Origin of the sequence: Chitinophaga sp. LS1 (assembly GCF_034274695.1) — a bacterium.
In the GTDB taxonomy this organism is placed as follows: domain Bacteria; phylum Bacteroidota; class Bacteroidia; order Chitinophagales; family Chitinophagaceae; genus Chitinophaga.
The window spans coordinates 3,657,572-3,772,914 of the sequence record NZ_CP128362.1; the positions used below are offsets into that span (position 1 = coordinate 3,657,572).

The 115,343-nt window shown below is 44.7% G+C and carries 98 protein-coding genes (2 of these 98 running past the window's edge); 62 read left to right on the forward strand and 36 right to left on the reverse strand.

The window, feature by feature from the left end; all coding sequences use genetic code 11:
* The 4 genes from QQL36_RS15135 to QQL36_RS15150 all read left to right on the forward strand — a co-directional run.
* On the forward strand, positions 1–751 hold the 3' portion of the coding sequence (locus QQL36_RS15135; protein ID WP_321570163.1) for an OmpA family protein. It extends 1,028 nt beyond the left edge of the window; 751 of the gene's 1,779 nt are visible here — the last part of the coding sequence; the start codon falls outside the window, past its left edge; the stop codon is at positions 749–751.
* 6 nt (positions 752–757) lie between these two features.
* On the forward strand, positions 758–1,783 hold the full coding sequence (locus tag QQL36_RS15140; RefSeq protein ID WP_321570164.1) for a type IX secretion system membrane protein PorP/SprF: 1,026 nt from the start codon (positions 758–760) through the stop codon (positions 1,781–1,783).
* 102 nt (positions 1,784–1,885) lie between these two features.
* The gene (locus QQL36_RS15145; protein ID WP_321570165.1) at positions 1,886–2,419 is read left to right on the forward strand and encodes a collagen-like protein; all 534 of its coding nucleotides are present in this window, start codon (positions 1,886–1,888) and stop codon (positions 2,417–2,419) included.
* Between the two features lie 89 nt (positions 2,420–2,508).
* The gene (locus tag QQL36_RS15150; RefSeq protein WP_083720448.1) at positions 2,509–3,096 is read left to right on the forward strand and encodes a sigma-70 family RNA polymerase sigma factor; all 588 of its coding nucleotides are present in this window, start codon (positions 2,509–2,511) and stop codon (positions 3,094–3,096) included.
* Between the two features lie 6 nt (positions 3,097–3,102).
* Here the strand turns inward: QQL36_RS15150 and QQL36_RS15155 are convergent, their stop codons facing one another.
* Positions 3,103–5,220, reverse strand: a complete 2,118-nt coding sequence (locus QQL36_RS15155) for a tetratricopeptide repeat-containing sensor histidine kinase (RefSeq protein ID WP_321570166.1) — start codon at positions 5,218–5,220, stop codon at positions 3,103–3,105.
* 263 nt (positions 5,221–5,483) lie between these two features.
* Complete coding sequence (locus QQL36_RS15160; RefSeq protein ID WP_083720443.1) at positions 5,484–6,341, reverse strand: flagellar motor protein MotB; 858 nt, start codon at positions 6,339–6,341, stop codon at positions 5,484–5,486.
* A 225-nt stretch (positions 6,342–6,566) separates the two neighbouring features.
* Between QQL36_RS15160 and QQL36_RS15165 the strand changes: the two genes are divergently transcribed.
* The 3 genes from QQL36_RS15165 to QQL36_RS15175 all read left to right on the forward strand — a co-directional run bounded on the left by QQL36_RS15165 (position 6,567) and on the right by QQL36_RS15175 (position 12,991).
* Positions 6,567–7,958 (forward strand): alpha-L-fucosidase, encoded by a 1,392-nt coding sequence (locus QQL36_RS15165; protein ID WP_321570167.1) that lies wholly within the window; start codon positions 6,567–6,569, stop codon positions 7,956–7,958.
* A 307-nt stretch (positions 7,959–8,265) separates the two neighbouring features.
* On the forward strand, positions 8,266–11,508 hold the full coding sequence (locus QQL36_RS15170) for a TonB-dependent receptor (RefSeq protein ID WP_321570168.1): 3,243 nt from the start codon (positions 8,266–8,268) through the stop codon (positions 11,506–11,508).
* 16 nt (positions 11,509–11,524) lie between these two features.
* Positions 11,525–12,991: a RagB/SusD family nutrient uptake outer membrane protein gene (locus QQL36_RS15175; protein WP_083720802.1), complete on the forward strand. Its 1,467-nt coding sequence runs from the start codon at positions 11,525–11,527 to the stop codon at positions 12,989–12,991.
* 188 nt (positions 12,992–13,179) lie between these two features.
* On the opposite strand, the gene QQL36_RS15180 is transcribed toward QQL36_RS15175, so the two are convergent.
* Together QQL36_RS15180 and QQL36_RS15185 are read right to left on the reverse strand one after the other, a co-directional pair.
* Positions 13,180–14,058: a FecR family protein gene (locus QQL36_RS15180; RefSeq protein WP_083720439.1), complete on the reverse strand. Its 879-nt coding sequence runs from the start codon at positions 14,056–14,058 to the stop codon at positions 13,180–13,182.
* Between the two features lie 2 nt (positions 14,059–14,060).
* On the reverse strand, positions 14,061–14,633 hold the full coding sequence (locus tag QQL36_RS15185; RefSeq protein WP_321570169.1) for an RNA polymerase sigma-70 factor: 573 nt from the start codon (positions 14,631–14,633) through the stop codon (positions 14,061–14,063).
* Positions 14,634–14,897: 264 nt separating this feature from the next.
* Here QQL36_RS15185 and QQL36_RS15190 point away from each other — a divergent pair, with 264 nt between their 5' ends.
* The 13 genes from QQL36_RS15190 to QQL36_RS15250 all read left to right on the forward strand — a co-directional run bounded on the left by QQL36_RS15190 (position 14,898) and on the right by QQL36_RS15250 (position 30,251).
* Complete coding sequence (locus QQL36_RS15190; RefSeq protein WP_083720437.1) at positions 14,898–15,335, forward strand: hypothetical protein; 438 nt, start codon at positions 14,898–14,900, stop codon at positions 15,333–15,335.
* A 53-nt stretch (positions 15,336–15,388) separates the two neighbouring features.
* Entirely contained in the window at positions 15,389–16,453 is a 1,065-nt protein-coding gene (locus QQL36_RS15195) for an acyltransferase family protein (protein WP_083720436.1), read from the forward strand.
* Positions 16,454–16,496: 43 nt separating this feature from the next.
* A complete protein-coding gene (locus tag QQL36_RS15200) occupies positions 16,497–17,111 on the forward strand; it encodes an RNA polymerase sigma factor (RefSeq protein WP_083720435.1) in 615 nt (204 codons plus the stop codon).
* Between the two features lie 45 nt (positions 17,112–17,156).
* A complete protein-coding gene (locus tag QQL36_RS15205; RefSeq protein ID WP_321570551.1) occupies positions 17,157–18,185 on the forward strand; it encodes a FecR family protein in 1,029 nt (342 codons plus the stop codon).
* 52 nt (positions 18,186–18,237) lie between these two features.
* Positions 18,238–21,684, forward strand: a complete 3,447-nt coding sequence (locus tag QQL36_RS15210) for a SusC/RagA family TonB-linked outer membrane protein (RefSeq protein WP_321570170.1) — start codon at positions 18,238–18,240, stop codon at positions 21,682–21,684.
* Positions 21,685–21,708: 24 nt separating this feature from the next.
* Positions 21,709–23,229: a SusD/RagB family nutrient-binding outer membrane lipoprotein gene (locus QQL36_RS15215; protein ID WP_321570171.1), complete on the forward strand. Its 1,521-nt coding sequence runs from the start codon at positions 21,709–21,711 to the stop codon at positions 23,227–23,229.
* 20 nt (positions 23,230–23,249) lie between these two features.
* Positions 23,250–23,711: a RidA family protein gene (locus tag QQL36_RS15220; protein ID WP_321570172.1), complete on the forward strand. Its 462-nt coding sequence runs from the start codon at positions 23,250–23,252 to the stop codon at positions 23,709–23,711.
* Positions 23,712–23,788: 77 nt separating this feature from the next.
* Positions 23,789–25,027 (forward strand): aminotransferase class V-fold PLP-dependent enzyme, encoded by a 1,239-nt coding sequence (locus QQL36_RS15225; protein ID WP_083720430.1) that lies wholly within the window; start codon positions 23,789–23,791, stop codon positions 25,025–25,027.
* An 89-nt stretch (positions 25,028–25,116) separates the two neighbouring features.
* On the forward strand, positions 25,117–26,352 hold the full coding sequence (locus tag QQL36_RS15230) for an amidohydrolase/deacetylase family metallohydrolase (RefSeq protein WP_083720429.1): 1,236 nt from the start codon (positions 25,117–25,119) through the stop codon (positions 26,350–26,352).
* Between the two features lie 3 nt (positions 26,353–26,355).
* Positions 26,356–27,270, forward strand: a complete 915-nt coding sequence (locus QQL36_RS15235) for an RraA family protein (RefSeq protein ID WP_083720428.1) — start codon at positions 26,356–26,358, stop codon at positions 27,268–27,270.
* A 16-nt stretch (positions 27,271–27,286) separates the two neighbouring features.
* Positions 27,287–28,282: a bile acid:sodium symporter family protein gene (locus tag QQL36_RS15240; protein WP_083720427.1), complete on the forward strand. Its 996-nt coding sequence runs from the start codon at positions 27,287–27,289 to the stop codon at positions 28,280–28,282.
* Between the two features lie 272 nt (positions 28,283–28,554).
* Positions 28,555–29,592, forward strand: a complete 1,038-nt coding sequence (locus tag QQL36_RS15245) for a sugar phosphate isomerase/epimerase family protein (RefSeq protein WP_321570173.1) — start codon at positions 28,555–28,557, stop codon at positions 29,590–29,592.
* A 161-nt stretch (positions 29,593–29,753) separates the two neighbouring features.
* On the forward strand, positions 29,754–30,251 hold the full coding sequence (locus QQL36_RS15250) for a hypothetical protein (RefSeq protein ID WP_083720425.1): 498 nt from the start codon (positions 29,754–29,756) through the stop codon (positions 30,249–30,251).
* Position 30,252: 1 nt separating this feature from the next.
* On the opposite strand, the gene QQL36_RS15255 is transcribed toward QQL36_RS15250, so the two are convergent.
* Both QQL36_RS15255 and QQL36_RS15260 read right to left on the reverse strand, forming a co-directional pair.
* Positions 30,253–31,530 carry an MgtC/SapB family protein gene (locus tag QQL36_RS15255; RefSeq protein ID WP_083720424.1) on the reverse strand — a complete coding sequence of 426 codons (1,278 nt, stop codon included), beginning with the start codon at positions 31,528–31,530 and terminating at the stop codon, positions 30,253–30,255.
* Positions 31,531–31,557: 27 nt separating this feature from the next.
* Positions 31,558–32,337: a FecR domain-containing protein gene (locus QQL36_RS15260; RefSeq protein WP_321570174.1), complete on the reverse strand. Its 780-nt coding sequence runs from the start codon at positions 32,335–32,337 to the stop codon at positions 31,558–31,560.
* Positions 32,338–32,538: 201 nt separating this feature from the next.
* On the opposite strand from QQL36_RS15260, the gene QQL36_RS15265 reads away from it, so the two are divergent.
* From QQL36_RS15265 to QQL36_RS15280, 4 genes are all read left to right on the forward strand, one after another.
* Positions 32,539–33,717 (forward strand): proline dehydrogenase family protein, encoded by a 1,179-nt coding sequence (locus tag QQL36_RS15265; protein WP_083720422.1) that lies wholly within the window; start codon positions 32,539–32,541, stop codon positions 33,715–33,717.
* 11 nt (positions 33,718–33,728) lie between these two features.
* Entirely contained in the window at positions 33,729–33,983 is a 255-nt protein-coding gene (locus QQL36_RS15270) for a hypothetical protein (protein ID WP_321570175.1), read from the forward strand.
* A 284-nt stretch (positions 33,984–34,267) separates the two neighbouring features.
* Positions 34,268–35,062: a thymidylate synthase gene (locus QQL36_RS15275; protein ID WP_083720420.1), complete on the forward strand. Its 795-nt coding sequence runs from the start codon at positions 34,268–34,270 to the stop codon at positions 35,060–35,062.
* Between the two features lie 29 nt (positions 35,063–35,091).
* The gene (locus QQL36_RS15280; protein WP_083720419.1) at positions 35,092–35,583 is read left to right on the forward strand and encodes a dihydrofolate reductase; all 492 of its coding nucleotides are present in this window, start codon (positions 35,092–35,094) and stop codon (positions 35,581–35,583) included.
* Between the two features lie 95 nt (positions 35,584–35,678).
* Here the strand turns inward: QQL36_RS15280 and dnaG are convergent, their stop codons facing one another.
* Positions 35,679–37,658, reverse strand: coding sequence for a DNA primase (dnaG, locus tag QQL36_RS15285; protein ID WP_083720418.1), 1,980 nt, complete (start codon positions 37,656–37,658; stop codon positions 35,679–35,681).
* Between the two features lie 267 nt (positions 37,659–37,925).
* On the opposite strand from dnaG, the gene QQL36_RS15290 reads away from it, so the two are divergent.
* From QQL36_RS15290 to QQL36_RS15325, 8 genes are all read left to right on the forward strand, one after another.
* Complete coding sequence (locus QQL36_RS15290; protein WP_083720417.1) at positions 37,926–38,519, forward strand: RNA polymerase sigma factor; 594 nt, start codon at positions 37,926–37,928, stop codon at positions 38,517–38,519.
* Between the two features lie 34 nt (positions 38,520–38,553).
* On the forward strand, positions 38,554–39,516 hold the full coding sequence (locus tag QQL36_RS15295; protein ID WP_083720416.1) for a FecR family protein: 963 nt from the start codon (positions 38,554–38,556) through the stop codon (positions 39,514–39,516).
* Positions 39,517–39,677: 161 nt separating this feature from the next.
* Positions 39,678–43,091 (forward strand): SusC/RagA family TonB-linked outer membrane protein, encoded by a 3,414-nt coding sequence (locus QQL36_RS15300; RefSeq protein ID WP_083720415.1) that lies wholly within the window; start codon positions 39,678–39,680, stop codon positions 43,089–43,091.
* A gap of 12 nt (positions 43,092–43,103) precedes the next feature.
* Positions 43,104–44,678 (forward strand): RagB/SusD family nutrient uptake outer membrane protein, encoded by a 1,575-nt coding sequence (locus QQL36_RS15305; RefSeq protein ID WP_083720414.1) that lies wholly within the window; start codon positions 43,104–43,106, stop codon positions 44,676–44,678.
* 221 nt (positions 44,679–44,899) lie between these two features.
* A complete protein-coding gene (locus tag QQL36_RS15310; RefSeq protein WP_083720413.1) occupies positions 44,900–45,436 on the forward strand; it encodes a hypothetical protein in 537 nt (178 codons plus the stop codon).
* Entirely contained in the window at positions 45,436–46,179 is a 744-nt protein-coding gene (locus tag QQL36_RS15315; protein ID WP_321570176.1) for a hypothetical protein, read from the forward strand. The genes QQL36_RS15310 and QQL36_RS15315 overlap by 1 nt, the downstream gene beginning before the upstream one ends.
* Before the next feature lie 7 nt (positions 46,180–46,186).
* Positions 46,187–46,828, forward strand: coding sequence for a DUF3575 domain-containing protein (locus QQL36_RS15320; protein ID WP_083720411.1), 642 nt, complete (start codon positions 46,187–46,189; stop codon positions 46,826–46,828).
* A gap of 231 nt (positions 46,829–47,059) precedes the next feature.
* Complete coding sequence (locus tag QQL36_RS15325; RefSeq protein WP_083720410.1) at positions 47,060–48,232, forward strand: acetyl-CoA C-acyltransferase; 1,173 nt, start codon at positions 47,060–47,062, stop codon at positions 48,230–48,232.
* 32 nt (positions 48,233–48,264) lie between these two features.
* Here the strand turns inward: QQL36_RS15325 and QQL36_RS15330 are convergent, their stop codons facing one another.
* Complete coding sequence (locus QQL36_RS15330; RefSeq protein WP_083720409.1) at positions 48,265–48,903, reverse strand: hypothetical protein; 639 nt, start codon at positions 48,901–48,903, stop codon at positions 48,265–48,267.
* 184 nt (positions 48,904–49,087) lie between these two features.
* Between QQL36_RS15330 and QQL36_RS15335 the strand changes: the two genes are divergently transcribed.
* Positions 49,088–50,071, forward strand: a complete 984-nt coding sequence (locus tag QQL36_RS15335) for a pyruvate dehydrogenase complex E1 component subunit beta (protein ID WP_083720800.1) — start codon at positions 49,088–49,090, stop codon at positions 50,069–50,071.
* A gap of 118 nt (positions 50,072–50,189) precedes the next feature.
* Here the strand turns inward: QQL36_RS15335 and cysM are convergent, their stop codons facing one another.
* Positions 50,190–51,077 (reverse strand): cysteine synthase CysM, encoded by an 888-nt coding sequence (gene cysM, locus QQL36_RS15340; protein WP_321570177.1) that lies wholly within the window; start codon positions 51,075–51,077, stop codon positions 50,190–50,192.
* 16 nt (positions 51,078–51,093) lie between these two features.
* Positions 51,094–51,903 (reverse strand): serine O-acetyltransferase, encoded by an 810-nt coding sequence (locus tag QQL36_RS15345; RefSeq protein WP_083720407.1) that lies wholly within the window; start codon positions 51,901–51,903, stop codon positions 51,094–51,096.
* A 160-nt stretch (positions 51,904–52,063) separates the two neighbouring features.
* Here QQL36_RS15345 and QQL36_RS15350 point away from each other — a divergent pair, with 160 nt between their 5' ends.
* The 6 genes from QQL36_RS15350 to QQL36_RS15375 all read left to right on the forward strand — a co-directional run bounded on the left by QQL36_RS15350 (position 52,064) and on the right by QQL36_RS15375 (position 57,161).
* Positions 52,064–53,248 carry a sigma-54-dependent transcriptional regulator gene (locus QQL36_RS15350; protein WP_083720406.1) on the forward strand — a complete coding sequence of 395 codons (1,185 nt, stop codon included), beginning with the start codon at positions 52,064–52,066 and terminating at the stop codon, positions 53,246–53,248.
* Positions 53,249–53,305: 57 nt separating this feature from the next.
* Positions 53,306–53,968, forward strand: a complete 663-nt coding sequence (locus QQL36_RS15355; protein WP_083720405.1) for an alpha/beta hydrolase — start codon at positions 53,306–53,308, stop codon at positions 53,966–53,968.
* A 102-nt stretch (positions 53,969–54,070) separates the two neighbouring features.
* On the forward strand, positions 54,071–55,252 hold the full coding sequence (gene lepB, locus QQL36_RS15360; RefSeq protein ID WP_321570178.1) for a signal peptidase I: 1,182 nt from the start codon (positions 54,071–54,073) through the stop codon (positions 55,250–55,252).
* Between the two features lie 241 nt (positions 55,253–55,493).
* Complete coding sequence (locus QQL36_RS15365) at positions 55,494–55,979, forward strand: nuclear transport factor 2 family protein (RefSeq protein WP_321570179.1); 486 nt, start codon at positions 55,494–55,496, stop codon at positions 55,977–55,979.
* 42 nt (positions 55,980–56,021) lie between these two features.
* Complete coding sequence (cdd, locus tag QQL36_RS15370) at positions 56,022–56,510, forward strand: cytidine deaminase (RefSeq protein ID WP_321570180.1); 489 nt, start codon at positions 56,022–56,024, stop codon at positions 56,508–56,510.
* Between the two features lie 36 nt (positions 56,511–56,546).
* The gene (locus tag QQL36_RS15375; protein WP_321570181.1) at positions 56,547–57,161 is read left to right on the forward strand and encodes a tetratricopeptide repeat protein; all 615 of its coding nucleotides are present in this window, start codon (positions 56,547–56,549) and stop codon (positions 57,159–57,161) included.
* 134 nt (positions 57,162–57,295) lie between these two features.
* Here QQL36_RS15375 and QQL36_RS15380 read toward each other — a convergent pair whose 3' ends face one another.
* The gene (locus tag QQL36_RS15380) at positions 57,296–59,221 is read right to left on the reverse strand and encodes an arginine--tRNA ligase (RefSeq protein ID WP_321570182.1); all 1,926 of its coding nucleotides are present in this window, start codon (positions 59,219–59,221) and stop codon (positions 57,296–57,298) included.
* Positions 59,222–59,402: 181 nt separating this feature from the next.
* On the reverse strand, positions 59,403–59,987 hold the full coding sequence (locus QQL36_RS15385) for a porin family protein (protein WP_083720399.1): 585 nt from the start codon (positions 59,985–59,987) through the stop codon (positions 59,403–59,405).
* A gap of 185 nt (positions 59,988–60,172) precedes the next feature.
* Between QQL36_RS15385 and dnaK the strand changes: the two genes are divergently transcribed.
* The 3 genes from dnaK (at position 60,173) to QQL36_RS15400 (ending at position 64,447) form a co-directional block, all read left to right on the forward strand.
* Complete coding sequence (gene dnaK, locus QQL36_RS15390) at positions 60,173–62,074, forward strand: molecular chaperone DnaK (RefSeq protein WP_083720398.1); 1,902 nt, start codon at positions 60,173–60,175, stop codon at positions 62,072–62,074.
* Between the two features lie 123 nt (positions 62,075–62,197).
* Complete coding sequence (locus QQL36_RS15395) at positions 62,198–63,208, forward strand: dipeptide epimerase (RefSeq protein WP_083720397.1); 1,011 nt, start codon at positions 62,198–62,200, stop codon at positions 63,206–63,208.
* Positions 63,209–63,214: 6 nt separating this feature from the next.
* The gene (locus QQL36_RS15400; RefSeq protein ID WP_321570183.1) at positions 63,215–64,447 is read left to right on the forward strand and encodes a PmoA family protein; all 1,233 of its coding nucleotides are present in this window, start codon (positions 63,215–63,217) and stop codon (positions 64,445–64,447) included.
* Here QQL36_RS15400 and QQL36_RS15405 read toward each other — a convergent pair.
* The 6 genes from QQL36_RS15405 to tssD (QQL36_RS15430) all read right to left on the reverse strand — a co-directional run bounded on the left by QQL36_RS15405 (position 64,416) and on the right by tssD (QQL36_RS15430) (position 67,310).
* Positions 64,416–64,703 carry a hypothetical protein gene (locus QQL36_RS15405; protein WP_083720395.1) on the reverse strand — a complete coding sequence of 96 codons (288 nt, stop codon included), beginning with the start codon at positions 64,701–64,703 and terminating at the stop codon, positions 64,416–64,418. The genes QQL36_RS15400 and QQL36_RS15405 overlap by 32 nt on opposite strands.
* A gap of 58 nt (positions 64,704–64,761) precedes the next feature.
* Positions 64,762–65,409 (reverse strand): redoxin domain-containing protein, encoded by a 648-nt coding sequence (locus QQL36_RS15410; RefSeq protein WP_179090966.1) that lies wholly within the window; start codon positions 65,407–65,409, stop codon positions 64,762–64,764.
* 420 nt (positions 65,410–65,829) lie between these two features.
* Entirely contained in the window at positions 65,830–66,132 is a 303-nt protein-coding gene (locus QQL36_RS15415; protein ID WP_321570184.1) for a hypothetical protein, read from the reverse strand.
* 29 nt (positions 66,133–66,161) lie between these two features.
* Complete coding sequence (locus QQL36_RS15420; RefSeq protein ID WP_321570185.1) at positions 66,162–66,413, reverse strand: hypothetical protein; 252 nt, start codon at positions 66,411–66,413, stop codon at positions 66,162–66,164.
* Between the two features lie 62 nt (positions 66,414–66,475).
* A complete protein-coding gene (locus tag QQL36_RS15425) occupies positions 66,476–66,709 on the reverse strand; it encodes a hypothetical protein (RefSeq protein WP_321570186.1) in 234 nt (77 codons plus the stop codon).
* 208 nt (positions 66,710–66,917) lie between these two features.
* Positions 66,918–67,310, reverse strand: coding sequence for a type VI secretion system tube protein TssD (gene tssD, locus QQL36_RS15430; protein WP_083720391.1), 393 nt, complete (start codon positions 67,308–67,310; stop codon positions 66,918–66,920).
* A 621-nt stretch (positions 67,311–67,931) separates the two neighbouring features.
* Between tssD (QQL36_RS15430) and QQL36_RS15435 the strand changes: the two genes are divergently transcribed.
* The 6 genes from QQL36_RS15435 (at position 67,932) to QQL36_RS15460 (ending at position 76,321) form a co-directional block, all read left to right on the forward strand.
* Positions 67,932–70,373, forward strand: a complete 2,442-nt coding sequence (locus QQL36_RS15435) for an ATP-dependent Clp protease ATP-binding subunit (protein WP_321570187.1) — start codon at positions 67,932–67,934, stop codon at positions 70,371–70,373.
* A 49-nt stretch (positions 70,374–70,422) separates the two neighbouring features.
* Complete coding sequence (locus QQL36_RS15440) at positions 70,423–70,866, forward strand: hypothetical protein (RefSeq protein ID WP_083720388.1); 444 nt, start codon at positions 70,423–70,425, stop codon at positions 70,864–70,866.
* Between the two features lie 23 nt (positions 70,867–70,889).
* The gene (locus tag QQL36_RS15445) at positions 70,890–72,272 is read left to right on the forward strand and encodes a DUF5458 family protein (RefSeq protein WP_321570188.1); all 1,383 of its coding nucleotides are present in this window, start codon (positions 70,890–70,892) and stop codon (positions 72,270–72,272) included.
* A 129-nt stretch (positions 72,273–72,401) separates the two neighbouring features.
* Complete coding sequence (locus QQL36_RS15450; RefSeq protein ID WP_321570189.1) at positions 72,402–73,271, forward strand: hypothetical protein; 870 nt, start codon at positions 72,402–72,404, stop codon at positions 73,269–73,271.
* Positions 73,272–73,312: 41 nt separating this feature from the next.
* Positions 73,313–74,299 carry a lytic transglycosylase domain-containing protein gene (locus tag QQL36_RS15455; protein WP_179090965.1) on the forward strand — a complete coding sequence of 329 codons (987 nt, stop codon included), beginning with the start codon at positions 73,313–73,315 and terminating at the stop codon, positions 74,297–74,299.
* 162 nt (positions 74,300–74,461) lie between these two features.
* The gene (locus QQL36_RS15460; protein ID WP_321570190.1) at positions 74,462–76,321 is read left to right on the forward strand and encodes an RDD family protein; all 1,860 of its coding nucleotides are present in this window, start codon (positions 74,462–74,464) and stop codon (positions 76,319–76,321) included.
* Between the two features lie 22 nt (positions 76,322–76,343).
* Here the strand turns inward: QQL36_RS15460 and QQL36_RS15465 are convergent, their stop codons facing one another.
* The 3 genes from QQL36_RS15465 to QQL36_RS15475 all read right to left on the reverse strand — a co-directional run bounded on the left by QQL36_RS15465 (position 76,344) and on the right by QQL36_RS15475 (position 79,774).
* Positions 76,344–78,176 (reverse strand): hypothetical protein, encoded by a 1,833-nt coding sequence (locus QQL36_RS15465; protein ID WP_321570191.1) that lies wholly within the window; start codon positions 78,174–78,176, stop codon positions 76,344–76,346.
* 72 nt (positions 78,177–78,248) lie between these two features.
* Positions 78,249–78,680 (reverse strand): GPW/gp25 family protein, encoded by a 432-nt coding sequence (locus QQL36_RS15470; protein WP_083720382.1) that lies wholly within the window; start codon positions 78,678–78,680, stop codon positions 78,249–78,251.
* 29 nt (positions 78,681–78,709) lie between these two features.
* Positions 78,710–79,774 (reverse strand): PKD domain-containing protein, encoded by a 1,065-nt coding sequence (locus QQL36_RS15475; RefSeq protein WP_083720381.1) that lies wholly within the window; start codon positions 79,772–79,774, stop codon positions 78,710–78,712.
* A gap of 164 nt (positions 79,775–79,938) precedes the next feature.
* Between QQL36_RS15475 and QQL36_RS15480 the strand changes: the two genes are divergently transcribed.
* From QQL36_RS15480 to tssD (QQL36_RS15500), 5 genes are all read left to right on the forward strand, one after another.
* Complete coding sequence (locus QQL36_RS15480) at positions 79,939–80,895, forward strand: type VI secretion system baseplate subunit TssG (RefSeq protein ID WP_321570192.1); 957 nt, start codon at positions 79,939–79,941, stop codon at positions 80,893–80,895.
* Positions 80,896–81,014: 119 nt separating this feature from the next.
* Positions 81,015–81,869 (forward strand): TssN family type VI secretion system protein, encoded by an 855-nt coding sequence (locus QQL36_RS15485; RefSeq protein ID WP_083720379.1) that lies wholly within the window; start codon positions 81,015–81,017, stop codon positions 81,867–81,869.
* 25 nt (positions 81,870–81,894) lie between these two features.
* Positions 81,895–83,070 (forward strand): hypothetical protein, encoded by a 1,176-nt coding sequence (locus tag QQL36_RS15490; RefSeq protein ID WP_321570193.1) that lies wholly within the window; start codon positions 81,895–81,897, stop codon positions 83,068–83,070.
* Between the two features lie 29 nt (positions 83,071–83,099).
* Positions 83,100–83,612 (forward strand): type VI secretion system TssO, encoded by a 513-nt coding sequence (tssO, locus tag QQL36_RS15495; RefSeq protein ID WP_321570194.1) that lies wholly within the window; start codon positions 83,100–83,102, stop codon positions 83,610–83,612.
* 178 nt (positions 83,613–83,790) lie between these two features.
* Positions 83,791–84,180 carry a type VI secretion system tube protein TssD gene (gene tssD, locus QQL36_RS15500; protein WP_083720376.1) on the forward strand — a complete coding sequence of 130 codons (390 nt, stop codon included), beginning with the start codon at positions 83,791–83,793 and terminating at the stop codon, positions 84,178–84,180.
* Between the two features lie 169 nt (positions 84,181–84,349).
* On the opposite strand, the gene QQL36_RS15505 is transcribed toward tssD (QQL36_RS15500), so the two are convergent.
* Complete coding sequence (locus tag QQL36_RS15505; protein WP_083720375.1) at positions 84,350–85,084, reverse strand: GntR family transcriptional regulator; 735 nt, start codon at positions 85,082–85,084, stop codon at positions 84,350–84,352.
* Positions 85,085–85,125: 41 nt separating this feature from the next.
* Here QQL36_RS15505 and QQL36_RS15510 point away from each other — a divergent pair, with 41 nt between their 5' ends.
* Complete coding sequence (locus tag QQL36_RS15510) at positions 85,126–86,397, forward strand: hypothetical protein (protein WP_321570195.1); 1,272 nt, start codon at positions 85,126–85,128, stop codon at positions 86,395–86,397.
* A 265-nt stretch (positions 86,398–86,662) separates the two neighbouring features.
* On the opposite strand, the gene QQL36_RS15515 is transcribed toward QQL36_RS15510, so the two are convergent.
* From QQL36_RS15515 to QQL36_RS15530, 4 genes are all read right to left on the reverse strand, one after another.
* Positions 86,663–87,193, reverse strand: coding sequence for a YceI family protein (locus QQL36_RS15515; RefSeq protein WP_083720373.1), 531 nt, complete (start codon positions 87,191–87,193; stop codon positions 86,663–86,665).
* A 152-nt stretch (positions 87,194–87,345) separates the two neighbouring features.
* Positions 87,346–88,290, reverse strand: coding sequence for a type I pantothenate kinase (gene coaA / locus QQL36_RS15520; protein ID WP_083720372.1), 945 nt, complete (start codon positions 88,288–88,290; stop codon positions 87,346–87,348).
* A gap of 47 nt (positions 88,291–88,337) precedes the next feature.
* Positions 88,338–89,696, reverse strand: coding sequence for an NAD-dependent succinate-semialdehyde dehydrogenase (locus QQL36_RS15525; RefSeq protein WP_321570196.1), 1,359 nt, complete (start codon positions 89,694–89,696; stop codon positions 88,338–88,340).
* A gap of 28 nt (positions 89,697–89,724) precedes the next feature.
* Positions 89,725–90,711, reverse strand: a complete 987-nt coding sequence (locus QQL36_RS15530; protein ID WP_321570197.1) for an AraC family transcriptional regulator — start codon at positions 90,709–90,711, stop codon at positions 89,725–89,727.
* Between the two features lie 118 nt (positions 90,712–90,829).
* On the opposite strand from QQL36_RS15530, the gene QQL36_RS15535 reads away from it, so the two are divergent.
* Positions 90,830–93,604 carry a TonB-dependent receptor domain-containing protein gene (locus QQL36_RS15535; protein ID WP_321570198.1) on the forward strand — a complete coding sequence of 925 codons (2,775 nt, stop codon included), beginning with the start codon at positions 90,830–90,832 and terminating at the stop codon, positions 93,602–93,604.
* A gap of 125 nt (positions 93,605–93,729) precedes the next feature.
* Here QQL36_RS15535 and pyk read toward each other — a convergent pair whose 3' ends face one another.
* Both pyk and pfkA read right to left on the reverse strand, forming a co-directional pair.
* Positions 93,730–95,169: a pyruvate kinase gene (gene pyk / locus QQL36_RS15540; protein WP_321570199.1), complete on the reverse strand. Its 1,440-nt coding sequence runs from the start codon at positions 95,167–95,169 to the stop codon at positions 93,730–93,732.
* Between the two features lie 10 nt (positions 95,170–95,179).
* Entirely contained in the window at positions 95,180–96,160 is a 981-nt protein-coding gene (gene pfkA / locus QQL36_RS15545; protein ID WP_083720367.1) for a 6-phosphofructokinase, read from the reverse strand.
* A gap of 326 nt (positions 96,161–96,486) precedes the next feature.
* On the opposite strand from pfkA, the gene QQL36_RS15550 reads away from it, so the two are divergent.
* Together QQL36_RS15550 and QQL36_RS15555 are read left to right on the forward strand one after the other, a co-directional pair.
* Positions 96,487–98,631 (forward strand): prolyl oligopeptidase family serine peptidase, encoded by a 2,145-nt coding sequence (locus QQL36_RS15550; RefSeq protein WP_083720798.1) that lies wholly within the window; start codon positions 96,487–96,489, stop codon positions 98,629–98,631.
* A gap of 102 nt (positions 98,632–98,733) precedes the next feature.
* Complete coding sequence (locus QQL36_RS15555) at positions 98,734–99,627, forward strand: SDR family oxidoreductase (protein WP_083720796.1); 894 nt, start codon at positions 98,734–98,736, stop codon at positions 99,625–99,627.
* A 4-nt stretch (positions 99,628–99,631) separates the two neighbouring features.
* Here the strand turns inward: QQL36_RS15555 and QQL36_RS15560 are convergent, their stop codons facing one another.
* From QQL36_RS15560 to QQL36_RS15570, 3 genes are all read right to left on the reverse strand, one after another.
* Positions 99,632–100,633 (reverse strand): hypothetical protein, encoded by a 1,002-nt coding sequence (locus tag QQL36_RS15560; RefSeq protein ID WP_321570200.1) that lies wholly within the window; start codon positions 100,631–100,633, stop codon positions 99,632–99,634.
* 111 nt (positions 100,634–100,744) lie between these two features.
* On the reverse strand, positions 100,745–102,379 hold the full coding sequence (locus QQL36_RS15565; RefSeq protein WP_083720365.1) for a hypothetical protein: 1,635 nt from the start codon (positions 102,377–102,379) through the stop codon (positions 100,745–100,747).
* 20 nt (positions 102,380–102,399) lie between these two features.
* A complete protein-coding gene (locus QQL36_RS15570; RefSeq protein ID WP_083720364.1) occupies positions 102,400–105,471 on the reverse strand; it encodes a tetratricopeptide repeat protein in 3,072 nt (1,023 codons plus the stop codon).
* Positions 105,472–105,939: 468 nt separating this feature from the next.
* Here QQL36_RS15570 and QQL36_RS15575 point away from each other — a divergent pair, with 468 nt between their 5' ends.
* The 4 genes from QQL36_RS15575 (at position 105,940) to QQL36_RS15590 (ending at position 109,688) form a co-directional block, all read left to right on the forward strand.
* Positions 105,940–106,350 carry a DoxX family protein gene (locus QQL36_RS15575; RefSeq protein WP_083720363.1) on the forward strand — a complete coding sequence of 137 codons (411 nt, stop codon included), beginning with the start codon at positions 105,940–105,942 and terminating at the stop codon, positions 106,348–106,350.
* A 31-nt stretch (positions 106,351–106,381) separates the two neighbouring features.
* Entirely contained in the window at positions 106,382–106,792 is a 411-nt protein-coding gene (locus QQL36_RS15580) for an acyl-CoA thioesterase (RefSeq protein WP_083720362.1), read from the forward strand.
* Positions 106,793–106,814: 22 nt separating this feature from the next.
* Positions 106,815–108,065, forward strand: coding sequence for a CinA family nicotinamide mononucleotide deamidase-related protein (locus QQL36_RS15585; protein WP_083720361.1), 1,251 nt, complete (start codon positions 106,815–106,817; stop codon positions 108,063–108,065).
* A 213-nt stretch (positions 108,066–108,278) separates the two neighbouring features.
* Entirely contained in the window at positions 108,279–109,688 is a 1,410-nt protein-coding gene (locus QQL36_RS15590; protein ID WP_321570201.1) for a dihydrolipoamide acetyltransferase family protein, read from the forward strand.
* A gap of 481 nt (positions 109,689–110,169) precedes the next feature.
* Here the strand turns inward: QQL36_RS15590 and QQL36_RS15595 are convergent, their stop codons facing one another.
* Entirely contained in the window at positions 110,170–110,499 is a 330-nt protein-coding gene (locus QQL36_RS15595) for an RNA recognition motif domain-containing protein (RefSeq protein ID WP_072361796.1), read from the reverse strand.
* 206 nt (positions 110,500–110,705) lie between these two features.
* Between QQL36_RS15595 and QQL36_RS15600 the strand changes: the two genes are divergently transcribed.
* The gene (locus QQL36_RS15600; RefSeq protein WP_321570202.1) at positions 110,706–111,425 is read left to right on the forward strand and encodes a hypothetical protein; all 720 of its coding nucleotides are present in this window, start codon (positions 110,706–110,708) and stop codon (positions 111,423–111,425) included.
* 98 nt (positions 111,426–111,523) lie between these two features.
* Here the strand turns inward: QQL36_RS15600 and QQL36_RS15605 are convergent, their stop codons facing one another.
* From QQL36_RS15605 to QQL36_RS15620, 4 genes are all read right to left on the reverse strand, one after another.
* Positions 111,524–112,138, reverse strand: a complete 615-nt coding sequence (locus QQL36_RS15605; protein WP_321570203.1) for a DUF4230 domain-containing protein — start codon at positions 112,136–112,138, stop codon at positions 111,524–111,526.
* Positions 112,139–112,292: 154 nt separating this feature from the next.
* Positions 112,293–112,808: a cupin domain-containing protein gene (locus tag QQL36_RS15610; RefSeq protein WP_083720358.1), complete on the reverse strand. Its 516-nt coding sequence runs from the start codon at positions 112,806–112,808 to the stop codon at positions 112,293–112,295.
* A gap of 188 nt (positions 112,809–112,996) precedes the next feature.
* Entirely contained in the window at positions 112,997–113,803 is an 807-nt protein-coding gene (locus QQL36_RS15615; protein ID WP_321570204.1) for a DUF6597 domain-containing transcriptional factor, read from the reverse strand.
* A gap of 243 nt (positions 113,804–114,046) precedes the next feature.
* Positions 114,047–115,343 carry the final stretch of an alpha/beta hydrolase family protein gene (locus QQL36_RS15620; protein WP_321570205.1) on the reverse strand. The gene runs 1,454 nt beyond the window's last position, so the window shows 1,297 of its 2,751 coding nt (coding positions 1,455–2,751); its start codon lies beyond the right edge, outside the window — the gene reads right to left on this strand; the stop codon is at positions 114,047–114,049.

Below are 115,343 nucleotides of genomic sequence, written 5' to 3' on the forward strand. Positions count from 1 at the left end.
TACAAAGAACTTAGGCCCTGTGGTGAATACCGCCTCCAATGAACAGGCTCCTTATTACCATAGTCCTTCCGGTTTATTGGTCTTCTCTACAGATGGAAGAATAGGTATGGGAGGATATGATTTCTTCTATACAAAGGATAGTGCAGGTGGTTATACCACACCGGTGAATTTCGGTTATCCTGTAAACTCGGTGAAGGATGATATCTACTTTACCAGCAAGGGTAGTAAAGACAATATCCTGGAATCAGTTTGGATGTCATCTGATCGTTCTGCCAGCTGTTGCTTAGAGTTGTTTACGTTGAAGAAGAACGTACCGCCACTACCACCGCCACCACCACCGCCACCACCACCAATAACTGAAACACCTGTAGCTGTAGCGCCTCCGCCAGCTGAGGTACCTGTTGTACTGGACAATGTATACTACGATTTCAATCAATCATATCTGCAACCTGCATCTTTCCCTTCATTGGATAAACTGGTTGCCATGCTACAGGCGCATCCTGAAGTGAAGATAGAACTGAGTGCGCATACAGATAGCAAAGGTTCCAATGAACTGAATGAGAAACTGTCTGAAGCACGTGCAAAGAGTTGTGTGGATTACCTCGTGAGCAAAGGTGTGTCAGCAGAACGTCTTACCTGGAAGGGATATGCGGCTACCATGCCGATAGCGCCTAATACCAATACAGATGGATCGGATAATCCTGAAGGAAGGGCCAGGAACAGAAGGACGGAATTCAAAGTGATTAAATAGTAAACTATGAAAAGATTACCCCTGCGGTTGTTGCTGCTGGCCTGGTCCGCCAGCAGCTATGCACAGCAACAACCGCACTACACCCAGTACATTCTCAACACGTTTATCATCAACCCTGCTATGGCAGGGATTGAGAACTACTGGGATGTAAAGGCGAGCCATCGCCATCAGTGGGCAGGATTGAACGGTGCCCCGGTTACTTCTTATCTCACTGTGCATGGACCATTACGTAAGAGTGATTATTCTGAAGCGAGTATCACAGGGTTGACGCCTCCCGGCGAGAATCCAAGGGGCAGAGCTTACTGGCAACAGTATACTACACCGCCTGCGCATGCAGGTGTAGGGATGACGATCCTGAATGATAAAACGGGTCCGCTGAACCGGTTTTCCATCACAGGTACTTATGCACATCATATTCCTATTTCACCACGTACGAGTGTGAGTGCAGGGATTTCAGTGGGAGTGCAGCAGATGTCGCTGGATGCATCGAAGCTGGATTTTGAGCAGGCGGGAGATCCGGTGGTGGCAGCGAGCACACAGTTGAACAAGTGGCGGCCCGAAGTGAATGCAGGATTGATGCTCTACAGCAGTAGCTATTATATCAGTGCAGCGGTACAGAACATCATTCCGCAGCAGATCGCATATGACAATGGAAAAGTAGTGGGTGATTCTTTGTACAGAGGTAAACTGGTACCGCATTTATTTTTCTCAGGAGGGTATCGTGCATTTATCAATGAGGATATCAGTGTATTGCCTTCCGTGATGGTGAGGATGATTACGGCAGCACCTGTCAGCTTTGATCTGAATACTAAGTTTCAGTATCGCGACAGGATGTGGTTAGGAGCTTCTTACCGCATTTCTGATGGGTTTGCAGCCATGTTTGGTGTGAATATCAATTCGACAATCAATATCGGGTACTCCTATGATTATACCACCTCATCATTGAATACCGTGAGTAAGGGATCGCATGAGATATTGATTGGTTTCTTAATAGGCAATAGATATGGTGATCTATGCCCGCGTAACTTCTAGTTCATTATAACCCACGTTTGCAAAGCGAACGTCAATATACAAGATGGAGATAAAAAAGATTAAAATCAATTCTATCAAAAACAAACAATCAAAATTTAATTTATGAAAAAGGTTTTCGGTTATTTATTCGTGGCATGTATGTTCTCCCTTACCCTTGGAATGACTTCTTGTAAAAAAGGTGATGCGGGTCCTGCAGGTCCACAGGGTGAAAAAGGCGATTCAGGTGTGGCTGGTAATGCTGGTATCATTTACTCTGACTGGGAGGATGCAACATTCACTTTGGCATCTGACGATGCCACTTACTTTGTAGATGTAGATGCTCCAAAAATCACAGCAGACATACTGAATAGTGGTGATGTAAAAGTATATACTCAATACTATACAAGCAGCGGCCAGCTGGTGGTAATGCCATTGCCTTACTTCGATGGCAGCTATATTATCAACGTATCAATCTTTACAGGTGGCTTTGAAATCTACAGCAATTCTGATTTCAGCACTTATACCGACGATAGTGGAAACAAGGCTTTCCAATACAGATATGTGATCATTCCAGGTGGCGAAGCTGCTGCGCGTAAAGCAGGCATCGACTGGAATAATTACGAACAGGTAAAAGCATACCTGCATCTGAAGAACTAGTTTACTAATGACCATCTCCATCAAAACCACAAGTAACAGGGCTGCTTTATCGAGAGCGGCCAATTTTTTCAACATCTAATAATCATACCATGAAAAGATATAGTGAATTGACAGATGAAGAATTAATAAAACTCTACAGATCGGGAGACGATAGTGCTTTCTCGGTACTGGTGTACAGACACAAAAACAGGATCTTTACAACCATCATGCTGTTAGTAAAGGACCGGCACCTGGCGGAAGATATCTTCCAGGATGTGTTTATCAAAATCATTAATGCACTCAACGAAGGGCATTATCTGGACAATAGTCGTTTTATAGCCTGGGCAGTGAGAATCGCCCACAACTGTTGTATCAGCCATTTCCGGAAGAAGAATGCGCGGCCGGCCTTTGCACTTATCTACAATGATGACATTACCAGTGGCGATAGCCGTATAGACATCAGCCAGGAGCAATGCATTATCATCAAAGAAACCAATACCGCCGTGCAGGCATTAATGGATCGCCTGCCAGAAACACAGCGGGAAGCACTGATACTGCGATACTATGCAGATCTGAGTTTTAAAGAGATTGCGCAAACCGTCAACGTGGGGATCAACACCGCCCTGGGCAGGGTTCGGTATGCCATCATCAACATGCGGAAACTGATGGAGCGTGAGGCACTGGAAGCCGTATTATAACCAACATTATACGTTCAGACGCGCACCTTTGACAGCAGGTTGCTTACTAGGCTCACAGGGGAGCTCTACATAAAAGGTTGTTTCCTTACCTGGTATACTCTCAAACCACAGATGGCCATTGTGCATTTCTGCAATTTTTCTGGAGATGGATAACCCCAGTCCAAAGGACTGTTCACCGGCTGTACCCGGTCTTCCCGCAGAAGTGTGCATCTCAAAGATCTTTTCCTTTAATTCCGGCGGAATACCAATGCCTTTATCCTTGATCATAATGGTAAAGGTATTGTCTGTCCGGGTAGCACTGATACTGATCACGGATCTTTCATTACTGAACTTGATGGCATTGTCGATCAGGTTGGTGAAGAGCTGCCAGATCTTATCCCTGTCAAGATAGGCCATGCCTGCGGGCACGCGGCCTACCCTGATGCGTTGTCTTTTCTGTTGTGCTTTGAACTGTAGCAGATCGATACATTCCATCAGGACGAGGGGGAGGTCTGTCAGTTCTGATCTCAGATCAGCCAGTTGTCCTTTGTTTTTATTTTCGAGTAGTTGATTGATGATTTCAAATGCCTGGTTGCCTGCTTGGGCGATCATCTGGTACATGGCTTTGCGCTGTGCCGGATCGAACTCCTCGCCATCCAATAGCAGGCCGGCGATAGCGCCGATATTGCCCACAGGGTTTTTCAGGTCATGAATAATGACTTTGAGCAGTGCGGCATTTTCCTGATCCCTGCTTTCCAGGTTACGCAGGGCAGTGGTAAGCCTGGCATTCTGAATACCCACTAGTTGCAGATTTTGCTTGGATCGAAGCCACATTTTCCAGATCAGGAAGGCGATGGCAATCACTGATGCGAGGAAGAGTGTGGTGATGACTAACAGGATGGTCTTAAGCCGGTCGTCATTTTTGAGTGAAATAATTTCCTGCTGACGGGCTACGTTGTCAAACTCTCTGCTGATGTCTGCTTCGTGAATTTTCCGGTTACGGTTATCCAGCGAGTCTTTGATGTAGGTATATTCTTTCAGGAAAGCGTATGCCTTGTCAGGTTGATTAGTTTTTGCAAACCAGGTTTCTTCCGCTTTGAGCCATCTGAGGCGCAGTTCTCTGTCAGGTAGTGCGATAGTATCCATTGCCGATTTTATCTTACTCAACACCTTATATGCCTCCGGCATCCGGTTGGTATTGATGTAGAGATTCGCGAGGCGAAGCAGCGTGTAGTAAGCGTCGTCATTGGCATAACCAGGCTGATTGTTGATACAGATGCTTTCAAGAAGCAGGGGTTCAACACTGGCGGTGTCTCCTTTCTTTAGGTACATGAAAGACTGGTTGCCGTATATAATACCTTTTGCCGTCGCGATATAGCGCTTCTCATTGGCGGCAATACTGAACCTGCCTTCGTTTTCACTGATATAACTGAGGGCTTTCTGGAAATAGAGACTGGCACTGTCATAGTTGCCGGCACGGTCAAAGGAAAGCGCGGTATTGTCGATATTCTCCTGGATAAAGGAAAAGGCTGGGAAATCCTGCTCACCACAAATGAGGCGAAGGTGTGTGGCGGTTTTGAAATACTTAGCAGCTTCTGAATATTTCTCCTGCCTGTAGCAGATCATGCCTAGCTGATTGTAATAGTCAGCTAGGAAAGCAGTGTCATGAGTGGTTTCACCTATTTGTTTTGCCTTGTAATAGTATTCGAAAGCTTCGGTCAGCCGTTTTTGTGCTACCAGCACATCCCCTTTATTCAAAAGTGCGTTGACATATGACTTTGTATACTTTTTATTGTCCTTGAGATCTTTCATTACGTACAGCATACTGTCGCAATAGATCAGGCTTTTTGAGTAGTCTTTGTCGTAATAGTAGCCTCTTTTGAACAGGTATTTACGGTATAAATCACCCGGACCCGCATGTTGAAAACGTGCGTATACAGAATCCAGGTAGCGCAATTCTTTTTCCCTGTCCGGATCTGTACCCAAGCTGTCGGCATGGCGGATGACAGCTTCGAAAAATTTAGGGTGATCAACATTGTCCTGTTGACCGGGGTTACAGGCAATACACGCTGAAAGCATGTACACAAACAACACATACCAGAACACTCGCCAAAGGGATAATTCTTTTGTACTAAAAATAAACATTACATCTTATAACGTTAATAATAGCTAAACTATTTTTTAGCAAAACATTTTGTAACAGGTACTGGTTATTGCCCACCGTAGTGTAAGGTAAAGCGTTTTTTGCAGGATGTATAACGGGGGGTGAAAAATTACATGTAAGTGGTATAGTAATATAAGGATACTTTTTCAAGTAGTAGGGATTTTTAATGCGATTAGATTTCAGGCGATCAATGTTATTGGAGTAGAAAAACTGAGGACCACTTTCGTGATCCTCAGCCATCAATTTATTGCTTCTTTTCTAACAACTTGAAGAACTGATCCAGTTGCGGCAGGATCACAATCCTTGTTCTACGGTTGGCAGCTCGTCCTTCCGGTGTATCATTGTTAGCTACTGGAACATATTCACTACGTCCGGCAGCAGTGATACGTGCTGGATTGATTGCGTAATCGTTTTGTAAAACACGGGTTACAGCAGTCGCTCTCTTCACACTCAGATCCCAGTTGTCCAGCAGTACGCCTTTCTTGTATGGGTTGGTATCAGTATGACCTTCTACGAGGAACTCGATGTTTGGCTGATTATTCAGCACTTTGGCCACTTTACCCAATACTTCTTTTGCACGTGCAGTGATGTCATAGCTACCACTTTCAAACAGCAGTTTGTCAGAGATGTCTATGTAAACCACACCCTTATCAACTTTAATGTTGATGTCCTGGTCATTCAGATCGCCGATAGCCCCTTTCAGGTTCATAACCAATGCCATGTTGAGGGAGTCCTTCTTAGCAATCGCTGACTGCAGGTCCTGGATGTAGGCATCTTTTGCGCCAATATTATCCAATGATTTCTTGATGCTTTCAGCCTGTGAATTACTGATCACAGACAGGTTTTTCAGCTGATCAAGCAGTTCGTTGTTGTTCTTTTTCAGCCCTTCTGTACGTTCGTCTGTGATATTCCTGCGATGTTCAAAAGCAGCAGTGGAATCACGAAGACTACGCTGGCAATCCTGTAATTGTCCCTGCAGTGCAGTATATTTCTCACTCAGAGAAACATAGCGGGCCTCCGAAGCCTTGTACTTCTTTGTACCTACACAGGAAAACAATAATACAGGCAACGATACTGCCAACAATATGATCCTTAGTTTCATATAAATTTTATTTTAATTAAATGACTCTCAACTTTGGTACCTGCACACTGGTAATATTCCAAAACCTTGCCACAATCCTTTTTGGCGGGGTGAACTATACCTGTAAATTTGTTAAAATGATGAGATTGATGGCAATTTCACCAATCATGGTATTAGTTTATCAGGGTAGGTACAGTGCGCAATGCTTATATTATATTGGTCTTCTTAACCACGTATAGGTCTCATATGAAGCAACAATTCTTTTCCCGCTTACTGGCAGGGGTACTGTGTTTGTCACCAGCCATTTTAAGCGCACAATCAAAATCGTTATCCACACTACAGCAACAATTTGTTGATCTGCGGTTCGGTATGTTCATCCACTTCAACATTCCTACTTTCATGGATCAGGACTGGCCTGACCCTGAAACGCCTGCTACTGCTTTCAATCCGACTAAACTGGATTGTAACCAGTGGGCTACAACTGCCAAAGCCGCGAATATGTCTTATGGTTGCCTGACTACAAAACACCATAGTGGTTTCTGTATATGGGATACAAAGACAACGGATTACAATGTTATGAATAGTCCGCTGAAGCGTGACGTCGTAAAGGAATATGTAACCGCATTCAGGGCAAAAGGATTGAAAGTGATGTTGTACTATTCCATTTTAGATACACATCATAAATTGCGTCCCCACGGCATTACACGTCAGGATATTGAAATGATCAAAGCGCAACTCACAGAATTACTCACCAATTACGGAGAGATCACAGCTTTGATTATAGATGGATGGGATGCACCGTGGTCACGCATATCTTACGAAGATGTACCGTTTGATGATATCTACCATCTGGTAAAGACACTGCAACCAAACTGTCTGCTCATGGACCTGAATGCAGCGAAATATCCGACAGATGCACTGTTCTACACAGATATCAAATCTTATGAGCAGGGTGCCGGTCAGCACATCTCAAAAGAAAGTAATCAACTGCCTGCATTGTCCTGTTTGCCAATTAATCAGAACTGGTTCTGGAAAAAAAGTTTCCCAACTACACCCGTGAAAGATCCTGTAAAATTGGTCAATGATAACCTGGTTCAATTGAATAAAGCATGGTGTAACTTCATCCTGAATGTAGCACCTAACCGTGAAGGGTTGATTGATGATAATGCAGTTGCTGCATTGACACAGATGGGAAAGATGTGGAAACCGGCAGGTCCGTTACCTGCTTTACCAAAAGGTGCAGCACCCATTACTGCACAAAACTTTGCGAAGTTCCAGTACAGTAATTCCAGCTGGAGTGATGATATGAATATCATGGACTTTGCAAATGATGATAACTTCCTTACCAGCTGGCAGTCAAATGCTGAGGTGAAACAACCTTGGTATGAAGTGGATTTTGACAGAGAGAAGGATTTTAATATGGTGACGATTGTAGAAGATGGCGACCATATTAAGAAGTACCAGTTGGAATATAACGATGGTGGTGTATGGAAACCCTTACCAGCAGGTGTGCAACAGGGGCGTGTGAGAATACACAGATTTGATGCTGTAAGAGGTGGAAAAGTCAGAATAAAAATTGAAGAAAGTAGCGCGCCCCCTGCAATAGCAGAATTGGGTGTGTATGATGAAAGGAAATAAATAATTCTTCCTTTTAAAATAAAAATCCCCCAAACTAAAAAGCTTTTTCCTTCGGCAAAAGCTTTTTAGTTTGGGGGATTTCGATTATCTCCACCTTCCGTTAAAAAAAACATAAAAATAATTACCTACTAATTTAGTGGACTTTGTATATTTGCCCCCGATTCGCTACTACTGCCACCAACTGTAGTACTATGTACCCGCTGCTACCACCAATAGTAGTACTCCCTTTTATTCTTACAATTTAACTGCTGCTATCGCCAACTATAGCAGTCACCATGCTTTTTACTTAATTAAACCGACTTCGAGAATGGAAAAACAAGGAAGGCGCGTAATGGCTCTGCTATTGCCATTCATGTGCTGTGTATTAATCCTGCTTAGCTGCTTACAATCCTTTGCAGCAACGATTCCTATTACAGGTAAAGTGACAGATGAAAAAGGACAACCACTACCAGGTGTAAGCGTGCAGCTCAAAGGCACCGGCACAGGGGTTTCTACCGGTACGGACGGTACTTTCTCTATCAATGTACCTGACCAGTATGCAGTACTGGTATTCTCCTATGTAGGCTATGGCAAACAGGAAGTGCCTGTAGGTGGTCAGAAACATCTTACCGTAAAACTCGCTTCTTCAGAAAGTGCATTGAGCGAAGTGGTGGTAGTAGGTTATGGTACCCAGCAAAAAGGAAACATCTTAGGTGCAGTGACGACCATGCCCGTGGGCAACCTGATCGAAAAACCCTTGGGTAGAGCAGAACAGGCACTGATAGGACAAATGCCCGGTGTACAGGTAAAACAACAGACAGGTATGCCCGGTCAGGGTCTGAGCATCACGATACGTGGTAGCGGATCTGTAACTGCCGGTACTGAACCACTCTATGTAGTAGATGGGTTCCCGCTGGATGTAGTAAGCAATAATGGCTCCGGTGGTTTTACCGCCAGTCCGCTCAATAACCTGAATCCAAATGATATTGAAAGTATACAGGTGTTGAAAGACGCTGCTGCCGGTGCCATTTATGGTTCCCGCGCAGCCAATGGTGTTGTGATCATCACCACTAAAAGAGGGCAGTCAGGTAAAGCAAAGATCGCTTTCAATGCAACAACCGGTTTAAGTAAAATAAATCGTAAGACAGATGTACTGAGTGCTGATGAGTGGGTGAAGATGGCGACAGAAGTAGCGAATACCAACTGGGTAGCATCCGGCTCCGGCAGAAGTGCGACACAGACAAATGCAGAACGTGCTTCTATCTTAGGTCTGGCAAGTGGTGTCGTGAACACTTCGTATATGACAGATGATCGTTGGGCAGAACCTGGTCATCCCGGTTTGACATATATTGACTGGCAGGATGAGATATTCAGAACGGCGCCTTTTGGCAATTACGAAGTATCTGCCAGTGGTGGTACTGACAATGTGCATTACTTTATCTCCGGTAATTACCTGGATCAGGATGGTACCGTGATCAATTCTTCTTTCAAGAATTACGGTGCCAGAGCGAATGTGGAAGCAAACGTAGGCAAGCATGTAAAAGTAGGGCTGAACCTCGCGCCAAGCTATTCAGAAAACCATGCACCTGATGCAGAAGGTAAGGACAATCAGGTAATGAAAGCCCTGCAAATGGTACCGGTTGTAGAATCTACTGCTGGTAATATGACAGGCGCCGGTGGCCTTTCTACCTACACCTGGGCAAGTGCAAAACTGATCAGCCCTTATGCTTACCTGAAAAAAGTGACCAGTCTTGTAAAGACAACCCGTCTGCTGGGATCTATGTATGGCCAGTATGAAATCATCCCCGGTTTGGTACTGAAGTCTACCATCAACCTGGACCAGATGAATCTTACTACCAAAAGATATATTCCTGATGATGTGGTGGTAGGTGCTGCCACAGAACTGGTAACCAATCCGGGTAAGAATGCTTCTGGTTCCTACGGTGGTTACCTTAAACAAAACTTCATCAATGAAAATACCCTGACTTATTCCAAAACCATCGCAGGTAAACACAATATCTCTGCAGTATTGGGTGAATCATACAATAAGGTACACTACGAAACCTTTACCATTGCCACAGCAGGTGGCTTTGCCAACGATATTATACAAACACTGAACAATGCCATTCCCAATAGTTCAGGGGTGACGACTACCGGCTCTACTACCGAAACCAACAACGTGCTGTACTCATGGTTTGGCAGGGTACAATATGACTATGCAGGTAAATACCTGGTGACAGCCAGTTTGAGAAAAGATGCTTCTTCCCGTTTTGGTGCTGACAGCCGTTGGGGTACATTCCCTTCTGCCAGCATCGGATGGCGTTTGTCTGAAGAGCCTTTCCTGAAAAGCGTGAGCTTTATCAATGACCTGAAAGTGCGTGTAAGCTGGGGTAAATCTGGTAATAACAACATTGGTGATTATGGTTCTATTCCAACGCTCACCAGTGCCACTTACAGCTTTGGCGGTAACAGCGCTACAGCCGCTACCGGACAGGTCGTATCAGGTCTGGCAAATCCTAACCTGAAATGGGAAACTTCTTCTACCTGGAACGCAGGTATTGATGGTAGTTTCCTGCGCAGCCGTTTGAATGTGATCGTGGATGTATACAGAAAGAAAAATACGGATCTGCTGCTGAACCTTCCTGTAGTAGGTGCGAGTGGCTTTACAACCAGTCTGCAGAACATTGGCGCCGTGCAGAACCAGGGGCTTGAAATTGGTGTGAACAGTGTGAACGTTCGGCTGAAAAAATTTGAATGGTCTACCAATGCAAACATCGCATTCAACCAGAACAAAGTATTGGAACTGGGTGCTGATGGTGAACCAATTGAAATATCTTCTGCTTACAGTGGTAGTAATGCACCATACCTGTTGAAAAAAGGTTTACCACTGTTCAGCTATTATGTAACGAAAGTAAATGGTCTGCTCACACAGGCGGATATCGATAATTCCAGTGTAGCAAGGGTATCCAAAGAGAGAGTAGGAGATGCGAAGTATTATGATGCGAATGGCGATGGTGCTATCACTTCTGCTGACAGGGTGGTATATGGCCAGCCAAATCCTAAATATACTTGGGGACTCACCAATACATTCAAGTACAAAGATTTTGATCTGGGTGTAACGATCTATGGTCAGCATGGTGGTTCAATCCTTTCTTACCTGGGTAGGGCAATCGATTTTTCAGGTAGTACAACAGCGAATACTTTGGGTGTATGGAGAGACCGGTATACAGATGATAACCAAAACTTCAGCGCACCACGTGGTAAAGCAGCATCTACTTATACCGTACCTAACGTAACATCAGACTGGATCTACAGCACTGACTTCTGGCGTATTCAGAACATCACTTTAGGATATAACCTGAAACACATTCTCAGAACAAGTGCCATCAGCAGTGCGCGTATCACCGCTTCTTTACAGAACTGGTTTGGCCATGATAAATACAAAGGTGGTGCAAACCCTGAAGCACAGAATACCAATACCAGTGGTAATACCAGCTATTCACTGCCAGGAGATTATGGCGCAGTGCCTTTGAGCAAATCTGCGGTTATTGGTTTGAATGTCACCTTCTAATTTAAAAAGTAAAACAATGAGATCAGGATATATGTTTCTATTGGGTCTGCTATTCGCTTCCTGCTCTAAGCAGCTGGATCAGACACCGGTATCCAGTACAACAACGACTAATTTTTATTCAACACAGAACGATTTTGTGCAGGCAGTGAATGGTGTGTATTCAGGGTTAAAGAACTATCCATCTATGGCCCTGTGGCTGGGTGAGATGCGTAGTGATAATATAAACGCTATCTCTGATGGTAACCGTGACTGGCAGGGAATCAATGATATGTCACCTGATATTACAGCGGTTACATTCATCACGAATGCCTGGCAGAATAATTACAATGCCATCTACAATGCAAACAGTACACTGGCTGCATTCGAAACAAAAGGCAGTGTAGTAACAGATACGACGCTGCGTGCACGACTGATTGCTGAGTGCCATTACCTGAGAGCATTCTACTACTTCGAACTGGTGAAGTTATTTGGCAAAGTACCTTTGATCACCACAGCCATGACTTCTTCAGAAGCGGCTACTGTACCCAGAACAGATGTATCACAGGTATACGATACTATTATCGCTGACCTGACTTATGCAGGGGCGCATCTACCTACCAGCTATACCAGTTCAAATGTGGGCAGAGCGACCTCCTATGCTGCCAAAGGTTTACTGGGACAGGTATATCTCACCCGTTCAGGTCCTGACTATGGTATCAACGGACCTGGTTTAAACAGTGGTGAATATGATAAGGCGCTGGCATTGTTCAATGAAATCATCAATAGTGGTGCTTATTCATTTTTGAGTAGCTACTCCGATATCTTCTCTTATACCAACGAGAATAATGCAGAAGTGATCTTTGATGTACAGTTTATGAGTAGCTCCAATGGCGCGGGTTTCCCAAGTTACCTCGTACCGGTTGCTTACTGGACCAGTTTAGGGTTGTCCAATACTTACGGGAATGGATATGGGGCCAGCAACTTTGCAGTGACCAGCAATCTCAAAACTTCTTATGGCGATACTGATACACGCAAAACCTTCAATATCGCAACGACCTATTCAGCAGGTCCGTTTATCAGGAAGTATATCAATACGGCTTACAAGGGAACCAGTGGTACAGACTGGCCTATTAACTTTATCGTATTGCGTTATACAGATGTGTTGATGATGAAGGCGGAATGTATCTTACATGGTGCTTCCGGCTCACAGGCAGATGTAGATGCAATTGTGAATAAGGTAAGAGAAAGAGCGGGGCTGAGTGACTTGTCAAATGTAACAATTGAGCAATTGATGGAAGAGCGCAGAAAAGAATTCTTAGGTGAAGGCCTGAGATGGAATGACCTGGTGCGTGAAGGTATGGCGGTGACTACGATGAATGCATGGATTGCGGCTGATGCGGTGACGAATGTAGAAACAGTAGTGCCGGCTTATGTGCTTTATCCTGTACCATCGGCGGAGATTTCTGCGAGTGGAGGATTGTATGAGCAAAACACAGGCTATTAAGAATAATCCTACCTGACTATATCAGGAACCCGAATAAAAGGGCCCGTCTCAAAACTTCGAGACAGCCCCCTTTTATTCGGGTACCAGATGGAGAGAATTTTCGTACATGCCATTCTCATGGACTTCCTGTTACTTATTATACATCCCCTTTTTACCTTTATACCATGCTAACAGAACAAGCTGCTATTTTACTGTTCTTCTTCAATAAGGATTTCATCAGCGTTACGATAAGTGTATTTTAGATTTAGCGTAGAGGTGATCACTTCCAGCATATAGTCAAGGGTTTTGTCTTCAAATATGCTGGATAGTCTTAACGCTGCCATGGCAGGATTTTGCAGCACAATTTTTTTATTATATGCCATAGACAGCCTTTCGGTAATACTGCCCAGTGTGTTGTTGTCGAAAGTAAAATGATAGTTTTCAAGCACTAAAGCACCGGCCTTGTAATATGCCATCTGACCGTCCGTAACCACTACAGCTTTATTGTCCTTTTGCATTTTTACTTTGCCTGAACTTACCTTTACCATGATCAGTGAATCACTTTCTGCTACATGAAAGGTGGTGCCCAATACCGTCACCTGCACAGGACCTGCTTTCACTATAAATGGATGTGAGGGGTCATACTTCACATCAAATTCACCACTCCCTTTCAATTGAATAGTACGGTTGATATAGTGGATATTGCCACCTGGAGCTACCTTTGCCACAGAGCCATCCGGTAGTGTTTGCGTTACTGTTTGTTGGGTAGCAGCGATCTCCATGGTAGCAGGTTTACGTAGTTGTAACCATAGCAATGAAACCGCAGTCAGCAAAGTTGCGGCTACTGCCACCCATGGAAGTACACGTATTTTGGTGCGGGGCTTCGTTTGCTGCCATACCTTCTGTAAATCTGGAAGTGAGTAGGGATGTTCACCGGTTATGTGCCACGCATCCCAGCTGGCCTGGAAAAGGCTGGCGTTGTCCGAAAGGCTCCTCTTCCAATCGTCAATCGCCATTGCTTCCTCAGGGAGGGCTTCCCCAGCGAAGTACCTGGACAGGAGCTCGTCGGTGATTTGAATATTTGCCATAATCAGTGGAAGAATTTTTGAATTTCAGTCAATAAACGAAACGAGATCAATAGCCAGAAATACGTTTTGTCTGATAATTTTGTACGTAAAGTATGGAGGGCCTTACCCATGTGAGCTTCAACTGTTTTAACGGAGATATCAAGCTCTTTCGCGATCTCTGGGTAAGTTTTCTCCTCAAATCTGCTTTTATAGAATACTTCCCTGCACTTATCCGGCAATGATTCCATAGCTGACAAAACTTCTTTTTTAAGGGCCCGGACGGATACCTGCTCTTCATTGTTCCAGGTAGCATGTTCCTGCCCGGTGGCAAAGCTTTTATAATGCCGCTGCCGGGTTTGAAGGCTTTTAATCCTGTTCAGGCAGTGATTGTGCGTAGCGGTATAGAGGTAAGCCCGTGCTGACTGCTTAATAGATAACGTTTCCTTTTTCTCCCATAGGTGCATGAATACCTGTTGTACCACGTCTCTCGCTTCCTCATTATCCTTCAGCAAGGTATAGGCATACCGATGCAGATCCTCGAAATACTCGAAGAAGTATTGCTCAATTGTATGGCTATCTGATAATTTTTCTTTCACAAATTCTATTACCCAATGGTCATTTGCGTCTAAAGGTAGACAACTGAATAGAACAAATACCCCTATTTATATAATTTTTCTTCTGGTAGCATCGCCATGGTCCTTTGTCTGAGTTGCTCGTATTTCCAGCTCGTTCATTTTATGGGGTTAATTCGTTAAATTAGGGATAACAAAAGTGTGGATAAATTTAAACCTGTCAGAGCAAGGGCTGTCTAATCCAGAGAGTCGTATTCAAATTCAACCATCATTTTATTCCCCCTTCGTATGCAAAACAACTATTTACTCGTTATGGTGCTATGCCTGTTGGCATTGCAACCCGCTTTAGCCCAGAACATAGGAAATTTAGATCAGCGGGAAGTTGCTATAAACTTTATGGAGTATGTCCAGGATGGAAAACCCGATAAAGCGGCAAAATTACTGGACCAGACCAAAGTAAAATACGACAATCTCCTAAAGTCGAACATGAAAGGTGCGGCAGAAAGTATCCGGGATGTGGCAGAAATGACCATACCTGCTGTAACGGCCATGAAGACAGATAGTACGGTGTTTTTCAGGTGCCGGTATTACGCGCCGAAGGATAAATTCCCGGATTATTACCAGGTGGATATTCAATTTGAAGACGAAAAATCATTGAAAATAACTAAGCTGGTGTTTTATGACAGGGCGACCCTCGTCAAAATGCAAATAGCACAGAAAGAATAAATGAGAAAGGGAATCATTATAATGATTCCCTTTTTTTTTATATTTTTCATTCAATGAAACAGCGCTTACTTTCCCTAGACTTTTTTCGCGGCGTTACCGTAGCCGGAATGATCCTCGTAAACAATCCCGGTGACTGGGCCCATATCTACGCCCCTCTGGAGCACTCAAAATGGAATGGCTGCACGCCTACAGACCTGGTATTCCCGTTCTTCCTCTTTATGGTGGGCGTAGCAGTATCGTTTGCCCTGAGCAGCAGGAGAGAAGACCCTACCCTACATAAATCACTCATCCTCCACATATTTCGCCGTGCGGCCATCATATTTGGCATTGGACTGGCTTTTGGATTAATCCCTAAGTTCGACTTCGCACACGTCCGTATACCGGGTGTATTGGCCAGGATTGCGGTAGTTTACCTCATCATATCATTATTATATCTGAAAACCAGCAGCAAAACCAGGATATGGGTCTGTGGCGGGCTGTTGGTAGGCTATTACCTGCTTATGACCCTTGTGCCTGTACCGGGTGTGGGGTATCCCAATCTGGAACCGGAAACTAACTTAGGTGCCTGGCTGGACAGATTGATCCTCACCCCTGATCATCTCTGGAAGCAATCCCGCACCTGGGACCCAGAAGGACTCTTAAGCACATTACCTGCGATTGGTACTGGTTTATTGGGGATTATGGTGGGTGATTGGGTCAGAAGAAAAGATAAGCCTGAAGCAGATAAGGTCGCCTGGTTATTTACAGCAGGTTTCCTGTCAGTATTGGCAGGGCTGGTATGGGATGGCTTTTTCCCGATCAACAAACAATTGTGGACCAGTTCATTCGTATTATTTACAGCAGGGCTGGCTAGTATGGGATTGGCGCTTTGCTATTGGCTCATAGATGTACAGGGATATAAAAGCATTACACCGCCATTTGTAGCATTTGGCCGGAACGCCATTACGGCATATGTACTGTCCGGACTGGTACCAAGAATACACAGTATACCATCCTCCCTGTTCATGCCATTCTTATCGCCGCTCAATGCCTCACTGGCAGCAGCTATCACATTGGTACTACTCATGCTCATACCCGTTTGGATCATGTACAAGCGAAATATTATCGTGAAGATTTGACCAGTTTTTTGTATTATTAGGCGTCTTCCAAAATCAACTGTCTATGCAATCGGAGAGTCATGTGTTATGGTGGAATGCGTTTAAACAGGGGGACTGGGATGCCTTCACCGCTCTTTATGGAGAGTTCTACGAACTATTGAACAACTACGGCCGTAAGTTTACGCGGGATGAAGACCTCATCCACGATGTAGTGCACGATCTCTTTGTGAGAATATGGACTACCCGCCAGCGACTGGGTCAACCTGTATCTGTAAAAAATTACCTGTACAAAGCATTCCGTTCTACCTTATTCCGTAAGATCCAGTCCCTTTCTAAATTCGTGGAACTGGATGGGGAAGGGACTGGCTTTACTGTCAACTTTATTCCTGATGCATCTTTCCGGCAGGAGGAGCAGGAACTGCGTAAGCAGGTGATAGACCTGGTTAATACCCTCCCTGCCAGACAACAGGAGATCATCTTCCTGCGATTTTATGAAGGCATGTCCTACGAAGAAATCTCCACGATCATGGACATCAATATGAGTTCTACCTATAAATTATTATATAAAGCCCTCGATAACCTGCAAAAGGCCTCCAACAAACAAACCTGGCTGCTTTTATGCGGCCTTTTCTTCCTGCTGAAAAATATTTCAAAAAAAAATCCGGTTTTGGAGGGATAATTTTCAATATGTCATGTATAATACCAATAAACAGGGGATAGCGTGATGAACAATGATAAATATTTAGCGTATTCACTACAGGATTTTTTGGACGATGATGCTTTTATCAAATGGGTTTCAGGCAAAGAACAAGACCCTGTAACAGCACAATTCTGGAGCGAATTCCCTGTACAATATCCTGTAGCAGCAGCCAACTTTGAGTTTGCTGTAAATGTGATTCGTTCCTACCGGTCACAGGAGTTCTGGGACAATAAAGATAGCAAAGCCCGTGTACTCGAAAGGATCACTGCGACTATAGAACGTCAGGGTGCCCGCCCTGCCCGCCTGCGTTGGTTAAACAACTGGGTGCGTGCAGCAGCAGTAGCCCTGGTAGTGACTGCCGGGGGGTATATGATAGTGAACCATTACTTCCGGACGCATATGGAGCAGATAGCAACTGGTTATGGAGAAATGAGAACAGTGACATTGCCAGACCATAGTACCGTAACACTCAATGCATCTTCTGCTATATCATTCAATGAAGAATGGAGTGACACTAAACCAAGAGAAGTATGGATTGATGGGGAAGCCTATTTTGATGTAAAACATATCAACAGAACAGGCCCCGGCCAGCAATTTATAGTACATAGCAATGGCATTAGTATAGAAGTACTGGGTACATCGTTCAATGTCAGAAGCCGTCATGGTAAAACCAAAGTTGGATTGATCACAGGTAAGATCAAAGTAGATTATAATAAGGATCGCTCGCTCGTCATGTTGCCTGGAGACTATGTGGAATACGCAGACAATAAATTACTAGTAACAAGAAAGTTAGATAAGCCCGAGAAGATAAAGCGCTGGACCGAGATACAGCTTACGTTTACAGACGCCACTTTAGGTGAGATCATAGAAACACTGCAGGATAACTATGGCTATACCGTGAAAGTAGCTGATGCCTCACTCAGGAAGTTAAAGATTGAAGGAGATATTAACGTAACGAATGTTGAAGAACTCTTAACCGTAATTACCACTACGCTAAACGTAACAATCGATCAGCCATCCAAAAAGGAACTGGTCATCACATCAGGAAAGTAAAAGGGAGTACGCGGAGGAAGCGCGTATAAACAGTACACGTAAAAAAAAACTAATGAACATTTTAAACCAAAATCTCATTTTGGGGCTGCTTTCCTGTGCCCTGCTACCAGGTATTGCTGCACCTGTCAGCGCACAGACGCCCGCGATGTATGCTTCCATGAGGCAGACAGACAATATCCCATACCACAAGGCAGGAACAATGTCACTGAAGGATGCACTGATAAGGCTGAAAAAGCTGCAAAATATCCGTTTCGCATACAGAGAAGGACTGCTGGATGGTAAAATGGTGCCCGCTGATGTCGTAGACAAAGCAGAAACAATGGAGGCAGAAGCTGCCTTAAAACTGTTACTGTCTGATTTCGCGCTTGCCTATAGCCGTGTCAACAAAACACAGTATTCTATTTATACAAGGGACGTAAATACGACTATTCTCAACTACAACGCACTTTTTGCCGATAAACTGAAAGGGAAAATTACCGGCCCCGATGGCGCGCCGGTACCAGGTGCTACCATCTCTGTAAAAGGTAATTCCGCTCTCGTAACTGTTGCCAACGATAAAGGAGATTTCGAACTTAATTTAAAAGATGCTACACTTCCTGTAGTATTGGTAGTGTCATCCATTGGTTTTGATAAACAGGAGATCACTGTCAACAGCGCTGCTGACCTGGTAAGTGTAACACTCGCTGAATCCAACAAAGCACTCTCCGAAGTAGTAGTGACTGCATTGGGTATCAAAAAAGATAAAAAAGCACTGGCATATGCAGTGACCGAAGTAAAGGGTAGTGACTTCACACAGGCCCGCGAGGTGAACGTTGCCAATGCACTTACCGGTAAAATTGCAGGTGTGAACGCTACTAGCCTGGCCAGTGGCCCCGGCGGTTCCAGCCGTGTGATCATTCGTGGGAACACCTCATTGAATGGGGATAACCAACCACTCTATGTTGTAAACGGTATGCCAATCGATAACACTACACCAGGCGGAAGCCCTACTACCGGTGGTGGTGGTCAGAACGTAGACCGTGGTGATGGTATTGGTGGTATCAACCCTGATGATATCGAAACCATTAGCGTATTGAAGGGCGGTACTGCTGCTGCACTCTATGGCTCCCGCGCAGCAAATGGTGTGATTCTCATCACTACCAAAAAAGGACGTGCCCGAAAGGGGGTTGGGGTAGATTACAATTCTACCTTCACCGCAGAAACACCTGTTGTATTTACTGACTGGCAATATGAATATGGCCAGGGTGATGGTGGTGTAAAACCTTCTTCACAGTCACAGGCAGTAACCTGGGGCCGTCGCAGCTGGGGGGCTAAGATGGATGGTCAGAATTATATCGCATTCGATGGTAAAGAACATCCATACTCTCCACAAAAGAACAATATCCAGAATTTCTACCGTACAGGTTCTACCTATACAAACACCGTGGCTTTTAACGGTGGTAATGAAGCACTGAACTTCCGCTTCTCGCTCTCCAATACCAACAGCAAAAGCATCGTTCCCAATTCAAAGTTCGACAAGAAAATTGCGAACCTGAACCTGAACGCTGTCCTGGGTAAAAAGATCAGCATCGAAGCAATAGCGCAATATAATGTTGAGAATGCCACAAACCGCTCCAGTTCCGGGGATGCTACCGGCAACCCCAACTGGGGCGTGTATATGATCGCGAATACAGTGGACATCCGCTCCCTGGATCCCGGTTATGATGCAAATGGTCGTGAAATACAATGGAACGAAACTGCGTACGCTTCCAACCCTTATTTCGTAGTGAACCGCTTCAAAAACAATGATACCAAAAACCGTTTCATTGGTCAGGCAAGTGTGAAATACGACATCCTCAAGAACCTGTATGTAAAAGGAAATATCAGCCGCGATTTCTTTAACTATGACTATGTAGGTATCATTCCAACTGGTACAGTATATACTACAGGTGCTGCAGGTGAATACAGCGGCATAAGAAATGCAGTATCAGAAACCAACTCTATGCTGACGGCGAACTACAATACCAAACTCGCCGGTACAATCGGGCTGAACGTACTTGCAGGTGGAAATTCACGCAGATACAAATCAAATCAAACAGCCATTACTGGTACACAGTTCATTATTCCATTCTTCTACAGCTATACCAACCTGAGTACAGTCACAACTACGCCCACAAGAAACAATGTAGCGACTAACTCTATTTTCGGTGCGGTAGACCTGGATTATAAATCTGTCCTGTTCCTGAACTTCAGCGGCCGTGAAGACTGGTTTTCTACATTAAGTCCTCAGAATAATCACATCTTTTATCCTGCTGTAGGTAGCAGCTTCATTCTTTCTGATGCGGTACAGCTGCCTAAAGCTATCAGCTTTGCCAAAGTACGCGCCTCATGGGCGCAGGTGGGTGGTGCAACGCCTGATCCATACATCCTGAACCAGAGTTATAGTATGGTACAGGGTGGACATGAAGGCCAACCTGTACAAACAATCACACAGTCAAACGGTGCAAACCTGGTCACCAATTCGAACCTGAAACCACTCACGTCTACTACTTACGAAGTAGGTGTTGAAGCACAGCTCCTGAATAACCGTATAGGTTTTGATATCACTTACTACAACAAGCATACGACGAACGACATCGTAACTACGGCCATCTCTACCACTTCCGGCTATAATAATGCACTGCTGAATGTGGGTAAATTATCCAACAAGGGTATTGAAGTACTGTTAACCGGTACACCTGTAAAATCTAAAAACTTCACCTGGAATGTGAGCTACAATGTGGCTTACAACCAAAGCAAAGTAGAACAACTGGCAGCAGGTCTCACTACCTTGCAGATGGCTACCAGCGTGGGTAGCTGGGCATTTATACACAATTCCGTAGGTAGCCCCTATGGTGTGATCAAAGGGTATTCCGCAGCGAAAAATGAGAAAGGTGAAACTATTTACAATAGCGCTACCGGGTACGAGCAAAAGAGTGCGTTGAAAAATTTAGGTAATGGTGTACCACCGTTGACGATGGGTTTCAGCAATACCTTCAATTATAAACGCTTGTCACTGGATGTGCTGGTAGACGGTAAATTCGGTAACAAGGTATTCTCTGTAATGAATGTATACGCTACCCGTTTTGGTCTGCACAAAAAGACATTGAAAGGCCGTGAAAACGGATTGGAACTGAGTGGCGTTGATCAGAATGGCAATGCTTATACCAATACCATCCCGGTATCTAATCTGCGTCTTTACTACGACAATACCAAGAATTATACAGATCAGTTCATATACGACGGTAGCTTCGTAAAACTGCGCCAGGTAGTACTGAGCTACCAGATACCTGTGCAAAAGCTGAAGATCGTACAGAGCGCTTCCCTGTCTTTCGTAGCACGTAACCTGCTCATCCTGTACAAGAATACGGACAACTTTGATCCGGAATCCAGCTACACGAACAGTAATGCCCAGGGCTTTGAAGCGTTTGGTATACCACGCACCAGAAGTTTTGGTTTGAACCTGATGGCTAAATTCTAATTGTTCATGTTACACACTCGAATTATGAAAATGCGATTTAACTTTCTTATATATACAGCAATAGCAGCTACATTACTGATTCAGTCATGTGACAAAGGCTTTGAAGAAATGAATGTGAATCCGGATGCCTCTAGCAGCGCAGTACCGGAATATATGTTCAGCAAAGCTCTGCTGGACGCGCTGAACAACAGCTGGTTTGCCACAGATGCACTGGCATGCGGTGGATCTATGCAGCAATTTGCTACATACAAAGACGTACCGGGTATAGGAGACAAATATTATTTTCAACAAGGTACCTATCCCTACGATTACTTTACGACTGGATTTCCCGGAGCTGTAAATGAAATAGCGACCGTTATCAATGCACTGGACTCATCAGAAGTCAATGAATTGTCCATCTCTCGCATCTGGCGCGTATTCATTATGCACCGCATAACAGATCTCTATGGCGACATTCCTTATTCTGAAGCTGCACAGGGATATACGACTAACAACTTTACACCTAGTTACGATGCACAAAAGGACATCTATGCCGATATGCTGAATGAACTGGATGAAGCTGCTCAGGCGCTCGATGCCTCCAAAACAACTTTTGGTGCAGGTGATTATATCTATGAAGGAGATGTAACCAAGTGGAAAAAATTTGCTTACTCCCTGATGCTGCGCCTGGGTATGCGCATGTCAAAAATCGATGCAACATCTGCACAGACCTGGGTACAGAAGGCAATTGCAGGTGGTGTTATTACGGATGATGCAGACATTGCTACCATGAAATACACAGATGGTACATCGCTGAACAGGAATCCAAGAGCGGCTGCCCTGCTTTCCAACGACTACGCGGTGGCAGATGGTACGAGCAATACAGAAGGTGGTAAACTGGCCCAAACATTTATCAATTTGCTGAAAGATAATAATGATCCGCGCCTGAATGTAATCGCCATCGTATGGAAGGATGGAAAGGCAGATACCAGCACCGCATTGCAATTCGGTATGCCCAATGGCTTGCTGCTGAAACCAGATAGCTTCGTGTATTATTCAGAACCAAATCCGTCAACCATCTTACAATATACTGCACCTATCATTGTGATGAGTGCTGCAGAAGTAAATCTTTACCTGGCAGAAGCGGCTGTAAGAGGCTGGTATTCCGGTGATGCAGCGACTACTTTCTCTGCCGCCATTGGTGCTTCTATGCGCAACTGGGCAGAATTTGGCACTGCAGGGGTGATTGCTGAAAGTAAAATCACAGCTTACCAGGCAGCACATACTCTTACTGGTACCACAGCTCAACAGCTGGAAATGATCGGCAATGAATACTATGTATCCATGTTCCTCGATGAACAGGAGATTCATGCCAACTGGCGCCGTTTGGGATATCCTGCACTCACGCCAGTGAATATCTCCGGCAATATTACTGGTGGTACCATTCCCCGCCGTCTCCTGTATCCACCTTCAGAAGAAAGCGTGAACGCAGCAAGCCTGCAGGAAGCGATAGACAGACAAGGCGCAAACCTGATGACAACCCGCATATGGTGGGATAAAGAATAATCCTCTCAACTTTTGAAATCATGCAAAACCAAAGAAGATCCGTATTGAAAAAAATGTTTGCCGCCGCAGCTGGCATGACCGGCATCAGTGCCGTAGCAAAGGCTGCCGGGGCGACACTGCCTGCCAAAACAGAAAATGGAAATGTAGTTTATGACCAGGAAGTGCCTTTATTTTCCAGCTTCAAAGTGCATGGCAACACCGTATACGTTGCAGGTATCGGCGCCCACTTTGATGGAGACATCAAGGCACATACAGATCATGTGCTGAAAGAAATGGAAGCACAGTTGAAAAAGGCAGGTTCTTCGATGGACAAGGTATTGAAGGTAAGCGTATTCCTACATGACCTGAGCGATTACAAGGCCATGAATGAGGTGTATAGAGGCCGTTTTGGCGCTAACCCTCCGGTACGCACTACCGTAGCTGTATATGGAGGAGTGCCGGGAGACTCTCTTGTAGAAATGGACTGCATTGCATCTCTATAAAAATAGTTCCCCCTTCTCTACGGGATCGCTTATTGAAGCGATCCCACTTTCTTCCTCACGTTTTTATTTTACTACTCATGAACCGCAGAGACTTATTGAAAAACATGTCTGTGATCCCTGTATTCGGGGCTTTCGCAGGCAGTGCTAATATATTGCCATTAACTGACGCCGCAGCACCTGCTGTCGCAAAAGATTATTTCAAAGATTTAGGTATCCGCACTTTTATCAATGCGGCCGGCACGTATACCGCTATGACAGGATCGCTCATGCGTCCTGAAGTGATGAATGCCATTAACTATGCTTCGAAAGATTTCGTATTGCTCGATGAGCTACAGGATAAAGTAGGTGCCCGCATTGCAGAGCTGCTGAAATGTGAATATGCTACCGTCACTTCTGGTTGTGCATCTGCCATGACCCTGGGAGCTGCGGGTGTGCTCACTGGCATGGATGAAAAGAAAGTAGCACAGCTGCCACACCTGGAAGGCACTGGTATGAAGACAGAAGTGATCATCCAGCGCAAGCATGATATCGCTTATGCACATGCCTTGAAAAATACAGGGTTGAAGATCGTTTATGTAGATACCAAAGAAGAACTGATCAGCGCTATCACCGACAAGACTGCGCTGATGTATTTCCTGAATGCGAACAACTTTGATGGACCGGTACAGGTAGAAGAGTTCCTGAAAATAGCACAGGCACACAACATCCCTACCATGATAGATTGTGCGGCAGACGTGCCTCCTGTGGAAAACCTGTGGAAGTATACAAACATGGGGTATGACCTGGTTTGTTTCTCAGGTGGTAAAGGTATTCGTGGCCCACAAAGTGCCGGTTTGCTGCTGGGCAGAAAGAAATACATTCAGGCAGCGCGCCTCAGTGCTCCTCCAAGAGGGAATACCATTGGCCGTGGTCTGAAAGTAAACAAAGAAGAAATACTCGGTATGCTGATAGCGCTGGAAACTTATCTGGCTACCGATCATGACAAAGAATGGAAAATGTGGGAAGCACAGATTAAGTTGATTGGCGATGCAGCAACTTCTGTAGGTGGTGTAACTACTACCGTGAAAGTACCGGCTATCGCCAATCACGTGCCTACCCTGCATGTAAGCTGGGATGCCAAAAAGATTCCTGCTACCGCAGCAGAATTAAAAGAGAAACTAAGAAGCGGTTCTCCATCCATAGAAATAGCTGATGGGGAAACCCAGCATGCCGTAGCCATTACTACCTGGATGCTGGTACCCGGACAGGAAAAAATAGTAGCCGCAGCGCTGAAAAAAGCGCTCACAGAGAAAGCTTTGTCGGAAACGCATGGTTGATAAATTGGAGTGTGTTTAGTCACCCACAGGGAGCCTTGAGGCTCCCTGTTAATTTTTACCCCACAGGTCTTAACATTAAAGTAACAGAAATGAGGTTTTTAATATTTCTCATGCTGGCTGGGAGTGCTTTGCATGCACAACAATACAGCCTCCTCATAAAAAACGGGCACGTCATTGACCCGCGCAATCATATTGATGCAGTCATGGATATTGCACTCAGAGAAGATACCATTGCCAGGGTAGCACCACACATCGATGCTACGAAAGCCGCCACCGTCATTGATGCAAAAGGATTGTACGTGACGCCGGGCCTTATTGATATTCATACACATAATTTCATTGGCACCACGCCTAACAGGTATTTAAATAACAGTTACAGTGCCGTAGCACCAGATGGTTTTACATTCCGTTGTGGTGTAACGACAGTAGTAGATGCCGGTAGCTCCGGATGGCGCAGCTTTGAAACGTTTTTGGATCAGACCATCCGTCATTCGCAAACGAGGGTATTGGCCTTTCTTAATATTGTAGGTGGTGGTATGCGGGGTGGTCCTTATGAACAGGATACGAATGATATGGATGCAAAGATGACGGCACTGACCATTCGCCAGTATAAGAAATACTTAGTAGGGATCAAGGTGGCACACTTTGAAGGTGCGGAATGGACACCCGTGGATAGAGCGGTACAGGCAGGAGAGATGACGGGAACACCGGTAATGATTGACTTTGGGGGTAGTAATCCGCCTTTGCCACTCAATGAATTGTTTGAAAAGCACCTGCGCCCCGGCGATATCTTTACCCATGTATATGCCAATGTAAAAGGACGTATGCCTATCGTAGATGAAAATGGAAAAGTGCCTGATTACATCTGGGCAGCACGTAAAAAAGGTATCCTCTTCGATGTGGGACATGGTGGCACCAGCTTTTCCTACAAGATCGCGATGCCTGCTATGAAAGCAGGTTTCCTACCCAATACGATCAGCACGGATATTCACACAGGCAGTATGAATGCTGCCATGAAAGACCTGCTGAATGTGATGTCGAAAACCATGGCAATGGGTATGAGTTTTAATGCGCTGATCAAAGCAACGACGGATGATGCTGCAAAAGCCATTCGTCACGAAGAACTGGGTGCACTTTCAGAAAATACCGTGGCAGACATTGCTATTTTAAGATTAGAGAAAGGGCAGTTTGGCTATGCAGATCCTATGGGTGTAAAACTGGAAGGGAAAGAAAGGATCGCCTGCGAAGTCACCATTCGTGCGGGTAAGGTCGTGTATGACCTGAATGGCCTGGCGGATAGTATCTCAGTACAAACCGAAAATTAAAATATGAAACTGTTTTTTTTGATTCCACTCTGTCTGCTGATGAATCGTGTAGCAGCGCAGACAATATCCAAAGAGGAACTGATATTTTTAACGGCCGACTGGAAAGGAGAACGCTTTCCGGACGGCCGTCCCCGTATTCCTGATGCTGTGATTGCACAGGCAAAAGAAGTAGGGCTGGATGATGTATGGACAATATTGGAAGGAGAAGGATACCATTGCCAGTTTGAAGGTGGATTTAAAATGATCCATCCGGATAGCGTGATTGCAGGTAGAGCACTGACAGCCATGTTTATTCCAGCCAGACCGGATATAGAAGCACATCTGAAAGAACGCGGACAACAAAAAGGCTGGAAAGGCAATAGTAATTCATGGCCCATACAGCAATTGACGAAAGGTGATGTATATGTGGCTGATGGATTTGGTAAAATTGCGGATGGTACACTGATCGGTTCTACATTAGGGAATGCCATCTATGCCCGCTCCGGCAATGGTGTAGTCTTCAATGCATCGGCGCGTGATCTGGAAGGGCTGGAAGACATTCCGGGTTTTAATGCGCTGGTGAGAGACTGGGATCCATCCTTCTTGAAAAACGTAATGTTGTCTGGTATGAATGTACCCATTCGTATAGGAAAGGCAGTCGTACTGCCGGGTGACTTAGTATTAACCTCCAAAGAAGGCGTTATTTTCGTGCCCGCTCATCTCGCAGAAAAAGTAATTGGTATCGCTGCCTTTATACAGGTTAAAGATGCATTTAGTTTTGAGATGCTGAAGACTGGAAAATATACGCCCGGAGAACTGGACAACAACTGGACAGACGCTATCAGACTGGCTTTTCTGGAATGGCAGCATAAGCAGGCGGGTAAGGCACCTATGACCAGACAGGAGCTGGACAAAATGTTAGAAAAACGAACCTGGTAAAAATAAATATCCACTTATGAATCATCTCGGCCCTTATATTATTGGTTTTTGGGTACTTTTAGCAATATTATTTTCCAGAAAACCACAGACCCGCGGCTACGTGTATACGTTAATGATCTTTGCCGCTGTGACAACTTCGCTATACTATCCGCAATATTTTACCCGGATTGGGGATTACGACCTTGCAAAACTAATCACACCTTTATTACAGATCATCATGTTCGGCATGGGAACAGCCATGAGTCTCCGTGATTTTTACGGTGTGATCAAAATGCCTATGGGTGTGCTGACAGGTGTACTTTGTCATTTCACGATCATGCCTTTTATTGGCTGGGGGCTGGCGCATCTCTTTAAGTTTCCCCCGGAGATCGCTGCCGGCGTGGTATTGATAGGCACCGTGCCTTGTGGCATGGCGTCGAACGTTATCTCTTATCTGGCAAAAGCGAACCTCGCATTGTCAGTAACGCTCACGGCTATTTCCACGATGCTGGCACCTTTCGTTACACCATTGCTCATGCGCTGGCTGGCAGGCAGTTATATCGATATCAGTGTCACTCATATGATGTGGGACATTTTTAAAATGGTGATCCTGCCGGTGGCAGCGGGTCTGGTCTTCAATCATTTTTTGAGTGGCAGGGCGAAATGGCTGGACAATGTGATGCCTAAGATCTCCATGGCTGCCATTGGATTTATCATTGTGATCATTACTGCCCATGGGCGGGATAGCTTGCTGGATGTAGGTTTATTATTGATTCTCAGTTCCCTGATACACAATTTATCAGGTTATGGACTGGGATACTGGTTGTGTAAGCTGATCCGGATGAAGGAGCAGGATTGCCGTACCATAGCAATAGAAGTAGGAATGCAAAATGGAGGGCTGGCATCTGCGATAGCGAAAAGTATGGGTAAGATAGCGACGGTAGGGTTGGCGCCGGCCGTGTTCGGCCCGTTGATGAATGTAACGGGGTCTTTGCTGGCCAGCTGGTGGCATAGGCATCCCCCTGAAGAATAACGTGGAGGCCGTACTACCGTAAGTAGTACGGCGCTAGTTTTATCATATAAGCCACCTTTCGGTGTCACGTGGTGGAATCTATAATAAAGACAAACGGGAATGAGAGGCAAAAGATAATAACTTAAAGCGAAAAAAGTATGCCTTTCGGCGAAATTTTTACAAATAATCTTTGGTCATCTTTCTTTTGTCCTGTTAATTTGATAAATTGTTAGTGAATAAGCAGGTCTCAAAAACGGGGCCGGAATCCACTTTCATCAATCAAAACCACGTATATGAACTCTCACTCTCATCGTCGGGATTTCCTTCGTCAACTGGCATTGTACACAATGGGCGCCGGCATGGTTCCAACTATTCTGGCCGCCTGTAATAATGGGCAATCAACAAAAGAATCAGATACAAAGGATACCACAGCCGCCACCAAAGCGGAAGCGCTGGGTACAGCCAGGTCTTTGTTCTTCAAAATTTCCCTGGCAGAATGGTCCTTCCACAAGGCATTATTTGCGAACCAGATGAGCCACCTTGACTTCCCGGTGAAAGCCAAAAAAGATTTCGGCATTGAGGCAGTAGAATATGTAAACCAGTTCTTTAAGGACAAAGCAAAAGATAAAGGCTACCTGGCTGATCTGAAAAAACGCTGTAGTGACAATGGTGTAAGGAGTGTATTGATCATGTGTGATGGCGAAGGAGAAATGGGCGATCAGGATGCAAAGAAGAGGCACCAGGCGGTGGAGAATCATTATAAATGGGTGGAAGCCGCAGAATACCTGGGGTGTCACGCCATCCGCGTCAACGCTGCCGGCGAAGGTAAGCCGGAGGATGTAGCCAAAGCAGTGATAGAATCCCTCTCTAAATTATCAGAATTCGCAAGTACCCATAATATCAACGTAATTGTAGAAAACCATGGCGGCATCTCATCTAATGGTAAATGGCTGTCTGGTGTCATGAAAACAATCAACCGCCCTAACTGCGGCACCCTCCCTGATTTTGGCAACTTCTGCCTGAACAGAACAAAACCCGAAGCCAATACGCCTGAAGCATGGGCAAAAACAAAATGCCTGGAAGAATATGACCGCTACGAAGGGGTCACAGAGCTCATGCCCTTTGCGAAAGGCGCCAGTGCCAAAACCTATGATTTCGATGCAAATGGTAACTGTGTAGAAACAGACTATCATAAAATGCTGAAGATCGTGAAAGAGGCCGGTTATACAGGTCATATCGGTATAGAATACGAGGGCAACCAATTGTCCGAAGATGAAGGGGTGAGAAAAACATTAGCACTCCTTAAGAAAGTGGGAGAGGAACTTAGCTAAGTTCCTCCTCTCTTATGTTACCATTTATCAAACATCTTTTAACTTGATAATTTTATAATATCTTAGTAGTCAGTTTTTAAATACTTCTTTCGTCCGCCATTTAGTAGTTCGTCCCCAAAAACATTGTCAGCAACATTAAGTTTGTAGTACAACCTTCCTCAATGGATAAATTAATTATGTTCGGCGCACTGGCAAGTATATTAATGATCCTTGCCTTTTATATTGATAAGCTGATATCCTTTTTTGAGAACGTAGACGAAAATGAGTTGTTGGATGTGGGTTATGGTACCTGTTCCAGAGGAGGATTTCCAGTTTCTTCGGCTAGTCGGGAGGCTCCTGTACTACTGACCGGTATCCACAGTGTGGTGGATAACCAGTACGTATACATCTATCCTAATCCACAGGATCGCTTCCTGGCGGGGTACTTTGTACAGGTAGTAGGGACCCGGATCCTGTACAAAATAGGTAATTACGGAGAAGAGGCGATCATCATCGGCATACCTGAAAAACTACAGGGGAAAGGATTTACCCTGCAATATGCGGCTTATGATACCCAGGACCGTGTGAGCAATAAAATCACGGTGGTAGTCGATTTCGCACCTTCGCTGGTAAATGATCTCGCTGATATCTTCCAGCAGGATTGGATGCAGGAAAACTAACCTATAATTTCAAAAGCATTTCTGAGAGCTGGAAAATCCTGTCCAGTATCACTAATATAATACCTACACCCAGCACAACCATCAACTCAATCGTAAGCTTTCTCACTACTCCTTTATCCTGAATATTTTTCCAGACAAGTGGCAGATTCACCACTGCACTTGCCAGTGAGGATAGGATCGCTACGTTCCCTGCCAGCGCCGGACTGATTCTGTTGTGCATGGCCATGGTAGCTGCTGCTGCCGTCGTACTGGCGCTACTTACCAATCCCCCAAATACACCGGTAGCCAGTAAACCATAAGAGCCAAATACCCTTGTCAGCAAGGTGCCACCTACCTGGATCAGGATGAACAATAAGCCGAACCATAATACCTTAGGCAATGAAATAGGGGAGGCGAGTTTTAGCGTACCGGTATCCTCCGTAATTTTGGTTTCATGGATTTTATCTCTCCATATAAAAAGAGCGGCCACAATGGACATGGCCAGTAATGGAATCAGGGTAGACGATAAAGAAGCCGGTGAAAATAAGGTGGCAATCACCAGGTTACGGGCAAACATGGCAATGGTGGTCAGCATGCAGAGTGTCGTCATTTTCGACGTAAGACCTGATGTTTGCACCCGCGAGCTCATTTCAGCCACGGTGGCGCTACTGTTCACCAATCCTCCGAATACAGCACCCAGGTACAATCCACCAGTACTGAAGATCCGCAGAAATACATAGTTCACAAAGCCAATACCCGCAATGGCAATGATGCTGATCCAGGCATCACTGGGATTAAAAAGTTCCCAGCGATCAATATATTTATCAGGCAGGATAGGATAAATGACAAAGCCGATCAATCCCAGCAAAATGGCGCTTCTGATTTCTGATGGCAGCAATCCTCCGGCAAATTTATTCAGTTCTGATTTCCAGGCCAGCAGCATCGTCATTACAATCGCACCGGCCACAGGTGTGAATATATGGCCTAATCCCACGAGGATCCCTAATACACAATTGACGATAAGGGCGGCAGAAGTCGTGATTTCTACCTGTCTTTCCGCCAGCAGACTCCGTGCATTAATAGCAATGACCAGCAGAAATACGCCAATCATGGAGATAATGATAAACTGCTCGCTGATCACGGCACTTAGCATACCCAGTAAGGCTACTATAGAGAATGTACGGATACCCGCCTCTTTTTGAGACCATTTTCTTTCCATGCCCACCAGCATGCCTATGCCAGTGGAAACTGCCATTTTCAAAGCGATGGGCGCCGCATCTAAGTGCATGAATTCATCCATGGGTTAAAAACAGTTTTTAATGAATAATTACTTTATCTTCAATTTCACCCTGTCTCCTTTGAACTGATAGGAAAAAGACATTGATTTTTGCATTGACTGTAATACCTGTTCCAGTGATTGATTAGGAAAACTTCCATCTAAAACAGGCAGTCCCGACACATCACCATCTACATAAATTTCCGTACCATACCATTCTTCCAGTGTATGCATTGCATTCATAAACGGTACTTTGGAAAAGGCCAACTCACCTTTTAACCAATGATCCAGTTCTGCAGGCTGGTAAGTCTCTTTTTCCATCAGGTCTATTTCTTTATTCGCCAGCACCATATTGCCTATACCTAAAGTTTCTGCCTGGTTATCAGTAGTTGAATGGTAGGATTTAGCTACCTGTATTGTACCGCTACCCAGGTAGGCGGTTGCACCCTGTTGTGCCTCAAAGCAGCGAATTCTGAAACTGACAGGAGCGGTATTGGTGATAGTGAGAATATTGGTAACCAGCTTAATAGCATGTTTAGTGCTGATCCAGGCTTCTCCATCCAGCAATAAAACATGTGTTTGTGCATAGTTGTCAGGTACCAGCAGGGTCGAATTCCCATTCAGCAATATCTCAGTGCTATCTGGCAATGTAAGGCTGGTACGGGTACCCATGATCCCCTCATGAGCGGTATAATTGACCTGCGCCTCCCTGAACGATGCCAGGGCAGGCTTCTTTCCCTGTTTGAAATACCACATACCGATGGCGGCCCCACATAAGATAAGAACGATAATGATATACAGCCACTTGCTGGACTTTGAATTTAAAGGCACTGGGAATATTGATTTTGATGAAGGTATAAAAATAAAGAAAAAATTATAGGCCGTATCCCCATTGGGATCAAATAAAAAATGATCCTTTATTATCAATTTATTTAATTAAAACTTCACTTGTTTTGATATTATCTAAACCTGACCAAAAGCAGGGGACCCCTACCGTTGTGGATGTTGGGCGGCACCTTAACTTTGCGCCCCATGGAAAAGCAGCAACCTTTGTCATTCGAGAATACCGCCATCGCCTTTGAATCCAGAACGGATAGAGCATTGAAAAAAGCTGACTTTCTGTTTAGTAACATAGGCAAACCCTGGCTGGTAAAGCTGGGAGCAGCCCTTACGCCCTTAGCCTTTAAGATGCATTTACCCGTAAAGGGAATCATCAAAACCACCATCTTCGATCAGTTCTGCGGAGGTGAAAACCTGGAAGAAGCTGCCCGTACTGCTGAATCCCTGGATAAATACCACGTAGGCGTGGCACTTGACTATGGCGTAGAAGCCATGGAAGGGGAAGAGAACTATGACCATGCGGTACCGGAATTTATCCGGGCTATCGAATATGCCGGCGACAAATCCAGCATTCCATTCATCGCCATCAAGGTAACCGGCTTTGCCCGTATCTCTTTGCTGGAAAAAATGCATGCCGGCGAAACGCTCTCCAACGAGGAAAAAGCCGAGTTTGACAGGGTGACAAAACGAATCCAGACTATTGCTGCGACTGCTGCTAAATACAACAAAGGACTACTCATTGATGCGGAAGAAAGCTGGATACAGCAACCGGTAGATGACATGGCCGATATGCTGATGGCACAGTTCAACAAAGAAAAAGTAATCATTTACAATACTTTCCAGCTGTATCGTCACGATCGCCTGGAGTTTTTAAAAGCCTCCTTCCACAAGGCACAACAACAGGGGTACCTGTTTGGTGCAAAACTGGTAAGAGGCGCCTATATGGAAAAAGAGCGCAAACGTGCGCAGGATATGGGATATCCTTCCCCCATACAACCGAACAAAGCAGCTACCGATATGGATTACAACGCCGCGGTAGACTTCTGCATGCAACACCTGGATAAACTCGCCGTTTTCATTGGCACACACAATGAAGATAGCAGTATGCTGGGAGCCCGGCTGCTGGAACAACAAGATCTACCTCACCAACACCCACATGTCAGCTTTTCCCAATTGTACGGAATGAGCGACAACATTACCTTCAACCTGGCACATGCCGGTTATCGGGTGTCTAAGTACCTGCCTTATGGTCCTGTAAAGGATGTGATGCCCTATCTCATTCGCCGTGCACAGGAAAATACTTCCATCTCCGGACAAATGGGCCGCGAGTTGGGGTTATTGCGCAAGGAAATGAAGAGAAGGGGATTGTAACATTTTCATAAATGGGTCGTTTCTGTAGAAATCCCATTTATGAAACCTATAATGACGACCATGTTGTTGTTACTGACTGTAACAGCACTAGCCCTCTCATGCAGGAAAAACAACCGGGAGACACCCTGGCGATGATGAAATACTATACAAGAGAGAAAACTGATACCGCCATTGTAGATATAGCTGTATTTGATAGCGTTGTCGTGGTAAACGGGTTATGCACAGAACAATGTAGCTGGAAGTATAACAGAACATATAATAAATAGATCCCCAATAAACGCCCAAATTATGTAATCACCCCTATTTTGCCTTCGGTATATCTTCGGTACACCTATAGTGCTATAAGTACACTATAAGGGCACCTCATTATCCCTGGGATATTGAGGTGCCCTTTTGATGCCCTTATGATACTCTTTTGATAACGAAGCTATGCTATAGCTGTACTGAAGCTATGGTATTGCTTAACCGTCTGGCCGTAAGGCATTTTGTATCGAAAAACGATTGGAGCCACCTCCACGGGAAGCGATTCTTTTTTTCTTATTTTTGCCGAATGGAACAATACCTCAACTTACTCCAACATATCCTGGACCACGGTTCCGTAAAAACCGACCGTACTGGTACAGGAACCGTCAGCTGCTTTGGAGCTCAGTTACGTTTTAATCTCCAGGAAGGCTTTCCGTTGGTTACCACCAAAAAGCTGCACCTGAAATCCATTATCTACGAACTGCTCTGGTTCTTAAAGGGCGATACCAATATTAAATACCTGAAAGACAATGGCGTAAGGATCTGGGATGAATGGGCCAATGAAAACGGCGACCTCGGACCTGTTTATGGTAAACAATGGCGTAGCTGGGAAACAAAAGATGGTAAAGTCATCGACCAGATCAGCGACGCGATCAACACGATCAAAAAGAACCCTGACTCCCGTCGTATTATTGTAACAGCATGGAATCCGGCCGATCTGCCAGAGATGGCACTCAGCCCTTGCCACTGCCTGTTCCAGTTTTATGTAGCAGATGGCCGCCTCAGCTGCCAGCTCTACCAGCGTAGTGCAGATGTGTTCCTGGGTGTTCCTTTCAACATCGCTTCCTATGCGCTCCTCACCATGATGATCGCACAGGTATGTGACCTGGAACCAGGTGATTTTGTACATACTTTTGGCGACGTACACCTGTACAGCAATCATATAGAACAGGCAAAGCTGCAGCTGAGCCGTACTCCTTATCCACTGCCACAAATGAAGATCAATCCTGACAAAAAGGATATCTTCTCCTTTGAGTTTGAAGATTTCGAGCTGGAAAACTACCAGTTCCATCCTCATATCAAAGCGCCGGTAGCAGTATAAGTCATTATTCCTCCCATTAAATTATCTACATGCTCTCTATTATCGTTGCTGCTTCAGAAAATAATGTAATCGGTATTCATAATCATTTGCCATGGCACCTGCCTGTGGATATGAAATATTTCAAAGACACGACAATGGGAAAACCAATTGTCATGGGGCGTAAATCATTTGAAGAATTAGGAAGGGTATTGCCAGGCAGACCGAATATCATGATCACCCGTCAGCAGGATTATAACAGCCCTGGTTTGATTGTGGTGCCTTCACTGGAAGCGGGTATTGAAAAGGCGAAGACCTTTGGTACAGAAGAGATTTTCATAACAGGAGGAGGGGAGATCTTCAAAATGGCTTTGCCAATTGTAGATAGATTGTACCTGACAAGGGTGCATGCGGAGGTAGATGGGGATACTTATTTCCCTGCATTTGATCCGACAGGGTGGAAACTGGTGAAGAATGAAAGGCATGAGAAGGATGAGAGACATGCACATGCGCTGACCTTCCAGGTGTGGGAACGCGAAAAATAGAACTAACTTTTGGCTGGCCGCAGGCCAATTCCAAAAAGAGCGCTTGTACCGAAGGTATAAGCGCTCTTTTGATTATCAGAATGTCACTTTTTAAATTACCTAAATATCACCGTCCCCAATCCATTCGTCAACTCATTCTCTAACTGCTTCAGGTGTTGATGCATTTTCATACAATTGATCTGCGCCTCAAAATCCGTAGCCCGCTCCAGCTCCTGCTGGTTCTCCATGATCATCTTCCGTATCTTTCGTAGCATAAGATAATTCGTAGTAGATATCGTATCCTTGAGGTAAGCATTATCTCCATACACAGTTTCAATCTCAAATTCTTCTTTCCATTTCGGACTCAGCTCTGCCTCTTTATCTTCCATGATCTGTACTACCATAGCCGTTACATCGTGATCGGCATGATACAGGAACCATTTCTTATCCGGCAGGTTATCCTCATCATACATCTGTTTATACTCTCTCAGAATGCGTTTTACAATCTCATTATCTGCCAGTGATTCAAAATCATAAGGCAAGTGGAAAATATAGTCTGCAACACTATTCTTATCTTCTTCACTAAATGGTTTATCTCCAAAACGGAGCAGTATTTTCACCAGTTCTCTTTCCTGTCTTTCATCAGGGTTAAAGAAGTTGTCCGACACCACACCACCATTCTCCATGGCTTCCATGGCAGCAATAGCTTCCGGCGAGAGATCATCGTCGGATGGAGGGGTATTTTTCTCCTGGTCTCTGGCAAACTGCTGTTCCTTTTTCTGGAATTTTTCTCTGATGAATTTATTCACCAGGTTGATCAGACCTTGTTCATCAATCTTCAGTACCTGGCTACACTGGCGGATATAATCCTGTTGTTTTGTAAAGTCTTCGGTCTTATCGATCTTGGCGATGGTCTCCGCAATTTCATTTACCAGCTGGGATTTCTTGGTCGTATCAGTACCTGCATCCTGCATGGAAATTTGCAGTTTAAACAGGATGAAGTCCTGCTTATTGTCTGCAATAAATTGCCGGAAGGCGTCTGCGCCTATTTTCTGTACATAACTATCCGGATCTTCCTTATCAGGTATCAATACCAGTTTCACATTCAACCCTTCCTCAATCGCCATATCCAAACCACGCAATGCCGCTTTTACACCGGCATTGTCACCATCGAAAAGGATAGTGAGGTTGTTAGTATATTTCTTAATAAGGCGCAGCTGGTGTTGTGTGAGGGAGGTACCACTGGAAGCCACCACGTTTTCAATCCCTGCCTGATGCAGGGAAATGACGTCGGTATAACCTTCCACCAGCAAACATTCATTCAGTTTGTCGATAGAATGTCGGGCAAAGTAAGTACCATACAACACCCGGTTTTTGACATAGATCTCATTCTCCGGGGAGTTGACGTATTTAGGGGCACGGTCGTTCTTTACGAGGATACGCGCACCAAAACCTAATACTTTACCACTCTGGTTATGGATGGGGAAGATCACCCTGCCACGGTAGTTATCGCCGGGTTGTTCATTCCTGACGGTGACCAGACCTGTTTTTTGCAGGTATTCCAGGTTATAACCTTTGGCGATGGCGGCCTTGGTAAAAGCATCCCATACATTGAGGCTGTATCCAAGCTGGAATTTGCGGATGGTTTCCTGCGTGAAACCTCTTTCCTCAAAGTAGCTGAGACCTACATTCTGACCTTCGTCGGTATTAAAAAGTGTATTAGAAAAGTATTCTCTGGCGAAGTTGTTAATAATAAACAGACTGTCAGCCAGTTGCTGCTGTTGCTTGACTTCTGCGCTGACTTCCGTCTCTTCTACGGTAACGTCGTAGCGTTGAGCCAGCCATCGGAGGGCTTCCACATAAGAGTATTTTTCATGCTCCATGAGGAATTTGATGGCATTTCCGCTGACGCCGCAACCAAAGCATTTGTAGATTTCCTTGCTGGGTGTGACGGTAAAAGACGGGCTTTTTTCATTGTGAAAAGGACAGAGGCCAAGGTAGTTGGCACCTCTCTTTTTCAACTTCACGAAATTGCCGACGATCTCTACAATGTCAATGCGGGCGAGAATCTGTTGTATGGTTGCTTGCGATATCACACCGCAAATTAGGCATTTTTGGCCGGGTGCGATACTATATTGTATATTTGACTCATATACCGTTAATAATCTCTATATATAAATGAGAAGAATTTTATTATTGTTTGTCATGCTTTGCATTAAAATTAAAGGAAATTCTCCACCCAAAAATGGATTAATGCCTTTATAATCAACCCCAAACCCCTCTATCTGATAAAAAAATACCTGTAATGGGTAATTTTACATTTAATAAAGTTCCATAACCAGCCTAATTTTATCTATCTCGGAATGGAATCAAAAATCAACAACGATCAAATTCTGGCCACGCGTCTGAAGAACGGCGACCACTCCGCATTTGAGGACTTGTATGCTACTTATCACCAGTTACTGTACAGTGTAGCATTCAAATACCTGAAAAGCGCAGCTGCTGCTGAAGATGCTGTGCACGAAACGTTCGTCAGACTGTGGACTCACAGAGACGCACTCGATCCGTTGCAGGGGGTACGCAACTACCTGTTCAAAACCCTCAAATTCTATATCCTGAACCTCATCAGGAACAACAAGCGTATGCTTGTCAAAAACTATGAGATCACCTACAACGCAGGCGAAATTCACCAGGAAACCGAATCTGCCGTCATATTCAACGATTATAAAAAAGCGGTAGATACTGCCATTAACAGCCTGTCTGCCCAAAAGAAGCATATCTTTAAAATGAGATCCGAACAGGGACTCACCAACGAAGAAGTCGCCCAGCGCTTAGGACTGAGTATCAATACAGTAAAGTTCCAGTATTCACAGGCCAGCAAGGCACTGAAGTCAGTTTTAAAACTTCTTTTTCTCCTCTCTGTAATCGTTTACAAACTTTTTTTTTCCTGGACATAATACTTTCTTAAACTTCAGGTGTAGTACTATATATATGAAGCCGCTTATCGACCAGCATCTTTTACAAAAGTTCAGACAGGATCAATGTACACCAGAAGAATATAAAATTGTTCTGGATTGGTTCTCTACGGATGAAGGTAAAAAGTACCTGGAAGAATCGATCATGCAGGACCTGGAAGAAGGAAAAGGAAGTGATGTCACCGCATCGCCGGCACTGTACGAAACGGTGATGAATACCATCGCCTACAAGCCACGCCGCCGCATCTACACTATGCTAAAAGTAGCTGCTGTCACCGCAGGGTTGATAGTGATGACCTATGCTGGAGTATCCTTTTATCAACATCAACAGCTTAAAGTAATTCATACAGCTTATGGAGAACTACGTACCGTCGTATTACCAGATCAATCAGTGATCACCCTGAATGCCAATAGTACATTACGCTATTATGATAATTGGGATCAATCGAAAAACAGGGAAGTCTGGATAGAAGGAGAAGCCTGGTTCTCCGTTCAGAAATCTCCCGTTCCACGGCCTTTTCTGGTCAATACTGCCAGCCGGATGCAGGTAGAAGTATTAGGTACCACCTTTAATCTCATCGACAGACATGGTCGTATGCAGGTAGTGCTTAGTTCAGGCAAAGTCCGCCTGCATAGCAGTAAAGAACCAGAAAAAGCAATCGTTATGCAGCCAGGTGACCTGGTAGAATTCAAACAGCAACAGAAGATTGTACAAAGGAAGCAAACAGATACACTGACCTATACTTCCTGGACTAAGCGCAATCTTCATTTTGAAAATGCCACCTTCGCCCAGCTGGCACAGCAACTGGAAGATACCTATGGCGTGACTGTAGAGATAAGGGACTCCTCTCTTTTACACCAGCAGTTCACCGGCACTGTACCCGGTCAGCAAATGGATATGTTGCTGGAAGGTTTATCGGAACTATTTCATGTAAAGATCAAAAAGGAAAACAACAGAGTAATAATAGAAAAAAAGTAAGAAAAGCAACCAATGCGTAAGAGATGTATGCTGGTGTACAACAGCATGCAACAGTAACAGCGCTTTTATTTCATTCATGCTTAAAGGTGGTAGCTCATTCGCTTAATAGCGGAGCAGGACTTCCTATGACTTTTAAGTACAGTAACACAAACCACACTCACATGAACAAGTTCGTTAGTGCCTTTATGGCGGCTATGGGCATGGTATGTTTAAATAACATGCCTGCCAGTGCCCAGGACCTGGCTATGCTGGGGAAATCCGGCACTGCTCCTTTCGAAAGAACGCAGACTAAATCGCTGAAAACAGTTCTTGACAAGCTGGAGCTCAAGTACAATGTACACTTCATGTACAAAAGCAAGCTGGCCAAATTGCAGTTGTCGAACGTAGAAGAAAGCACAGCTTCCCTCGAAGATGAGCTGAAAACTATTACCGTTCCTAACAAACTGCGTTATAAAAAACTCGGAGAAGGTTTCTATATCATCTTTGCACAGGATGATGAACCTGCTACGCCAACTACTTCCAATGGCGATTTAAACACAGTCGCTTCTTCATCCATTACTCCCGAAACCATCACTGCTACCTCGCTGAGAGCCATACCCGTTACAGGTGTGGTGACCGATGATAAAGGTCAACCCATTCCAGGTGTAACGGTACTGGTAAAAGGTACCACCATTGGTACTACTACAGATGCTACCGGTGCATGGAAACTGAATGTTCCTGATGCGACCGCTGTATTGGAATTCTCCTTTATCGGTTATGTAAAACAGGAAGTACCTGTAAATGGTACCACGACCTTCAATGTAAAACTGATGTCGGATGTAACAAGCATGTCCGAAGTCGTTGTAGTAGGTTATGGTACACAGAAAAAAGTAAACCTCACAGGTGCGGTAACCGCCATCGATGGAAAGGAAATCAGCGCCAAACCTGTGGGCCAGGTGTCTACAGCACTGCAAGGGGTTGCTCCGGGCGTAACCGTTACCACTGCTTCCGGTCAGCCTGGTGTTGACCAGGGTACGATCAGGATCCGTGGTGTCGGTACACTGAACAACACTGATCCGCTGGTGCTGGTAGATGGTATCCAGATGAGTATGAATGATGTCGACGCCAATGATATCGCTACCTATTCTGTACTGAAAGATGCTGCTGCCGCTGCTATCTATGGTGTGAGAGCTGCAAATGGTGTGATCCTCATCACCACTAAAAGAGGTACCACCGGCAAAGCGAAAGTGAGCTATTCCAATTATTTTGGCTGGCAGAATCCTGCCCGTCTTGCAAAATATGTAGGTGCAAAGGATTTTATGAAACTGGTGAATCAGACCGCCATCAACACGGGTGGCGCTGCGGTTTATTCTGATTCGCAGATCTCTGCCTACGACGACCCTAACCGTGATACCGATCTTTATCCCGACAACTACTGGCTTAAGAAAATCCTGACCGGTAGCGGGTTTCAACAGGAGCATAGCCTGGGTATAGCAGGGGGTTCTGAAAATGTGAAATACCATTTCTCTGCTAACTATTTCGATCAGAAAGGCCTGATCACCAACATGGACTTCAACAGAATTACCGTTCGCCTGAACACAGATATCAATGTGACGAAAAGACTAACATTCAGTGCAGATATCTCTGCACGTATGAATGACAGAAATGAACCACAGGGCGTATCTGGTTCCGCATGGTACCAGTTTGGCCAGGGTGCAGTGATCAACCCACTTACGGCGAACAAGTATAAAGATGGTACCTGGGCTATTGTAAGAGGTGGCCAGAACCCCATCCGCTTACAGCAGGAAGGTGGATTGTACAACTACAAGAGTAACCTCTTCTCCGGCAACTTCAAAGGCGTTTACGACCTTGCTAAAGGATTAAAACTGACAGGTACCGCAGCCGTGAACTACCAGTCTGATTACAACTCCCTCCGCGACAAAACGCTGAACTATTATACAGATCATCCTACTAATTCCACTATTCTGCAATTAGGTCAGAACGACCTGACCAAGGAAGCACAGGGCTACTGGTTCAAAAACTTCCAGGCATTGGCAGAATACACCAAACAAATCGGTAAACATTATTTCAAACTGTTAGGCGGTGCTTCACAACTGAATGAAACCACCGATTACCTGAACGGTTTCAGAAAGAATCTCGCAACTGGTACCTCCCAGCTCAATGGTGGTGAACAATCCGGCCAAAGCACAGAAGGTTATGCCATGGAATATAACCTGGTATCCTTCTTTGGCAGATTGAACTATAACTACGATGAGAAATACCTGTTCGAAGCAAACATTCGTCGTGATGGTTCTTCCCGCTTCCCGGACGGTCAGAAGTGGGGTACATTCCCTTCCTTCTCACTGGGTTGGAGAGTGTCACAGGAATCATTTATGCAGGATATAAGCTGGCTGAATGACCTGAAATTACGTGGTTCATGGGGTAAGTTAGGTAATGATAAGGTGGTTGTAAGTGATGATCCTACTTCTTACAACTATCCTTACCAGACTACTTATAGCTATGGTAGCTATCCTTTCGGTGGTGTGCTGAACCCAACTGCGGGTATCAGTATCTATCCAAACAGTGGTCTGACCTGGGAAACCAGCACCATGACAGATATCGGTCTGGATGCGACGATCCTGAAAAAACTGGATGTTACTTTCGACTGGTATAACAAAACGACTGATAACATTCTCATGACACTGCCTATCCCATCTTCTGTAGGTCTGAGCCCTTCTGCTATGAATGCAGCCAAAGTACAGAACATTGGTTGGGAACTGGGTATGAACTACCATAACTCAATCGGTGAAAAAGGATTTAAATACAACGTTGGTTTCAACATCTCTGATGTACACAACAAGATCCTGGATGTAAAAGGTTCTGACCAGATCAGTGCAAACACCAACTACATTTACACAGGCACTGTAACCGGTCAGCCAATCAATGCGCTGTATGGTTATAAATCAGAAGGTATCTTCCAGACAGCAGAACAGGTAGCTGGTCATGCCAAACAAACCGTTGGTACAACAGGCCCTGGTGACCTGATCTACAAAGACATCAATGGTGATGGTACCATCACTCAGTCGCTGGATAGAAAAGGTGGTGATATGGTGTATCTCGGTAACACCATGCCTCGCTTTACATACGGTTTCAACCTGGGTGCATCTTACAAGCACTTCGATTTCTCTGCATTCTTCCAGGGTGTAGGTAAAGTAGATATCATGACCATGCCCATAGAAAAAGCGCCTATCAGCAATGATGGTAACTTTAGAGAAGAACACCTGGATAGCTGGACTTCTACCAATACAGGTGCTGCTTTCCCAAGACTGCTCACGACTACACAGAACTACCAGGCTTCTTCCTACTGGGTAAAGAGTGGTGCGTATCTGCGTCTGAAAACAGTACAGCTGGGTTATTCTCTGCCATCCAATATTTTGGGTAAATCAGGATTTGACAGATGCCGTGTGTATGTAAGTGGTGCTAACCTGCTTACCTTCTCTTCACTGCCTAATGATATAGATCCGGAGTCTCCAAACGATAGCAGGTATTACCCACAGGTAAAGACCTTCACTTTCGGATTAAATGTGTCATTCTAAATTTAGTAAGCCATGAAGAAATTATCGATATTAATCATGCTGGGTGGAATCGCATTTGCCGGTTGTAATAAACAACTGGACGATCAGCCACAATCCAGTACCAGCCAGGCAACTTACTGGGCTACTGCTACAGATGCCACCAATGCTGTGAACAATTGTTATACCCGTCTCGGTGATGTGGATAACCGTATCTTCATTTCCTGTGCTACAGATGATAGCTACAGCTGGAGCGACTGGCCAAGTGATGTGAGGCTGGTAGGTAACGGAAGTGCTTCTATCAGTACAGGTACCTTCGCAAATTTTTGGAGTAATCTATATCATATGATTGCCACCTGCAATGATGTGATGGATAATATAGACAGGGTGACTATGGATGCTGACCTGAAAGCACGTCTGAAAGGTGAAACCCGTTTTATCCGTGCATATGCTTATCAGCAGCTGATAGGATTGTATGGTGATGTGGTGTTCAGAGATCATACGCCTACTACAGCTGAATTTTCTATTGCACGTACACCACGCGCTACTGTTGCCAAGTGGATTGTAGACGAAGTGGATGCCATTGCACCAGATCTGCCTATATCCTACGGTACTGCTGATCAGGGTAGAATTACCCGTGGTGCAGCGTTAGCACTGAAAGCACGTACACTGCTGTATGAAGGTGATTATACCAATGCGGCTACTGCTGCAAAGGCAGTGATGGACCTGGGGTATTACCAGATCGATGCGAACTACAACAGTCTGTTTAATGGTTCAAACAAGAACAGTTTGGAACTCATTTTAACTGCTGGTTATGTAAAGACAACACATCCAAGTGCAATGGCTACCTGGGTAGGTGGTCCTTCAATGGGTGGATGGTCACAGGTAGTTCCATTGCAGTCACTGGTAGATGCGTATGAATGTACAGACGGTTTGCCGATCGATCAGTCACCGCTGTATGATGCAGCGAACCCTTTCAAAAATCGTGACCCACGTTTGAGAAAAGTAGTGGTAACACCGGGTGATACCCTGAATGGTGTGGTGATTGATGTAACAAATAAGAATGGCCTGGATGCATTAGGTAAAAACAATGCTTCATTCACTGGTTATTATTATAAGAAATATGTACCTACCGATATTGATGGTAACTGGGATAGTAACTCTTACAATGACATGGTGCTGATACGCTATGCAGAAGTATTGCTCACCTATGCAGAGTCAAAGATCGAACTGAACCAGATCGACCAGTCTGTATATGATGCGATCAATCTGGTAAGACAGCGTCCGGGTGTAGGTATGCCTGCGGTAACGGCAACGACCGCTCCTACACAGGCAGCACTGAGAGAAGTGGTACGTCGTGAAAGACATGTGGAGTTCCCAATGGAAGACAACCGCATTTTCGACATCCGTCGCTGGAAAATAGCTGAGACAGTGATGCCGGGAGTCGCGCATGGTATCCTGAATAATTATGATGCTACCCGTTCTGATTATGGTAGCAATGTGGTGATTGAAACAAGGAAATTTACCAATCCCCGCGATTATCTCTGGCCGGTACCACAGTCCGAAATTTCTGTGAATACGGCAGCATTGCCGAACAACACAGGATGGTGATTTAGTCAAATCTCCCGCCAAACTAAAGAGTGCTTCTGCCGAAAGGCAGGAGCATTTTTTTTGAATGAAAGGATGACGGCAAAGCCTCTTTTCCACTGGCGCCAGCCGGAATAATTGCGATCTTCCTTGCTGCCGCAAGCCAATTCAGTTAAAGACATGTTAATATCTTAAATAAATAGTAACATCTACCCCCAATGATCCGCTTTATTTAAAAAATCTTTATGCCTACCCGACTGTTATTCTGTACGCTGTTCGGGGTACTGTTGCTCTTAAATGCCTGTGGCTCTGACAATGAGTGGGACACCAGTAAAACCCCCTACGAGCCCGTTTATAATGCAGACCCTAACGCAAAGCTTGTTCGCTTTCTATCACCTCAGTCCACTATCAATGGTGGAAACCTCTATACTTCCGGCGACTATGTACTGGAAGAAGAAAAAGACGCAGGCTTACATGTTATTTCCTACCAGGACCCTGTCCATCCTAAAAAACTGGCTTTCATCAGCATCCCCGGCTTCCGCGCAGCCGCTATCAAAGGTGATTACCTGTACGTCAGTAACTACGATGACCTTGTCACCATTCGCCTGAATAGCTTTAATAATCTGCAGGAAACAAACCGCATTTCCAAAGCCTGGCACCTGAACGATTACCCACCCTTTACAGGCGTATTATTTATTTGCGCCGATTCTACCAAAGGCACGATCGTGTCCTGGAAACTGAGTGAAGATCTTACAGGAACCTCCGCAAAATGTCGTCGATAATGAAGAAAATTTACATACTCTATATATTCATACTGATAGTACCCGTTTTGATGGCCGTAGATCCTGCACCCGCCAACCTGAGTTACATCGCATCCTCCAAATCGGTAGCCCAGGCAGGTATTGTCGTTAATGGCAATCACCTGTACATTGCAGACAATGATGCTGTCGTGAATTATGACCTTTCTCAGCCTGCCACACCTGTGGAAACCGGTCGTGAGAATCTGAGCATGACGGCAGACACCATGTACCTGTACAATAATAACCTCGTCGTATGCCGTGATAATTATTATGGTACAGTGGTGTATGATGTCTCTTCCGGAGGGTTCAATTCATCCGGCTTTTACTGGCAATGGAGCACCTGCAATAAGGTGACCTTATATGGCGATAAAGCATTCGTTGTAGATAAACCAGGCTACTCCTGTAACGGCGATAATCCGGATGACCATGTAAGGATGTACACCCTTACTGGCAACAATACCACTAGTATCCCCACGGCATTGGCCGCTCAGAATGTAAATGCATTTGCTGTGACTGAAAATACGGTATATGCCTCCATGGAGAGCCAGGGTTTGGGCGTAATAGATCTGGCCACCAACCTGGTGAAAACCACCTTTCCTGATAAGGTGTATTATTCCCTGCAGATCGGCGGTACAAAGCTGTATGGCAGGAGTAAGACCTCACTGGATTGTTATGACATCTCCAATCCTCAAAGCCCGAAATTGATTTCACAGCTTTCAAACTGATGTATCTATGAAACAAATTTACTTTCTCATATTGCTGCTATGCTGTATGACAACAGTGAAAGCACAACAAAAATTAACGGGGTTACGCGTATTCGTCAATGTAGTCTCCTTTACAGAACCCGATGGTGGACCTGCCCTGGGTTTTGAATACCGTATCAAAAATAATATCAGTGCAGCGCTGGAAGGGCAGTGGATTTTATACAACATGAATAAATACGACAGAGAAAATTATGGCTTTCGCATCACGCCGGATGTAAAGTTTTTTTTCCCTGGCAGGCATCAACATTATAAGTGGTTCTTTGCTGCACAGGCATTATATAAGCAGGTAAATAATTACGAGAATTATATCGTACCCCATATTGAAGATGGTAGCCAGGTGTATGAAGAACTGGTAAAATACGAACAGCAGAAACAGGTGTTTGCACTGGGAGGTCGCTTTGGATTTCAGTCTAACTTTGGTGGCAAGAATGAAAAGTTTTTCTTCGAAGCATCTGTTGGCGTAGGCCTGAAATGGAAGTGGAAACACTACACACAGGGACCGCCGCCGGAAACAGCTTATAAAGAAGGCAATGATTGGTTTCATGTCGATGACGGCGGTGGGGCATTACCAGACATTCCATTTAAAGTAAGATTCGGATATCGTTTTTAATATGAAAAGAACATTACTCATTTGCACATCCCTTTTGCTTGCACTGCGGGTAATGGCCCAACAGGAACAACCGGAACCACAGTGCAACAGATCTTGGTTTCTTTGATAAATTTGATTTTCTGGAACCTAAGCAATATGCATACATCCCAATCTGCCTGAAGTTTGGATACCGTTTCTGATTCCGTTATATTTGATTGATAGTCACCAAATCAATCTTAAAGAATTCACGGAATGAAAGACGTATTTATAGTCGCCGCTGTGCGTACCCCCATAGGCTCGTTTAATGGCGCCTTGTCGACCCTGCCAGCTACCCGGATGGGAGCAATTGTAATCAAAGCCGCTTTGGAAAAAGCCGGTGTGGCAGCAAGTGCTGTCAATGAATTATTTATGGGCAATGTACTCAGTGCCAACCTGGGACAGGCACCTGCCAATCAGGCAAGTATTTATGCCGGTTTACCAAATACAGTACCTTGTACTACGGTAAATAAGGTATGTGCTTCCGGCATGAAATCCATCATGCTGGGCGCCCAGAGTATTATGCTGGGTGATAATGATGTGGTGGTAGCTGGTGGAATGGAGAATATGAGTGCAGTACCTTACTACCTGGATAAGGGGAGGAACGGGTATAAGTTAGGCCATGGCACCTTGTCGGATGGCATCATCCGCGATGGGCTGTGGGATCCTTACAAAGATTTTCACATGGGCAATGCCGCCGAGATCTGTGCTACTGAATACAGGATATCGCGGGAGGAACAGGACGAATATGCCTCGCGTAGTTACAAACTGGCAGCAGCAGCATTTGAGAAAGGATATTTTAAAGACGAGATCGTACCAGTAGAAATCCCCGGAAAAACAGTCGTTACAGTCGCCGAAGATGAAGATTATAAAAAGGTTAACTTCGAAAAGATCCCAACACTAAAACCCACATTCCAGAAAGACGGTACCATTACAGCTGCAAATGCTTCCAATATTAATGATGGAGCTGCCGCCGTCGTATTGGTAAGCGGAGAGAAGCTGCAAGAACTTGGTCTGAAGCCATTGGCAAAGATTATCAGTTTTGCAGATGCCTCGCAGGCACCGGAATGGTTCACCACTACCCCGGTAAAGGCGGTGAATAATGCACTGAAGAAAGCAGGTATGACAATTGACCAGATGGATTTTGCTGAGATTAATGAAGCATTTTCCTGTGTGCCGATTGCGAACCAGCGGGATCTGGGCCTGGATATGAACAAAGTAAATGTATGGGGTGGAGCAGTGGCTTTAGGGCACCCGGTCGGGTGTAGTGGAGCGAGGATCGTGGTAACCCTGAATTCCATTTTGCATCAGAATAATGCGAAGTATGGTGTAGCCGGGATTTGTAATGGGGGAGGAGGAGCGAGTGCTATCATCATCGAAAGAGTATAAAAAAAGAAGGATCTGCCTCATGGCAGATCCTTTTATCTATATAAACTTAAAGTCGTATCCAGTTTCGCCAGCTTCCCTGCATCTTCCACCATATTCAGGTGCAACCACACGCTATCCTGTCCTCTTTTTTCCATCTTTACCGCCAGCACATTCTTCTCAGGCATAATCACATCGCTGGTGATCTTTTCAAATAAAAAGAACTTATCCTGCACAAGGCTAAATGTCGGGTGCCGGTCTATAATGTCTATTGACTTGGTTTGCAGGGCAAAATCTTCATCGATCTGGTACCTTTCCATCCGGGAGTCAGACAATAACCCCAAACCGGCAATTACCGCCAGTGTACGCAGCGGCGGCAGGAGTAACCCGACTGCCATGACAAAGGGAAAACCATAAAATGCCGCCAGGTATACCCGCTTTCCGGATACCTCAGGTTGGGTCAGACCATATAATATAATGGCCGAACCTGCATAAAGAGTGAAAAATATCCGTTCCGTATAGGTACCTTTAAAACCGTACCCGCTAATCAGTAAGATCACGGACAGGACAGCAAAAAATAGCATGGTGAGATGGAAATACCACATCAGTTGGGTGATCACAGGGGCTTTCACCTTCTTAATTTTGCAGGAAATGGCTGCGAGGAAGCAGATAGCCAGGACGGTAATGGTAAACATAGGTAAGGATAATTCGGCACTAATATATATATAATTTATATTATTTAGTTAATTACCTCCTCCCCGACGGTACGTCGGGGAGGAGGTAATTAATCTTTGCTTTTTTCACCATTAAACAATAATTTTGCCCCTGCCTTTGGGAAAAGCCAAAGGCATTTATCTTTCAAACTTTAAGAGTAACAGCATGCGTCAGATAGCTTTCAGACAAGCCTTACGAGAAGCCTTACAGGAAGAAATGCGCCGTGACGAGCGGGTTTTCCTGATGGGAGAGGAAGTAGCCGAATATAACGGAGCCTACAAAGTTAGCCAGGGAATGCTGGATGAATTTGGGGAAAAAAGAGTGATTGATACCCCTATCGCCGAGCTGGGTTTCACAGCAATCGGTGTAGGTGCTGCTCAGAACGGACTTCGTCCTGTTCTGGAATTCATGACCTGGAACTTCGCCGTACTGGCCCTGGACCAGATCCTGAATACTGCTTCTAAAATGCTCGCTATGAGTGGTGGACAGGTAGGTTGCCCGATCGTATTCCGTGGCCCTAACGGTTCCGCTGGTCAGCTGGGTGCTCAGCACTCCACTGCTTTTGAAAGTTACTATGCAAATATCCCAGGTTTAAAGGTGATATCTGTTTCCAACCCATACGATGCTAAAGGTCTGCTGAAAGCGGCTATCCGCGACAACGACCCGGTTGTGTTCATGGAAAGTGAGCAGATGTACGGTGATATGGGTGAAGTGCCTGAAGAAGAATACATCATCCCTATCGGGAAAGCTGATATCAAACGCGCTGGTAGAGACGTTACCATCGTTTCTTTCAATAAAATGATGAAAGTTGCACTGGGTGCAGCTGAAGAACTGGCTAAAGAAGGTATCGAAGCTGAAGTGATCGACCTCCGTACCATCCGTCCGCTGGACTGGTTCACCATCCTGGAGTCTGTTAAAAAGACTAACCGCCTGGTGATCGTTGAAGAACAGTGGCCATTCGCCAGCATTTCTTCTGAGATCTCCTACAGGATCCAGAAAGAAGGCTTTGACTACCTGGATGCGCCTATCCGTCGCATCACAGCAGTGGATGCACCTATGCACTACGCACCAAACCTGGTGAAACTGTACCTGCCGGATATCGAAAGAACAGTGAAACTGGTGAAGGAAGTAATGTACATGAAGAAGTAATTTATTTCAGGGAAATAGAAAAAGCCGTCTCAATTGAGGCGGCTTTTTTATTTTAAACCAAATAAAATAAGTCAGATTAATTTCATCCAGCGAAATCAATTTAATTTCTAAAAATTTCTCAACCAAATAAATCTGAAGACAAATACCGATCTCCCCTGTCACAAATAATACATACAATCACGCCTTTATCCAGCTCCTTCGATAACCGCTCCGCCGCAGACACCGCACCACCACTACTCATCCCACAAAATACCCCTTCTTCCTTCGCCAATCTCCTTGTCATGGCTCTTGCCTCGTCCTCCGCTATATCCATGATCCTGTCTACCCGCTGACGATCAAAGATCTTTGGCAGGTAAGCCTCCGGCCATTTCCGGATACCAGGTATCTTAGACCCATCCGTTGGCTGACAACCTACGATCTGCACCGCTTCACTCACCTCCTTCAGGTATTTAGACACTCCCATAATGGTACCCGTAGTACCCATGGCACTTACAAAATGTGTCACCGTACCTTCGGTATCTCTCCATATCTCAGGTCCTGTGGTTTTATAGTGCATGTTATAGTTGTCAGGGTTGCCGAACTGGTTCAGCATATGATAACCGCCTTTGGCCACCTGGGCATTGGCATAATCAATAGACCCTTCCATAGATTGCTCCTTGGGCGTGAGGATCACTTTGGCCCCAAAGGCTTCCATGGTCAATACTCTTTCGCGGGTAGCATCTTCCGGCATTACCAGTTCTATCTCTACGCCAAACAGGCTGGCGATCATAGCCAGTGCAATACCTGTATTGCCGCTGGTCGCTTCTATCAGTTTAATACCGGGCTTCAGTTCCCCTCTGTCCAGTGCGCCTTTGATCATGCCATAGGCCGCCCTGTCTTTCACACTACCTCCCGGATTGTTGCCTTCCAGCTTGGCCAGAATGGTCACATTCGGATTGGCGCTAATGTTCTTCAGCGTTACCATAGGCGTATTGCCTACCAAATCCAATATTCCTTTTCCTTGCATCAGTTATATAATTTTATCACACGTTCACTGTGTTCATACTCCCGTCCGCCCTATAATAGATCCTGCTGAAAGGGTCCGTGCTCTTGATCAGCCATACATTACCACCGATAATGCTGTGGTGACCTACCACGGTATCTCCACCCAAAATGGTGGCGCCGGCATAAATTACAACATGATCTTCGATCGTCGGGTGTCTTTTGCTCCTCGCCATATCCTTGTCTACACTCAGGGCGCCCAATGTAACGCCTTGATACAGTTTTACATGCGCACCAATTTCGGTGGTTTCACCAATCACGATGCCAGTGCCATGGTCCATGCAGAAGTAAGGAGCGATGACCGCAGCAGGGTGAATGTCGATACCAGTACGGCTATGTGCCTGTTCCGTGATCATACGGGGCAGGAGGGGGACGTGCAGTTTTTGTAAAGCATGGGCTATACGGTAAAATGCTATCGCATAAAACCCGGGATATGCCCTGATTACCTCATAAAGGCAGGTAGCGGCAGGGTCACCCTGCAACAATGCTTCTGCATCTTTATTCAATGAATCATAAATATCTGGCGCCTGCGCCATAAATTGCTGGCTCAACTTAGCAGCATCCGCAGGCAATTGTGGTTGCATGGGTTGTAAAAGGTGTTGCAATGAGGATTGCAACATATGCGCGTATTCTTCTAACAACACCACATCTGGCATTACTTTCCCCTGATATTCGGGAAATAACCAGTTGATAAAATTATTCGCAAACTCGTTTACAGCGCTAGTCGAGGGATAGGCGGTTGCAGCAGCTTGCTGATGCCTTCTCCTTAATTCTTCTAAAAGTTGTTGCATATGCAAGTGAATTACAGGCCTATAGTGAATCTTCCTATACCTGAAATTACGTAAAAGTCCATAAAAGTAGTAGATAAATATCAAATTGATCGATGAAACCCGATTTGCTACCCAATCCTTTTTTATATTATTTTTGCCTGTTGTTCACCAAAACCAAGATATGGCCAACATTCTGATAATAGATGACGAAAAAAGTATCCGCAAAACACTGTCGGAGATCTTAAGCTACGAAGGTTACAAGGTAGACGAAGCTGCTGACGGCGCCGAAGGCTTTAAGATGTTCAAAGAAAAGCAGTATGATGCGGTCCTTTGCGATATTAAAATGCCTAAAATGGATGGGCTGGAATTTCTGGAAAAAGCAAAAGAAGCAAATCCGGATGTTCCCATTGTGATGGTGTCAGGCCATGGCAATATCGATACAGCGGTGGATGCCGTGAAAAAAGGAGCCTATGATTATATCTCCAAACCTCCGGATCTGAACAGGTTGTTAGTCACCCTGCGCAACGCGATGGACAAAAGTACCCTGGTGGCAGAAACCAAAGTACTCCGCCGCAAAGTGAACAGAACCCAGGAAATGATCGGCCAGTCAGCTCCTATCCTGAAGATCAGGGAAACCATCGAAAAGGTGGCGCCTACTGATGCCCGTGTACTGGTAACCGGTGAAAACGGGGTAGGTAAGGAACTGGTAGCCCGCTGGCTCCATGAGCGTAGCCACCGTGCTTCCGGCCCTATCATAGAAGTAAACTGCGCTGCTATTCCAAGCGAACTGATAGAAAGTGAGCTCTTTGGTCATGAAAAAGGTTCCTTCACCTCTGCCGTAAAGCAACGTATCGGTAAATTCGAACAGGCCAGCGGTGGTACCCTCTTCCTTGACGAAATTGGCGATATGAGCCTCAGTGCACAGGCCAAGGTACTCCGTGCCTTGCAGGAAGGTAAGATCACCCGCGTAGGTGGCGATAAGGAGATCAGCGTAGATGTTCGTGTGGTAGCCGCTACCAACAAAGACCTGCTGAAAGAAGTGGAAGACAAGAACTTCCGTCTGGACCTGTATCACCGTCTCTCCGTGATCCTGATTCACGTACCTTCTCTGAACGATCGTCGTGACGACATCCCTGCCCTGGTAGAACACTTCCTGGAAAGTGCCTGTCAGGAATATGGTATGGCAAAGAAAGGTATTGAGAAGGATGCCATGAAAGCGCTCCAAAACCACAACTGGTCCGGTAATATCCGTGAACTGGGCAACGTGGTAGCGAGATTGGTCATTCTTTCCGGCAAGACCATCACTTCTGAAGATGTAGTGGACTATGTAGTGCCTAACAGAGAAAAGAAGAAAGTGAATGCATAATATTAAAAAACGCTTCTGCTGTTCAGCAGAAGCGTTTTTTCCAATTTGTTAATCACCATGGCCAAACACCTATACTTGTTAAGTGGTATGGGCTCCGATGAACGGGTGTTTCAGAACATTACTTTTCCGGATCAGTATATCGTCCATTTCATTCCCTGGCTCACCCCACTGCCGGACGAAACCCTTGCCGGCTACGCTTCCCGCATGACAGCACATATTCCTGCCGATGAAGATATTACCCTGGTGGGTGTATCCCTGGGAGGTATGCTATCAGTCGAAATAGCCCGCCAGCGCCCTGTGCGCAAAGTGATCCTGATCAGCAGTATCAAGACCACCGCAGAGCGCCCTGCCTATTTCAACCTGGTACGTCGTACCCGCCTGCTGACGTTACTGGCTTTGCCGGATGCCATCCTTTTTGGAAAGCACCGGGACCTGATGATCCCCTTCTTTTTGAATGCAGAATCACCGGCAGAGAAGGAATTACTCCTGGATTATGCGAGAAATACGGACTTTGTGTACCTCCGTTGGGCCATAAAGATCCTCATCGGTTGGGAAAATGAAGTGATACCTTCCTCTCTGGTGCACATCCATGGCGGTAAAGACCTAACTTTACCGATCAGTACTGTCAAAGCGGATTACGTGATCCCCGATGGCGGTCACTTTATGGTATATAACCGGGCAAAGGAAATTACCGACATACTAAAAAACGAGCTGAACTAAACAGTATTAAAATATTTTAAGAAAACTTTTATCTGTTATTCAGTAGCTTGCAAACAACAGAATATTATATTTGTAAAATTAACTATCTTAAACACCATCTGAATGAACCTGGCTTTTTGGAAGAAGAATAACGAGGGTCAGCCAAAGAAGAAAAAATCTGCAATAAGAGAGTGGTTTGATGCAGCCATATTCGCTATCATCGCTGCTACCCTGATCCGCACTTTTATTTTTGAGGCATATACAATTCCTACCCCGTCTATGGAAAAAACTTTGCTTGTGAACGACTTCCTGTTCGTAAGCAAGATCAGTTACGGCCCACGTATCCCAATGACGCCACTGGCAGTACCATTTACCCATCACACCCTGCCGTTTACAAAGTATTCCAAAGCCTATTCTGAAGCAGTACACTGGAAATACAGACGTTTACCTGGATTCTCTGATGTAAAACGCTATGATGTAGTGGTGTTCAACTTCCCTGAAGGTGATACAGTGGCCCTGGAAAACCAGGACCAGAGCTACTACCAGATGGTGCGTGCTTATGGCCGCGAAACAGTGTGGGAGCAGAATCACGTGATTTCCCGCCCTGTGGATAAAAGAGAAAACTATATTAAGAGATGTATGGCTGTTGCAGGCGATACCCTCACTATAAAAGAAGGTGTTGTATACATCAACGGGCAGCAGGCGCCTATTCCATCAGAAAGTGAGCGCCGTTACTGGGTAACCACTACAGGTGATGCCCTGAACCCTTCCCGTCTGGATGAAATGGATATCGACGCAGGTACGGATGGTCCTTACGATTCTGTTAAGTACAGGTACAACCTGACACCAGCAGCAGCAGCGATCCTGAAGTCCTGGCCGGTGGTAACGAACCTCGTACCATTTGTAAATCCAAATCCTGAAGAAGTGGCTGTGTTCCCACATGATACTGCACACTACCACTGGACAGAACATAATTTCGGCCCGCTGTACATTCCTAAGAAAGGTGAAACCGTAAAGATCGATGCCACTACTATTGCTTTCTATGACCGTATTATCAGCGTGTACGAAGGCAATAAGCTGGAAAACAGGAACGGTCAGATCTTTATCAATGACCAACCTGCTACCTCCTATACATTCAAAATGAACTATTACTGGATGATGGGGGATAACCGCGATAACTCACTGGATTCCCGCTACTGGGGTTTTGTGCCGGAAGATCATGTGGTAGGTAAAGCGTGGTTGATCTGGATGAGCTATGGTAAAGGCAGTATTCGCTGGAGCCGTCTGTTCAGAACAATTAAGTAGTCCAATTAAAATTCAACACAAAAGCCATTGCCGCAGGCAATGGCTTTTGTGTTGAAAATGCTTTTCATTCCCCATTGGTGAATTCCCTTTTTCATGAATGTCTTGTTGGGAATAGGTTTTATTCCCGTTGGTGAATTCCTTCTTCAAAAGAGTTTTTTGTCAGTGTATTCCTTCAGTTCGTCAGTTCTTTTTCGTCTCCCTATCCCGCTTCCCGTTCTTTGTGTTATAAAATCAATAACACATGAAAGCCTTCTTCCTTTGTAGTTTTTGTTTGATCAGTAGTCATCTGTTCGCCCAGGTAGCCGATACCAGCGCCCTTTATAAAGCCATCAAAACGGGTGACAGCCTGATCTTCGATATCGGTTTCAACACCTGCAACCTCGCACCCTACAATGACATCTTCGCAGATGATTTCCGTTTTTATCATGATAAAGGGGGTATCACCTTTGGCAAAGCAGCCTTTATCGAAAGCATGCAAACCGGCATCTGCAAAAAGGAGAATAAGTTAGAAAGGTTTTTAGTTCCCGGTACACTACAGGTCTTTCCATTGGCAAACAATGGTGTACTCTATGGTGCTATTGAAAATGGTGACCATGCCTTTTTTAGCACAGAGAAAGGAAAGCCCCGTTACCAGACAGGTGTGGCGAGATTCACAATCGTCTGGCTATTGGTCGATGGAAAGTGGAAAGCGACCGAAGCATTGAGCTATGATCATCGTGCAAAGTAGCTGGCTACAGGCCTTTCATCCATTTTTTTCGTAATTTCAGGTATGGACAATCAAAAATTTACATTCGAATACACCTCTTACAATGATAGTAGCGAGCTCTCTCAGGCAGATGAAAAACTGCTCAACGAAGCCCGCAAAGTCACGGAAAACGCCTATGCACCTTACTCCAATTTTTACGTAGGCGCCATCATTCAATTAGAGAATGGAGCAACCGTACCCGGTACCAACCAGGAAAACGCGAGTTACCCTGTAGGTATCTGTGCAGAAAGAACGGCCTTGTCAACTGCGTCTTCCTTATATCCCGGCGTAGGCATCGATACCATCGCTGTTAGTTATAACAACAAGAACGGTGGTAAGAATGACGCCCCCATTTCTCCCTGTGGCATCTGCCGCCAGACCATTTCTGAATACGAAAACAGGCAACATAAACCTATCCGTATCATCATGAGTGGACAGAGCGGGAAAGTGTACATCCTGCAGACAGCCCAATACCTGCTGCCATTCGGATTCACTGCTGAAGATATGGAGTAGAGAGAATTTGATTATCTTTACGGACTACTCGAACCTATGTTGTATATCCGTATCCTATGTATGCTTGTGCTGGCATTGCTCACTGTGCACACTACTTACAGCCGCACGCGTTATTCTCTGATTCCATGCAAAACGGAATTTCCACCCTTATGTCCAGCTATCACATATTATCATAGTGACGGTCCGGGTGGCGACAGCTCTTACCTGCATACCATCAAAGCAGCCATAGAAAAGGAACCGAAGGAACCACTTTTCTACTATGCTTTAGGTGTGATCTATTTTAATAACCGGCAGTTTGCCGAAGCCGTATCGGCATTTGAAGCAGCAGCAGACAATGGGTACAAACGCGATGCAGATTATTATCTTCACATAGGTACTGCCTGTCTGCAATCCAAACAATATATTAAAGGTATTCGCCACCTGCATCGCTGTCTGGACCTACGTCCAAAGGATACAGCAGCCATTCAGGCGATTGCGCAGAATAGTTATGTAAATGGGGATTATCAGCAGGCGATCACTTACTGGCAGCAATTATTAAACATTCAACCAGAAAATGCCTTTGCAAGGTTTATGCTGGGAAAATCATATATCAGTCACGGTGATACAAAAAAAGGAGAGGAGTTGTGTGACCAGGCGACTACTAGCTTATAATCACTGCAAGCTTATAATAAAAACATTCATGAAAGAGGGAATTCACCAATGGGGAATGAAAACTATTTTCAGAAAAAAGGCATCCGATCCGGATGCCTTTTTTAGAAATATTTAAAAGCTTTTTTTAGAAATATTTACATTTTCTCAGGTACATCAATACCCAACAGTTTCATCGCGGACTTGATTGTATTGGCAGTCAGCATAATGATTTGTGTACGCAGCTTCTGCTTTTCAGGCGTTTCTGCTTTGGTTACAGAATAGGTATACACACCATCTACTTTTTCAGCATAGAAACTATTAAAAGTCTGCGTCAGATTATACACATAATTTGCAATGACAGACGGACTCATTTCATTCGCCGCTTCTTCCAGCACCGTTTCATATTGCTCATTCAGCAGGATCAGTTCCTTCTCCAATGGCAACAAGCTGCCCTTATGACAGTAGCCTTCCAGCTTTGTGACATCAGGATTTACATCACGGAGAATTGATTTGATACGTGCATGACCATATTGTACAAAGGCGCTGGTAAAACCATGCAATGCAATAGATTCTTCCGGATCGAATACCATTTTCTTTTTAGGATCCACACGCAACAGGAAGAACTTCAGACCACCCAGACCAATTAATTCATACAGGCCATCCAGGTCATCATCACTCAGGTCTTTCAGTTTATCGGTGTTGGTATTAGCCTTTGCAGTCGCAATCATTTCATCGATCAGGTCATCTGCATCTACCACGGTACCTTCACGGCTTTTCATACGACCATTAGGTAATTCAACCATGCCATAAGACAGGTGGAAGATGCCATCCGCACCTGGTTCCTGCATTTTTTGCAGGATCAGCTGTAGTACTTTGAAATGATAGTTCTGTTCATCTGCCACCACATACACACTACGATCCATGTGGAAGTCTTCGTACTTGAGGCGGGCAGTACCCAGGTCCTGCGTGATATATACAGAGGTACCATCGCCACGCAGCAGGAGTTTTTCATCCAGCCCATCCGCAGTGAGATCAATCCATACAGAGTTATCTTCTTTTTTGAACAGCACACCTTTTTTCAGACCATCTTCTACGAGGTCTTTACCAAGCAGGTAGGTATTGCTCTCATAATACATCTTGTCGAAGTTGATGCCCAGTCGTTTGTAAGTTTTATCAAAACCTTCGTACACCCAGCCATTCATAGTACTCCACAGGGCACGTACTTCAGGGTTACCAGCTTCCCACTGTTGCAGCATGATCTTTGCCTGCTGCATGATCTCTGTTTGTTTCCTTGCCAGTTCCTTGATATCGTCGTTGATCTTTTTGATTTTTTCTGCATCAGCCTTTACTTCAGGCTTCTGAGCGGCAGTGACCAGCTTCTGTACTTTGTCCAGGTCTTCACCACTAAAGTCTCTGAAATCATTTTCCAGTGCTCTGATCATGATCGGCTCGGTCTGTTCTTTCAGGATACTTTCGAACTTCACATAGTAGTCGCCTACCAGGTGATCACCTTTGATACCGGTACTTTGCGGGGTATCGCCATGGGCAAAGATCTGCCATGCCAGCATGGATTTACAGATATGAATACCCCTGTCATTGACGAGGTTTGCTTTGATGACTTCATAACCATTGGCTTTCAGAATTTCGGATACTGCATAGCCAAGGAAGTTATTACGCAGGTGACCCAGGTGCAGTGGTTTGTTGGTGTTAGGAGAAGAGTATTCCACCATTACCTTCTTACCATTGGCTGGTTTTCTGCCAATATTTCTGGTATTAAAGCGTTGTTGCAGGTCCTGTACCCAGTACTTTTCAGCAATGGAAAGGTTCAGGAACCCTTTGATGACATTATAGCCAGCAATGATGTCAGGGAAGTTAGCTACCAGGTAAGCACCCAGTTTATCAGCGGTTTCTTCCGGTTTCAGTCGGCTGAATTTGGTAAAAGGGAAAACAAGGATGGTGTATTCACCTTCAAACTCAGGTTTGGTAGAATTGATGGCAATACCCTGAGCAGGAACTTCCTGATCAAAAATGGCCTTGATGGCCTTGGCCGCAGCCGTTCTTATATTTAATACTACACTCATGCTGAAACATTGTTGCGAACGGCAAAGGTAACGGATCGGTTCCAGATTTCCCCTCTCAGTAAGTGCGTCTCATCAGGAAAGAAAAAAATCGACCTTTTCCTTGCTGCCGCAGGGCCTCCTCTTAAAAAAAAACGCTTCTACCCGCAGGTAAAAGCGTTTTTAAAGCAGTGTATATTAACTATTATAACTTAAACTTCTTATTGAAAGTATAAGACAAACCAATGCTCGCAACACTGTTTTTATGTGTTTCTGTGGCATTTTTATATGCATCCGTCAGCCCAAACATATAGCGTGCAGTAACACCTACACCGATAGGGAACTGGTAGCCCAGGCCAAAGCCTAATCCAAAATCAGCTGTTGTCATGTCATCTTTGGTATCAACGGTCACTTTACCAGCCTTTACTTTGGAAGATGCCAGCAAACCTACCTGGGGGCCCGCTTCGAGGAAGAACTCTTCTACCAGATGAACCTGAAACATCACGGGGATATTAATGTAACCCAGTTTGGTCGTGTATTTATTATTTAAAGCATCCCTGTAATAGAACCCCTGACCGGAATACAGCAATTCTGGCTGCACGGCAAACATGTCATTCAGCGCAAAATTGGCAAAACCACCTGCGTAAATAGAAGCTCTTGTATGTGAATTATCAACGTTTGTCAGTTTGGCTACATTTAAACCGCCTTTAACGCCGAAAGTGAGGGTTTGTGCTTTGGCACCTGCTACAGCGCAAGCTACCAGCAGTACAGCAAGAATAGATTTTTTCATAATATAAGGTCAAAATTTTGGCAATCGGGTCAAATACTATGCCGAACCGTTATGGGTAGGCACCTCTACGATACTGACAATCTCGACTGACATAATTACATGTCATATCCCGTTGGCATAAAGATTGACTTATAGCCCGAAGAAGACAAATCTATCTACAACTACAATCGAGAATTATATAAACTATGGGAAAGATAATAGGTATCGACTTAGGAACTACCAACTCTTGCGTTGCCGTAATGGAAGGTAACGAGCCGGTAGTAATTGCAAATGATGAAGGGCGCAGGACGACCCCTTCCGTGGTAGCGTTTTTGAAGAACGGGGAGAGAAAAGTGGGTGACCCAGCAAAACGTCAGGCTATCACAAACCCAATTAACACCATTATGTCAGTGAAGCGTTTTATGGGGCGCCATTTTGACGAGGTGTCTAATGAAATTCCTCACTGGAGCTATAAAGTAGCCAGAGGTGAAAACAATACGACCCGTATTGACATCGACGGTAGATTATATACACCACAGGAGATCTCTGCAATGATCCTTCAGAAAATGAAGAAAACTGCAGAAGACTACCTGGGTCAGGAAGTAAACGAAGCAGTTATCACTGTTCCTGCTTACTTCAACGACGCTCAGCGTCAGGCTACAAAAGAGGCTGGTGAAATCGCTGGTCTGAATGTACGCCGTATCATCAACGAACCTACCGCAGCTGCACTGGCTTATGGTATGGACAAGAAACACCAGGATAGCAAGATCGCAGTATTTGACTTAGGGGGTGGTACCTTCGACGTATCCGTACTGGAACTGGGCGATGGCGTATTTGAAGTAAAATCTACCAATGGTGATACTCACTTAGGTGGTGATGACTTCGATAAAGTGATCATGGACTGGCTGGCTGAAGAGTTCAAAAAGGACGAAGCGGTTGACCTGCACAAAGATCCAATGGCATGGCAGCGTCTGAAAGAAGCAGCAGAGAAAGCAAAGATCGAACTGTCTTCTTCTCAGGAAACTGAAATCAACCTGCCTTATATCACCGCTGTAGACGGCGTACCTAAGCACATGGTGAGAAAACTGACCCGCGCTAAATTCGAACAGCTGAGCGACAGCCTGGTGGAAAGAACACTGGAGCCTTGCCGTAAAGCACTGAAAGATGCGAACATGGGTGCTTCCGAAATTGATGAAGTGATCCTGGTAGGTGGTTCTACCCGTATTCCTAAAATTCAGGAAGTAGTAGAGAAATTCTTTGGTAAAAAACCAAACAGAGGTGTAAACCCTGATGAAGTAGTAGCGATTGGTGCTGCGATCCAGGGTGGTGTACTGACCGGTGAAGTAAAAGATGTACTGCTGCTGGACGTAACCCCACTGTCTCTCGGTATCGAAACTATGGGTGGTGTAATGACCCGTCTCATCGAGTCTAACACAACTATTCCCAGTAAGAAATCTGAAACCTTCTCTACCGCAGCTGACAACCAGCCTAGCGTTGAGATCCATGTACTGCAGGGTGAGCGTCCAATGGCTGCTCAGAACCGTACACTGGGCCGTTTCATCCTGAACGATATTCCTCCGGCACCACGTGGCGTTCCTCAGATCGAAGTGATCTTCGATATCGATGCGAACGGTATCCTGCACGTAACTGCAAAAGATAAAGGAACTGGTAAGAGCCAGAACATCCGTATCGAAGCAGGTAGCGGCTTGAGCAAGGAAGAGATCGAAAAGATGAAAGCTGAAGCAAAAGCGAACGAATCTACCGATAAAGAAGCACGTGAAAAGATCGAGAAACTGAACCAGGCAGATAGCCTGATATTCCAGACAGAAAAACAACTGAAGGAATATGGTGACAAGATCTCCGCAGATAAAAAAGCACCGATTGAAGCTGCCCTGGGCAAGCTGAAAGAAGCGCACAAAACACAGGAAGTAGCAGCTGTAGATGCAGCTGTAGCTGAACTGAACAACGCATGGACCGCAGCTTCTGAAGAAATGTACAAAGCTACACAGGAAGGTGGTGCACAACCACAGGGCGGTCAGGAACAACCTCATGGCAGCACAGCTGGCAATGAAGGTGTAACCGATGCAGAATTCGAAGAAGTGAAATAAGCTTTTAGTGTAAATAGTTTGAAAAGGGCAGTATCACCAGATACTGCCCTTTTTTTTGAAAATGGGTTTCATTCCCGTGGGAGAATATTCGCTTTCCTGAATGTTTTATTATATTTATATCCTATGCAATTGACACTACATCCATTCGAATTAAAGTTTAGATATACATTTACGATCTCACGTAAGTCCAAAGATGTACAGCCATTACTGGTCGTAGCCCTGGAACAGGATGGATTTAGTGGCCTGGGAGAAACTGCTGATAATGCTTATTATCACATGACCGTACCCCGGCTCATGGAAGATATCAATGCCCACCGTGCCCTCATCGAAAACTATCAGCTTACAACACCTGAAGCATTCTGGGAAACCATGTACCCTCTGCTGAAAGATAACCTCTTTGCACTCTGTGCATTGGACCTGGCAGCTCATGACCTGTATGCGAAAATACAAGGGAAGAAACTGTATGAAGTGTGGGGACTCGATATCGCTCATAACCCGATGACGGATTATACCATCGGCATCGATACCGTAGAGAACATGGTGAAAAAGCTGGAAGAATTTCCCTGGCCCATCTACAAGATCAAGTTGGGTACAAAAGATGATATTGCTATCATAAAAGAATTACGCAAGCATACAAATGCCACCTTCAGAGTCGATGCGAACTGTGCCTGGGGCGTGGAAGAAACCCTGCGCAATGCCGCTGCTTTTGCAGAACTGGGCGTAGAGTTCATCGAACAACCTATGCCTGCTGAAAACAGGGAAGGTATGAAAGAAGTATTTGCGAAATCTGCACTGCCATTGATCGCCGATGAGAGTTGTATCACTGAGTCAGATGTAGCTGCCTGCAAAGGGTTGTTCCATGGCATCAATATCAAGCTCACCAAGTGTGGGGGAATCACGCCTGCCCGCAGGATGATTGCCGAAGCACGGGAACTGGGCCTGAAAGTGATGACCGGTAGTATGAATGAGAGTACAGTCGGCACATCGGCAGTGGCCCACCTGTTGCCTTACCTGGATTATGTAGATATGGATGGTCCGTTGTTACTGGCAGAAGATGTGGCGGATGGTGTGAAGATCATAGACGGGAAGATCTACTATGCCGACAGGCCGGGTACAGGTGCAATCCTGAAATAGTCGGTTATGAAAAATAGTACCCTTATTTTGTTGTTGCTGTGTTGCACTATCCATTTGCAGGCACAGCAGGTAGCCCGGTTTACTGTAAAAGCAGGAGGGTATTCCTGTGCGAATTTACCCGTTAGTACAGCTTTCGATAATTTGGCGGATGGAGAACAGATGCAGCTGTTAGAGATCAAAGGGAAAGAACGCATTCAAACCCCATTCCAGGTCGAACCCGGCAGGATCTGGATATTACTGAGGGGTAATACCCAACCCGGAGAAACACGTGTATTTGAGCTGGAAGAGAAGCCGCACCAATCAAAACTAATTCCAAATACTATCTGGTCTGTTGTTGATAGCACAGGGGTGTTGACACTCACAGACCTGGACAAGGTGCGTTTACAATATCATGCATCCGTGATGAAAGCACCTCCCGGGGTAGATAGTATTTATCAGCGCAGTGGGTTTATCCACCCTTTATATGCCCCCAATGGCCAGATACTGACCAATATACAGCCCAAGGATCATTATCATCACTATGGCATCTGGAACCCCTGGACACATACTTCCTTCAAAGGAAAAGAAGTTGACTTCTGGAACCTGCAAAAGAAAGAAGGCCGGGTAGAATTTGTAAGTTTTGTAAGCAAAACCATGGGCAACGTATGGGGAGGGTTCAAAGCACTGCAACGCCATGTAGCAGGGGAGGAGCCAGCCATAGATGAATTGCTGGATGTAAAAGTCTATTCCAGTGGTAAGGATACCAGCCGTTATATATGGGATTACACCTCAACACTGAATTGCGCTGTAACAGATGGCATTACCCTGCTGCAATACCGCTACGGTGGCGGATTTGGTTTAAGGGCCACTGCCGACTGGAAAGCAGACAATACCACTTTGATCACCAATGCCGGTACCACCCGCAATAATACAGACAGCACCCGCGCCCGCTGGGTAAAAATAACAGGCAATACTGCCAAAGGTCGTTCTGGCATGTTAATCCTCTGTGCACCTGACAATTTTGACGCACCGCAACCTTTGCGTATATGGGATGATAAAGCACAACATGGGGAACTGATGTTGAATTACAGTCCGACGAAAATGAAGCAGTGGCGATTGGAATATGGCAGGGAGTACAGGCAGCGTTATCGCATAGTGGTATTCAACAATGATTTATCAGTAGCAGAATCAGAAGCGGCCTGGCAGGCATTTGCCCATCCACCACAGGTTACCTGCGTCTTACTTCACGAAAAGCAATAATCGCATTAAACAGGCCCACAAAACCCATGAGGAGCATAATAGCAATGAGGCCCCACTGACCGGTAGCCCGGTAAATGAAAAGTTCTACCCTGGATAGCCGGGTAAAACTACCTGCGTCGAAGCTGTGATAAAACTGCATATACCGCAGTAAGGCAAAACCAAAACCAATGATAGTCAGCAACGTCGTCCAGACAACGGTGGTCCAGGTGGAGGCATCTTCATCATGACGTTTAGTAGACATGAAAGTAATATACATAAAAAAAGCTTTTGTCGAAAGACAAAAGCTTTTTTTACTGCTCAAAATATGTATAGTCTTATATAGCAATTGCATGTTCCTGCTCCTGGCTAGCTGCTTCCAAAGCTTCCAGCAGGGCTTCTTTTGCAAATGGCTGGTCAAACCATTTGTCCACACTCGCATACACAACTTTCAGAGAAGGTGTCAGCACATAAATACCCGGAACCGGTACATCTGCTTCGATACCTGCTACTCTATCCCAGATAGGGTCAGTCGTAGCATATAAGCCTGCCTTCTTAGCGATACCATTGTACTGATCAAAGATCGTAGCAAATGGCAGCTGATACTGTGCAGTAGCGTTTTCAAAAGTTTGTTTATCATCAGTTGTTGCTACTACCAGCTGACCACCTAATACACGGATATCAGCATATACTTCCTGCAGTTTTTCCAGCAGTGTATTACCATAGTTATTCCAGTGAATAGAATGGAACGCCAGCACCAGTGGACCGTCAATTACCTGTGTTACAGGCAGAGAACCATTCAGTGTTTTGAGCGTATCAGAAGTAGCAATGATGTTCTTTTTATGTATATGGAAGGAAGGTAAAGTCTCACCTGCCTGTAATGGTTGGATCGGAGTTCTGTCCTGGCTTCTTTTAGGAAAAAATTCAACTTCAAATTCAGGAGCGATGTCAGCGTATCTGTATAAATTGTTATTGATAGTGGCCATGGTAGTAAGGTTGATTTGATTTGTTAATGGTAGTTCGATTTTTAAGAAACGGTATAATAGGCTAGTGTCACATGCACATACAACAGCAGGCATTTGGGGTTGTAGAACAAAATTGGCCATTGAATTTTTCTGATGTTGTTCTGTTAGGCATGTGATTAAATTTTTAGATGATTGCCTGTTATTAACAACACAAAGATAAGGGAATTTCTATTACCCCACCAACTTTGTAGGGTAATATTTTTTATGATTGATTTTCAATTAATTGTATTGGAAATTTCGGTTGGTAGTAACATGGGGGCGCGTGTTTTCCTGATTTTATCTACATCCGCCTTCCATTCCGGACCGAATAAACGGTTCATTTTGGCATCTATATCTTCTATTATTGTAGATAGCTTATTTGCAAGCGCATACCCGTAGTAGTCACGTAGTATATAAATATATTATAGAGGCGCTGATTTCATCATCCGATAAATGGACGCCTGCTTTGTATCCTCTTTCTAACACATCATAATGTCTGCCTGTATCTTTACGCCTGCAGAACTCTGCTGCCTGGTACCAGGCATTCAGTGCCGAAGTTGGCAAATTTTGCTGTTCTGCAAATTCTGCCTGTTGTATATATAAAGGGATTGCTTCAGAGAATCGTCTCCTGATTTGTGCATAGGCTGCCTGGTAACCGTAAAATTGTATAACCAGTGGTAAGCAGGCAGGATCTTTTTGCAACATCCCTTGTTTGGCAATCCGTAATCCTCTTTCTAATAATTGTGGGATCTCAATGCACCACTGAAAGTATCTGTATCTGTGAATGCTGTCAGCTGTGTTACAAATACCTCTGGTAACCGACCGTTCGCAGTCGATTCCAGTTTACAAAATCCTTCATACACCCGCGATTCCTCAGGCTTGATCAGCACACTTACAAATTTGAATGTAGGTTTATTAGCGACTTTGTCCATCCAGGCCTGCTGGATTTTCAGCACCAGTTGGGCAATCGGATTATGTTCATTCATGCTACAGTTATTGTTTCTATTTCAGTACTGTGTGGGTGATTGGAAGATGTTTATTCATGCAGTTATTGTCTCTCTTTCAGTACTAATGGCTGGTTCAAGATTTTAGAAATACCACTGCCCTGTAAAGGTTTCAGTGCCACACTTTCACCAGAGAAAGTGATCGTATAATTGATGATGTAGTCATCTGTATTTACAGTCAGTTGCAGGGTATTGCCTGAAAGTACATTCCATTCATTAAATCCCGGTAATTCATTCACATTACCATCCTTAGTTGTGGTTACATTACTATACAACAATGCGGCTGATGATCATACACATCAAATCGTTTTCTGAGCTATAACGTGAACGGATATTCCTGATAGCAGTCCCGAAAGTATCATAAATCTTCTCATACAGTATTAGTTTACTTTCCAAAACCAAATCTGTCAAACTTTGATACCATTTTTGGGCCAAAAAAACAGATGGCACAGTGCTGAAAAAATCACTGTGCCATACGCAATTATGTTAAGCCTGTGGCCATGGATTCTGGAAGGTAGAGCTACCAAGCTGTACTTCCCTGGCAGAGAGTACCAGCTTTACCTGCATAGGAATTTCGCCGCTGGCCTGAAAATGCTCAAAATATTCTACACAATAAGCATCGGTAAATTTGAGCTCCTTCATTTTGGACATCGCATCACGGCGATAGAAGATGATACTGCCACTCTTTGTCTGCGTATTAGAGATCATCCAATCAAACAGATTGGTGTCGCCGTCTGACTCAAGCAGAACGGTCAATGAGCCTCCGATGGGGCGGGCGGCGGGCTTACCATTATGATCTGTGTGTTGGGTAAAAGAAAACTGACAGTCCAGTACATTGATTTCTTCACCGTCTAATCGCATTACAGCTTTGAATGACATACCTTGAAGGTTTTGTTTTTAACAATAAATTTATGGTGTAGGCAATGAATTGGGGTTATATCAATTTCAATTGCCGGATTAACGAGAAATATGGTCACCACGAAGATATTTATTCTGTGAGATATTGGAAATTTTTTTTGTCCGGCGTTTGTTCGAATGTTGTTTAAGCTTTCTTCGAATGTTGTTTAAGCTTTCTTCGAGTGTTGTTCGAGTGTTCTTCGAGTGTTCTTCGAGTGTTCTTCGAGTGTTCTTCGACGCTTCTTCGATGCTAGTTCGACGTTTCTTCGATTAAAATTACATCCGCTACCCCTGTTAATAAAATAAAAAATTGATGGTTTTCGTTTAATGATTAATTATTAAGTGATGATTTAAATGTATGTGTATAAGAATTACATTGTGATTAAATCTGATTGAATTGTAGTCGTTTAACTATTACCGTAATAAAAACAGGGGAGTGGTAAAACTTTTATCGTTTCAACAGCTATGAGGAAAAGGGCAATGATAAACCGCTTAATAAATAATTTATATACATTTTCGCGTATCTTTACCCCGTAATAATGACCCAAAATAGTATTAACCCTTGATAGGATAATATTTTTAGAAAAACCTTGAATCATCCAAATGACCCTGGCTACTTATACAATTCAAGCTCCGGAGGTGCAGGCTGCCATACGTATTGCCCAGGCCCTCGCCAAGGAACATCAGCATGTGCAATATACTCCTGCACACCTTTTACTGGCATGTTTGCATAAAGAATTGAATCTCACTGCCGCTTTACAGGCAATGGGGATCGATATATATTACCTCGAAGAATGGGCCGAAGTAAGACTGGATGGTTTACCCAAAGGTGCCCGTATTCCGGATGAGCCTGAGGCCGATGACAATGCCAGCAATGTACTACAGGAAGCCGATTCTATCCGTCTGGAATACGATATGGATATGGCAGATGCCTGGTGTTTGCTGGTAGCGATTAGTACCCCGGGTGTAGGTTTTACTTTCGAACAACTCAAATCATTTCCTGTACAGCGTACACAGTTGCTCACACATTTTATCAAAGATGTGCCGCAACCCAATTTGAATGGCATTCCCAAACAACCCGCTGCCGCAGGAAAACTGAAATACATTTATCGCCTCACTGACCCTCAGTACCTGCAAATGAAGCATGCACTGGCAGGCAGAGATGCAGAAGTACGTACCATGCTGGAAATCCTCTCCCGTAAAGGGCGTTCCAGCATTCTCCTGATAGGTGAAGGAGGTGTGGGCAAAACAAGTATGGCCGAAGCACTCGCAAGAGCCATCGTGCAAAAACAAGCCCCTGCACAGTTACTACAAACTGATATGTATGCACTCGACTATGGTGCATTCATAGCCGGTGCTGCGTATAAAAACGAACTGGAAGACAGGCTCCAGCAGATCATCTCCCATTTGCAGGAGAGAGGTCGTCATGTATTGTTCATCGACAACCTCCACACCTTGCTGGACAAGCAACCCGGCTCTGCCGGTGGGATGGGTAATGTGCTCAAAGCTGCTATTGGCAAGGGAGAACTCATCGTGATCGGTTCCTGCACCCCTGAAGGTTTCCGCAAAATGATAGAACCGGATAGCCTGCTCCGTCATTGTTTTGAAACCATGAACCTGCCTGAACCAGACGAGGCCCTGGCCGCAAGAATGATCAAAGCAGTGATGCCTGATTATGAAAGTTATTACAACCTCACTGTGGATAACGAAGTGATCACAGAAGCCATCCGCCTGTCACGCCGTTATCTCAAAGAACGTAGTTTGCCGGATAGTGCGATCAATTTATTAGACCGTACGCTGGCGGCTATTCGTACTACAGCAGATACAGGTAAGCAGGTAGTTGACGATCTGCGTAAGCAATTTGAAGCTATCGAAGACGATCGTACGGAATTACTTTGGTGGTACCAGCAATGTATGCAGCGCTTAAGTGCTTTGCTCACCACAAGGCTGCATATTGATCAGGAAGTCTCTAAGATCGAAGATATTGCGGCTTTAAAGGCTGTTTTAGGCGATATGCTGACCCAACTGGATCATCAGGTCATGGAAGTCCACAATGCGGTTAAAACCGTGGATTTGGCTACCATGATTGCAGAAAACACCGGTATCCCCCTCGGAAAGATCCAATCCAGTGAAAGAGAGCGGTTGGTGAACATGGATGTGGAGTTGCGCAAACGTGTGGTAGGGCAGGATCACGCCCTGAAAACCGTATCTGAGGCCATCCTGGAATCCCGTTCAGGCCTGAGCCGGCCCGGGCAACCCATCGGCTCCTTCTTCTTCCTTGGCCCTACAGGTACCGGCAAGACAGAACTGGCCAAATCTTTGGCAAATTTTTTGTTTCAGGATGAGAGAAGCATGATCCGGTTTGATATGTCTGAATTCAAAGAAGAACATTCAGCCGCATTGTTGTATGGAGCCCCTCCGGGTTATGTTGGTTATGAAGAAGGTGGTCTGCTGGTAAATAAGATCCGTCAGCAACCCTATGCTGTTGTACTGTTTGATGAAATTGAAAAGGCCCACCCTTCTGTATTCGATATTTTTTTACAGATCATGGATGAAGGTAAATTGCATGACCGCCTCGGTAAAACAGGCGATTTCTCCAATGCCCTCGTTCTGTTCACTTCCAATATAGGCAGTGAAATCATTGCTCATTCTTTCCGTCAGGGCGTAATCCCGCCATCACAACAATTGATGGAAATAATGGCAAAAAATTTCCGCCCTGAATTCCTGGGTCGTCTGACCGAAATCGTGCCGTTTGGACCCATACAAGCCGAAAATGTAGTCAGGATATTTGACATCCATTTGCAACACCTGTTGCAATTGCTCAGGCAACAACAAATTGAACTCGAAGTGTCTGTTGCTGCAAAGGAACAGCTGGCCGTAGAAGGATACTCTCCACAGTACGGAGCAAGACCATTGAAAGAAGTGATCCGTGCCAAACTGCGGAAACCGCTTTCAAAAATGATCATAGAAGGAAGCTTGCAACCACACCAGAAAGTAGCACTGGACGTGGATGGAAATGGCGGGTTAGTCTGGGATATTCGTTAACTTACAATGTAGAACCATAGCGCATTTATTGTAGTAAAAACCATTTATTATGAATGATAATTACGGAATTGGCGGCACCGAGGTGAAGCTCGACGCCAATGAGGCCATTGTTGAAATCTCCCATAACCGGACCCTGTTTGCTGAAAAGTTGACCCAGCAAACCCCTGTTAAACCGGAGATAGTACAGGGATTAACTTCTGTAGAAGATGTGTTTGAGCATTATAAACCTACTGTCAACATGCTCTATCATGATGCCGACGGCCGTACCATCCCCGAAAACCTGGAATTCCATAACCTGGGTGACTTTGGCGTGAAAGGTATTACTGCCCAGAGCAAATTCCTGAACGACCTCTCTACTGAAAAAGAACAGTACCTCAGGATCATGAAACACCTGAAAACAAACAAGATCCTGAAAGCTGCACTGGCAGATCCTGCAGCCAGAGAAGCCCTGCTGGGTTCCATCAGAGAGCTGCTGGCAGATCTGAAAAAGTAGTTCGTACCAATTAATTCTTACCCATGACAGAATTACAAAAACAACAGGGGGGACAGCAGGAAGAAAAACTGCAAACCGCGCCCGGACAAAAACAATCCGCATCACTACAGGAAAATCTCGATATACTGGCCAAATACGGCGGATTTGATCTGCTGGAAGGCACCATCGAAGGCGTACAAAACCTCAATCCCGAACGTAAAGCCCGCCGCAATATCTTCCTGACCGAAAGCTCCAAAAAAGGAGAAAGAGACTACCTGAAAAAAACACTGGAACTCTGGGAAAAAGTGCTCACCGAAGCTCAGGACCTCCCGGATATGGTAACTTACTGTACTGAACATTCCGAACAGGCAGGCAACGTACTGACCCATAACCTGGCCGAAGCTGTAGAAGCGACCAAAGAACTGGAAACTTCTTACCGCAACGTCGCCCTGTTCTTTAAAAATACTGAGTCTGACAAAGTGAAAAACATCTCCTTCATCAACGTGGAGGCCGATCAGATAAAAGACTTAGATAATACCCGCTTCATTGACGCCATTCAGCAGGAACTGATTGCTAACTACGATCGTCTCGATCTGCGTGATAACTACAGTTTACTGATCCTGCCTGGTTACCTGGGTTCCAACAAGGTGCTGGAAAAATGGGCGAAGATCGCCTATGAAAACAAAGCCATGCTGGTCACAGACTTCTCTCACCTGGATGCTCCGGATGACGTAATGGAAATGTTTGAACTGGCTAACCTGACCGGTGGCGAAATCCATCGTTCCAATGTGATCATGACTGCCAACTGGCTCGTAGGCCGTGGTAAATTCGACGAGATCAATGAGCAGGACAACCTATACGTTCCACCTTCCGGCGCACTGGCAGGTAAAATATATAAAACCCTCATGTCGCAGGTCACTGCCGGTAAGAAATTCGGCGGTATCAACGAAGTAGATGGTGTGAAGTTCGAACTGAAGAAAAGTGAAATTGCCAGCCTTGAAAAAATGGGCCTCATCCCAATGGTAAAGGAATACGGCAAGGTCATGGCCTTCAGTGCAAAGACATTGTTCAATGGAGATAATATCGGTTTACAAACCTACTCCGTCGTTCGTGTATTTGACTACGTAACCAAAGTACTGATGGACTTCCTGAACCGTCGTGCATTTGAAAACTTCAATGCCAATACCCGCAAAGACCTGATGAAACAGATCATCCGCTTCCTGGATAGCATCACAGGTCCGGATAAACTGATCGAAGATTTCAACATCCGCCGTTTCGAACAGGATCCTTTACAAAAAGACCGTATTCACCTCGATATACACCTGAAACCATACTTCCCTGCCAAGAACTTCCTGATCAAAATGGATGGTCACAAAGGGGAAGATGCGAATGAATGGAATACTGAATATGAGCAGGACAAAGCATAAAATGGCCACCCGCGATTCAACTTATTGATGATAAACAAACTGTAGTTCCCCCTCCTGGAGGGGGAGCCTGTTTTTTAAGCCGGGAGCAGTTTTGTGTAAACATAAAATCAAAAGCAAGGAAAAAGTCAGATGAAGCATTTGCTATTAGGCGTATTCTGTTGTTGCTTTTTGTCATGGAGCAATGCTTCAGGACAAGCGCAGCCAGACAGTATTATCACGACGAAAGGCGCCGTCACCCTTATTACCTGTGGGTCTTCCATCAGTACCTTTCAAATCGGAGATGGAAAAAATTCAGATTACGACTATCGCATCGTAGATGGGAATGTCGTATTTATCCGGCCGGTAGTGGCAAACCCACGCCCGACCAATCTGGTGATCAGGGAGGGAGACAATATTTTTTATATGATCCTGGCCTACCGGGAAAAGGTAGAACTGTCTAAACTGAAGTACAACCTGTCAGGCGGTGCTTCGGCAAAGATACCTACGGTTGGGGCAGGCGCCGGAGGAGGTACTTCAACAGCCGCTACCACTGCGGAATCCGCAGCTGATAATAACACACCACTGCCGGATGTCGATACCGTAACAGTGGGCAACATCGCAGCAGACTTTATGAAACAACGAAAGGTGCAGCGTCAGTATGAAACCACTTCGGAAGATATTACTGTCACGTTTTCGCAGGCGATGAGTCTGAACAATCTGATGTATTTGTGTTTCAGAATAAAGAACCAGGGTGGTACACCTTACCAGGTAGAGAAAGTAACGATCATGCATAAAGTGCATACCGATACGACCACCCTACATCATTTGCCAGTTGCCTACAGAAAAGGTCCTTCCTTTTTTGGGGGCAGAGATGAAGAAAACGTGGTGTTTGTAACACCTGCACCTGTGCTGAAGAGGTCCGATGAACTCATCTTCATCATGTACAATGCAGCGACAAAGAACCAGATCGTTTTGTATGTACCGATGAGCGGTTTGCCAAAATATATGATCACTAAATGATCCGACGTTATCTCCATATAATCCTTGTTTGTACCTTTTGTATGATCACAAAAGTACTGTCTGCACAGCAGGTAGCCTTTTGTGGCGAGTCTGTGCCCATGGAGCGGGATTTTGTAAATTACAGACTGATGGATGTGATAAAGGGCCACCTCCGTCACCGTAATTTTCTGCCAGCGCTGAAAGCCCGGTCAGAACAGTATTTTCCGCTCATTGTACCCATCTTACAGCAATACCATATACCGGAAGATTTTAAATATTTACCTGTGGTGGAAAGTGGCTTTACCAATGCTACCTCCGTCGTAGGTGCACAGGGTATCTGGCAGCTGATGCCGGCTACCGCTACTACTTTGGGACTGGACGTAAGTAATTCAAATGATGAGCGGAATGAGCTGCTGAAATCAACACATGCAGCCTGTAAATACCTCGTACAATTATACAATCAGTTACACTCCTGGACACTGGCCGCTGCTGCTTACAACTGTGGCGCTGGCAATATCTCGCGCAATATCCGCAAGCAGGGTAGCAACGATTATTATCAGCTAATGCTGAACAGCGAAACGGCACAGTACATTTATAAGATCATTGCGATCAAGCAACTGTTCGAATATCCTGAAGTGTACATCCCTGAATTTGGATACAATGTATTCAACAAAACAACGGTGAATGCCTCTGTTTTTAATTCAGGACCTTCGGTAGAGTCAGATAAACGATTCAGAAGTATCAAAATCAATATCGGCGGTAAGTCAGAAAAAGCAGCTATCACGACACTGGCTGCTAAGATGCAGAGCAGTACAAGCTTTGAAGATGGGCAGCTGGTAAGTATATTGTTGTTGGATGACCTGCAGGCGAATGGCGTCTATATCCGAAAGCAAACAAAACTGTCGGGGAGGGGCTGGTTGGTGAGTAACCGTATCTATGTAGATCTTGGTTTTGGTAATGTGGTGGTATTGTGCGATGCAGGAGGGAAGAAAGGTGTTTCACCCGAAACGCTTAAAGCAGGAGGAGAAGTCCGCCTACAGAAAATATAATTTGCTTCAATAAAAATGGTGGCGTCTCAAAACTTCGAGACGCCACCATTTTTATTGGGGTACCTAATGGAGAGAATTTTTGTACATGCAATTCTCATGGCCTTCCTGTTATTTATAATGCATCCCCGTTTATTAGAATGCAATTTTAAATCATGCCTGCCAATGATTAAGATTGTAGAATGCCGGGAAATAAAATCAGATAATTACAGGCCGGCAAGGAGCTTCCCCTGTCCACATATACTAAATGATATGCACCCTTTAAAGACGCTGTTTTGGCTACGATTCGCTTCGTTCATAATGGATATGGCCTTTATTTATTGCCTGAGCATTCTACTGCAGCCTGTTATCTGGAAATTTACTTTTATTGCCTTCAGCGACATGCTTGCTGTAGTTTTTGCAATTTACTATACAGTTTCCTATATTTTATTTGCAGGGCAGACACCTGCTAAGTTACTTACAGGATTGCAGGTAAAGCAAAAAGATAGGAGTGGGCTGACCCTGAAAATTATTCTAGTAAGAGAAGTGCTTTTAAAAGGTATCTGTGGACTATTGATCCCATTATTCCTGGTGAAACAATTCGTTCCTTGCTGGTCTGTTTTCTACACAGTAGGCGTCTCTTTCATCGTATTGTGTGTAACAGTGATGACTATTGTGCTGTTTAAAAGAACATGGTGGGAACTGTTGTCAGGCACGCTTACCATACAGCTAAACAGGAACCGCCGCAAATCCAGAATATTCCTGTATGCGATGACGCTGGTGACCATCAGTGCCATTGCAGTGATGACCTATCCGTTATTCTCAGGAAAAGAGAAGCTGATGAATAGTTTCTCTTCCAGATATCCTGTAACCAAAGAAACAGAGAGGTATGCGAGTTTCATAAAATCAAACGGGGAGGATCCAGTTGATTACATCTTTCACCTTTTCGAAAAAAACGATATTGTTGTTATATCTGAACGTTTACATCCGGAGTATACCCAGTATGACCTGATCTTCCGGATTGTGAATGACGAGCGGTTTGCAAAGGAAGTAGGAAATATCTTTACCGAATGTGGATCGGTGAGTTTTCAGGATACATTGACCTCCTACCTGCATACATCTTTTAGAACTGAAGATGAGCTGGACAGCAGCACAGCGTTGCTACAGCGGAACAGCAATGCAATATGGCCCATCTGGAGTAACAGTAACCTGTTCGACTTTTTCAAAACGGTGAACAAATTGAACGTTAGGTTGCCAGACAGCGCAAAGATCAACTGGTACTTTACGGGCCCTCCGGTGGATTGGCAAACGATGACACATGAGAAATATCTCAGGGGATACAACAATTTGCTGTATGACAGTATAATGGCAGGAAATATTATCAGCAGGTATAAAACTACTATCGCAGGGCATAAGAGACATAAGGCACTGATAATTATGAATAGCCGTCACGGCTACGGCCTGCCAGTGGGCAAGAGGAAGGAAAAGTTCTCCAGCGTATACCTTGGTACTACTGGTTTTCTTATGCAAAATCTGCCAAAGCAGGTGGCCAATGTGATGATCAATACGGTATCTCTCAAATATGCTTCTTTGTTGTCGCCAATACAGAATGGCAAGTGGGACAAGGCTTTTGAAGCGGCAGGAAATCCGGATGTAGGTTTCGATTTTGCAGGCAGCCCTTTGGGGAATGATAATTTTGATGCAGGTTTCATCCAGCCACGTTCCATTAATTACTCAGACGTGTTCACCGGTTTTATTTTTTACAAACCACTGGAAAACCATATTACAAAGGATGGTTTTCCTTATATGTTTAACAACTTTGAAGATACTATTATTAAGCGGGCAGGCTATGTCAGTGAAGCACATACAGAGATGATCAGGCGCAGAATTGCCCGATATCAACAGGATCCCCAAGATCCGGTTGATATCGGGCCGGCAAAATATGCCATCTTATACAATATTGTGAATGTGATAGTAACGCCAATACTTTTACTGATATGTCTGTTAATTGGGGTGATATTTTTTATACGGCTGCCTCAAAAGTAAATGAGACAGCCGGATTTTGTAATTACATCAAAACGTCATTCATGAAAATTCTATACGGATAATTATTCGTCCCATTCTCTTTCAATTGCTGCAACATCTCATCTTTCATATACAACAAACTTCCTTCTGCATATAAATTCGCTGGTTTAGATAAAGTGATTTTTATATCCAGCGTTCTGCTATATCCTTCTGAAGCACCGGGTTTTACAGACACCCCCTTCACAATGCTCACCTCTCTCAGCTCTTTCCCCATCACATACCTGACCAGTGCTTTGATATCTTCAGGTGTCACAATCCTATTCCTTGTAAGCAAATGATAGCGATACAGGTTAATCTTTTCATCAATACTCAGGCGATCTTTCCCACCCTGCGTATTCGACAGCATACTGATAGAATTCGGCTGTAACTGCACACTACCATATTCCTGCAACTTGCTACCCATACGGATATTATTCGCGGTACTACCATTAGTCGTGTAAAACTCTAAAAACAAATAATCCGCATTCTCCTTTGGCTTGATCATCAGGTAAGGAATATTCCCCCTGTTGCTGGTAGGCTGTAATTGTTCTTCCAGAGATGCGATCAACTGATGCAGTTCCCGCATTCTACTTGCCACATAGTCATTCCGCACTTCTTCAAAGAGCGAACTTTCATCCCTGATCACTTCAATCAGGTAAGCAATGATCTCTTTTGCCTCACGGGAATCGAACCGGCCAATACCACTGCTCCTGATCACCAGTTCGCCTTCCTGCATCTCACCGCTGGTCGTAAAGTTACGCACATGGTAATCTGTGCCTGCCACATCATACACACGTTTCACATCAAAGTAAATATCGTTGGTATGCAGCGGCATAATATTCAGGTACTTGTTCAGTCGCTGTGATTGTTCATTCAGCTTTTTGTTAATGACCGGGAAGCTGTTGATATTACAGAACAGGTCTTCCAGCAGGGAATGACGAATGGTTTCAGGGAATTCAATCCTGATCCACACGATCTCCTGTTGCAATCTGCTGCTACCCTGGCCAAACACATGATGCAGGGCAGGAGGGAAAGGCATGGCTGCCGGTAATGGTTCAGTGCTGGTGACCGTCAGAAAATGCTGTTTGAATCGTTGTAATACCTGTTGACTATACCTGGTATTGGTATCGAAGGCAGGTTCCATAATGGCTTCCAGGTCTTCCTGAGCGGCGCTTTTGCTATGAAAATAGCCGCTTTTTACCTGCAAAGGCGTTTCACCTATATAAAATTTGGCCAGTGGCAGGTAATGATAAAACATTTCCTGCAGGTGTACGTTTCGCAGATCAAAGAAAAAAGAGAGCCCTTCTGCCGAGGTTACGGCTCCTTCCATACTCAGACCCAACCAAAGATGATTAGGCGGCGTATCGGCCTGTAAATTGCCTTGAAGGACCTGTTCTTTGAACCAATGGTCCCTTGTCTCAAACAGTTTACCGCCAATCACGCTATATTTTACCTGTCCACGGAACAGGCGATGATGTGCCAGGGGCATAAAAAAGAGGTCCTGGCTATTAAAGCCGTTCCTCAGGGAATAGAAAAACTGGTGATCGGGTGTGAGCGCTGCCGTCCGCTCATTGCAGCTGGCATGCAGAATACCATAGGCAGGTTGGCTGCTGGTGATCGGTTCCGGCATCATGATCTGGGCCAGTCGTTCTACCAATCGGGCATGAGATACTTCTGCTTCACCTGATATTTTTTCCAGTTCACTGGCACAGGCTTCCAGCAATAACTGTACAATGGGATCAAAGGAGGTTTCTACCTCTGCATCAGGGTATCCCCACAGCCTGGCGGCCGTTTTCAGCATCCGGTCTTTGATTCGTTCTTTTTGCTCTTTAGCCAAAGGTTAAGGGTTTAAGTGATTTAATTCCGAAGCAATCTGCCTCCACGCCGGAGGCGCACCCCCTGAATTTTTTTAATCATATGACAATGGACTTACGTAAAAGAAACTACTATAATTGAAATCAGTCTTGTTCCTTGCCAACACCCCCGTTACTGTCACCCGTATCTTCTTCTTCACTTTTTTAGAAGTCATCCCCATCACTTCCTCCTGACTGATTTGCGCCACTACTCTCGTCTGTGTCAATCGTTTCTCATATCTGTTGATAGAAGCTCTTATTGACAGTTCCACCTGTTCCTTCACTTCATTGTTCGAAGCCCTGATATCGAAATCGTTGTCCCACAACTGACAACCATACTGGGGATCGTCTTTGTTCTCCCCCAGTACAGTTGTGATTAACAACTGAATATGCTGTGCTACCGATTCTTCGAGATTCACATCGGGCAGATCCTGCTTTTGCAAAATTCTGGAAAAATCCATGGGTAGTTTATAATACTGCTGTTTCATTTTTCAATCATTAAAGAGAAAATCAATCATTAAAAAATGCCTAAGAATTTCCTGTCATATCGTACACGTATTTCCTTCACACAACCGTTTTGATCTTTGATCAGGTTCACGAGTTCAATCTTAAATCGTTTCTTACCACGGATACGTGAGCAGAAATGACTGAAAGCATCAGTATCCTTATCATTCAGCAATACCCTTGCATTCAGATTATCGCAGAGGTATGGAGAGAAGTCACTGGCACTCTTTTGTTTATCCACCACCTGGCTCAGCATGAACTTAAATTCATCGTCTGATACGGAAGGCACCTTAGGTTTCTCAGGTACCGCTGGTTGCGGAGTAGGCTCTGGCACCTTGTTATCTTCAGGGAACGGCATGGGTTTAAAGTCTTCCACCTTGTGATTGCTTTGAGCAGGGAACACCATGATATGTTTGGTCACCATCTTGCTGCTATCGCCATTGATAATGAGAGACAAAATGCGTTCGCCGGGAGAGGAGAATGTATAAGTAACAGCGCGGCCGTTATGCACTTCAGCACCTCTTTGCAACAGTTGCCACTGCCATGTGCGGGCATTGCCTGTACTATTTGTAAACGTAGCAGGACGGCCTGCCAGCACTTCTTCCGGACCATCGATAGTGGGATAGAGGTCGGCCGCCGGTGCAGGGGTATTATCTGCTAAAGCATTGATAATAATTACTTCCTGGTGCCAGGTACACTTGCTATGTGTGAGGGTCACCATATAAGTGCCGGCTTTTGTAAATGCATGGTATACCTGCAAGCCACTGGTAGTGGCTGTAGAATCACCAAAATCCCAGGTGAGCCCGCTGTTGCTGCCTCCGTTTGTAGCAGCTTTAAAGGTGATCACTTCTCCGGTACTAAAAGAAGTGTGTTTCCCTGCATTGTTCCGGCTTGCAAGCTCAATACTTATCTGGCTGCAATCTTCACGGCCGGTAGCCTGGAAGGCCAGTATAATGATACTGATGCCCAGTAATGCAAGGAATGTGTACAGTACCATTGGGTCGATATGGTTTGTTATCTTGCTGAATGGTCTATACGTAGTAACTTTTCGCTCATTAGCGGACTTTCTTGGGGTCATAGGTTTCTCGTATTTCTGCAATTTTAAATATTTTTTTAGATAAATTAATAAACTAACTACATTCGTAGTTGAAATTTTAACATTTGAATCCGTGAAATCTGATGATATTTGTTAGTATGTAACCCTGAAAAATAAGAGATCAAGAAAAACCTAAATTAACCCGTATGGTAAATAATACCCAAAAAGCCGCGGTGCTGGAAGAAGTGATCGACCATATCAGCAAATTGCATTATGATGTACGTGCCGAAGTAATAGTGGGAGAGTTACTGGATAATCATGTGCGTGCCGAAGAAATTGCTGTACAGAATCAAAACGTTTTTGTACGGTCTTTCAATAAAGATATCTTAAATGCTCAACTGGATGATTCGCAACCTTATCATCCATTCATTTCGCTTACTCTCTCCCGTGATGGACTGTACGATCGTTTGCCAGAGGGTATCTTCCACCAGTTCACGCCGCAGCAGCAACAGCGCTCTGTGAGAGAAATGGTGCTTAACTACAAGCGTCAGCAAAAAGAACAACAGGAAGCCAGAAAGTTTTTTCGTCCCCTTGAAAATGAATTCTTCCTGCAAAGAGTTTTTCTTGAACAGAAAGAAAAGCATTTACTCTTCGATGCGTTTGGAAAAGATGCAGATGAACTGTTTCTTTCCTTCTGGGGCATACGGTCTGATTTGCCAAAACCGGCCCTGAAAAAATTGGTAAAATTGTTGCCATATATCTACCGCATAGCAGGTAATCTGCCTTTGGTACAATTGTACTTGCAGGCCATTCTGGATGAGCCTGTAAAAATTGTACAGGAAGATACGCCAACTGCTGTAGAGACAGGTAGTCAGGTACCTTTAGGTGATTCAAGATTAGGATTGGATGCGATGACAGGCGATCTCTTTTATACAGATATGCCTGTATGGAAAATTACCATTGGCCCCCTTCAACAGCACAGGGTACACGACTTCCTCCCGTGGCAGCCTTATGGCCGTCTATTGGAGACCTGTTTTAGTTTCCTGGTGCCAGCTGATGTAGATGTTGAGACCATCCTGGAACCTCACCCCGATGAGAAGAAAGTCTTTATGGCTGATACTCAGGAAAAAGAGGGTTTGGGAGGATACAATTTTTACCTGTAGGCATTAAATGGAACTATTTTTGCATGTAATATACCCTTATGGTTTGATTCCGGGCCCAGCGGAGTATTCCAGCCCCAGATTCATCCAACAGGTTTAACCCTTTCCGAGGAAATAAGACTATGATACTAAAAGCTAAGATCTACATTGTACTGGCGGCATTCATGGCTATCGGCTCCCTGATAGTGGGTCTGCTGAGCCGTTATATTAAAAACTTTTCCCTATATAAGAAAAAGGCACTCTGGTACCTGGCTATCATGGTATTGGTATTTGCTGTCATCAGCTCTATTCCGTTCCTCTTTACACACCAGAATTCTATGAGCCAGTATGTCTTCTACGAAGTATGGTTCCTGGGTTTAGGCGTAGTACATTGTAACCTCATGTATACCCGTTTCTGGGGTAGTGAAGATGCGTTTGGTTCAGAGCTGGCATTCATCGTGGCTATCTGGTTATTTGGTGGGATCGGGTTCATTCTCATTCAGCATCTTTTTGCGAAAGGAGAGTTTTCTTTCTACCCGCTGCTTACCTGTATGTTCGCATTCGCACTGCCTACATTTGTGTACAAGACATTCGAAAAGATGATGGCCATTCCTGCCAAAATTTTCAAGTGGTGGCAATATCCTGCTTACCAGGAATTGCCCGAAGTAAATGAAGATGATATGCGCGACCTGATCGTAATTGGTTTCGAACTGGAGAAGAAAGTAACAGATCATGACCGCACCTACTTCCGTGCACGTACACCTATCAAAATGGACCTGGGCGATCTCTTCTATCATTTCATCAATGACTATAATGACCGTTATCCCAATACGCCGATTGACGTAGTGGATGCAAACGGACAACCATATGGCTGGGTATTTCACCTCAAATCAGGTTGGCTGGGTACAGCTAAAACCCTCGATCCTGACAAAGCTGTATTCATGAATGGCATGCGTGAAAACAGTGTCATTATTTGTAACAGAATTATTATCAATTAATCCCTACATTTTAAATTATTCATCCATGGCAGAACCGCTTAAATATTTTCCCGTCAACTGGGTTGATGGTATGAAGATAAAGAAGCAGCATTTCGTTGAAACAGAAAACGCAATGCTGGATCAGATAAGGGATGCTATTTCCAGCGGCTTGCATGCGCAGAACTACGGATTGCTGCCTGCAAAAGCAGAAAGTAAAGAATCATTACGTTGCTGGTTTGTAATCGATAACCAACAACAATGGAGAGTGAAACTCACCGAATGTCGTGCCGTTACCCCAGGTGGCGCGAGAATTGAAATTCCTGAACACACTGTACACTCGCTGAAATACGCTACTACTTTTCCTGAAGCTACATTTAACTGGGATCCACAGCATACAGAAAATGCTTACTATATTCTCATTCAGGTAAACCCCTTCAATCGTCAGCCAAGCGGAGAGCCCTTGCTGCATGAAGACCCACCACGGTTACCGTATGCCACACCAGAATATCATTTGTATGTAACACCTGCATCTCAGTTACCACAAGGACAGTTAGGCAGTTATCAGATGGTACTGGGTCGTATCAACATCGTAGATGGACGGCCGCAGATAGATGATGATTATATACCACCATGTACTATGGTGTATGCGCATCCTGCACTGGCAGACCTGCACCAGGAGCTGGATCAGTTCCTCGGTCAGCTGGAACTATATGGTGTGCACATCGTACAGAAAGTATATGCACGTAATCAGAACAATGATCTGGCGCAGGTAGTATTGTACATCACAGAAAGATTAGTACAATACCTGGGCACACGTATCTCACAGTTCCGTTGGTTAGGTATTTATCAAACACCTGCAGCAATGCTGGAAGTGATAGCTGGACTGGCACGTACCATGAAGAATGCGATCGATCAGCGTGCAAGTGCAGGTAAAGAAGAATTGCTGAATTACTTTTCAGAATGGTGTGAACTGAAGCAGGGTGAGTTGGAAACGCTGATGGTAAATTGTGCAAACATTCGTTACAAACACATAGATGTAAGAGAATGTCTGCAACCTATGATCCCTTTTGTACGTGCGATCAATAAGTTGTTCGAGAGCCTGAGCAGACTGGATTACATCGGTCGTAAGATGGACAGTGGCATCTTCGTAAAAGAAGAGTCAGCAGAGGATGCAGAATATTTACGTAAGCATAAAACCAGGAAATGGTTTTTTACAGATTGATCATAATTTTCAACTCAATTTAATATCACATGCGTGTACTGAACAAGCAGGAAAGATTATCCGCTTTTTTATGGTTCCTGTTATTTTTTATCGTTACAGTAGGTCTGTTTGTCCTGGCCATATTTTTCAACTTCCAGGTGCCAAGCCGTGAGAATGCAGAGCTGCGCAAAGAGCTGGCTACATTCCGCCAGGAGCAGGCATTTCAGGGAGAATTTCTGGGTAAGCTCGAGAGAGTAAGGAACAATTTAGACTCCATCAATCTGCCAAACCAGAATGCAAATTATATGGATCAGGTTATTGCACAGGATCTGGTAAGCATGCGTAACTATATACCTAAGGATGCGGTAACGCATTATGGCTTGTATGCAAACATCATACAGAACTGTCTTTTGTTGCAACAAAGTAAGCAGCAATTGCGTGGATTATCGAATGCACAACAGAGTATTGCGGAGCTGAAAGAGAAGATCAATGATCTGAACAAAGAGTTGGAAAATGCAAGGAGCGAGCTGGATTACAATAGGCAGTTAATGAGAAGCAGGTAATGGTTTTATACATATCATTACTGATAAATGATTAAAAATATAATTTGTTAAAGTGGTGTTTTAGGGACTGTTTGGCTTGGCTATACGGGGAATTATTTTTAATTTTAAGCATCATAATTATATAAATAAATAGCCCTTAATTGTTAATTCTTTATTGTAAACCTTAAACATTTAACCCATGTCATTCAAATCCGTGTTTGAAGTAGCAGGAAAACAGTTGGTTGTTAAACACTGTAGCTACGACCTCACCCAAGAAGTAGATGCAACTGGTCGCCCTTCAGCAATTACCCGTGGTGGCCGCATCCGTTTAATCGTTGAATCTAATGGCGACACTGATCTGTTCGAGTGGATGGTGAACAACTTCGAAAGGAAGGATGGTACTATCACTTTCTACAAGAGAGATTCAGATGCAAAGTTGAAATCGCTAAACTTCAAGGAAGGTTATCTGGTAAAGTTTGAAGAAACTTTTGATTCAGATAATCAAAACCCGATGACGGTTGCATTCACTATCTCAGCCCGTGAAATTGCCATGGGTAACGCATCCCATATTAATGAATGGGTAAAGTAGTGGTATGATTTGCTAAATGAAAATTATGCCTTTTAAGGAGCCCCTCTGCTGGCGCAGGGGGGCTTTATATTTTTATTGAAATTGCAGTTAGCTTAAACAATTTCCTCTTCAACAAAAAAGAACTTTCCATCAGTAAAAAATGCTATTTCCCTTGCTGCCGCAGTCCAACCTACTCCCGCCGGCTTTCAACAGTATATACAAAACTATCCGGTCTATAATAACCTACATTATATTCAATCGGTAAATCATCCTTATCATACACAAATCTCCTTCTAAACAAAACCGGACTTCCCGCATCAATCTCTAATTTCGCTGCCACAAATTTATCCGCTGCTCTTGCACTCACTTCCTCTTTTGACAATGTTGCCACTACGCCATAATCCTTATCCAGGATATCATACAACTGCCTCTTAAAATCCTCTTCTCCTGTCAACCCTATCCCTGGATGAAACCATGAAATAAAATAAACAAACGGCCCCTCCGGCGTTCCTCTCAATCGCTCTAATTTCAGGATCTTCTGATTAGCAGGAATACCAAAAAATGCCACCGCATCATTATCTGGCAACACCCACGTTACATGCAATTCAAAATTCCGCACCTTTAAGCCCCTTGCCTGCATCTCCTGCGTAAAGCTGATCCAGTTCTTCGCCTTAGAGCTGATCTTCTCCAAATCCGCCACTTTAGTACCTACACCTTTCTTTCTCACCAGCAATCCCTCGTACACCAGTTTATTTAACGCCTGCCGCAACGTAGACCTCGATATCGCCAATTGCTTCGCCAACTCTACCTCATTCGGCAAAAACTGCCCGCCCGCATACTTCGGGTCCCTGATCATATTGCGCAATAACTGCTCCGCCTGTAAGTGTAAAGGAACTGGATTCTGATGATCAATACTTATTTCCATCTGCCAAAATTAATCATTATGTTTGTATGTATATACATACTATGAGAAAAAAGGTCTTCTTCTTCGCTCTTATCATGCTTGCAGTGCTATCATCCGGCGCTCAAAACAAACAACTGGCCAATAAAATACTGGCAGATCACCGCCTCGATACTATTCAGGCACGGGCTTTACGACTACTCACAGGTTTCACCGCCGGCACCTCCTATGGCGAAGTCTGGATCAGGGATTTCAACACCTTTATCAACGGCTCTCTCGCCGTTCATGACAAAGAAAAGGTGAAAGAAATGCTCCTCCTCTTCTTCAGCATGCAGGGCAAAGATGGCAATATCGTAGACGGCATGATCTCCAAACAAAAAGCACAGGCAGGCTATGATTATATCTATTCTGACCTCGCCCCGGAATGGGCCGCCCACAAAAATACAGTGGAAACAGATCAGGAATCCTCTTTGGTACAGGCAGTATACAAATACATCAAACATACCAATGATACAAGCATCCTCCACATCGTCATCGATCACCAAACCGTGCTACAGCGCCTGGATGCGGCATTGCAATATGTACACAAAGCCCGCTGGTCAGCTAAATATAACCTTGTCACCGGTGCTACTACTATTGACTGGGGAGATGTACAACCTGAAAAAGGATGGGGTGTGGTGATCAATGACCATACAAAGTGGTCTATTGATATCTATGACAATGCGATGTACGCTATTGCACTCAAAGAATACGCGGAGTTATCAAAAAACAGATCCTACCTCACCCAATACAACCAACTCAAAACCAACGTTCGCAAATACCTCTGGCAATCTGGTGCTGGTAAGTATCTGCCACATCTCTACCTCAATGGTAGCCCTTTCTCTCCTGATTTCAAAGAAGATGAAATCATCTATACGGGTGGTTCTGCCTGCGCAATCCTCGCTGGTTTCCACTCTCCGAAAGAGATCGCCGGCATTAATGAGCAAATGCTCATGGCTGCTACTAAAGAGAAATATGCCACCATTGGCATCACCGTCTACCCGCCTTATCCTGAAAAGGAGTTTCCAAATATGAAACCTTATGTGTATCAGAATGCTGGCGACTGGACCTGGTTTGGTGGTAGAATGGTACAAGCCCTCATTGAGCATGGTTTTGCCAAGGAAGCTTACGATGAACTCAGCCCGATGCTGGACCGTGCCCTTAGCCACCATGGCTTCTATGAATGGTATGATGTACAGACTGGCGAGCCAAAAGGTTCGGGGGATTTCAGGGGAGAGGCAGGGGTATTATATGATGCAATTACTATCCTTAAGAATTGGGCAAAGCAGCAAAAGTAATCTGGTGGCTACGCTGCTAAAGACCAGCCCAACCATCAAAAATAATTTGCTTTCTTGTTTATATGTCTATATGTTTATACATATCGGATTTTTCCTCCTCGCTGCTGGCTTGTAGCAATCTACCTGCTCAGAAAAAAGAATTCACCTCGATATACTAATTCAATCAAAAAAGAGATACCACCCTTATACGGCCGGTATCTCTTTTTTCGAACTACCATTACCAACTGGAGAAATCACTAAAGCCCCCCAGCTGTTTTGAAAAAAATTAATTCACCGGAACATTCACCTCCATCTTAATAATGTCATCCACCTTACCACCCGGTGTACCCACTCCAAAATCACTCCTGTTCACATCAAACTTCCCTGCGAAAGTTCCACCACTACCCGCTTTCACAAAAGTAAATGGAATAGAAAACGGCTTCTTTACACCATGCATGGTCAACTCACCTTTCGCTACATACCCACTACCTGATTTCGTAATCTCTGTAGAAGTGAATGTAATGGTCGGATATTTTTTCGCATCCAACCACTTATCACCCTTCGCATGTGTATTCTTCAAACCATTACCGGTATTGATACTAGACACATCAATAGTCACATCAAATTTAGAAGTATTCAGATGTTGCTCGTCAAATACAACCTTTCCTTTCAAATCTTTAAAAATACCATTGGCGCCAGCAGCAGAAAACTTTACAGCATAACCAGCAGCGATCTTATAATCTGGTCCGGAGAGAACCGTAAACGCTGATGCTACCAAAATAATCAGGGCAGTAACAGGAAGGAGGATTTTTTTCATTGTGCTTGAATATTTACCCTAAAAGTATGCAAAAAAGGCTCCAACAAAAATGGCTTTGCCATCAGGCAAAGCCGTTCAAAATATTCTTTTAAGACAATTTTCAATACTGCTGCGAAAAGCATCCCCAACAATTAAAAAACAGCCTGCAAATTTTAAGTCTTTCTTAACTTCAACGACTGTACAAAATGATGATTTCCCTTCTCCAATATCAAACTCGCCCTAAACCTTGTCGGTAATATATTCTGCACCAGATTCGGCTTATTGATCTCATTCCATATCTTCCTCGCTATCTCCTCTGACTCCGCATCTGTCAAATGTGCATATCTGTGAAAATAAGACTCAGGATTCGCAAACGCCGTCGTCCTCAATGACTTAAACCGCTCTATATACCACTGCTCCAAATCCTTATCCTCCGCATCTACAAAAATAGAAAAGTCAAAAAAGTCCGATACGAATATACTCGGCTCCGGTGACCCCAATGGCCTCGGCCTCACCTGCAACACATTCACTCCCTCTACAATCACAATATCCGGCGATTCTACCCACTGCATTTCATTCGCCAGCACATCATACTCCAAATGACTATACAGCGGCGCAGCCACCTTCTCTTTCCCCGATTTTAGATTCGCCAGAAACTGTACAAGCCTCCTTATATCATAACTCTCCGGAAACCCCTTTCTATTCATAATTCCTCTCTGTTCCAATACCCTGTTCGGATATAGAAACCCATCTGTCGTTACCAACGCTACTCTCGGATGATTGGGAAACGCAGCCAACAACCATTGCAATACACGCGCTGTCGTACTCTTTCCAACCGCCACACTTCCTGCAATCCCAATAATATAAGGCACTTTAGTCACCTTCCTTCCCAAAAAGGTATTCGTTGTTGCATGCAGTTCCTGCGCAGCTGTTACGAACAGATTTAACAATCGTGACAGCGGCACGTAGATTTGTGTAACCTCTTCCTTTGTTAGCGGCTCATTTAACCCATGTAGCTTATCCAGATCTTTGATCAGGTGTTCCATGAGTTCATCACTTTTATTTGCCCATTCTTCACGGGCAATCGTGATATAGGGAGCGTAGTTATTCCGTGTCATTTAGTTTAGATCTGTTGCCTGTTTATCGATTCCGTTGTTTCAGGGTGCTAAGCTATGTAAACCGTTTTAACATTCAAAAATTCATGTGTGCCTTCCAGGGAAAGTTCCCTGCCATATCCCGACTGTTTTACGCCCCCAAAGGGCAGACGGGCATCTGAACGCACCATAGCATTAATAAATACATTGCCGCTATCGATCTGTACAGCCAGTTTTCTCGCTTTATCAAGATCGCTGGTCCAGAGAGAAGACCCCAGCCCATAGGGCGTCTGGTTCGCCAGCGCAACAGCATGTTGCTCATTATCAGCCTGAATAATAACAGCCAGTGGGCCGAATGTTTCTTCGTCAAAAGCTGTCATGCCTGGTTTTACACCGCTGAGCAGGGTAGGAGCGAAGTTCGCACCCGAACGCTGCCCACCTGTAATCAGTTTCGCACCCTGTTCTATGCTCTGATGTAACTGATGTCCTAACTCCGTTGCCAGATCCGGACGGGCCATTGGCCCCATGTCAATTTTCTGCAAGGTAGGATCTCCCTGGCTCATTTGCTGTATGAGTGTGGTCACCTGTTCTGTAAATGCCTCAACTATTGCCTGGTCTACAATCCAGCGCTTTGCCGCGATGCAGGACTGACCAGCGTTCTGAAAACGGGCTTTTACAGCTGTACGTGCTGCCTCTTCCAGATTCGCATCTTTCAACACGATGAAGGGATCGCTGCCCCCCAGTTCCAACACCGTCTTTTTAATATATTTTCCTGCCAGCCCTGCTACGCTCTGACCAGCAGCAGTACTACCGGTGAGGGTCACACCCTGTACACGATCATCGGCAATCAGCGGTTCTATATGTTTAGAATTCACCAGCACGGTTTGAAATACGCCTTCCCGGAAGCCAGCTTCTAAAAATACCTGCTCCATGGCCAGTGCACAGCCGCTTACATTGCTGGCATGCTTGAGTATACCTGCATTGCCGGCAAGAATATTAGGAATGGCAAAGCGGAACACCTGCCAGTAAGGGAAATTCCACGGCATAATAGCGAGAATTATTCCTTTCGGCTCATATGCCACATAGCTCTGCTGCCCATCAGATTTGATGATTTTTGAGGCCAGCATGCTACCAATATTTTGCACATAATATTCAGCAGATGTAGCGCATTTTAATACTTCAGCTTTTGCTTCTTTTAGTGTTTTCCCCATTTCCCGGGTGATGATCGCAGCGTGTTCATCGGCTTTCTCTTTCAACAGATCCGCGAGCTTTTGCATCCATGCACAACGCTGCTCCAGCGAAGTCTGCTTCATAGCCTGGTATGCCTGATGACCTTTAACAAGTTTTTCTTCCAGTTCTGATGGTGTGTGCGCTGCATATTCAGCAATGGTTTCCTGTGTATATGGGTTAATACTCTTAAAGGTACTCATGTGAATGAAGTTTTGATAAAAGTAAGGATTATAATTGCTTGAACTGATCAGGAGCGCAATTATAATACCGTGTAAAACTATTCACAAATGCAGCTACATGACTATACCCTGTTTCATCTGCTACCAGCTGCAAATCGATCTCCGGCAATGTTAATAATACCGCTGCTTTTTCCAGTCGCCATAAGATGACGAATGCATCTACACTGGTGCCATATAAATGTTTGAATCCATATTGTAGTTTCTCCGCAGAGATATCAAACAACTCACACAATTCTGAAATTTGCACACCAATTGTATTCGCTTTGATATATGCTTTCGCACTATCAATACTATTGATATCTTCATTCGTCAATGGCTGATATTCCAATGGAGGATATTGTAACTGTGCAAAGAAATGCACTAACAATAATTCACATTGTTTGCTGATATACCTGCTACGTGCATATTCATTACACCCCAGTGGATTGCGTATCTGTTCAAGGAGCATCGAAGCATATGCATCCAGCGCTACAGGTGCTGCATTAATTACACCACCAAGTGGATTCGCAGCTTTAGCAGGTAGGATGGCTTGTTCAATAAATGCACGCTCCGCAAATAATGGTAGTTGTGCTTCACCGAATTCAATGTTTAAAAAACAATGCGTACCCGGATGTATAGACACTGCTTTTTCTTCATGCGTTACATAAAATAAATTCAGATCTCCCTGTCGTACATGCTCTGGTATTCCGCCACGCATGCCAGAATGCACATTGAGCGAAGAAAGCGTAACAGCCAGATGCAAACCCGGATGATCTACATGAGGATGAATATCTATAACCTGGGAAGTGATCACGTGGTGTTGCCAGACCCGAAAAGGTGTTGCTTCCAGCAATTGCTTAAATACAAATACGCGGGCATTGCCGTATACCGTTCTTCTTGCATGGGGAACGATATAGGAATGCATAATTTCGGGGACATTCTCTACCTGGACGAAGTCGGCGAAAATTTGTTGTTCTGCCTGTCTGATTAAATTCATATCAGATATAAGTCGATTGACTAAAGCGATTGGTACTCAAAAGTACTCATAATTATGTGAGTAGTAATAGTATGCAACAAATTGGGTATATTTAGTTTAATCACCCAAACCTGTAAATATGTCAACCAAGATCGTGTACTGTATGGCAATACTATGCCTCTGCCTGACTGTAGCAAGTGCCCAACAGAAAATAACCGGAAAAGTAACAGATGCCACAACCGGCGTGCCATTAGAAGGAATCACCGTAAGGGTCAGACTCAGTAGCTCCGGCAGTTTAACCAACAAGTCCGGTGAATACACCATCGAGGCCAAAGCCAATGATGTACTGGAAGTAAGTGCCATCGGTTTCACCCCACAGGCCCTTTCCGTCAATGGCCGCTCTGTGGTCGATGTAAAACTGGTCTCCGCCGTCTCGGAACTCAACCAGATCGTACTCGTAGGTAGCCGGGGTACGGGTCGTGCCAGAACGGAAACGCCCGTTCCCGTCGATGTCATACCCATTGCCCAGGCATCCCAGTCTACTGCCAAAACTGATCTCACTGCCGTCCTGAACATGGCCGCTCCCTCCCTGAACTACAACAAACAAAGTGGAAGTGATGGTGCTGATATGATCGACCTCGCCACCCTCAGGGGCCTTGGACCTGATCAGACCTTAGTGCTTGTAAATGGTAAAAGACGCCACCAGACAGCCTTCGTAGCAGTATACGGTACCCGTGGCCGTGGTAATTCAGGCACTGACCTCAATGCCATCCCCGAAGCTGCCATCGACAGGGTCGAAATCCTTCGCGACGGTGCCTCTGCCCAATATGGCTCCGATGCCATTGCCGGGGTAATCAACCTCATCCTCAAAAAAGATGTGAACCACCTCAATGTGACCGCAGGTTATGCCGGTTATTATGACCATAAGTACAATACCTGGTTTGGGCGTAAACAATCCCAATACCAGTACGGTGTACCCATCGATGGAAATACCGGTACCCTGGGCCTCAGCTATGGCCTTCCTTTGGGTAAAAATGGCGGGTTCCTCAACTTTTCGGGCAACTTCCTCATCCAGGGTAAAACCTACAGACAAAACCTCGATACAAACCTGAGTCATAAAGATGGACTGCCTGTGAACAGTGTGAGAAGAGGTGCCGGCGATGGCTCCCGTGTAAATGGAGGTGGCATGATCAACCTGGAAGTGCCTTTTGGTACAGGCAGCACCACCCTCTATGCTTTTGGTGGATATAACTATAAGAGCTCCGATGCCTTTGCCTATTCCCGTTCATTCAGCGGGCATCCGGATCGTTTTCCTACTGATGATAACGGAAACCTGATCTTCCACAAAGACATTATGTACGCTGTACCAGGCGACACCATTTTTGATCCACACATCCAGACCCATGTCAGTGACATCTCTGCTGCTGTAGGGGTAAAAGGTGAATTTGGAGAAGGCTGGACCTGGGATGTGAGCAATACCCTGGGCAGAAACAATTTCCGCTTTTATGGAGATAAGACTTTCAATGCCTCTTTGGGTGCAAACTCTCCTACCCACTTCGACGATGGCGGGTTCTCCTTTTTACAAAACACGGCGAATGTAACTTTCACCAAAGCAATCTCAAATTTGAACCTCGCTTTTGGTGCAGAATACCGTTACGAAAGGTATAGCATCTACGCAGGCGAAGAAGCCTCTTACACCAATTACGATCCCACTTTTTATAAAGCCACCGGTTCCCAGGGTTTCCCTGGCTATCGCCCCAGCGATGAGGTCGTGGCCAATCGTGGCAATATCGCAGCCTATGTAGATGCAGAACTGGATGTGACCAGTAAATGGCTGGTAGGTGCTGCTGTCAGGGCAGAAAATTACTCTGACTTCGGCTTCACCACCAATTACAAACTGGCTACCCGTTACAAAATCACAAACGATTTCAACATTCGTGCATCAGTAAGTACTGGTTTCAGAGCGCCTTCCTTACAGCAAATCAACTACAGTTCCCAATACACCAACGTACAGGGTGGCACGATCACCGAAGTGAAAATTGCGCCCAACTACAACGCGATTACAAGAGCTGCAGGCATCCCAGATCTGAAACAGGAAAAGTCAATCAATGCCAGTCTTGGTTTTACCTGGAAACCATTGCCAATACTAACTTTAACCCTGGATGGATACTATGTAAAAGTAAAAGACCGTATCGTACTCTCCGGTCAGTTCAGCGCCAGCGATACCACGCTGGATGCAGAAGTATACAATACTTTAAATGAGTTACACATCGACAACGCACAGTTCTTTGCGAATGCTGTAAACACTTCCAACTATGGGGTAGACCTCGTCGTTGATTATAACAAACGCTGGAGCAATCACCATTTCCGTGGATTATTCACAGGCAATATCCAGCACATGACAATCGACAAGATCAATGTACCTGCTAAATTAAATGACACGTATGTACACCGTCAATCCTTCTTCAGCGACCGTGAGCAACGCTTTGTAAAAGCTTCTGCACCACCGGTAAAAATGGGCCTGAACCTGGAATATGGTGTTAATAAGATCAGCTTTGGTTCACACCTCACTTATTATGGTAAGGTAGAATTGTATGGTTACGGTTATTCCGGCGACCTGGCTGGTACAGGTATCAACCCGATCGTAGAACTGGATGAAGGTGGAAAGACAGTGCCAGAGTTATTTGTGTACAGAGGAAAGATAGTGACAGATGTATATGCGGGTTATAAATTCAACAGGCATATCAACTGGTTTGTAGGTGTGGATAACGTATTTAATGTACATCCTGATTTAGGCTATGTGAAAGGCGCGAAGCTGTCAGCTTTTGATGGTGAAGCAGGTGGTGCCTGGGATCCGGTGCAGATGGGGGTGAATGGAATGCGGTTATTTACGAGAATAGTATTGGACTTTTAAAATGTAAAAGGCATCTAAACGAGGAATGATATCTAAACCAGAAAAGACATCGGTTTCCGATGCCTTTTCCCTAAAACAGGAACGGCTCCGGAAGGGAGCCGTTCCTGTTTATTATACAAAATAGCTTATTGTACTTTAGATACCTTAATCGTATTTGTAGGCAAATGTTCTGCTACTGGAGTAGAACCGGTATTTACTACAATATCACCAGTTTTCAGATACCCTTTATTTTTCAGGATGCTGATCTGATCATTGATAATGTTATCCAGACCGATTTCTTCCTTATAATAGAAAGCGCGTACACCCCAGCTCAGGCTCAGCTGATTCACCAAAGATTTCTCTTTAGTAAATACGAACAGTGGAGAGCGTGGACGGTAGCTGCTCAGCATAAAGCCGGTGTAACCACTCTGGGTCATACCAACCAGTGCATTTGCTTCCAGGTCTTCAGCCATTTTACATGCATTGTAGCACAGTGCATCGCTGATGAAGGTAGGAGAGTGACGGTGAGGGATCAGGTTACGGTTGTAGATGATTTCTTCTTTCTCTACTTCACCGATAATCTTACGCATAGTCTGGATTACCAGTTCCGGGAACTGACCAGTTGCAGTTTCACCACTCAGCATTACGGCATCAGCACCTTCCAGTACCGCGTTAGCTACGTCAGTGATTTCGCTACGGTTAGGGCGGGTACGGTCGATCATGGATTCCATCATCTGGGTAGCCACGATTACCGGCTTAGCACGGTGAATACATTTACGGATAATATCTTTCTGGATCATTGGGATCTGCTCAACTGGCAGTTCCACACCCAGGTCACCACGAGCGATCATTACGCCGTCGCTTTCCCAGATGATCTCTTTCAGATTTTCGATAGCCTCAGGCTTTTCGATCTTAGAGATAACCTTGATCTTAGAATTACGTTCTTTCAGACGTTTGCGGATCAGTTGCAGGTCAGCAGCATCTCTTACAAATGACAGGGCAACCCAGTCACAGTCGTGGTCGATGATGAATTCCAGATCTTCCACATCTTTTGGCGTCAGCGCTGGCAGAGATACTTTGGTATCTGGCAGGTTGAAACCTTTTTTGGAAGACAGAACGCCTGGCAGGGTCACTTCAGCTTTGATTTCACCTGCAGCAGTGATTTCTTTTACTACAGTTTCGATCTTACCGTCATCCAGCAGGATTTTCTGGCCTGGTTTTACATCTTTATGCAGGTCTGCATAAGATACGTATATTCTTTCAGCGGTACCAACTACCTTCTCGTTTACGAAAGTCAGGATCATACCCGGAGTCAGTGGCAGTGCATTGTTAGCGATTTCACCTACACGCAGTTTAGGACCTTGCAAGTCAGCCAGGATGGCTACATTGTAAGATTCAACTTCGTTAATCTGGCGAATGTAACCAATGATGCGCAGCTTGTCCTCGTGAGAGCCATGTGAAAAGTTCAGACGGAACACGTTTACGCCAGCCTTTACCAGTGCCAGTAATTTTTCGTAAGTGTCGCATGCCGGTCCTACTGTGGCAACTATCTTCGTTTTGTGTTTAGATATATCTTGTGTACTCATAGCTCTTATTTTAACTCGCAAGTATTTTTACAATTTTAAACCATTCCGGATCGATATGCTCTTTGGCTTTGATGGCCTGTTCCAGAGGTGTATATTGGATTTTGTTGTTTACAATTCCTACCATAACATTGGAAGTGCCATTCAACAGCGCCTCAACAGCTGCATAACCCATACGGCTGGCCAGGATACGGTCCTGACAGGTTGGGCTACCACCACGTTGTATATGTCCGAGGATGGTTACGCGGGTATCCAGTTGAGGACATTGCTCCTTAATCTGGCGTGCTACCGCTTCTGCACCACCAGCAGCAGAACCTTCTGCTACTACGATGATGTTAACTAATTTCTTGCGGCGTTCGTTAGCCTGCAGTTCTAAGATAATGTCCTGTACATCAATAATGTGCTCAGGAGTCATAATGTGCTCAGCACCAGTGGAAATACCACTGTGAAGGGCAATATAACCAGCATCACGCCCCATCACTTCTATAATAAATAAACGGTCGTGCGCATCTGCTGTATCACGGATCTTATCAATCGCATCTACCGCAGTATTCACAGCAGTATCAAATCCGATGGTAAAATCAGAACCGGCAATGTCTTTGTCAATTGTGCCTGGCAGGCCAATGCATGGAATGTCAAATTCCTGGCTCAACTTGTACGCACCATTGAAAGAACCATCGCCACCGATCACTACTATACCGTCGATGTTGTGCTTCTTTAAATTTTCGTATGCTTTTTTACGGCCTTCGGCCTCGTAAAACTCTTTACAACGGGCCGTTTTTAGGATTGTACCACCGCGCTGTATAATGTTGGCAACAGATTTAGACTCCAAAGGAAAGATTTCGTTCTTCAACATTCCCCTGTAACCATACATGACACCAAAAACATTCAGCTGATTGTAAATTCCCGTTCTTACAACCGCACGAACGGCAGCATTCATGCCCGGCGCGTCTCCGCCTGATGTAAGGACCGCAATGTTGTTAACTTTTTTCATAGTTATGTTATATTTCCCTCTCTACGTTGTTTTATGTGGGAATTCCCCGACGTTGAACCTGTTCTCACCCAGTTTATACCCCAAATGTGTCATAGTGGTATATCCCGAATATTCTAACAATCTCTTTCCGCAAGTCCTCTTCTTTTCCTGATTATCACATTCCTTATGGTTAAATTGCCGGAAAAATATTTAATTGGCGCACAAAAATAACATTTTGGATATTCTTTCTAATAGTATTCTGATGAATTAAAGAAAATTTTCAATTTCAGTTAACCAATAGAGTATTTTTTTAAAAAAATATACATATGTATAATTTAAATGCAATAATGCAACGTCTTCATGCTTTTATTTTCACTTTTATTAATTCCTCATTGCTGCTTACGACTATGACAACAGCTCAAGCCCAATCTCAACAGCCCGGCCTCGTTTATCCGCAAACCCGGAAGACCGAAGTGACAGATAACTACCATGGTACCACTATTGCCGACCCATACCGCTGGCTCGAGGACGATAACAGCCCGGAAACCAAAGCATGGGTGAAAGAACAAAACGCTGTCACCCAGAATTATCTTGCAAAGATACCGTTCCGCGACTCGATAAAAAATCGTCTGGAAGTGTTATGGAATTATCCAAAAACTGGTGCACCAGATCATAGAGGCAATTATTTGTACTTCTATAAAAATGATGGTTTGCAGAACCAGTCAGTACTTTACAGGCAGTCTACCACCCCGGGCGCTACTCCCGAAGTCTTCATCGACCCGAATAAACTCTCTGCCGATGGTACAACAGCTTTAGGCTCCGTACAGTTTTCCAAAGATGGAAAATATGCCGCCTATTTAATTGCAAAGGCTGGTTCTGACTGGCAGCAGGCCCGTATTATGGACGTAGCTAGCAAAACTTTGCTCCCGGATAGCCTGAACTGGCTCAAGTTCAGTGGTCTTTCATGGAGAGGAGATGGTTTTTACTATAGCCGCTATGACGAACCTACCGAAGCCAGCAAACTCTCCAAAAAGAACGAATTCCATAAAGTTTACTATCACAAGGTAGGCACTTCTCAGGATAAGGATGTACTGATCCACGCTGATTCAGATCACCCACTTCGCAATTTTCAGGCAACCGTTACCGAGGATGAGCGATTCGTGCTCTTAAACGCGTCAGAAGGGACTTCCGGCAATGAGATATGGTTCTGGGACATGAAAAATCCTGACCAAAAGACGTTCAAATTATTGATCAAAGGCTTCGATCATGAGCCAAATGTAATAGACAATGACGGCGATAAGCTATTTGTGATCACTAACGAAGGCGCTCCTAATTATAAGGTAGAGCTGATCGATACCAAAAATCCAGAGGGTCCCCGTACACTAATCATTCCTGAACGCAAGGAAACCCTCATGCATGTGGGTACCGGTGGTGGAAAACTCTTTGCTACCTACCTGCAGGATGCTGCCAACCGTGTATACCAGTTAAACTATGCCGGTCACCTGGAAAGGGAGATCAAACTCCCGGGTATCGGTACCGCAGGTGGATTCGGTGGTAAAAAAGAAGACAAGGAATTCTATTACACCTTTAATTCATATGTGACACCGGCCCTGGTATATAAGTATGATATAGCTTCCGGTAAGTCTACTACTTATTTTAAACCTGAACTGAAATTCGATCCTTCCCAGTACGAAACCAAACAGGTATTCTTTAATAGTAAAGATGGTACCCGTATCCCTATGTTCCTTTCTTATAAGAAGGGGATCAAACTGGATGGCAACAATCCTGTATTGCTGTATGGTTATGGTGGTTTCAATATCCCGATCACCCCAGGCTTCAGTGTATCTAATCTGTTCTTTATGGAGCAGGGCGGTATCTATGCACAGGTAACCCTGCGTGGTGGTGCGGAGTACGGCGAAGAATGGCACAAAGCAGGTATGCTCGAAAAGAAACAGAATGTATTTGACGATTTTATCGGGGCTGCAGAGTTCCTGATCAAAGAAAAATATACCAATACCTCCAAACTGGCGGTACATGGCCGTTCTAATGGCGGTTTGCTGATTGGTGCGGTGATGACACAACGCCCGGATCTGTTCAAGGTAGCGATACCTACAGTAGGAGTGCTGGATATGTTGCGTTACCAGCACTTTACCATCGGATGGGCATGGGGTGTAGAGTATGGCACCAGTGATAAGGAAGATCAGTTTAAATACCTGATCAAATACTCACCACTGCACAACCTGAAACCAGGTACGTCTTACCCTGCTACCATGGTTACTACAGGGGATCATGACGACAGGGTGGTGCCTGCACACTCATTCAAATTCGCAGCTACGCTGCAGGCGGACAATGCAGGGCCTAACCCAACGCTTATACGTATAGACACGCAGGCCGGCCATGGAGCTGGTAAGCCAACGGGCAAGCTGATAGAGGAATCTGCGGATATATGGGCTTTTATAATGTATAATTTGGGAATGCATTTTAAAAATTAAATGAAGGCCTGCGCCTCTTTCAAAAAAACGCTGATGTCCCAGACATCAGCGTTTTTTTTTAACCAAACTCTTTTCTTCGTAATTTTAGCAAAAGGCATAAATATGAAGGTATTAATCACAGGCAGTAACGGATTATTGGGCCAGCACCTCATCCCCCTCTTTTTACAGGACTCCCGCTACGAAGTCATCGCCACCGGTAGGGGCGCTAATCGTCTCCCTAAACAGGCAGGTTACCTTTACGAGCCGGTTAACCTGAGAGAGTCCTCCAGTGTTAATCAGTTACTACAGAAGCATCAGCCAGATATCGTTATCCACGCGGCTGCCATGACCCAGGTAGACGATTGCGAAAGAAACAAAGATGCCTGTTGGGACTGTAATGTCAATGCGACCCGCTACCTCATCCAGGCCGCAGAAAAAACCAAAAGCTTTTTTATCTTTCTCTCCACTGACTTTGTATTCGATGGCTTACAAGGCCCTTATGCAGAAGAAGATGCTGTAAACCCCCTCAGTTACTATGGCGCTACCAAAGTAGCCGCAGAAAGGCTTGTCCATAATAGTCATCTGGCATGGTCTATCGTGCGTACAGTACTGGTATACGGTGTAGCCGCAGATCCTAAGCGTAGTAACATTATTACCTGGGTAAAAACGAATCTGGAACAGGGGAAAAAATTGAAAGTGGTAGATGATCAATGGCGTACACCTACGCTGGTACAGGATCTCGCAGCTGGTTGTAAACTGGTAGCCGATAAAAAGGCGGGTGGTATCTTCCACATCTCTGGTGGTGAAACACTCACTCCTTACCAGATGGCTGTGCAAACAGCTGGTTACTTCCAGTTAAACTCACAATTGTTGGAAAAAGTAGATGCAAAAACCTTTACACAACCAGCTAAACGCCCTGCCAGGACAGGTTTCGTGATTGATAAGGCCGTACAGGAACTGGGCTATCAGCCACACAGTTTTGAAGAGGGATTACAGATAGTAGCAAAAGAGATTTAAAGTCCTAGTAAACAATAGGACGTTTAGGTACCCCAAAGAATTTCTGGATAGAATCTTTTGACTTCGTTGTATCAGCCAATGGGGTGTTGAAAGGAACTAACAGTCTGTAAAAACTGGTATCATTGGAATCAGCTTGCAGCGTTACGTAACCCCGGTCGTTTTTATGATGAAAATTTAGCTTTTTGGTGGCCTTCTTGAGGTCGTGAAATTCTTCCACCACCACATAATAGGTTTTATTGGTAGCCGTAGCAGATGACGCTGCCTGTTGCTGACTGCTGTCTGTACGGGTAGTAGAATCCTGCACAAGTGTGGTATCTACTGTAGCAGGAGTACTCCTGTCTGCAGAGATCACGGGCTCCTGACTTTCCAGGGGTTGCTTTGCTATGAGCCACCATACCAGGCCTGCGGCCAGTACAACGGCTACAGGTACAGCCACCCACCACCAGCGGAAAGAAGATTGCGCCGGCTCCGGATAAGGAGGATAATCTGAATTTGTGGTATATCCCGGATTAGGTTTTGCATTTTCTGAAGAAGCAGATACGTGGTTCACTACCTGGTTGTTTACAAACTCCTTGTCACCGATCGTTACACGATGACTCACGTCTGTCCTGATCACGGGTTGTACCATCAGGGTTTCCAGCTCTATCGGCAGGTACTCTGCAATAAAGATCACCTGCCCCGCCATATCGGCTTTCAACTGTCCTACGCCCGGAATAGCGAAGGTCTGACCCGATTTGAGCATGGTCTGTACCTCTTCCACATATTTCTCCATTTTCATCCGGGCAATATTATCGACCAGATGCTCTCTCTGGGAAATCCATTTCACCAGTTGCTCTTCATCTCCCCAGGTATCCTCGAACAGGATCACCTCTTGCGGTGGTTCCAGTGTCTTGGTTGTCACATTATAACGTGCTGGAATATGTTGCACCGAAAAGATGCCTGTTTTGGGGAGAATACAAGGTTCCTTCCGGAACAAAGTGTCCTGTATGTATTGCTGTAGTACCAATTTTTATAAAAGATATTCCTTTGTAAAATAACTCTCTATCAATAAATATGCCTGTGTTTGCTATCCTTCCCGTGAGAGAAAGATAGCCTCACAGACTGCAATGGTACGATTTTAAAATTTAACCATTACACCACCTACTATGTTGAAACCGTAGGTGTTGTAACCATACCAGCGCTGGTAGCGGGTATTGAACACGTTATTAGCGTTCACCCACAGGTTGAAGTTCTTGCCTATGTCATAGCTGGCACCTGCATTCAGGTCCCAACCGCTTTTGGTCTTCTGGAAATCGCCGTTTGCCAGGTAGTAACTGCTGCCCAGGAAGAATGCATTTGCATTCAGGTGCAGTTTTCTGGCAAAAGTATATTGTGCAAACGCTTCGGTCTGGAATGGCACCAGTCCCCATGGTTTCACCTCTGTCTTCTGTTTGGTATAATTGAACCAGTCTACAGTAAAACGCAGCTGGAACTTCTCTTCCTGGATATAACCTACTTCACCATGCAGGTTGAATGCACGCAGTTCAGCTTCGTTCCTGGTGTAGAAAGTCTTACCATCCAGGCTGTCATTTACAAACAGCGGCATGTTGTACCAGGTCACTGCTGCAAACTTGGTGTTGTAGTTGAAGTGGCTACCCAGGGTACCTTTGATACCTGTGTACTTCTCTTCCACACGGGTATTCAGGATACCGCTGCCATAGCTGGTGAAGAACGGATTCGTATTGGTCATGTTGCGGAAGCTGTTCTTATTGATATAAGAAATCCAGCCACTGCTCAGGATCACTTTCTTGTAAATGATGTGTGACTCGTTCACGATGTCTGGCAACAGGTAAAACTTACTGTTCGTCCAGGTAGGGTTCACACCTGCATGCAATACAAACCTTGGTTTGATGATTTCCAGTGCAGGATGAATCGCTACAACATTGTTATTAAACTGTGCACTGTCTTTTGCTTTGAAAGAAGACAGGTCAAACACACCTTCCACACGCAGGAAGATATCTTCGAACAATTGTTTGCTCACAGGTGCTTTCAGTATTACAGTTGGCTCCTTGCGGTTGTAAGCATCGCTATAGTAAATGAACTTTGCAGAAGGCTGGAACATAAATGCCCAGTCATTCTGTGGCCTGTTCTTCACACCCACCTGTGCGGTGAACTGGTTGAAGGCCTGCTTTACATCGCTCTTGCTATAGTCGTATGCCGCATGGTCATATCCATAATAATGTAACTGGTTGCGATCATAACCTACACTACCATTGATCTCGAGTAGAGGGGAGAAGTAAGTACCGGATGCCAGTACATTGAGTGTACTATAATCCTGGTTCTTGATACTCCCTTTGGAAGACGTATAGTTACCATAGATCCCGAAGTTGTACTTATCCTGTCTGCCACTACCAAAACCAGCCTGGATGAGCGGTGTGCTCAGGTTACCATAACCGGCTTTGATAAAGTTGTTCTGCAGGTTGGCCAGTGTATCCTTACCCAAAGCCAGTGGTTTCAGGGGTACTGGCTGATAAAGGAAGGAAAGGTTCAGCGCAGGTACCTGGTACTGATATTTAGGACGCGTGGTATCAGAAGCCGGCAGGGAAGCTGTCAGGTTCAGTTTAGCCGCATCCCGCAGTTTCGGGCGGTAATTTGAGATGATATCAATCGTTTCCTGTTTCAGGTTTTTGTCCTGGGCAGTACCCTGCTGTGCCAGCATTACTGCGCCTGCAACTGTTAAAACCCGTTGAATATGTTTGATATATGAGTTCATGCTATGGTCGTAGTTCGTAATTATTTATTGGATTTGATCTTTGATGCGGCTTTTTCTTCAGCCTCTGTCTTCGCCAGTTTATCTTTTGCTTCCGCTTTCAGCTCAGCGATAGAGCTATTTTCAGCAATACTCTGGTAAGTCGCCTTGGCATTGAAATAGTCTTTCTGACGGGCGTAGATATCGCCAAGCAGGATGTAGGATTTTGCAACCCACATCTCATAACCCGGCGTATTTTTTATCACATCAAAGCCTGCTTTTTCAGCAGCAGGCAGGTCGTTTTTAGCCAACAGGCAAACCGCAATGTTATATCTTGCTTCAGCACCGGTTTCTGATTTTGTCAGACCAGCAGCTATTTTCAGTTCCTTCATCGCTTCGTCGTACTGACCTTGTTCCTGCTGAGATCTACCCAGGTAGAAGTGACCAATGATCTGGTCGTCAGTACTGATATTGGAGCTGGACAATAGTAATTCGCTATAGTTACCTACTTCATCCCAGTGTTTCAGCTGGTAGTTGGTGCGGATCAGGCCTCTTGTAGCAGTGAAGGTATTTTCCTTGCTGGTAGAGAGGTCTTGTAACTGCAGGTAGTAAGTACGTGCTTTCTCATAATTTTTATTCTGGTAATAGTTGATATTGGCAGCTTGCAATGCAGCACGTTCTGCATAGAGGCTGGCGTTTTTAGACAATACAAACTCATAACCAGGCAATGCACCGGTGTAATCTTTATTATTATAAGCGCATTCTGATTTGTAGAACTGAGCAGGCAGTATGAACTGACCGTCAGGGAATCGCTGGATGTAACTGGTGAAAGCTGCTGTAGCACCTGTGCAATCGCCGGTGCTGAACTTAGCTTCAGCAGCAGCATAAGACAGGGAGTCTTCAACACTGGTAGATACGGAGTGACCGGTAGATTTCAGCAACGCTACGTAAGCATCTGTTTTACCCTGACCTACATAGATGTCTTTGATGCTGGCCAGTGCGGTGTTTGCTTCAGGAGAGTTAGGGTACTTCTCTACCACCTGACGGTAATAGGAGAGTGCCTTGGTCTCATCATCCCTGTTGAAGTAGCAGAGACCCAGTTTCAGCAATGCTCTTGGTGCATTCGGGCCGTTTGGCTGCTTGTTCAGCACATTCTCCAGGTAAGGAATAGCTTCAGTATATTTCTCATCTGCCAGATAAGTATTGGCGATTTCCAGATCAGCATCGTTACCAAAACCTGAGGTAGGATATTTATCACCCAATTGCTTCAGCAGGGCCACTTTTTCATTTGATTTACCCTGAATACCGAGGATGATACTTTTCTGATAAGTAGCGTAGTCAGAACCAGGCTGGTTGCCTGAAATGATACGATCATACAGCGTCAGTGCTTTGGAATAATCTTTCAGCATGTAGTAACAGTCAGCAGCACGCAGCGCAGCATCGTTGGTGATACGGGCCGCATTAGGGCCGGTAGTACGTTGCGCAGCTTCGAAGTGTTGAAGGGCACGGGTATAATCTTCTTTTTTCAGGAGCGCATAACCCATGTTGTAGCTTGCAGTCTGAGGATTCGCTTCACCAGATGAAGGTGCGTTGCTGGTCAGATAAGCATTCAGGTGAGTGATAGCGCCATCTGTATTGTTTTGACGCATGGCAATTTCTGCTTTCCAGAAGTGAGCCAGTTGAACGACATTATTATCGTAAGAATTCTTGATGGCAATGTCCAGCAGTTTGTCAGCATCCTGCAATTGCTGGTCGTTGATCAGTTCTACTGCACGGCCGTAAGCGATTTTCTGATACGCTTTCAGCACAGTAGGGTTCTTGTCAGGGATCTGGTCAATGACCGCCATCGCATCCTTGTAGTTATTGGTGTTGAGGAATGCGCTGACCAGTACTTCTCTTGCTTCGTTTTTGTAAGCAGAATTGGGATACGTGCTCAGGAAACTGGTGAGTTCAGAGATAGCTACGTCGCCATAACCCAGTTCGTAAGAGAGTTTACCGTAGTTGAAACGGGAGATCTCCTGCTGGCCAGGGTTAGCGCTGTTGCGCGCACAGAAGGCGAAGGCATTACGTGCGTTGGCTTTCTGACCTGTTTTCAGGTAACAGTCACCCAGCAGGTACATAGAGTTCTGACCCAGTGAGTCTTTTTCGCTGCTCAGTTGTTTGAAACCATTGATAGCTTTTGCGTAGTTACCAGTCTGGTAGTAGCTGAAAGACAGCTGGTAGATATCTTCTTTACGTACTTCTTCTGCATTGTCCTGGTATTCCTGCAGGTAAGGCAGTGCTTTTGCATAGTTACCTTTTTCGAAGTAAGTCTGTCCCAGTAACTGTTTCAGTTCCGCTTCGTAGTACTGACCGCCTGCATTTACGAGTGGTTCAGCATAAGCGATCACCTGGTCAGGTTTACGCTGGAAGTAATAAATTTCGGCAATATAGTAAGGTACGACAGTGCTGTATTTAGGTTCTTTCACTACACGTTGGAAGCTGGTAAGGGCTTCAGCATACTGGTGATTGTAGTAGGCAATGAAACCGTAGTAGTAGTTAGCCGGAATATAGTATTTACCAGGAAGCTCTTTAATCGACTGGAACAGTGGCTGTGCCTTTTTGAAGTCTTTCACATTGAAGTAGCAATAGGCGAGTTCGAACTTTGCTTCAGCTATTTCGTTGTTGGAGAGGTTCTCGATGTTTGCTTTTTCGTAGAGGGGAATGGCTTCCTTCAGTTTGTTCTGGTGGAAGTAGTATTTAGCCAGCTGATAGCTGACGAGTTGTTCCCTTGCATTGTTATTGTAGGTGGCAATGTATTCCAGGGCTGCTTTTTCAGCGTTGGCGTTGCCCAGTTTAAGGGCGCAGACGGTATAATAATATTGGGCGTCAGTTTTTACCAGGCTACGGCTGGTCTCCTGGAAATAACCGATATTATCAAGTGTTTGCTTGAACAATTGCATGGCCACCGCATATTTTTCCTGTTGGAAAAGTTGTTGGGCGTCTTTGAAGACTTTATCCGGCTCCGTGTAGATGCGGGTTTGCTGGGCGTTGGCGACCGAAGTAGCCAGGATACAGCAGGTAGCCAGATAGAGAAACAAATGTCCGGGAACAAGAAACTTTTTTATGAATTGCATGCTTTTAACCTGTTATAAACTTTAATATGCGTTTTAAACGAATCCCTTACAGTTATTATTTTCTGTTAAGGATCAATAAATAATGCTTTCAGGGAAACTAAAACAGGGACAAATATAGTTATTGCTTTTAATTAATAAACTGCGCAAGCTTTGCAGATTACAACATGGAATGATGTGCTGTCAGATTCAAAGCCCTTATTTGATAGGGTGTTAGAAAAGGAATTACAATTTGAATTGCGTTATTCCCTCTTACATTCAATACCTTCTGACAAAGGGGAATGCAAATTGGATCTTCCCGATCTGTCGTTGCATGCAATATCTTTTGCCGAAGTGGAATGCAAATCCCGCTTTCTATCCCTCCCTCTATTCAACATCTTCTGCCGGAGGCAGATGCAACTTCACCAATTTCATACACTATCAAAAAATCAAAGATTTATATTTGTGCAAAGATCAAACCATTTTTGACATATGAGCAAACTGTTTTCCTCTAAAGCATCCAACGGTGCAATCAATTTCTCTCTTTTGTTACTGCGCGTGGGCTTTGGCGCCCTGTTGCTGTGGAACCATGGTCTCTCTAAATTAAAAGGATTTTCGGGGATGAAGGATACCTTTCCTGATCCATTGCATATAGGTCACGCTGTTTCCCTGGGCTTAGCAGTATTTGCAGAGGTGTTCTGTGCAGGACTGGTAGTAATAGGTCTTCTGACCCGCTTAGCCACTGTGCCTGTGATAGTTACGATGGGTGTGGCATTGTTTATGATCCATGGTCATCAGTCACTGAAAGATCAGGAACCAGCTATATTGTACCTTGTTCCTTTCCTTGTGATCCTGTTCAGTGGTCCGGGAAAGTTCAGCCTGGACAATGCAATCGGCAAATAAGTGCTGTAAATGAGAAAGTTAAAGCAAAGATATGTTTATAGAGACGACACAAATCAGGGTACGATATGGAGAGACAGACCAGATGGGGTACCTTTATTACGGGAATTATGGCTTATATTATGAAGTAGGACGTGCAGAAGCCATCCGTAAACTGGGCTTTACATACGCCCAGCTGGAAAAAGAAGGCGTAATCATGCCAGTGGCAGAGCTGAATGTAAAGTACATACGGCCGGCATACTATGATGACCTGATAACCGTGAAGACTATACTGAAGGAGATGCCAGTAGATCACAAGATCCGGTTCCATTCAGAATTGTACAACGAAAAGGGCGAGTTGCTGAATGTAGGGGTGACCACACTCGTATTTTTACATGCAGATACCAAAACTAAATATGGCCTGCCTCCGGTAATGCGGGAAGCTTTAGCGCCTTTTTTTGAATAGCCTGTAATATAATAACAATACTATGGAAGGGCAAAAGGTAGTAGCCAGTATTATCACAATTGGCGATGAATTACTGATCGGACAGACGATAGATACGAATTCGGCGTGGATGGCGCAGCAACTCAATGCCATGGGTATATGGGTGCATCGCCGGGTGGCGATTGGCGATGTGAAGGAAGCCATCGTAAAGGCATTGGACGATGAGAGCGCGCTGTCGCCCATCATATTGATCACAGGAGGCCTGGGGCCTACTGCAGATGATATCACCAAACCTACGCTGGCAGAATATTTTGGCGGCACAATGGTGAGGGATGAAGCCACTTATAAACAGGTGATGGAGTTCTTCGAAAGCCGTGGACTGCCTCCATTACAACGTAATATGGATCAGGCACTGGTGCCGGATGTATGTACCGTATTGCATAATAAGCGGGGAACCGCACCGGGTATGTGGTTTGAGAAGGATGGTAAAGTGTTCGTATCCATGCCGGGTGTTCCATTTGAGATGAAAGGTCTGATGGAAGATCATGTGTTGCCACGATTAAAGGAATATTTTCAGACACCGGTGGTCGTGCACCAGACATTGATCATTGCTGGAATGGGAGAGTCCTTTGTAGCAGAGCGTTTGGTGGATTTCGAAGCACAGCTGCCAGCCAATATCAAACTGGCGTATCTGCCTTCGTATGGTACCATCAAACTGCGCCTCACGGCCCATGGACAAGATAAATTATCGACAGCTGCTTCATTGTCAATGCAGTTTCACCAGCTGAAAGATATTTTGTCAGACATCGTGGTGGCAGATCAGGATCAACCGATGGCAGAGGTGGTTGGTCAGTTGCTCAAGGAAAAAGGTAAAACCGTAGGTACGGCTGAAAGCTGTACTGGTGGCTTTATAGCACATAGTATGACACTGGTGCCGGGTAGTTCCGCATGGTACAAAGGCAGTGTGATCAGCTATGCGAATGAAATCAAAACCCGTATTCTGGGAGTAAAACCTGAAACACTGGCGGCAAATGGAGCGGTGAGTGAAGCGGTGGTAAAGGAAATGGTACGTGGAGCACTGGCTCATTTACAAACTGACTATGTGATAGCCGTATCCGGCATCATGGGGCCTGATGGTGGAACACCGGAGAAGCCTGTGGGTACGGTATGGGTAGGAGTAGGTAGTGCGCATGAAACAGTAGCTGCGAAGTTTCAGTTAAGATATGATCGGTATTTGAATATTCAGATGACAGCGGCTTATGCAATGAATGAGCTGCGAAAGATCATACAGTAAATATGTATTTGGCAGCGGCTTATGCAATGAGTGAGCCATGGAAGATCTTTCAGTAAATGATTCAGATGTCAGCAGCCTATTTATAGAATGAGCTGCGGAAGATCATTCTATAAAATGATGTTCATCAGAAAGCCTGCATGCATCTTCCCCATTCCTGATTATTAGTATTTAATTCATACTTTTGTTTTCTATCAAATAGTTAAACGCAATCTTATGGCCATTGTAGAACTGGTAATGCCCAAGATGGGAGAAAGTATAATGGAAGCCACCATATTACGCTGGCATAAAAAACCGGGAGATCAGGTAAAAGCTGATGAGACTATCCTGGAAATTGCCACTGATAAGGTAGACAGCGAAGTACCTTCTATCGCCGATGGCGAAATTACCGAGATACTCTACGCAGAAAATGATGTCGTTCCGGTAGGTGCTGTGATAGCACGTATCAACACGAATGTGGAAGCCTCAGCCACTGCGCCTGCGACCACTCCTGAAGCGCCTGTACAGCAACAGGCCGAAGTGGAGGTGGTAACGCCACAGGAGGAAGTACATGAGCCACAGTTTACAACTGCTGCTGGCCCTCGTTTTTATTCTCCGCTGGTGCTGACGATCGCACAGCAGGAGGGTATCGGTTTTGCCGAACTGGAGAAGATTCCGGGTACAGGCACTGAGGGTCGTGTGACTAAGAAAGATATACTCAACTACGTTGAATCCAAGGCGAAAGGTTTTGTGCCTACCGCTACGCCAATGCCGGCCAGGGCCGCAGAAGCGCCAGCACAGGAACAAGCTCAGGCTCAACCACAGACACAAAAACAATCAGAGCCTCAACCACAATCACAGGTACCTCAGGTACAGCAGGTGCAGGTACAACCACAATCACAAGCTAATTCCAATGGTCACTCCGTATCTTACAATGGTACTGCAGAGATCATCGAAATGGATCGTATGCGCAAACTGATCGCTGATCACATGGTGAGAAGCGTGCAGACAAGCCCGCACGTGACCAGCTTCGCAGAAGCAGATGTAACAAATATTGTTAGGTGGAGAGAGCAGGAGAAGAAGAACTTTGAAAAGAGAGAAGGAGAGAAGATCACTTTCACACCGCTTTTCATAGAAGCATTGGTAAAATGTATCAAACGCTTCCCATTATTAAATAGCTCTCTGGAAGGTGATAAGATCATCATCAAGAAAGATATCAATGTGGGTATGGCGGCAGCACTGCCTACCGGTAACCTGATTGTACCGGTGATCCGCAATGCAGACCAACTAAACCTGGTGGGGTTGACCCGGCAGGTAAACCTGCTGGCGAACGCTGCACGTAATAATAAATTAAAGCCGGATGATACCCAGAATGGTACCATCACCCTCACGAATGTGGGTAATTTTGGTAGCCTGGCGGGTACGCCTATTATTAACCAGCCCCAGGTAGCGATACTGGCAGTGGGTACAATAAAGAAGCGTCCGGTGGTGATAGAGACAGAACATGGGGATACGATTGCGATCCGACATATGATGTATCTGTCAATGTCTTATGATCATAGAATTATTGATGGGGCATTGGGTTCTACCTTCTTAAGTGCGGTAGTACATGAGTTAGAGAACTTCGATACACATCGGGAATATTAATGGGCTTTGCCTCGGCTTCAATTGCCCGCTGATGGCGAACCTTTTTAGCGAAGAGCGCTTTCACCTTGTGGTGGGAGCGCTTTTTTACTTGTAATGAGGGCACTTTAGACTAATGGTAAGTGCTTTTTTTTTTACTTGTGGTGATGCTACCCTGGACTAGTGGTAAGCGCATTTTTTTACTTGTAAGTAGACCACTTTTTACTTGTGGTAGGAATACTTTTTTTATTGGAAGAGGTAGGAAATAAGAAGGAGGGAGGAAGACCTTTTGGGGAGAGGGAGTAAGCCTTTTCTTTCAGGGTTCAGGATATAAAAAGCCTTCAATGATTAGGAGTGCTATTTTGTTTTTTTCCGAATAGCATCCAGGAAATTCACTAGGAATTGAAGGGTCATTTTGTTGCCATCAGGGCATAAAAAAAGCTCCCAATCGGAATTGGGAGCCTTTAATTTCTTGACCGAAATAAGCTTTGGGCCAACAGAATAATTAGTAACGGCCACGGCCACCGCCGCCACCATATCCGCCGCCACCGCGGTTTCCACCAAATCCACCACCTCTTGAATTATTATTCGGTTGTTTAGGTCTTGCTTCGTTTACCATTAGTTGTTTGCCTTCGATTTCAGTACCGTTCAAACTATCCATAGCCTTGCTACCTTCTTCCTGGTTTGGCATTTCCACAAAACCAAAACCGCGTGAACGGCCAGTCTCATGGTCCTTGATAATTTTTGCAGAAGTTACCTCGCCAAATTCGCTGAATATCTGGTGAAGGTCCGCATCGTTCAACCTGTAGTGCAGGTTGGCTACGTAAATGTTCATGACTAAAAAATTAAAAAAATGAAAAATAATACTGAAGTTAAAGAAATAAGTTCAATAAATGCATCAGCCCTCAAAATTATTTCCTGATAGGAATTTTTGGGGGTCATTTTGACCCTGAAATCCCCATGGATACCACCAAAATGGGGGGTTGAATATGCGTTTTTTTTTGTAAATTAAGTGTGATAATCCATTAATTTATCTTTAATATGAAGAGTCTGAGCGAAACTTGGTTTGCAGACGGTTATATTGATTTTGAGTCAAAAAAGTACTCTTTACTGGCTTATCTTCAGCAAATCAACCGTTATTTTAATGAAAACAAGCTGTATCCGCAGCTGGGGGACCTCATTTTTCACTTCAATAATCTGGTATCTTTCAGGGACAACAAACAGTACCTCCAACAACAATTTCCCAAGAGACTGACTGCTGTGAATATTGAACGTCTACAGTTATTGTATGAGCAGATCATCGCGGATGATGAGCTGATGAAGGAGCTGGAGAATATTATTCAGTTCGCTATGTTCCGGATGAATACTGCCATCAAAGATGGCACTGAAATCTATGAATTTGTAGAGGACAGTCTGCGGATTTCCCCCGTAGGGCTGATTCCCCTGGATTCTCAGGAGGGGTATTTCTTTTTGTGTGATGGCCGGCAACAGGAGACTTTGGTATATGAGTACAGGCTAAGCATTTTTGAGCGGCATGATGAGAAGTATAGGGGGATTCATACAGAGTACCTTGAGTCTTTTGCTAAAGATCTTGTTCATTCCTGCGAACATATCAAAACTACGCTTATTAAGAAACGGAAGAAACTCCCGAATCCTGCGGTGTACCGCGTGGAAACGAAGCTGGCCTTTCCTGTAAATGAAACATTGTTACCGATCGCAAAACGAAGTCTCGTAAAATACATAGCCAATAATGCCGCCTAAAAACATTACGTGCGATTGAAGGAGCTGCCTCAGGCAGCTCCTTCAATCGCACGTACACAAAAATTTCAGGTCGGGTGAAGCCCAACCTGAAATTTTCGCTAATTGAGGGTGGGGGCCTTTTCGCCATCAAATTCCACTATTAACTCGTGATCCTTTAACCACGGTTTATAATATTCTTTTATAATCTTCACCACCTTCTCCTTACTCTGATTCACATACAACTTATTCCCCTCCATTTGCCCCCTCGATTCAGTATATAATTTCTTCTGCACATCCGTATACGTCTCGTCATCCGAAAACAACAACCAACCCTTCCTATTCGCCGTCTCCATCCTGTCTACCCTTAACTCATAACTCAACAACTTCGGCTCTGGCAACTTCACCACAATCTTTTTATCAGTAATCTCCACCTTAAAATTCAGGGAATCCACATCCACTCCATACTTCGCCACATAAGGCACCGTCACCCAAATTGTATTCTCTACAAATGCTTTTTTCATATTACTCATCCAACTCCCATCATTCGCCACATTGCTCCTCTTGATCGTCGCATTCCCCTGCACTTCCAAACTTGCCAGCTCCGCAATCTCCCTCACAATCATGCTGTTTGATAATATCTCCTGGTTCACATTCTTACTCCCAAACTGTTTTCCCAGCCAAAAGAGTAATAATGCAAACCCTACAATTATCAAAAACCGTAAAAACTTTTTCATATTGGCAATCATAAATTATCTGGTTAATTTAACCATCATTGAGCTGATAAATTCAGTCATCACTATCAGGTTAGCTCATCCTTCGGCTAACAGTTATTTGGTCAATTCTGTCATCACTATCAGCTATCTGATTGACTCTGCCCTAAAGCTTCAGCTACCTCGTTAATTCCTCCACAATCCCCGCATGGGCCGGGTACGCCTTCTGCAATTCCGCCCGATCCCCCAACTCAAAATCCGCAAAATCAAACCCCGGCGCCACTGTACACCCTACCAATGTATATCCATCTTCCACCTCTACCCTCGAAGCAAACCAACTACCCGCCGATATCACCAACTGTGGCATTTCTCCCAAATGCACATGCTTCCCCAGCTGATGCACCACGAGTGCCCCCTCCGGCTTAATCTCATATATCGTGAGTGTATACCCATCATAAAAATGCCACATCTCATCCGCCGCTATTCTATGAAAAGCAGAAAAATCTCCAAATTCCAGCAAAAAATAAATCCCCGTCGATGCATTCCGCTCCCCCTTAAAGGTAGACGGCAATACCGACGTCGGCACTTTCAAAGCCGCCCGGTAAGTTTCCCGGAAAGACCCGCCTTCCACATGAGATTCCAATTGCAAATGTTCACGCCAGTACTCGGCGTTGTGGTTATGGTTGAGCATCATAGAGATCAGTATGAGCTACAAAGAAAGCAAAAAAGGTGCCTCGAACAAGACACCTTTTTCATTGTATAGTAAAAATTATCTGCGCATGCAAAAATTCAGGCAGGGAAATAGAAGTATTATTCCTATCGTTATGCTACCGCCATCATCTGTGATTAAAATCTTCAGGCAATAGTACAATCAATCCCCTCTTACGCTACCGCCATCGTCTGTGATACCGGCATCCTCGCTATCGTACTCTCAGAACCCTTAAAAAACCGAAAATCCTGATTAAACAAATCCTGATTATAAGACTCACTCTTCGTAATAAATGACTGCCACTGCTCTACATTCATCTGCTGCATATGCCTCATCGCATCTCTGAATCGCAACATCCTGGCATACAACTGTGGCGTAATTCCAATCACCTCCATAAACTTCCTCTCCAATGTAGGACGGGAAATCTTAAACTTCCTCACCAACCTTTCTATATTCACATGCCCCTGATGACGCAACATATAATCAGCCACTTCATCCATCTGCTTCAGTGAATGCTCCTGTGTGGCCATCATATCAATAAACACCTTATCCAGCACAGCATCCAACTGCATAAAATCAGTAGTTTGCTGTATCGCTTCTACCAAATACTGCCACTGCCCACTATCCTGCTTCAGCAAATCACGATAATAATTGTTGAAAGCAGACATGTTCAGTCCGGCCAGTTTATAACAACCATACGCATTCAGCTGTACAACCGTCATCTTCACCGGTCCTTGTACCCTGATCGTATGATGACAGGTAAAATGTCCTACCACAGCTGCTTTAGGCAGTGTAAAAGAAGCATGTTGTTCAGGCTGAAAAGTTACTTCACCTTCCTGTAAGAAAACCATATACAGGTCACCCAAAGAAAACAGGTTCTGAGGAAGATGTAGCAAACCATCATTGCCATTCTGTAAATGATAGTAATGCTTTACATAAGGGGCAAGCGATGCTGCCGGGGAGTAGATACGGAAGTTCATAGGATCAGCACGTTAGGTGGTTAGTCGGTTAAAATCACAATCCAATCAGGGTCTCATTTCTGATACAAACATAGAACTTAGAAAGTATATAAAAAAAATTAATTTGATTGGGCTGAGACACAATACTTTATAACGGATAAATCGGGCTAAAAGCACTAAGGGCCGCAATTTGCGGCCCTTAGTGCTTTTGATTTATATCCCTGAAATCAGTTAGTTATCAGCAGTTTTGCCCGGCATCGGACATTAGTTTTTCTCTATATCCCAGCCCCAGTTTCTCCCCTTATCCAACGCAGGAACCCCTTTCGAAATCCACTCAGGCGCAGGTGCCCCCTTCAGAAAATGATCAAAGAACTGTTGCTCCCTACGGGAAATATCCTTCCTATTCTGCCGCTGTATCAAATTATGTGCTTCATTGTTGTAATTCAGCATCCATACCGGTTTCCCCAGTCTGCGCATACCTGTAAACAGCTCTATCCCCTGATACCAGGGCACTGCACCGTCCGCATCATTTGCCATGATAGCCAATGGAGTAGATACATTTGGCAGGTGGAAGAGGGGAGAATTCTCAATATACAACTCTGGTTTCTCCCACAGCGTAGCACCAATACGGCTCTGAGACCGCTCATACTGGAACTGCCTGTTCATACCACTTTCCCACCTGATACCACCATATGCACTTGTCATATTTGCCACTGGCGCACCCGCCCATGCTGCACTGAACAACTTAGTAGCTGTGATCAGGTATGCCACCTGATAACCACCCCAACTCTGCCCCTGTATACCCATCCTGGTACTATCTGCCCATGAATGTGCTGCCAATGCACGTGCTCCACTCACTACATAGTCATACGCACTCTTGCCCGGATGCCCTTTTTCATAATGTATATCAGGCACCAGTACCAGGTAACCTCTGCTCACAAAGAAAGAAATATTCAGTCTGGAAGGTGTTGGTGCTGGTGGAATATACCAGTATAATTGCTCAGACAATTTCTCATAAAAATACATTAGCACCGGATAAGACTTCGTACTATCAAAGTCTTCCGGTTTGTACAAAATACCTTCAGCCGGCTGACCATTATAAGCCGTCCATTTAAAGAGAGAAGCTGTACCCCAGTTGTATTCCGCCTGCTGTGGATTGAGATGACTCAGTTGTACAGCATGTGCAATATCGCTACCACCATATACATCTGGCGATTGCTGATAATTTTCTCTGGAATACAAATAGTAATTCGCATTATCTGCCTTCACCAGTTTTGTATAGTTGTAAGGCCCCATTACTACTGGTTTCAAATTACTCTTTGTACTTTCTGTCGTGTAATAACCGTTTTCTTTTGTGATATCATTGTAAGTGACTAACACCAGCTGCTGACCTGCTTTCAGGAAGCGTTCATCTTTAGTCAGTTTCACATAGCGGAACACCAGCTGCTGTTGTCTGCCCGTACCACCTGTAATCATTACTGGCGCCTGCTTTCCGGAAGGATCTACTTTCCAGATGTCATACCTGTCATAGATATACACAGCTGCATCCTTTTCCAGCCAT

Bases quoted from the DNA above. Each gene is read 5' to 3' on its own strand.
- QQL36_RS15150 (WP_083720448.1), top strand. From the start codon at position 2,509: ATGAAAAGATATAGTGAATTGACAGATGAAGAATTAATAAAACTCTAC.
- QQL36_RS15160 (WP_083720443.1), bottom strand. From the start codon at position 6,341: ATGAAACTAAGGATCATATTGTTGGCAGTATCGTTGCCTGTATTATTG.
- QQL36_RS15445 (WP_321570188.1), top strand. From the start codon at position 70,890: ATGACAGAATTACAAAAACAACAGGGGGGACAGCAGGAAGAAAAACTG.
- QQL36_RS15175 (WP_083720802.1), top strand. From the start codon at position 11,525: ATGAGATCAGGATATATGTTTCTATTGGGTCTGCTATTCGCTTCCTGC.
- QQL36_RS15145 (WP_321570165.1), top strand. From the start codon at position 1,886: ATGAAAAAGGTTTTCGGTTATTTATTCGTGGCATGTATGTTCTCCCTT.
- QQL36_RS15330 (WP_083720409.1), bottom strand. From the start codon at position 48,903: ATGTTTACCATTACCGTCCTGGCTATCTGCTTCCTCGCAGCCATTTCC.
- QQL36_RS15525 (WP_321570196.1), bottom strand. From the start codon at position 89,696: ATGAGTACCTTTAAGAGTATTAACCCATATACACAGGAAACCATTGCT.
- QQL36_RS15190 (WP_083720437.1), top strand. From the start codon at position 14,898: ATGCAAAACAACTATTTACTCGTTATGGTGCTATGCCTGTTGGCATTG.
- QQL36_RS15505 (WP_083720375.1), bottom strand. From the start codon at position 85,084: ATGGAAATAAGTATTGATCATCAGAATCCAGTTCCTTTACACTTACAG.
- cysM (WP_321570177.1), bottom strand. From the start codon at position 51,077: ATGCAAGGAAAAGGAATATTGGATTTGGTAGGCAATACGCCTATGGTA.
- lepB (WP_321570178.1), top strand. From the start codon at position 54,071: ATGAACCTGGCTTTTTGGAAGAAGAATAACGAGGGTCAGCCAAAGAAG.
- QQL36_RS15165 (WP_321570167.1), top strand. From the start codon at position 6,567: ATGAAGCAACAATTCTTTTCCCGCTTACTGGCAGGGGTACTGTGTTTG.
- QQL36_RS15275 (WP_083720420.1), top strand. From the start codon at position 34,268: ATGGAACAATACCTCAACTTACTCCAACATATCCTGGACCACGGTTCC.
- QQL36_RS15310 (WP_083720413.1), top strand. From the start codon at position 44,900: ATGCCTACCCGACTGTTATTCTGTACGCTGTTCGGGGTACTGTTGCTC.
- QQL36_RS15235 (WP_083720428.1), top strand. From the start codon at position 26,356: ATGAAACTGTTTTTTTTGATTCCACTCTGTCTGCTGATGAATCGTGTA.
- QQL36_RS15215 (WP_321570171.1), top strand. From the start codon at position 21,709: ATGAAAATGCGATTTAACTTTCTTATATATACAGCAATAGCAGCTACA.
- QQL36_RS15555 (WP_083720796.1), top strand. From the start codon at position 98,734: ATGAAGGTATTAATCACAGGCAGTAACGGATTATTGGGCCAGCACCTC.
- tssO (WP_321570194.1), top strand. From the start codon at position 83,100: ATGCGTGTACTGAACAAGCAGGAAAGATTATCCGCTTTTTTATGGTTC.
- tssD (WP_083720391.1), bottom strand. From the start codon at position 67,310: ATGTCATTCAAAGCTGTAATGCGATTAGACGGTGAAGAAATCAATGTA.
- QQL36_RS15210 (WP_321570170.1), top strand. From the start codon at position 18,238: ATGAACATTTTAAACCAAAATCTCATTTTGGGGCTGCTTTCCTGTGCC.
- QQL36_RS15450 (WP_321570189.1), top strand. From the start codon at position 72,402: ATGAAGCATTTGCTATTAGGCGTATTCTGTTGTTGCTTTTTGTCATGG.
- QQL36_RS15535 (WP_321570198.1), top strand. From the start codon at position 90,830: ATGTCAACCAAGATCGTGTACTGTATGGCAATACTATGCCTCTGCCTG.
- QQL36_RS15240 (WP_083720427.1), top strand. From the start codon at position 27,287: ATGAATCATCTCGGCCCTTATATTATTGGTTTTTGGGTACTTTTAGCA.
- QQL36_RS15595 (WP_072361796.1), bottom strand. From the start codon at position 110,499: ATGAACATTTACGTAGCCAACCTGCACTACAGGTTGAACGATGCGGAC.
- dnaK (WP_083720398.1), top strand. From the start codon at position 60,173: ATGGGAAAGATAATAGGTATCGACTTAGGAACTACCAACTCTTGCGTT.
- QQL36_RS15410 (WP_179090966.1), bottom strand. From the start codon at position 65,409: ATGGCCACTATCAATAACAATTTATACAGATACGCTGACATCGCTCCT.
- QQL36_RS15170 (WP_321570168.1), top strand. From the start codon at position 8,266: ATGGAAAAACAAGGAAGGCGCGTAATGGCTCTGCTATTGCCATTCATG.
- QQL36_RS15415 (WP_321570184.1), bottom strand. From the start codon at position 66,132: ATGTTGCAAAAAGATCCTGCCTGCTTACCACTGGTTATACAATTTTAC.
- QQL36_RS15265 (WP_083720422.1), top strand. From the start codon at position 32,539: ATGGAAAAGCAGCAACCTTTGTCATTCGAGAATACCGCCATCGCCTTT.
- QQL36_RS15455 (WP_179090965.1), top strand. From the start codon at position 73,313: ATGATCACAAAAGTACTGTCTGCACAGCAGGTAGCCTTTTGTGGCGAG.
- QQL36_RS15380 (WP_321570182.1), bottom strand. From the start codon at position 59,221: ATGAGTGTAGTATTAAATATAAGAACGGCTGCGGCCAAGGCCATCAAG.
- QQL36_RS15400 (WP_321570183.1), top strand. From the start codon at position 63,215: ATGAAAAATAGTACCCTTATTTTGTTGTTGCTGTGTTGCACTATCCAT.
- coaA (WP_083720372.1), bottom strand. From the start codon at position 88,290: ATGACACGGAATAACTACGCTCCCTATATCACGATTGCCCGTGAAGAA.
- QQL36_RS15280 (WP_083720419.1), top strand. From the start codon at position 35,092: ATGCTCTCTATTATCGTTGCTGCTTCAGAAAATAATGTAATCGGTATT.
- QQL36_RS15290 (WP_083720417.1), top strand. From the start codon at position 37,926: ATGGAATCAAAAATCAACAACGATCAAATTCTGGCCACGCGTCTGAAG.
- pfkA (WP_083720367.1), bottom strand. From the start codon at position 96,160: ATGAAAAAAGTTAACAACATTGCGGTCCTTACATCAGGCGGAGACGCG.
- QQL36_RS15220 (WP_321570172.1), top strand. From the start codon at position 23,250: ATGCAAAACCAAAGAAGATCCGTATTGAAAAAAATGTTTGCCGCCGCA.
- QQL36_RS15480 (WP_321570192.1), top strand. From the start codon at position 79,939: ATGGTAAATAATACCCAAAAAGCCGCGGTGCTGGAAGAAGTGATCGAC.
- QQL36_RS15325 (WP_083720410.1), top strand. From the start codon at position 47,060: ATGAAAGACGTATTTATAGTCGCCGCTGTGCGTACCCCCATAGGCTCG.
- pyk (WP_321570199.1), bottom strand. From the start codon at position 95,169: ATGAGTACACAAGATATATCTAAACACAAAACGAAGATAGTTGCCACA.
- QQL36_RS15565 (WP_083720365.1), bottom strand. From the start codon at position 102,379: ATGAACTCATATATCAAACATATTCAACGGGTTTTAACAGTTGCAGGC.
- QQL36_RS15270 (WP_321570175.1), top strand. From the start codon at position 33,729: ATGGGTCGTTTCTGTAGAAATCCCATTTATGAAACCTATAATGACGAC.
- QQL36_RS15350 (WP_083720406.1), top strand. From the start codon at position 52,064: ATGGCCAACATTCTGATAATAGATGACGAAAAAAGTATCCGCAAAACA.
- QQL36_RS15605 (WP_321570203.1), bottom strand. From the start codon at position 112,138: ATGAAAAAGTTTTTACGGTTTTTGATAATTGTAGGGTTTGCATTATTA.
- QQL36_RS15405 (WP_083720395.1), bottom strand. From the start codon at position 64,703: ATGTATATTACTTTCATGTCTACTAAACGTCATGATGAAGATGCCTCC.
- QQL36_RS15205 (WP_321570551.1), top strand. From the start codon at position 17,157: ATGAACAATGATAAATATTTAGCGTATTCACTACAGGATTTTTTGGAC.
- QQL36_RS15255 (WP_083720424.1), bottom strand. From the start codon at position 31,530: ATGGATGAATTCATGCACTTAGATGCGGCGCCCATCGCTTTGAAAATG.
- QQL36_RS15195 (WP_083720436.1), top strand. From the start codon at position 15,389: ATGAAACAGCGCTTACTTTCCCTAGACTTTTTTCGCGGCGTTACCGTA.
- QQL36_RS15320 (WP_083720411.1), top strand. From the start codon at position 46,187: ATGAAACAAATTTACTTTCTCATATTGCTGCTATGCTGTATGACAACA.
- QQL36_RS15440 (WP_083720388.1), top strand. From the start codon at position 70,423: ATGAATGATAATTACGGAATTGGCGGCACCGAGGTGAAGCTCGACGCC.
- cdd (WP_321570180.1), top strand. From the start codon at position 56,022: ATGGACAATCAAAAATTTACATTCGAATACACCTCTTACAATGATAGT.
- QQL36_RS15590 (WP_321570201.1), top strand. From the start codon at position 108,279: ATGGCCATTGTAGAACTGGTAATGCCCAAGATGGGAGAAAGTATAATG.
- QQL36_RS15530 (WP_321570197.1), bottom strand. From the start codon at position 90,711: ATGAATTTAATCAGACAGGCAGAACAACAAATTTTCGCCGACTTCGTC.
- QQL36_RS15395 (WP_083720397.1), top strand. From the start codon at position 62,198: ATGCAATTGACACTACATCCATTCGAATTAAAGTTTAGATATACATTT.
- QQL36_RS15345 (WP_083720407.1), bottom strand. From the start codon at position 51,903: ATGCAACAACTTTTAGAAGAATTAAGGAGAAGGCATCAGCAAGCTGCT.
- QQL36_RS15615 (WP_321570204.1), bottom strand. From the start codon at position 113,803: ATGAACTTCCGTATCTACTCCCCGGCAGCATCGCTTGCCCCTTATGTA.
- QQL36_RS15435 (WP_321570187.1), top strand. From the start codon at position 67,932: ATGACCCTGGCTACTTATACAATTCAAGCTCCGGAGGTGCAGGCTGCC.
- QQL36_RS15225 (WP_083720430.1), top strand. From the start codon at position 23,789: ATGAACCGCAGAGACTTATTGAAAAACATGTCTGTGATCCCTGTATTC.
- QQL36_RS15375 (WP_321570181.1), top strand. From the start codon at position 56,547: ATGTTGTATATCCGTATCCTATGTATGCTTGTGCTGGCATTGCTCACT.
- QQL36_RS15140 (WP_321570164.1), top strand. From the start codon at position 758: ATGAAAAGATTACCCCTGCGGTTGTTGCTGCTGGCCTGGTCCGCCAGC.
- QQL36_RS15575 (WP_083720363.1), top strand. From the start codon at position 105,940: ATGAGCAAACTGTTTTCCTCTAAAGCATCCAACGGTGCAATCAATTTC.
- QQL36_RS15180 (WP_083720439.1), bottom strand. From the start codon at position 14,058: ATGGCAAATATTCAAATCACCGACGAGCTCCTGTCCAGGTACTTCGCT.
- QQL36_RS15570 (WP_083720364.1), bottom strand. From the start codon at position 105,471: ATGCAATTCATAAAAAAGTTTCTTGTTCCCGGACATTTGTTTCTCTAT.
- QQL36_RS15355 (WP_083720405.1), top strand. From the start codon at position 53,306: ATGGCCAAACACCTATACTTGTTAAGTGGTATGGGCTCCGATGAACGG.
- QQL36_RS15460 (WP_321570190.1), top strand. From the start codon at position 74,462: ATGATTAAGATTGTAGAATGCCGGGAAATAAAATCAGATAATTACAGG.
- QQL36_RS15510 (WP_321570195.1), top strand. From the start codon at position 85,126: ATGAGAAAAAAGGTCTTCTTCTTCGCTCTTATCATGCTTGCAGTGCTA.
- QQL36_RS15515 (WP_083720373.1), bottom strand. From the start codon at position 87,193: ATGAAAAAAATCCTCCTTCCTGTTACTGCCCTGATTATTTTGGTAGCA.
- QQL36_RS15490 (WP_321570193.1), top strand. From the start codon at position 81,895: ATGGCAGAACCGCTTAAATATTTTCCCGTCAACTGGGTTGATGGTATG.
- QQL36_RS15585 (WP_083720361.1), top strand. From the start codon at position 106,815: ATGGAAGGGCAAAAGGTAGTAGCCAGTATTATCACAATTGGCGATGAA.
- QQL36_RS15580 (WP_083720362.1), top strand. From the start codon at position 106,382: ATGTTTATAGAGACGACACAAATCAGGGTACGATATGGAGAGACAGAC.
- QQL36_RS15245 (WP_321570173.1), top strand. From the start codon at position 28,555: ATGAACTCTCACTCTCATCGTCGGGATTTCCTTCGTCAACTGGCATTG.
- QQL36_RS15230 (WP_083720429.1), top strand. From the start codon at position 25,117: ATGAGGTTTTTAATATTTCTCATGCTGGCTGGGAGTGCTTTGCATGCA.
- QQL36_RS15295 (WP_083720416.1), top strand. From the start codon at position 38,554: ATGAAGCCGCTTATCGACCAGCATCTTTTACAAAAGTTCAGACAGGAT.
- QQL36_RS15470 (WP_083720382.1), bottom strand. From the start codon at position 78,680: ATGAAACAGCAGTATTATAAACTACCCATGGATTTTTCCAGAATTTTG.
- QQL36_RS15550 (WP_083720798.1), top strand. From the start codon at position 96,487: ATGCAACGTCTTCATGCTTTTATTTTCACTTTTATTAATTCCTCATTG.
- QQL36_RS15335 (WP_083720800.1), top strand. From the start codon at position 49,088: ATGCGTCAGATAGCTTTCAGACAAGCCTTACGAGAAGCCTTACAGGAA.
- QQL36_RS15365 (WP_321570179.1), top strand. From the start codon at position 55,494: ATGAAAGCCTTCTTCCTTTGTAGTTTTTGTTTGATCAGTAGTCATCTG.
- QQL36_RS15250 (WP_083720425.1), top strand. From the start codon at position 29,754: ATGGATAAATTAATTATGTTCGGCGCACTGGCAAGTATATTAATGATC.
- QQL36_RS15200 (WP_083720435.1), top strand. From the start codon at position 16,497: ATGCAATCGGAGAGTCATGTGTTATGGTGGAATGCGTTTAAACAGGGG.
- QQL36_RS15300 (WP_083720415.1), top strand. From the start codon at position 39,678: ATGAACAAGTTCGTTAGTGCCTTTATGGCGGCTATGGGCATGGTATGT.
- QQL36_RS15610 (WP_083720358.1), bottom strand. From the start codon at position 112,808: ATGATGCTCAACCATAACCACAACGCCGAGTACTGGCGTGAACATTTG.
- QQL36_RS15315 (WP_321570176.1), top strand. From the start codon at position 45,436: ATGAAGAAAATTTACATACTCTATATATTCATACTGATAGTACCCGTT.
- QQL36_RS15420 (WP_321570185.1), bottom strand. From the start codon at position 66,413: ATGAATGAACATAATCCGATTGCCCAACTGGTGCTGAAAATCCAGCAG.
- QQL36_RS15155 (WP_321570166.1), bottom strand. From the start codon at position 5,220: ATGTTTATTTTTAGTACAAAAGAATTATCCCTTTGGCGAGTGTTCTGG.
- QQL36_RS15485 (WP_083720379.1), top strand. From the start codon at position 81,015: ATGATACTAAAAGCTAAGATCTACATTGTACTGGCGGCATTCATGGCT.
- QQL36_RS15385 (WP_083720399.1), bottom strand. From the start codon at position 59,987: ATGAAAAAATCTATTCTTGCTGTACTGCTGGTAGCTTGCGCTGTAGCA.
- QQL36_RS15475 (WP_083720381.1), bottom strand. From the start codon at position 79,774: ATGACCCCAAGAAAGTCCGCTAATGAGCGAAAAGTTACTACGTATAGA.
- QQL36_RS15305 (WP_083720414.1), top strand. From the start codon at position 43,104: ATGAAGAAATTATCGATATTAATCATGCTGGGTGGAATCGCATTTGCC.
- QQL36_RS15600 (WP_321570202.1), top strand. From the start codon at position 110,706: ATGAAGAGTCTGAGCGAAACTTGGTTTGCAGACGGTTATATTGATTTT.
- tssD (WP_083720376.1), top strand. From the start codon at position 83,791: ATGTCATTCAAATCCGTGTTTGAAGTAGCAGGAAAACAGTTGGTTGTT.